This window comes from Lonepinella sp. BR2474 (assembly GCF_051851555.1).
In the GTDB taxonomy this organism is placed as follows: domain Bacteria; phylum Pseudomonadota; class Gammaproteobacteria; order Enterobacterales; family Pasteurellaceae; genus Lonepinella.
Window position 1 is genome coordinate 1 of sequence record NZ_JBPDVH010000008.1, and the last position, 115,343, is coordinate 115,343.

At 41.4% G+C, this 115,343-nt stretch carries 109 protein-coding genes, 6 tRNA genes and 1 pseudogene (1 of these 116 running past the window's edge); 59 read left to right on the plus strand and 57 right to left on the minus strand.

The features are described 5' to 3' along the window. Positions 1–332: 332 nt before the first annotated feature. Entirely contained in the window at positions 333–842 is a 510-nt protein-coding gene (hemG, locus tag ACTG7Q_RS09150; RefSeq protein ID WP_439243082.1) for a menaquinone-dependent protoporphyrinogen IX dehydrogenase, read from the minus strand. Further along, positions 842–2,305, minus strand: coding sequence for a TrkH family potassium uptake protein (locus ACTG7Q_RS09155; RefSeq protein WP_439243084.1), 1,464 nt, complete (start codon positions 2,303–2,305; stop codon positions 842–844). Before ACTG7Q_RS09155 ends, hemG begins: the two co-directional genes overlap by 1 nt. 155 nt (positions 2,306–2,460) lie before the next feature. Between ACTG7Q_RS09155 and tusA the strand changes: the two genes are divergently transcribed. Then, complete coding sequence (gene tusA, locus ACTG7Q_RS09160; RefSeq protein ID WP_439243086.1) at positions 2,461–2,697, plus strand: sulfurtransferase TusA; 237 nt, start codon at positions 2,461–2,463, stop codon at positions 2,695–2,697. 42 nt (positions 2,698–2,739) lie between these two features. On the opposite strand, the gene ACTG7Q_RS09165 is transcribed toward tusA, so the two are convergent. Next, the gene (locus ACTG7Q_RS09165; protein ID WP_439243088.1) at positions 2,740–4,074 is read right to left on the minus strand and encodes an NAD(P)/FAD-dependent oxidoreductase; all 1,335 of its coding nucleotides are present in this window, start codon (positions 4,072–4,074) and stop codon (positions 2,740–2,742) included. A 142-nt stretch (positions 4,075–4,216) separates the two neighbouring features. Here ACTG7Q_RS09165 and ACTG7Q_RS09170 point away from each other — a divergent pair, with 142 nt between their 5' ends. From ACTG7Q_RS09170 to purT, 11 genes are all read left to right on the plus strand, one after another. Beyond that, complete coding sequence (locus ACTG7Q_RS09170) at positions 4,217–4,441, plus strand: YceK/YidQ family lipoprotein (RefSeq protein WP_439243090.1); 225 nt, start codon at positions 4,217–4,219, stop codon at positions 4,439–4,441. 2 nt (positions 4,442–4,443) lie between these two features. Continuing rightward, positions 4,444–6,474, plus strand: a complete 2,031-nt coding sequence (rep, locus tag ACTG7Q_RS09175; RefSeq protein WP_439243092.1) for a DNA helicase Rep — start codon at positions 4,444–4,446, stop codon at positions 6,472–6,474. Between the two features lie 93 nt (positions 6,475–6,567). Beyond that, a tRNA-Ser gene (locus ACTG7Q_RS09180) sits at positions 6,568–6,661 on the plus strand. Positions 6,662–6,698: 37 nt separating this feature from the next. Next, positions 6,699–6,775, plus strand: a tRNA-Arg gene (locus ACTG7Q_RS09185). Between the two features lie 157 nt (positions 6,776–6,932). After that, a tRNA-Arg gene (locus tag ACTG7Q_RS09190) sits at positions 6,933–7,009 on the plus strand. Between the two features lie 413 nt (positions 7,010–7,422). Beyond that, positions 7,423–7,623, plus strand: a complete 201-nt coding sequence (locus ACTG7Q_RS09195; RefSeq protein ID WP_439243094.1) for a hypothetical protein — start codon at positions 7,423–7,425, stop codon at positions 7,621–7,623. A gap of 95 nt (positions 7,624–7,718) precedes the next feature. Next, positions 7,719–8,321 carry a beta-phosphoglucomutase family hydrolase gene (locus ACTG7Q_RS09200; RefSeq protein ID WP_439243096.1) on the plus strand — a complete coding sequence of 201 codons (603 nt, stop codon included), beginning with the start codon at positions 7,719–7,721 and terminating at the stop codon, positions 8,319–8,321. Positions 8,322–8,328: 7 nt separating this feature from the next. Beyond that, on the plus strand, positions 8,329–8,811 hold the full coding sequence (locus ACTG7Q_RS09205) for a YqaA family protein (RefSeq protein ID WP_439243098.1): 483 nt from the start codon (positions 8,329–8,331) through the stop codon (positions 8,809–8,811). Between the two features lie 48 nt (positions 8,812–8,859). Further along, complete coding sequence (locus tag ACTG7Q_RS09210; protein ID WP_439243100.1) at positions 8,860–9,153, plus strand: hypothetical protein; 294 nt, start codon at positions 8,860–8,862, stop codon at positions 9,151–9,153. Between the two features lie 152 nt (positions 9,154–9,305). Beyond that, positions 9,306–9,818, plus strand: coding sequence for an S-ribosylhomocysteine lyase (luxS, locus tag ACTG7Q_RS09215; protein ID WP_439243102.1), 513 nt, complete (start codon positions 9,306–9,308; stop codon positions 9,816–9,818). Positions 9,819–9,830: 12 nt separating this feature from the next. Next, a complete protein-coding gene (purT, locus tag ACTG7Q_RS09220) occupies positions 9,831–11,012 on the plus strand; it encodes a formate-dependent phosphoribosylglycinamide formyltransferase (RefSeq protein WP_439243104.1) in 1,182 nt (393 codons plus the stop codon). A gap of 18 nt (positions 11,013–11,030) precedes the next feature. Here the strand turns inward: purT and tsaA are convergent, their stop codons facing one another. Further along, on the minus strand, positions 11,031–11,753 hold the full coding sequence (tsaA, locus tag ACTG7Q_RS09225) for a tRNA (N6-threonylcarbamoyladenosine(37)-N6)-methyltransferase TrmO (RefSeq protein WP_439243106.1): 723 nt from the start codon (positions 11,751–11,753) through the stop codon (positions 11,031–11,033). A gap of 87 nt (positions 11,754–11,840) precedes the next feature. Here tsaA and ACTG7Q_RS09230 point away from each other — a divergent pair, with 87 nt between their 5' ends. The 3 genes from ACTG7Q_RS09230 (at position 11,841) to ACTG7Q_RS09240 (ending at position 14,834) form a co-directional block, all read left to right on the plus strand. Beyond that, complete coding sequence (locus tag ACTG7Q_RS09230; protein WP_439243108.1) at positions 11,841–12,737, plus strand: 1,4-dihydroxy-2-naphthoate polyprenyltransferase; 897 nt, start codon at positions 11,841–11,843, stop codon at positions 12,735–12,737. A 45-nt stretch (positions 12,738–12,782) separates the two neighbouring features. Next, a complete protein-coding gene (gene rraA / locus ACTG7Q_RS09235; protein ID WP_439243110.1) occupies positions 12,783–13,283 on the plus strand; it encodes a ribonuclease E activity regulator RraA in 501 nt (166 codons plus the stop codon). A 159-nt stretch (positions 13,284–13,442) separates the two neighbouring features. Beyond that, complete coding sequence (locus tag ACTG7Q_RS09240) at positions 13,443–14,834, plus strand: DASS family sodium-coupled anion symporter (RefSeq protein ID WP_439243288.1); 1,392 nt, start codon at positions 13,443–13,445, stop codon at positions 14,832–14,834. 96 nt (positions 14,835–14,930) lie between these two features. On the opposite strand, the gene acrB is transcribed toward ACTG7Q_RS09240, so the two are convergent. From acrB to priA, 5 genes are all read right to left on the minus strand, one after another. Next, the gene (gene acrB / locus ACTG7Q_RS09245) at positions 14,931–18,020 is read right to left on the minus strand and encodes a multidrug efflux RND transporter permease subunit AcrB (RefSeq protein ID WP_439243112.1); all 3,090 of its coding nucleotides are present in this window, start codon (positions 18,018–18,020) and stop codon (positions 14,931–14,933) included. Positions 18,021–18,037: 17 nt separating this feature from the next. Beyond that, complete coding sequence (locus tag ACTG7Q_RS09250) at positions 18,038–19,234, minus strand: efflux RND transporter periplasmic adaptor subunit (RefSeq protein ID WP_439243114.1); 1,197 nt, start codon at positions 19,232–19,234, stop codon at positions 18,038–18,040. A gap of 26 nt (positions 19,235–19,260) precedes the next feature. After that, a complete protein-coding gene (locus tag ACTG7Q_RS09255) occupies positions 19,261–19,839 on the minus strand; it encodes a TetR/AcrR family transcriptional regulator (RefSeq protein WP_439243116.1) in 579 nt (192 codons plus the stop codon). A gap of 225 nt (positions 19,840–20,064) precedes the next feature. After that, positions 20,065–20,943, minus strand: a complete 879-nt coding sequence (gene ftsN, locus ACTG7Q_RS09260) for a cell division protein FtsN (protein WP_439243118.1) — start codon at positions 20,941–20,943, stop codon at positions 20,065–20,067. A 90-nt stretch (positions 20,944–21,033) separates the two neighbouring features. Further along, the gene (priA, locus tag ACTG7Q_RS09265; RefSeq protein WP_439243120.1) at positions 21,034–23,238 is read right to left on the minus strand and encodes a primosomal protein N'; all 2,205 of its coding nucleotides are present in this window, start codon (positions 23,236–23,238) and stop codon (positions 21,034–21,036) included. A gap of 105 nt (positions 23,239–23,343) precedes the next feature. Here priA and ACTG7Q_RS09270 point away from each other — a divergent pair, with 105 nt between their 5' ends. After that, positions 23,344–24,435: a glycosyltransferase family 9 protein gene (locus ACTG7Q_RS09270; RefSeq protein WP_439243122.1), complete on the plus strand. Its 1,092-nt coding sequence runs from the start codon at positions 23,344–23,346 to the stop codon at positions 24,433–24,435. 148 nt (positions 24,436–24,583) lie between these two features. Further along, entirely contained in the window at positions 24,584–24,796 is a 213-nt protein-coding gene (rpmE, locus tag ACTG7Q_RS09275; protein WP_386692041.1) for a 50S ribosomal protein L31, read from the plus strand. 56 nt (positions 24,797–24,852) lie between these two features. Here rpmE and ACTG7Q_RS09280 read toward each other — a convergent pair whose 3' ends face one another. Continuing rightward, positions 24,853–25,749 carry an Rpn family recombination-promoting nuclease/putative transposase gene (locus ACTG7Q_RS09280; RefSeq protein ID WP_439243124.1) on the minus strand — a complete coding sequence of 299 codons (897 nt, stop codon included), beginning with the start codon at positions 25,747–25,749 and terminating at the stop codon, positions 24,853–24,855. A gap of 371 nt (positions 25,750–26,120) precedes the next feature. Between ACTG7Q_RS09280 and ACTG7Q_RS09285 the strand changes: the two genes are divergently transcribed. The 3 genes from ACTG7Q_RS09285 to ACTG7Q_RS09295 are packed head-to-tail and all read left to right on the plus strand — an operon-like array spanning position 26,121 to position 28,808. Next, positions 26,121–26,837, plus strand: coding sequence for a glycosyltransferase family 2 protein (locus ACTG7Q_RS09285; RefSeq protein ID WP_439243126.1), 717 nt, complete (start codon positions 26,121–26,123; stop codon positions 26,835–26,837). Beyond that, the gene (locus tag ACTG7Q_RS09290) at positions 26,837–27,211 is read left to right on the plus strand and encodes an HAD-IIIC family phosphatase (protein WP_439243128.1); all 375 of its coding nucleotides are present in this window, start codon (positions 26,837–26,839) and stop codon (positions 27,209–27,211) included. Before ACTG7Q_RS09285 ends, ACTG7Q_RS09290 begins: the two co-directional genes overlap by 1 nt. Position 27,212: 1 nt before the next feature. After that, positions 27,213–28,808: a hypothetical protein gene (locus ACTG7Q_RS09295; protein ID WP_439243130.1), complete on the plus strand. Its 1,596-nt coding sequence runs from the start codon at positions 27,213–27,215 to the stop codon at positions 28,806–28,808. 11 nt (positions 28,809–28,819) lie between these two features. Here the strand turns inward: ACTG7Q_RS09295 and ACTG7Q_RS09300 are convergent, their stop codons facing one another. Further along, a complete protein-coding gene (locus tag ACTG7Q_RS09300; protein WP_439243132.1) occupies positions 28,820–29,785 on the minus strand; it encodes a hypothetical protein in 966 nt (321 codons plus the stop codon). A gap of 216 nt (positions 29,786–30,001) precedes the next feature. Here ACTG7Q_RS09300 and ACTG7Q_RS09305 point away from each other — a divergent pair, with 216 nt between their 5' ends. Next, positions 30,002–31,045 carry a hypothetical protein gene (locus ACTG7Q_RS09305; RefSeq protein ID WP_439243134.1) on the plus strand — a complete coding sequence of 348 codons (1,044 nt, stop codon included), beginning with the start codon at positions 30,002–30,004 and terminating at the stop codon, positions 31,043–31,045. Positions 31,046–31,140: 95 nt separating this feature from the next. Continuing rightward, positions 31,141–32,007: a hypothetical protein gene (locus ACTG7Q_RS09310; protein WP_439243136.1), complete on the plus strand. Its 867-nt coding sequence runs from the start codon at positions 31,141–31,143 to the stop codon at positions 32,005–32,007. A 46-nt stretch (positions 32,008–32,053) separates the two neighbouring features. Here the strand turns inward: ACTG7Q_RS09310 and selB are convergent, their stop codons facing one another. Together selB and selA are read right to left on the minus strand one after the other, a co-directional pair. Next, positions 32,054–33,910: a selenocysteine-specific translation elongation factor gene (selB, locus tag ACTG7Q_RS09315; RefSeq protein ID WP_439243138.1), complete on the minus strand. Its 1,857-nt coding sequence runs from the start codon at positions 33,908–33,910 to the stop codon at positions 32,054–32,056. Further along, the gene (selA, locus tag ACTG7Q_RS09320) at positions 33,907–35,298 is read right to left on the minus strand and encodes an L-seryl-tRNA(Sec) selenium transferase (protein ID WP_439243140.1); all 1,392 of its coding nucleotides are present in this window, start codon (positions 35,296–35,298) and stop codon (positions 33,907–33,909) included. Before selA ends, selB begins: the two co-directional genes overlap by 4 nt. 107 nt (positions 35,299–35,405) lie before the next feature. Between selA and ACTG7Q_RS09325 the strand changes: the two genes are divergently transcribed. Then, positions 35,406–35,500, plus strand: a tRNA-Sec gene (locus tag ACTG7Q_RS09325). Positions 35,501–35,507: 7 nt separating this feature from the next. Here ACTG7Q_RS09325 and recX read toward each other — a convergent pair. The 3 genes from recX to ACTG7Q_RS09340 form a co-directional block, all read right to left on the minus strand. Beyond that, positions 35,508–35,966, minus strand: coding sequence for a recombination regulator RecX (gene recX / locus ACTG7Q_RS09330; protein ID WP_439243142.1), 459 nt, complete (start codon positions 35,964–35,966; stop codon positions 35,508–35,510). Positions 35,967–36,045: 79 nt separating this feature from the next. After that, positions 36,046–37,164, minus strand: coding sequence for a recombinase RecA (gene recA, locus ACTG7Q_RS09335; RefSeq protein ID WP_439243144.1), 1,119 nt, complete (start codon positions 37,162–37,164; stop codon positions 36,046–36,048). Positions 37,165–37,254: 90 nt separating this feature from the next. Continuing rightward, positions 37,255–37,842: an anthranilate synthase component II gene (locus tag ACTG7Q_RS09340; RefSeq protein WP_439243146.1), complete on the minus strand. Its 588-nt coding sequence runs from the start codon at positions 37,840–37,842 to the stop codon at positions 37,255–37,257. An 86-nt stretch (positions 37,843–37,928) separates the two neighbouring features. Here ACTG7Q_RS09340 and ACTG7Q_RS09345 point away from each other — a divergent pair, with 86 nt between their 5' ends. Genes ACTG7Q_RS09345 through pdxH form a run of 3 tightly spaced genes read left to right on the plus strand, consistent with a single transcriptional unit; the run spans position 37,929 to position 40,185 of the window. Continuing rightward, complete coding sequence (locus tag ACTG7Q_RS09345) at positions 37,929–38,918, plus strand: aminodeoxychorismate synthase component I (RefSeq protein WP_439243148.1); 990 nt, start codon at positions 37,929–37,931, stop codon at positions 38,916–38,918. Positions 38,919–38,920: 2 nt separating this feature from the next. Further along, on the plus strand, positions 38,921–39,511 hold the full coding sequence (locus tag ACTG7Q_RS09350) for an aminotransferase class IV family protein (RefSeq protein WP_439243290.1): 591 nt from the start codon (positions 38,921–38,923) through the stop codon (positions 39,509–39,511). A 41-nt stretch (positions 39,512–39,552) separates the two neighbouring features. Continuing rightward, entirely contained in the window at positions 39,553–40,185 is a 633-nt protein-coding gene (gene pdxH / locus ACTG7Q_RS09355; RefSeq protein WP_439243150.1) for a pyridoxamine 5'-phosphate oxidase, read from the plus strand. A gap of 37 nt (positions 40,186–40,222) precedes the next feature. Here pdxH and dprA read toward each other — a convergent pair whose 3' ends face one another. Then, the gene (gene dprA, locus ACTG7Q_RS09360) at positions 40,223–41,323 is read right to left on the minus strand and encodes a DNA-processing protein DprA (RefSeq protein WP_439243152.1); all 1,101 of its coding nucleotides are present in this window, start codon (positions 41,321–41,323) and stop codon (positions 40,223–40,225) included. A 169-nt stretch (positions 41,324–41,492) separates the two neighbouring features. Here dprA and ACTG7Q_RS09365 point away from each other — a divergent pair, with 169 nt between their 5' ends. Beyond that, complete coding sequence (locus tag ACTG7Q_RS09365) at positions 41,493–42,995, plus strand: helicase HerA-like C-terminal domain-containing protein (RefSeq protein ID WP_439243154.1); 1,503 nt, start codon at positions 41,493–41,495, stop codon at positions 42,993–42,995. Between the two features lie 243 nt (positions 42,996–43,238). Next, entirely contained in the window at positions 43,239–43,709 is a 471-nt protein-coding gene (locus tag ACTG7Q_RS09370; RefSeq protein WP_439243156.1) for a PTS sugar transporter subunit IIA, read from the plus strand. 99 nt (positions 43,710–43,808) lie between these two features. On the opposite strand, the gene pnuC is transcribed toward ACTG7Q_RS09370, so the two are convergent. Next, positions 43,809–44,492, minus strand: coding sequence for a nicotinamide riboside transporter PnuC (gene pnuC / locus ACTG7Q_RS09375; protein ID WP_439243158.1), 684 nt, complete (start codon positions 44,490–44,492; stop codon positions 43,809–43,811). A 202-nt stretch (positions 44,493–44,694) separates the two neighbouring features. Between pnuC and rapA the strand changes: the two genes are divergently transcribed. Continuing rightward, positions 44,695–47,589 carry an RNA polymerase-associated protein RapA gene (gene rapA, locus ACTG7Q_RS09380; protein ID WP_439243160.1) on the plus strand — a complete coding sequence of 965 codons (2,895 nt, stop codon included), beginning with the start codon at positions 44,695–44,697 and terminating at the stop codon, positions 47,587–47,589. A 30-nt stretch (positions 47,590–47,619) separates the two neighbouring features. Here rapA and ACTG7Q_RS09385 read toward each other — a convergent pair whose 3' ends face one another. Genes ACTG7Q_RS09385 through ACTG7Q_RS09400 form a run of 4 tightly spaced genes read right to left on the minus strand, consistent with a single transcriptional unit; the run spans position 47,620 to position 51,056 of the window. Beyond that, positions 47,620–48,567: an ABC transporter substrate-binding protein gene (locus tag ACTG7Q_RS09385; protein ID WP_439243162.1), complete on the minus strand. Its 948-nt coding sequence runs from the start codon at positions 48,565–48,567 to the stop codon at positions 47,620–47,622. A 56-nt stretch (positions 48,568–48,623) separates the two neighbouring features. After that, positions 48,624–49,574, minus strand: a complete 951-nt coding sequence (locus ACTG7Q_RS09390) for an ABC transporter substrate-binding protein (RefSeq protein WP_439243164.1) — start codon at positions 49,572–49,574, stop codon at positions 48,624–48,626. Between the two features lie 13 nt (positions 49,575–49,587). Beyond that, positions 49,588–50,334, minus strand: a complete 747-nt coding sequence (locus tag ACTG7Q_RS09395; protein WP_439243166.1) for an ABC transporter permease — start codon at positions 50,332–50,334, stop codon at positions 49,588–49,590. Between the two features lie 11 nt (positions 50,335–50,345). Further along, a complete protein-coding gene (locus ACTG7Q_RS09400; RefSeq protein ID WP_439243168.1) occupies positions 50,346–51,056 on the minus strand; it encodes an ABC transporter ATP-binding protein in 711 nt (236 codons plus the stop codon). Between the two features lie 109 nt (positions 51,057–51,165). Between ACTG7Q_RS09400 and rluA the strand changes: the two genes are divergently transcribed. Further along, positions 51,166–51,825, plus strand: coding sequence for a bifunctional tRNA pseudouridine(32) synthase/23S rRNA pseudouridine(746) synthase RluA (gene rluA, locus ACTG7Q_RS09405; RefSeq protein ID WP_439243170.1), 660 nt, complete (start codon positions 51,166–51,168; stop codon positions 51,823–51,825). Between the two features lie 35 nt (positions 51,826–51,860). Further along, on the plus strand, positions 51,861–53,165 hold the full coding sequence (locus tag ACTG7Q_RS09410; protein WP_439243172.1) for an L-cysteine desulfidase family protein: 1,305 nt from the start codon (positions 51,861–51,863) through the stop codon (positions 53,163–53,165). A 58-nt stretch (positions 53,166–53,223) separates the two neighbouring features. Here ACTG7Q_RS09410 and udp read toward each other — a convergent pair whose 3' ends face one another. The 3 genes from udp to uhpC form a co-directional block, all read right to left on the minus strand. Continuing rightward, the gene (udp, locus tag ACTG7Q_RS09415; protein ID WP_439243174.1) at positions 53,224–53,991 is read right to left on the minus strand and encodes a uridine phosphorylase; all 768 of its coding nucleotides are present in this window, start codon (positions 53,989–53,991) and stop codon (positions 53,224–53,226) included. A 50-nt stretch (positions 53,992–54,041) separates the two neighbouring features. Continuing rightward, a complete protein-coding gene (locus ACTG7Q_RS09420) occupies positions 54,042–54,887 on the minus strand; it encodes a BRO family protein (protein ID WP_439243176.1) in 846 nt (281 codons plus the stop codon). Between the two features lie 158 nt (positions 54,888–55,045). After that, positions 55,046–56,371, minus strand: a complete 1,326-nt coding sequence (uhpC, locus tag ACTG7Q_RS09425) for an MFS transporter family glucose-6-phosphate receptor UhpC (RefSeq protein WP_439243178.1) — start codon at positions 56,369–56,371, stop codon at positions 55,046–55,048. A gap of 169 nt (positions 56,372–56,540) precedes the next feature. Here uhpC and deoC point away from each other — a divergent pair, with 169 nt between their 5' ends. The 5 genes from deoC to ppx all read left to right on the plus strand — a co-directional run bounded on the left by deoC (position 56,541) and on the right by ppx (position 65,658). Beyond that, positions 56,541–57,215 carry a deoxyribose-phosphate aldolase gene (gene deoC, locus ACTG7Q_RS09430; protein WP_439243180.1) on the plus strand — a complete coding sequence of 225 codons (675 nt, stop codon included), beginning with the start codon at positions 56,541–56,543 and terminating at the stop codon, positions 57,213–57,215. 37 nt (positions 57,216–57,252) lie between these two features. Next, positions 57,253–58,008 (plus strand): DNA-binding transcriptional repressor DeoR, encoded by a 756-nt coding sequence (gene deoR / locus ACTG7Q_RS09435; protein WP_439243181.1) that lies wholly within the window; start codon positions 57,253–57,255, stop codon positions 58,006–58,008. A gap of 412 nt (positions 58,009–58,420) precedes the next feature. Next, complete coding sequence (tamA, locus tag ACTG7Q_RS09440; protein ID WP_439243292.1) at positions 58,421–60,154, plus strand: autotransporter assembly complex protein TamA; 1,734 nt, start codon at positions 58,421–58,423, stop codon at positions 60,152–60,154. A gap of 2 nt (positions 60,155–60,156) precedes the next feature. Continuing rightward, positions 60,157–64,092, plus strand: coding sequence for an autotransporter assembly complex protein TamB (gene tamB, locus ACTG7Q_RS09445; RefSeq protein ID WP_439243183.1), 3,936 nt, complete (start codon positions 60,157–60,159; stop codon positions 64,090–64,092). Positions 64,093–64,110: 18 nt separating this feature from the next. Continuing rightward, positions 64,111–65,658 (plus strand): exopolyphosphatase, encoded by a 1,548-nt coding sequence (gene ppx / locus ACTG7Q_RS09450; RefSeq protein WP_439243185.1) that lies wholly within the window; start codon positions 64,111–64,113, stop codon positions 65,656–65,658. A gap of 62 nt (positions 65,659–65,720) precedes the next feature. Here the strand turns inward: ppx and ACTG7Q_RS09455 are convergent, their stop codons facing one another. The 4 genes from ACTG7Q_RS09455 to ACTG7Q_RS09470 form a co-directional block, all read right to left on the minus strand. Next, positions 65,721–66,263 (minus strand): hypothetical protein, encoded by a 543-nt coding sequence (locus ACTG7Q_RS09455; RefSeq protein WP_439243187.1) that lies wholly within the window; start codon positions 66,261–66,263, stop codon positions 65,721–65,723. A 27-nt stretch (positions 66,264–66,290) separates the two neighbouring features. Further along, entirely contained in the window at positions 66,291–66,881 is a 591-nt protein-coding gene (locus tag ACTG7Q_RS09460; protein ID WP_439243189.1) for a hypothetical protein, read from the minus strand. 141 nt (positions 66,882–67,022) lie between these two features. After that, positions 67,023–68,855 carry a glutamine--fructose-6-phosphate transaminase (isomerizing) gene (glmS, locus tag ACTG7Q_RS09465; RefSeq protein ID WP_439243191.1) on the minus strand — a complete coding sequence of 611 codons (1,833 nt, stop codon included), beginning with the start codon at positions 68,853–68,855 and terminating at the stop codon, positions 67,023–67,025. A 27-nt stretch (positions 68,856–68,882) separates the two neighbouring features. After that, positions 68,883–69,653 (minus strand): DeoR/GlpR family DNA-binding transcription regulator, encoded by a 771-nt coding sequence (locus ACTG7Q_RS09470; RefSeq protein WP_439243193.1) that lies wholly within the window; start codon positions 69,651–69,653, stop codon positions 68,883–68,885. Positions 69,654–69,867: 214 nt separating this feature from the next. Between ACTG7Q_RS09470 and polA the strand changes: the two genes are divergently transcribed. From polA to ruvX, 5 genes are read left to right on the plus strand one after another with little or no spacing between them, the layout of a single operon-like run. Continuing rightward, complete coding sequence (gene polA, locus ACTG7Q_RS09475; protein WP_439243196.1) at positions 69,868–72,750, plus strand: DNA polymerase I; 2,883 nt, start codon at positions 69,868–69,870, stop codon at positions 72,748–72,750. Further along, on the plus strand, positions 72,750–73,565 hold the full coding sequence (nudC, locus tag ACTG7Q_RS09480) for an NAD(+) diphosphatase (RefSeq protein WP_439243198.1): 816 nt from the start codon (positions 72,750–72,752) through the stop codon (positions 73,563–73,565). The genes polA and nudC overlap by 1 nt, the downstream gene beginning before the upstream one ends. 34 nt (positions 73,566–73,599) lie before the next feature. Then, positions 73,600–74,073 carry a low molecular weight protein-tyrosine-phosphatase gene (locus ACTG7Q_RS09485; protein WP_132299928.1) on the plus strand — a complete coding sequence of 158 codons (474 nt, stop codon included), beginning with the start codon at positions 73,600–73,602 and terminating at the stop codon, positions 74,071–74,073. Beyond that, complete coding sequence (locus tag ACTG7Q_RS09490; protein WP_132299926.1) at positions 74,070–74,627, plus strand: YqgE/AlgH family protein; 558 nt, start codon at positions 74,070–74,072, stop codon at positions 74,625–74,627. The genes ACTG7Q_RS09485 and ACTG7Q_RS09490 overlap by 4 nt, the downstream gene beginning before the upstream one ends. Beyond that, positions 74,627–75,049 (plus strand): Holliday junction resolvase RuvX, encoded by a 423-nt coding sequence (gene ruvX, locus ACTG7Q_RS09495; RefSeq protein ID WP_439243201.1) that lies wholly within the window; start codon positions 74,627–74,629, stop codon positions 75,047–75,049. The genes ACTG7Q_RS09490 and ruvX overlap by 1 nt, the downstream gene beginning before the upstream one ends. 37 nt (positions 75,050–75,086) lie before the next feature. Here the strand turns inward: ruvX and proS are convergent, their stop codons facing one another. Beyond that, on the minus strand, positions 75,087–76,802 hold the full coding sequence (gene proS / locus ACTG7Q_RS09500; RefSeq protein WP_439243203.1) for a proline--tRNA ligase: 1,716 nt from the start codon (positions 76,800–76,802) through the stop codon (positions 75,087–75,089). Positions 76,803–76,853: 51 nt separating this feature from the next. Beyond that, positions 76,854–77,591: a 3-deoxy-D-manno-octulosonic acid kinase gene (locus ACTG7Q_RS09505; RefSeq protein WP_439243205.1), complete on the minus strand. Its 738-nt coding sequence runs from the start codon at positions 77,589–77,591 to the stop codon at positions 76,854–76,856. A gap of 178 nt (positions 77,592–77,769) precedes the next feature. On the opposite strand from ACTG7Q_RS09505, the gene ACTG7Q_RS09510 reads away from it, so the two are divergent. After that, complete coding sequence (locus ACTG7Q_RS09510) at positions 77,770–78,828, plus strand: glycosyltransferase family 9 protein (RefSeq protein ID WP_439243207.1); 1,059 nt, start codon at positions 77,770–77,772, stop codon at positions 78,826–78,828. A 53-nt stretch (positions 78,829–78,881) separates the two neighbouring features. Here ACTG7Q_RS09510 and galU read toward each other — a convergent pair whose 3' ends face one another. From galU to mutY, 12 genes are all read right to left on the minus strand, one after another. Further along, the gene (gene galU, locus ACTG7Q_RS09515; RefSeq protein ID WP_439243209.1) at positions 78,882–79,769 is read right to left on the minus strand and encodes a UTP--glucose-1-phosphate uridylyltransferase GalU; all 888 of its coding nucleotides are present in this window, start codon (positions 79,767–79,769) and stop codon (positions 78,882–78,884) included. A 68-nt stretch (positions 79,770–79,837) separates the two neighbouring features. Next, entirely contained in the window at positions 79,838–81,202 is a 1,365-nt protein-coding gene (locus ACTG7Q_RS09520) for a phosphomannomutase CpsG (RefSeq protein ID WP_439243211.1), read from the minus strand. Between the two features lie 9 nt (positions 81,203–81,211). Then, positions 81,212–81,403, minus strand: a complete 192-nt coding sequence (csrA, locus tag ACTG7Q_RS09525) for a carbon storage regulator CsrA (protein WP_439243213.1) — start codon at positions 81,401–81,403, stop codon at positions 81,212–81,214. A gap of 98 nt (positions 81,404–81,501) precedes the next feature. Then, the gene (gene alaS / locus ACTG7Q_RS09530) at positions 81,502–84,126 is read right to left on the minus strand and encodes an alanine--tRNA ligase (RefSeq protein ID WP_439243215.1); all 2,625 of its coding nucleotides are present in this window, start codon (positions 84,124–84,126) and stop codon (positions 81,502–81,504) included. A gap of 80 nt (positions 84,127–84,206) precedes the next feature. Then, a complete protein-coding gene (gene coaD, locus ACTG7Q_RS09535) occupies positions 84,207–84,686 on the minus strand; it encodes a pantetheine-phosphate adenylyltransferase (RefSeq protein WP_439243217.1) in 480 nt (159 codons plus the stop codon). A gap of 1 nt (position 84,687) precedes the next feature. Continuing rightward, positions 84,688–85,998 (minus strand): lipid IV(A) 3-deoxy-D-manno-octulosonic acid transferase, encoded by a 1,311-nt coding sequence (gene waaA, locus ACTG7Q_RS09540; protein WP_439243219.1) that lies wholly within the window; start codon positions 85,996–85,998, stop codon positions 84,688–84,690. A 74-nt stretch (positions 85,999–86,072) separates the two neighbouring features. Next, positions 86,073–86,918: a 23S rRNA (adenine(2030)-N(6))-methyltransferase RlmJ gene (locus ACTG7Q_RS09545; RefSeq protein WP_439243294.1), complete on the minus strand. Its 846-nt coding sequence runs from the start codon at positions 86,916–86,918 to the stop codon at positions 86,073–86,075. 81 nt (positions 86,919–86,999) lie between these two features. Further along, positions 87,000–87,075, minus strand: a tRNA-Asn gene (locus tag ACTG7Q_RS09550). Positions 87,076–87,080: 5 nt separating this feature from the next. Next, positions 87,081–87,156 (minus strand) — tRNA-Phe (locus tag ACTG7Q_RS09555). A gap of 152 nt (positions 87,157–87,308) precedes the next feature. Then, positions 87,309–88,388, minus strand: coding sequence for a membrane-bound lytic murein transglycosylase MltC (gene mltC, locus ACTG7Q_RS09560; RefSeq protein WP_439243221.1), 1,080 nt, complete (start codon positions 88,386–88,388; stop codon positions 87,309–87,311). A 10-nt stretch (positions 88,389–88,398) separates the two neighbouring features. Then, positions 88,399–88,671 (minus strand): oxidative damage protection protein, encoded by a 273-nt coding sequence (locus ACTG7Q_RS09565; RefSeq protein WP_439243223.1) that lies wholly within the window; start codon positions 88,669–88,671, stop codon positions 88,399–88,401. Continuing rightward, positions 88,671–89,786: an A/G-specific adenine glycosylase gene (gene mutY / locus ACTG7Q_RS09570; RefSeq protein ID WP_439243225.1), complete on the minus strand. Its 1,116-nt coding sequence runs from the start codon at positions 89,784–89,786 to the stop codon at positions 88,671–88,673. Before mutY ends, ACTG7Q_RS09565 begins: the two co-directional genes overlap by 1 nt. A gap of 132 nt (positions 89,787–89,918) precedes the next feature. Between mutY and ACTG7Q_RS09575 the strand changes: the two genes are divergently transcribed. The 3 genes from ACTG7Q_RS09575 to ACTG7Q_RS09585 all read left to right on the plus strand — a co-directional run bounded on the left by ACTG7Q_RS09575 (position 89,919) and on the right by ACTG7Q_RS09585 (position 92,309). After that, positions 89,919–91,106, plus strand: a complete 1,188-nt coding sequence (locus ACTG7Q_RS09575; RefSeq protein ID WP_439243227.1) for an MFS transporter — start codon at positions 89,919–89,921, stop codon at positions 91,104–91,106. A 70-nt stretch (positions 91,107–91,176) separates the two neighbouring features. Continuing rightward, positions 91,177–91,935: a tRNA (guanosine(46)-N7)-methyltransferase TrmB gene (gene trmB, locus ACTG7Q_RS09580; RefSeq protein WP_439243229.1), complete on the plus strand. Its 759-nt coding sequence runs from the start codon at positions 91,177–91,179 to the stop codon at positions 91,933–91,935. 35 nt (positions 91,936–91,970) lie between these two features. Then, positions 91,971–92,309, plus strand: coding sequence for a YggL family protein (locus ACTG7Q_RS09585; protein ID WP_439243231.1), 339 nt, complete (start codon positions 91,971–91,973; stop codon positions 92,307–92,309). A gap of 52 nt (positions 92,310–92,361) precedes the next feature. Here ACTG7Q_RS09585 and ACTG7Q_RS09590 read toward each other — a convergent pair whose 3' ends face one another. Then, positions 92,362–93,321, minus strand: coding sequence for a hypothetical protein (locus tag ACTG7Q_RS09590; RefSeq protein ID WP_439243233.1), 960 nt, complete (start codon positions 93,319–93,321; stop codon positions 92,362–92,364). Between the two features lie 410 nt (positions 93,322–93,731). On the opposite strand from ACTG7Q_RS09590, the gene corA reads away from it, so the two are divergent. The 4 genes from corA to hemN all read left to right on the plus strand — a co-directional run bounded on the left by corA (position 93,732) and on the right by hemN (position 97,136). After that, positions 93,732–94,682, plus strand: a complete 951-nt coding sequence (gene corA, locus ACTG7Q_RS09595; protein ID WP_439243235.1) for a magnesium/cobalt transporter CorA — start codon at positions 93,732–93,734, stop codon at positions 94,680–94,682. A 92-nt stretch (positions 94,683–94,774) separates the two neighbouring features. Further along, positions 94,775–95,338 (plus strand): Der GTPase-activating protein YihI, encoded by a 564-nt coding sequence (gene yihI, locus ACTG7Q_RS09600; protein WP_439243237.1) that lies wholly within the window; start codon positions 94,775–94,777, stop codon positions 95,336–95,338. Then, positions 95,335–95,766, plus strand: coding sequence for a DUF2489 domain-containing protein (locus ACTG7Q_RS09605; RefSeq protein ID WP_439243296.1), 432 nt, complete (start codon positions 95,335–95,337; stop codon positions 95,764–95,766). Before yihI ends, ACTG7Q_RS09605 begins: the two co-directional genes overlap by 4 nt. A 2-nt stretch (positions 95,767–95,768) precedes the next feature. Then, positions 95,769–97,136, plus strand: a complete 1,368-nt coding sequence (gene hemN, locus ACTG7Q_RS09610) for an oxygen-independent coproporphyrinogen III oxidase (protein ID WP_439243240.1) — start codon at positions 95,769–95,771, stop codon at positions 97,134–97,136. 63 nt (positions 97,137–97,199) lie between these two features. Here the strand turns inward: hemN and ACTG7Q_RS09615 are convergent, their stop codons facing one another. Further along, entirely contained in the window at positions 97,200–97,292 is a 93-nt protein-coding gene (locus tag ACTG7Q_RS09615; protein WP_439243242.1) for a methionine/alanine import family NSS transporter small subunit, read from the minus strand. Between the two features lie 2 nt (positions 97,293–97,294). After that, the gene (locus ACTG7Q_RS09620; protein ID WP_439243244.1) at positions 97,295–98,809 is read right to left on the minus strand and encodes a sodium-dependent transporter; all 1,515 of its coding nucleotides are present in this window, start codon (positions 98,807–98,809) and stop codon (positions 97,295–97,297) included. A 128-nt stretch (positions 98,810–98,937) separates the two neighbouring features. Between ACTG7Q_RS09620 and ACTG7Q_RS09625 the strand changes: the two genes are divergently transcribed. Continuing rightward, positions 98,938–99,492, plus strand: a complete 555-nt coding sequence (locus ACTG7Q_RS09625) for an RBBP9/YdeN family alpha/beta hydrolase (protein WP_439243246.1) — start codon at positions 98,938–98,940, stop codon at positions 99,490–99,492. 86 nt (positions 99,493–99,578) lie between these two features. After that, positions 99,579–100,139 (plus strand): TetR/AcrR family transcriptional regulator, encoded by a 561-nt coding sequence (locus ACTG7Q_RS09630; protein ID WP_439243248.1) that lies wholly within the window; start codon positions 99,579–99,581, stop codon positions 100,137–100,139. Between the two features lie 43 nt (positions 100,140–100,182). Here ACTG7Q_RS09630 and ACTG7Q_RS09635 read toward each other — a convergent pair whose 3' ends face one another. From ACTG7Q_RS09635 to uspA, 5 genes are all read right to left on the minus strand, one after another. Beyond that, entirely contained in the window at positions 100,183–100,755 is a 573-nt protein-coding gene (locus ACTG7Q_RS09635; RefSeq protein WP_439243250.1) for an NADPH-dependent F420 reductase, read from the minus strand. Between the two features lie 57 nt (positions 100,756–100,812). Then, positions 100,813–101,475 (minus strand): HXXEE domain-containing protein, encoded by a 663-nt coding sequence (locus ACTG7Q_RS09640; RefSeq protein ID WP_439243252.1) that lies wholly within the window; start codon positions 101,473–101,475, stop codon positions 100,813–100,815. A gap of 12 nt (positions 101,476–101,487) precedes the next feature. Continuing rightward, the gene (locus tag ACTG7Q_RS09645) at positions 101,488–101,844 is read right to left on the minus strand and encodes a DUF1330 domain-containing protein (protein WP_439243254.1); all 357 of its coding nucleotides are present in this window, start codon (positions 101,842–101,844) and stop codon (positions 101,488–101,490) included. Positions 101,845–101,909: 65 nt separating this feature from the next. Continuing rightward, positions 101,910–102,602: a hypothetical protein gene (locus tag ACTG7Q_RS09650; protein WP_439243256.1), complete on the minus strand. Its 693-nt coding sequence runs from the start codon at positions 102,600–102,602 to the stop codon at positions 101,910–101,912. Positions 102,603–102,935: 333 nt separating this feature from the next. After that, positions 102,936–103,361: a universal stress protein UspA gene (gene uspA / locus ACTG7Q_RS09655; protein ID WP_439243258.1), complete on the minus strand. Its 426-nt coding sequence runs from the start codon at positions 103,359–103,361 to the stop codon at positions 102,936–102,938. Between the two features lie 150 nt (positions 103,362–103,511). Between uspA and mazG the strand changes: the two genes are divergently transcribed. Continuing rightward, the gene (gene mazG / locus ACTG7Q_RS09660; RefSeq protein WP_439243260.1) at positions 103,512–104,321 is read left to right on the plus strand and encodes a nucleoside triphosphate pyrophosphohydrolase; all 810 of its coding nucleotides are present in this window, start codon (positions 103,512–103,514) and stop codon (positions 104,319–104,321) included. A 30-nt stretch (positions 104,322–104,351) separates the two neighbouring features. Here the strand turns inward: mazG and ACTG7Q_RS09665 are convergent, their stop codons facing one another. After that, complete coding sequence (locus tag ACTG7Q_RS09665) at positions 104,352–105,107, minus strand: M48 family metallopeptidase (protein WP_439243262.1); 756 nt, start codon at positions 105,105–105,107, stop codon at positions 104,352–104,354. A 65-nt stretch (positions 105,108–105,172) separates the two neighbouring features. After that, entirely contained in the window at positions 105,173–105,700 is a 528-nt protein-coding gene (ppa, locus tag ACTG7Q_RS09670) for an inorganic diphosphatase (protein WP_439243264.1), read from the minus strand. Positions 105,701–105,823: 123 nt separating this feature from the next. On the opposite strand from ppa, the gene ACTG7Q_RS09675 reads away from it, so the two are divergent. The 5 genes from ACTG7Q_RS09675 (at position 105,824) to ACTG7Q_RS09695 (ending at position 109,448) form a co-directional block, all read left to right on the plus strand. Further along, complete coding sequence (locus ACTG7Q_RS09675; RefSeq protein WP_439243266.1) at positions 105,824–106,585, plus strand: glycosyltransferase family 2 protein; 762 nt, start codon at positions 105,824–105,826, stop codon at positions 106,583–106,585. A gap of 12 nt (positions 106,586–106,597) precedes the next feature. Continuing rightward, the gene (hemE, locus tag ACTG7Q_RS09680; protein WP_439243268.1) at positions 106,598–107,662 is read left to right on the plus strand and encodes a uroporphyrinogen decarboxylase; all 1,065 of its coding nucleotides are present in this window, start codon (positions 106,598–106,600) and stop codon (positions 107,660–107,662) included. An 11-nt stretch (positions 107,663–107,673) separates the two neighbouring features. Next, positions 107,674–108,264 (plus strand): YjaG family protein, encoded by a 591-nt coding sequence (locus ACTG7Q_RS09685; protein WP_439243270.1) that lies wholly within the window; start codon positions 107,674–107,676, stop codon positions 108,262–108,264. A gap of 90 nt (positions 108,265–108,354) precedes the next feature. Beyond that, a complete protein-coding gene (locus ACTG7Q_RS09690) occupies positions 108,355–108,687 on the plus strand; it encodes an HU family DNA-binding protein (RefSeq protein WP_439243298.1) in 333 nt (110 codons plus the stop codon). A gap of 194 nt (positions 108,688–108,881) precedes the next feature. After that, on the plus strand, positions 108,882–109,448 hold the full coding sequence (locus tag ACTG7Q_RS09695) for an acetate uptake transporter (protein WP_439243272.1): 567 nt from the start codon (positions 108,882–108,884) through the stop codon (positions 109,446–109,448). A gap of 71 nt (positions 109,449–109,519) precedes the next feature. Here the strand turns inward: ACTG7Q_RS09695 and ACTG7Q_RS09700 are convergent, their stop codons facing one another. After that, positions 109,520–110,158, minus strand: a complete 639-nt coding sequence (locus tag ACTG7Q_RS09700) for a bifunctional 4-hydroxy-2-oxoglutarate aldolase/2-dehydro-3-deoxy-phosphogluconate aldolase (RefSeq protein ID WP_439243274.1) — start codon at positions 110,156–110,158, stop codon at positions 109,520–109,522. A 177-nt stretch (positions 110,159–110,335) separates the two neighbouring features. Between ACTG7Q_RS09700 and hflD the strand changes: the two genes are divergently transcribed. After that, positions 110,336–110,947, plus strand: coding sequence for a high frequency lysogenization protein HflD (gene hflD, locus ACTG7Q_RS09705; RefSeq protein WP_439243276.1), 612 nt, complete (start codon positions 110,336–110,338; stop codon positions 110,945–110,947). 30 nt (positions 110,948–110,977) lie between these two features. Then, entirely contained in the window at positions 110,978–112,345 is a 1,368-nt protein-coding gene (purB, locus tag ACTG7Q_RS09710) for an adenylosuccinate lyase (RefSeq protein ID WP_439243300.1), read from the plus strand. A 49-nt stretch (positions 112,346–112,394) separates the two neighbouring features. Here purB and nrdG read toward each other — a convergent pair whose 3' ends face one another. The 3 genes and pseudogenes from nrdG to ACTG7Q_RS09725 all read right to left on the minus strand — a co-directional run. Further along, positions 112,395–112,868, minus strand: coding sequence for an anaerobic ribonucleoside-triphosphate reductase-activating protein (gene nrdG, locus ACTG7Q_RS09715; RefSeq protein WP_439243278.1), 474 nt, complete (start codon positions 112,866–112,868; stop codon positions 112,395–112,397). A gap of 63 nt (positions 112,869–112,931) precedes the next feature. Continuing rightward, positions 112,932–114,773: pseudogene (gene nrdD, locus ACTG7Q_RS09720) on the minus strand (anaerobic ribonucleoside-triphosphate reductase); the annotation flags it as partial. Positions 114,774–115,015: 242 nt separating this feature from the next. Further along, positions 115,016–115,343, minus strand: the end of a protein-coding gene (locus ACTG7Q_RS09725) for a GDSL-type esterase/lipase family protein (RefSeq protein ID WP_439243280.1). The gene runs 818 nt beyond the window's last position; 328 of the gene's 1,146 nt are visible here — the last part of the coding sequence; the start codon falls outside the window, past its right edge; its stop codon occupies positions 115,016–115,018.

Consider the following 115,343-nt stretch of genomic DNA (forward strand, 5'->3'; position numbering starts at 1 on the left):
GACTTCAAGTTTTATTTAATTTTTTAAAACAAGTCAATCAACAAGTGCCCACACAGATTGTCTGATAAATTGTTAAAGAACGATTGCATTTATGCAAGGTTTGAAATGATATAAATTTATTTCATTTGTGTCAAGCGATCTTTTTTACTTTTTTCGATCTTATCAAGCAAATGAATGATTTGCTTTATCTTGACTTTCCAACTTTGCGGTGCGGAGGTGCATTATAGGGATATTTTTCTGCGCTGCAAGATCTTTTTATCAAAAAAATTTTAATTGCATTTTTATTAATCAATCCACAATAAAATGCCAGAAAAACAGGCAATAACTGGTGATTACTTCAACGCCTCAAATTCGTTGGAGAAAGCCTGTACTCGCTTCCAATCCGTATACTCAATTTCTTTTGTAGTATCGGTTTCGCCACCGGTTATTTTCATGATAAATCGGATCATCATGCGATCAAACCAATGATACCTTGGATAAAGTAACGCACCGGCAAAAACAGCGGAAAGGGTGGGCGTCCAAGGGATTCGGGCTAAAAACTTACGGACGTAAACATTGGTTTCTGGTGTATTTTTATCCGCTTTTCTAGCCGTTAAATTTACCCCAAAAAAAGCGCTAGGTTTTGCATTCAAAAGTGCAGTGTTTTTTTCGATAAATTTATAGACTTGCTGATTAAAATAGCCATAACGTATTGAGGCACCAATAATAATACGATCCACATCCAAGGAAAACTGATCCAAAATTGACCGCACTTCCACTTCACCAGATAAACGAGAGGCAATAAATTCAGCAATTTTTCGGGTTTGCCCATCATGGCTTGAATACAAAATCAAGGTTTTCATTAGGTTTTCCAAAAAGAGGGACTAAATAAAATTAATAAGGAGAAAATCTCAAGTCGCCCGGCAATCATAGCAAAAGATAATACATATTTCGCACTGTTGGAGGCCTCGGCAAATCCCACACTGGCGGAACCCAATCCCGGCCCCACGTTAGTTAAGGTGGAGAAGATCGCCACCAATGCGTCAAGGGGATCCATACCACATAAAATCACCCCAAAAACACAAACCCAATAGGTTAAAAAAAAGGCAATCAGAAACGCCCAAATGCCCTCGATCACTCGGGAAGATAATAACGTACCGCCTAATTTAATTGGCACCACCAAATTCGGGTGCACTAAAAATTTAATTTCACGTTTAAGCTGTAACCAGATAACCAACACTCGGATCATTTTCAACCCGCCTGATGTGGACCCCGCACAACCACCGAGAATGGCGGCAAAAACAAGTAACATGGACAAAAAGGTTGGCAGTTCATTTAAATTAAACAAGGTAAATCCTGCTGTCATAGACATAGATGACATCTGGGCTGAACCCTGTGAGAAAGCGTCAAAAAAGGAGATGCCTTGATAGGAAACATACAACCCAATGGTCATCATGGCAATTAACGCACATTGCACCAAACAGAAGAAACGAAATTCTGGATCACTAAAATAGGTTCGCCACATGGATTGATATTTTCGGTTCATCAATGCACGCACATGCAAACCGAAGTTACAGCCGGTAAAGAGCATGAAAAACGCAGACAATAAGTAAATCGTGGAGTTTTGGAAATAGCCCAAATTGGCGTCATGGGTAGATAATCCGCCGTTAGACACCGTCGAGAAACTATGGCAAATCGCATCAAAGAATGTCATGCCCGCAAGCCAATAGGTTAAGGTACATAACAGGGTTAAGCCCCCATAAATCATCCAAAGTAACTTGGCCATTTCGCCAATACGTGGCAAAGTTTTCTGATCTTTCAGTGGACTTGCCGATTCCGCACGGTATAACTGACCGCCCCCGATGCCTAACAACGGCGTCACGGCTACCACCAATACGATCAACCCGATCCCGCCAATCCATTGCAAAAATTGGCGATAAAATAAAATGGATTTAGGCAACTCATCTAAGCCAGAAATGGCCGTTGCCCCTGTGGTGGTTACCGCTGAAATGGCTTCAAAAATGGCTTGAGCAAAGTCAATGTTCAGTTCATCAAAAAACAAAAAGGGAATCACTGACAGGCCACACAACAAAAACCAGAACATTACGACAATCAAAAACCCCTCTCGGGAACGTAATTCTTCTTTATGCTGATAACAGGATCGCCATAATAATGCGCCTAACAACAGGCTAAACACAAAGGTTTCAATAAACGCCTTACCGCCACCGTCACCGTAAATTAAGGCCACGAACGCAGGGACAAACATGGATAATGAGAAACACATTATCAAAATGCCAACTATTCGAATAATGGATAAAATATGCACAATATAGCTACTCTTGTTCGGTAAAACGATAAATCATCTTCACAGTGATCCTATTCTATCATGTTGCGGGCAAAACTGGCGCCCCTTAAATTTTGACCCATGCCAAACTTCAGGCTATTATATACGAAACATGAACGCAATGAAAAATGATTATAATGAATGACATCACCCTAGATTATACCCTTGATACGCAAGGCTTACGCTGCCCAGAACCCGTGATGTTGGTGCGTAAACAAATTCGCCATATGGCAACAGGCGAGGTATTATTGGTAATTGCCGACGATCCCGCCACCACCCGAGATATCCCCAGTTTCTGTCAATTTATGGATCACCAATTATTACATTCGGAAACCGAAAACCTCCCCTATCAATATTGGATAAAAAAGGCATAGAAAAAAGCTAAATCACCAAAATGATTTAGCTTTCTCACGGCATTAATACAATTTCAACGACGGACGAATAAAGCGATTTAAACGTCCAATCAAAATAATTAAGCCCACTTTAAAACAACCGTGCAAACGTTGTTGGTGCAAACGATAAAGAGAAATATAAGCTAAACGAGCCAAGTTTCCCTCCACCGTTAACGAGCTTTTTTTGCCCGTGGTAATGTTCCCAAGTGCGGTGAATTTTGACAACGAAACTAGCGATCCTTTATCACGGAATTCAAAGGCTTTCAGCGTGGTTTTACCCTCAAATAACGCCACAATATTTTGCCCACAAACCGTGGCCATTTGAGTGGCCGCTTGCCCTCGTGGTGGCACAGGGGTGCCGTCTTTTTGTAATAAGAAAGCGCAGTCGCCAATGGCGAACACGCTATCGTCCAAGGTCGTTTGTAAGGTATCTTTCACGCATAATTGATTAATGCGGTTCACTTCTAAACCGTCAAATTGTTGCGTCACAGTAGACACTCGCACGCCCGCTGCCCACACCATTAAATCGGCTTTAATTTCGCCCCCGTCTTTGGTCAGCAAGCTGTTTGGCGTGGCTTCGGTAATCATGGTATCGGTTCTGACATTCACGCCTAAATCGGCTAATTCCATGCGCACTGAATCGGAAATACGTTCAGGCAAGGCAGGCAATAAGCGACTGCCCGCCTCAATCAAGGTGACTTGCAAGCAATCGCTACGAATTTTACCGTAACCATAAGAAGATAAATGTTTGGCCGCATTAAATAATTCTGCGGAAAGCTCTACACCCGTGGCGCCGCCACCCACAATCGCAATATTGACTTTATCTTCTTGCACTAAAGTTTGTTTGCTTTCATCTTCACCAATTTCAGATAAGGCATTGTTTTCGGAGAATTTTAAGAAAAGTTCTAACATTTTGTGTTGGAAACGTAAGGCTTGATTTGGCGAATCAAGGAAAATACAGTTTTCCGCCACGCCTTTGGTATGGAAATCGTTCGATTTACTGCCAATCGACAACACTAAATAATCGTAAGGAATACGACGTGCCACCACAATCACATCCCCCTCGGCGCCATAAACTGGCGCTAATTCAATATATTTATTGGCACGATCAATACGTGCAATGGCGCCTTGCTCAAAATGAAAATGATGGTTAAACGCATGGGCACGGAAACTCACGGCGTCCGTTTCAGAATCTAATACGCCCGTGGCCACTTCGTGTAATAAGGGTTTCCATAGATGGGTTTGATTGCGGTCAACTAAAACCACATTGGCTTTTTGCTTTTTACCGAGTTTATGTCCCAAGAAAGTCGCTAGCTCTAATCCGCCTGCGCCTCCGCCGACAATGACAATGTTTTTCATAAATTAACGTTCCTAAAAATAAAAAATTCACAAATTGGCAACAATTCTAATATGTACACTATGGAAAGTCTATTTCTAAAGCAGAAATATCACAAAATTAGCGTATAATAGACGCCAGATTTAACTTAAAAAATAACCTCACGTGAAAAAAACTTTATTTATTTTAACCGCACTTTTCTCCACGGCGAGCCTGACAGGCTGTGGGACGATTGTGCAATTAGTCGATCCCACGGAAAAATATCAAGCCTATGACGGCACAAAATTTGATTGGAAACAAGCCCAAAAATGGGGCTTGCCGATTTTAGACTTGCCGCTTTCTTTTCTGTTAGATACGGCATTATTACCCTATGTTTGGTCACAAGAATAAGCATGAAACTAAATCCACAACAACAACAAGCCGTCGAATTTAGCCGTGGCCCTTGCTTAGTGTTAGCGGGGGCGGGTTCCGGTAAAACAAGGGTGATTATTAACAAAATTGCCTATTTAATTGAGCAATGTGGCCATTTGCCCAAACACATTGCGGCGGTAACCTTTACCAACAAAGCCGCACGAGAAATGAAAGAACGGGTTGCGCATTCTATCGGCAAAGAGAAAACCAAAGGCTTAACCATTTCGACTTTTCACACCTTGGGTTTTACCATTATTAAACAGGAATATCAGCAACTGGGTTTTAAAGCCAATATGACGCTGTTTGATGAACATGATCAAATGGCCTTATTAAAAGAACTCACCGCAGATGAACTGCAACAAGATAAAGAATTATTACGTCAACTGGTATCTGCGATTTCCAACTGGAAAAATGATTTAATCATGCCAGAGACGGCGCTTGCTTTGGCTCGGGATCAAAAATATCAACTTTTTGCCCAATGTTACGACCGCTACGCTAAACAAATTCGGGCCTATAACGCCCTTGATTTTGACGATCTGATTATGTTGCCTACCTTGCTGTTCCGACAAAATGAAGAAGTGCGGTCAAAATGGCAGAATAAAATTCGTTATTTATTGGTGGATGAATATCAAGACACCAACACCAGCCAATATGAACTGATTAAATTATTGGTCGGTAGCCGAGCCAATTTTACCGTGGTGGGGGATGACGATCAGTCAATTTATTCATGGCGAGGTGCCAGACCACAAAATATGATGCGGTTACGTGATGACTTTCCCAAACTGAATGTGATTAAGTTAGAACAAAATTACCGTTCCACTCAACGCATTTTACATTGCGCCAATATTTTAATTGATAATAATGACCATGTATTTGATAAAAAACTGTTTTCTAATCTCGGGCAAGGCGACAAATTAGAAGTGATTGAGGCCAAAAATGAAGAACACGAGGCCGAGCGTGTGGTCGCTGAATTGATCGCCCACCGTTTTACTCGCCATACCAAATACAAAGATTATGCCATTTTATATCGGGGCAATCACCAATCTCGCTTGTTAGAAAAAGTGCTGATGCAAAACCGCATTCCTTACAGAATTTCAGGCGGCACCTCATTCTTTAGCCGAGCAGAAATTAAAGACATGATGGCTTATTTGCGTTTATTGGTGAATCAAGATGATGACGCTGCTTTTTTGCGGATCGTGAATACACCCAAACGTGAAATTGGCACGGCAACCTTAGAAAAACTGGGCTTACTCGCCCATGAAAAGCATATTAGTTTATTTGCAACGATTTTTGAATTTGAACTGATTCACCGCATCACGCCTCGAGCCTACAATGCGTTGCAAGGCTTTGGCCGTTGGATTGTCGAACTGAATGACGAATTATTACGTGCGGAACCTGAACGTGCGGTGAAACGGATGTTGGCGCAAATTCAATATGAAGAATATTTATACGAAACCGCCAACAGCCCGAAAGCTGCCGAAATGCAAAGCAAAAACGTCGCCACCCTGTTTGATTGGATCGGCACCATGTTAAAAGGCGACGAGGTCAATGAACCCATGAGTTTAAATCAGGTGGTCACCAATTTAACCCTGCGGGATATGTTAGATCGTGCGGAAGATGACGACAGCAGCGATCAAGTGCAATTAATGACCTTACACGCCTCAAAAGGCCTTGAATTTCCGCATGTGTTTTTAATTGGCATGGAGGAGGGATTATTGCCCCATCAAACCAGCGTTGATGAAGATAATATTGACGAAGAACGCCGTTTAGCCTATGTGGGCATTACCCGAGCGCAACAAACATTGCGCTTTACGCTATGCAAAGAACGCCGTCAATATGGCGAATTAATCAAACCCGAACCCAGTCGTTTTCTGCTTGAACTGCCCGCAGATGACGTGCAATGGGAACGGGATAAACCGCCATTAACGGAACAGCAAAAACAACAAAAAGCAGAAACCAATATCGCCAACTTACGTGCAATGCTCGCCAATGCACAAAAGAAATCGAATTAAATTGTAGAGGATTTAAACAAACAGACAATTTTTAACAAAAAGCGTTTGACTTGTTGGCAGAAAACCGTATCATATCGCCCACAAACCAGTTGCGGTGAGATGGCCGAGCAGGCTGAAGGCGCTCCCCTGCTAAGGGAGTATGGGGTTAAAAGCTCCATCGAGGGTTCGAATCCCTCTTTCACCGCCATTTTTCTGGTTTTGACAAGTTAATTTTATGATAATCTGCACCCGTAGCTCAGCTGGATAGAGTACTCGGCTACGAACCGAGCGGTCAAAGGTTCGAATCCTTTCGGGTGCGCCATTTCATTTTTACTCTAGGTGGAATTGGTTTAGATTAAAATAAAACTCAAATTTCAAGTAGTTTAATCAAGGTTCAAGTGACAAGTTGAAGACGGTGCATTAGCACAGCGAAACGCAGTCACGCAGAAGATTGATTAAAATACGCAGAAATTCAACACGCACCCGTAGCTCAGCTGGATAGAGTACTCGGCTACGAACCGAGCGGTCAAAGGTTCGAATCCTTTCGGGTGCGCCATCTTGCTTTTCTTTTTATTTCATTCTTTGTTTATATTGAGATCGGGTTTCGCCCGATGGGCGACCGTACTTTCTTTTGCTTGTGCAAAAGAAAGTAGGCAAAGAAAAACACACCCCGACTTCACCGCTTTTCTGAGCTTATTTGGTATTTTCTTAACGCTAAATTTTGAACTCGCTGCGCTCAAACATGCAAAATTTAGCTAAAAATACCAAAACGCTCAGGCGGTTCAGACGGGGCCCCAATTTTTGATCGAGCGTAAATAAAAGTGCGGTTAAAAAAATAGATATTTTTTTAAGCTACGGAGTAGCATTACTATGCTTAAGGTATTCTCAATTTTTCCACCGCACTTTATTTCATCACCAATGGGGCCCCATGTTTGCCGCCTGAAAATGATTAAATTTGTAGGAAAAGTTGTGCTGTTTGAGCGAAGCGAGTTGACAACTTTTCCGTTAAGCAAATTTAATCATTTTCAGGAAACAAGGCAAAGTTGGGGCGTGCTTTCTTTTTGCTTACTTTTGCTTTGCACGAGCAAAGAAAAAGTAAGTCGCCAACGGCGAAATCCGTTCTTACCACAAGCAAAGAAAAGTAAAGAACATGGCGAAACCCGTTCTTAAAAAAACTAAAATTTACAATAAAAATACAAAAAAATAATTACATCTCCCCCATTTTATAGCAAAATACCCCAAAAGATCCCCAACAGGAAACAAACATGCTCGATCAAAACACACTCCAACATTACACCGCCCTCATCTTCGACATGGACGGCACCATCATTGACACCATGCCGAGCCATGCGCTTGCTTGGCAAAAAGTAGGCGAAATCTTAGGTTACCCAATTACTGGCGAAATTATGTATGAACTCGGCGGAGCGACAGTGTCAACCATTGCTCGTGAAACCATGAAACGTCATCAAATTCCTGAACAGTATTTTGCCGAGATGGTACGATTAAAACGGGAAATCGGCTTTGAAATTATCAAACAAAAAGCCGCTTTGCTCCCTACTTTTGATATTGTGAAAGCCTATCAAGGTAAGAAACCCTTGGCGTTAGGAACAGGATCCCATGGAATTATGGTAGATTTATTATCACAAAAATTCCAGTTACAGGATTATTTTGATGTCATTGTAAATGCGGATCAAGTCACCCACCATAAACCGCACCCAGAAACCTTTTTACGTTGTGCTGAATTACTCAATGTCGATCCCACTCGCTGTTTGGTGTTTGAAGATGCGGATCTCGGCGTGCAAGCCGGATTAGCCGGCGGAATGGACGTATTTGATGTGCGAATTAATCAAATTATCAACGCCAAATAAACCCAAAATGGTTGATTTTTTCACCGCACTGTTAGGCGAACATAGTCTGTATTTGATGTTTTTCAGTGCGTTTCTAAGTGCCACGGTGCTACCCGGCAATTCAGAAATCGTTTTTCTCGCTCTCAGTGCCAAAATACAGATTGTCGCCGAGCAGTATTTTAGTTTGCCGATTGTTCAATTACTGGCAGCAGCCACCTTGGGCAACACGCTAGGGAGCTTAACCACTTATTGGATCGGGCGTTGGTTTCCTTTTCCCGAAATAACGCTCGCTCAACAAAGCAAAGTGCGGTGGATTTTAGCCAACTTTTCTCGTTATGGCTCGCTATTATTGCTGTTAAGTTGGGTGCCTGTTTTGGGCGATTTACTCTGTGCCGTGGCCGGTTGGTTACGCTTAAATCTCTGGCAAAGCCTGCTATGTATGCTGATCGGCAAAGGCTTACGCTATTTATTTTTATTGAGTATCGTGATCGGTTATACTTTTTGGACGTAAATGTGTAGAATATAAACAATCTTTAAATATCACAAAGGGAAAAATAAAATGAAATTAAAAAATTTATTTATTGCAAGTGCTGTGGCTTTAGTATCCGTTACATGCAAAGCTGAAAGTAAAGATTATAGTGGTATTTATAAAAAAAATGATACAGTAGTCACATTTACCAATTTAGGTGGAAATGAATATAAAATGAATTACAAAAATACTTTTGTAGATGTAAATGATACTGGTCGCATTGAAAATGACAAATTTTATATTAATGGACAAAAATTATGGGGAATATTTAAAGATGATACTTACGAAATTTTGAACAATAGTAGCGTCTATAAAAAACAATAAAGATTTTCCATAATCCAAAAAAAGCCCCTCACAAAGAGGGGCAAATATAACCTAAGGAACCAATTTTTTTATTATACAACTGCAAGTTGCTTGTAACATAAGACTTGCACAATCCCATAAAGTTCAAACTTTTTTTAAAAAAAGGAAAAAATATGCCATTACTTGATAGTTTCAAAGTCGATCACACCATTATGCACGCCCCTGCGGTACGCATTGCCAAAACCATGACCACGCCAAAAGGCGATATTATCACCGTGTTCGACCTGCGTTTTTGCCAACCGAACAAAGAAATTATTTCCCCACGTGGGATCCACACTCTTGAGCATTTATTCGCTGGCTTTATGCGTGATCATTTAAATAGCGATAACGTGGAAATTATTGATATTTCGCCTATGGGCTGTCGCACCGGTTTTTATATGTCGTTAATCGGTACACCTGACGAGCAACGTGTGGCGGACGCTTGGTTAAAAGCCATGCACGATGCGTTAGCGGTCAAAGATCAAAACACCATTCCTGAAATCAACGAATATCAATGCGGTTCATTCAAAGAACATTCCTTAGCGGACGCTCACAAAGCGGTGCAACATGTGATTGATAAAGGCATTGGCATTAATAAAAATGAAGATTTAATGTTAGACGAGAAACTGCTTTATCCACAAGCATAAGGAAAAAACAAGATGACAACTCTCGGTACCCCTTTAACGACAACAGCGACCAAAGTCATGATGTTGGGTTCAGGCGAGCTTGGCAAAGAAGTGGTGATTGAATTAATGCGACTTGGCGTGGAAGTGATCGCCGTAGATCGCTATGAAAACGCCCCTGCACAACAAGTGGCTCACCGTGCTTACACCATTTCTATGTTAGACGGCAACGCCTTGCGTGAACTGGTGGAAAAAGAACAGCCAGATTATATTGTTCCCGAAGTGGAGGCCATTGCCACCGATACGCTAGTAGAATTGGAGCAACAAGGCTTTAATGTAATCCCCACCGCCAAAGCCACCAAACTCACCATGAACCGTGAGGGCATTCGCCGTTTGGCCTCGGAAGAATTGGGCTTGCCTACCTCGCCTTATCAATTTGTGGATAACCTTGAGGACTTTGAAAGTGCGGTGCAAAAAATCGGCGTGCCTTGCGTGGTCAAACCGATTATGTCCTCATCCGGTCACGGTCAATCGGTAGTGAAATCCTTTGATGATGTCAAACTGGCTTGGGATTACGCTCAACAAGGCGGACGAGCAGGGGCTGGGCGTGTGATTGTCGAGGGTTTTGTGAAATTTGATTATGAAATCACCTTGCTCACCGTTCGCCATATTGGCGGTACATCATTCTTAGCCCCAATCGGACACCGCCAAGAAGATGGCGACTACCGTGAAAGTTGGCAACCGCAAGCCATGTCAGATATTGCGTTACAAAAAGCCCAAACCATTGCGGAAAAAATTACCGGTGCCTTAGGCGGACGGGGCATTTTCGGGGTGGAAATGTTTGTCTGTGGGGATGAGGTGATTTTCAACGAAGTGTCGCCACGCCCACACGACACCGGCATGGTGACGTTAATTTCACAAGAACTTTCAGAGTTTGCGTTACATGCTCGGGCAATTCTCGGCTTGCCGATTCCGCAAATCAACTTGATCAGTCCGTCTGCCTCAAAAGCCATTGTGGTAGAGGGCAAGTCCAATCAAGTGCAATTTGGCAATCTAGCGGAAGTCTTAAGCGAACCAAACACCGATTTACGTATTTTCGGCAAAGGTGAAGTGAACGGACACCGCCGTTTAGGGGTAATTTTAGCACGTGATGAAAGCGTGGAAAAAGCGTTGGACAAAGCGGTAAGATCCTATAATAAGTTAGATGTCACCCTTTAATTTTTCAAATGGAGCCTGTCAGTTGACAGGCTTTTTTGTCACATTTTCAATTTCCACCACTTCCACGCTCTCTTTTTCTTTTATTTGAAATTTCACATTATAATTAATTAAATGCACGCCATAAATCCGATCCGAAACTTGCCCTTGCTGATAAGCAGGACGAGGATCTTGTTGCAACACTTCGGTAATAAATCGCCCAAAGTGCGGTTGAAATGTTTCGATTTTTTGCACCGCAGTTTGAGCGTTTGGGCTGAATTTTACCTGTAATAAGGCGGACGGTTTCTGTTGTGCAAAACCCGAAATCGCCTGAGATTCGCTATCGGCATAAGCAATATAAGGTTTGATATCAAAAATTGGCGTGCCATTGACCAGATCCACCGCACCAAGATGTAACAACACTTTGCCTTGTGAACATTCAATTTTACGCAGTTCCACTTTCGATAAGCCTAACGGATTTGGGCGGTGGGTAGAGCGTGAGGCAAATACGCCTACTCGTTGATTGCCCCCTAAGCGTGGCGGTCGGACGGTGGGTTGCCATTTACCTTGCGGAATTTGATCAAATTGGAAAATCAACCATAAATGGCTAAATTGTTCCAGTCCCCTGACGGTTTCAGGCACATTATAAGGTGGCAATAATTCCACCACGCCGGTGCCATCTTGCACCAAGTTAGGTTGACGTGGTACGGCAAATTTTTCTTGATAGGGCGTGTGGATCACCGCCACCGGTTTTAAGTTCAACATCTTGTGTAATCTATGCTAAAATACATGCCCTTATCTTACCCGATAACCGCCCAAAGTGCGGTGTATTTTTTTGGAATTTTTACATTCATGGCGACAATAAAAACTTGGTTCGATACCATTCGGCCTAAAACCTTACCTTTAGCGGTGGCAATTATTTTAACCGGTTCCGCCTTAGCAAAATGGCATGGCACCTTGAGTTGGTCAGTCACGTTACTTTGTTTGCTCACGGCGACCTTGTTACAAATCGTCTCCAATTTTGCTAACGATTATGGCGATTATCAAAAAGGCTCCGATACCGCAGAACGTATCGGGCCGTTGCGTGGCATTCAGCAAGGTCAAATGACTGCCACCCAATTACGCAATGGCTTGATTGCGGTTTGTATTGCCAGTTTTGTTTCTGGTGCCAGTTTAATTGCGATTGCCTATGAAACGACGCAAGATTTAATTGCCTTTGCAATTCTCGGCATCTTAGCCATTTTAGCCGCCATTACCTACACGGTGGGCAAAAAACCCTATGGATATTTAGGCTTAGGCGATATTTCGGTGTTCCTGTTTTTTGGTTTATTAGCCGTGTGCGGCACTTACTATTTGCAAGCTCATAGCCTAGATTGGTCGATATTCTTACCGGCCGCCGCCTGTGGTTTTCTCTCTACTGCGGTGTTAAATATCAATAATTTACGTGATATTGAACAAGATCGCAAAGCAGGCAAAAACACCTTAATTGTGCGTATTGGCCCTGAAAATGGACGGATTTATCACTGTCTATTATTAGCCAGTGCGGTGCTTTGTTATGCTGTTTTTGCGATTGTGCATAAGCCATTATTGCTGATTATTATTGCGGTGATTGCCTTGTTGTTAGCTAAACATGCTCGCTTTGTTTACCAACAAAAGGATCCGATGGCACTGCGTCCAATGTTAGGCAAAATGTCAATGTTGGCTTTACTTAGCACGGTTTTATTCAGTTTAGGCTTGCTAATTTTATAAGATCGGGCATATACTAAACGAAAATTTTGATATAAGGAAAATGCTATGCAAATTGATACGTCTTTACTCTGTGATATTTATCTTGATCAAGTGGATGTGGTGGATCCGATTTTTTCCAGTTTTGGTGGCGTGACAAATTTTTACGGCAAAGTCACCACGGTGAAATGTTTTGAGAAAAATGGCTTGATTGCAGAAATTTTAGAAGAGGACGGTGCCGGTCGAGTGCTTGTCATTGATGGTGGCGGTGCGGTGCGTCGAGCCTTAATTGACGCAGAATTGGCCCAATTAGCGGCAGATAACCGTTGGGAGGGCATTATCGTTTATGGTGCCATCCGTCAACTTGCAGAATTAGAAAATATTGAGATTGGTATTCATGCTCTCGCCCCAATTCCAGTGGGTGCAGATGAAGATAGCCAAGGGGAAAGTGATGTGCCAGTGAATTTTGCCGGCGTGACGTTCTTCCCTGAAGATCATGTGTATGCGGATTTAACCGGTATTATCTTATCCCAAGAACCTTTAGATTTAGATGAGCTAGAAAGCGAATAACACACAAAATAGTCATGAAGTGCGGTTAAATTTTGAAAAATTTTTAACCGCACTTTTTTATTTTATGATCGCCGTCACAAATCCATAAAAAAAGTATTGCTTTTTTTTAACAAGTTGCTAACGTGATATTGTTGATTGATTCAATACAAGGAGATTATGATGGAGTTCACCCCTGAGAAAAAAAGCAGCCTAAACCCGAAAGGGATTATTCTGCTGTTAGATATTGTTTTATTTTTTGTGTTACTCAATGTGTTGCCCTTTGATCCAAAAGCGAACAAAGGCCTTGCCTTGCTGGCGTTTGTGGCGATTTTATGGCTCACCGAGGCATTGCATGTGACGATTACGGCGATTATCATCCCTATTCTGGCTATCGGATTAGGCTTGGTTACCACCAAAAATGCCTTAGTGGCCTTTGCTGACCCCACTATTTTCTTGTTCTTTGGTGGGTTTGCCTTAGCTACTGCATTGCATATTCAGAAACTGGATCGCTTAATTGCTAACCGCATTATGGCCTTAGCACGAGGACGCTTATTTGTCGCCACGCTCTATCTGTTTAGCGTCACCGCTTTCCTGTCCATGTGGATCAGCAACACCGCCACAGCGGCCATGATGTTACCGCTCGCCATGGGCGTATTAAGTCAGTTAGATCGTGAAAGAGAACATGGCACCTATATTTTCGTGTTATTAGGGATCGCATACAGTGCCAGTATCGGCGGGATGGGTACCTTAGTGGGTAGTCCACCGAATGCCATTGTGGCCTCGCAATTACATCTCACCTTTGCGGATTGGTTATGGTACGGTTTACCGATTATGATTGTGTTAATGCCATTAATGATTGGTACCCTTTATATCGTGTTTAAACCGAATTTAAACGTGCGTTTTTCTCAAACTTTTGAGCAAATTAGCATGACCAAAGATCGGGTAATTACCTTAATTATCTTTGTGGCGGTGGCACTTTGTTGGGTATTCAGTAGTTCCATTAATCCAATGTTAGCCGGTTTGCTCGGCTTAGAGGGCAAAATTGCCAGCTTTGATAGCGTGGTGGCGTTATTGGCAGCAGTATTAATCGTCATCTTCAACGTGGCCTCTTGGAAACAAATTCAAGACAATACTGAATGGGGTGTATTAATGCTGTTCGGCGGTGGTTTGACGTTGAGTGCGGTGTTAAAAGATTCTGGTGCGAGTAAAATCATGGCGGACGGTATCGTGTTTGCTATTCAAGGCGGACATTACTACATTATCGGTTTAGTGGTGGCAGCCTTTATTATTTTCTTAACCGAATTTACCTCCAATACCGCCAGTGCCGCCTTGTTAGTGCCGATTTTTATTTCCATTGCAGAAGCCTTAGGCATGCCACCGATTGGGTTAGCCTTAATTATCGGTCTTGGTGCCTCTTGTGCCTTTATGTTGCCAGTGGCCACACCGCCAAATGCTATTGTGTTTGGTACCGGTGAAGTGAAACAAAGCGAAATGGTCCGTGTGGGGATTATTTTGAATCTTGTCTGCGTGTTCATGATTGCGACCTTTGGTTATTTGTTCTGGTTGAGCTAATTAGCAGATTTGTCTCATTAAAAAGGGTTTTGCCATGGTATTGGCAAAACCCTTTATTTTTACACCGTCAAAGTGCGGTGTTTTCTGAGGTTATTTTTAGTGATGACTTCCACCACTCACACGTGGCGCATTTTCATCAAACTCTGGTAATGGTTTGTGTTCGCTCGCAATGTAAGAGTAAATCACTGGCAAGACGAATAAGGTAAACAATGTACCAATCGCAAGGCCTGCCACGATCACAATACCCATACTGAAACGCATGACCGCACCGGCACCACTTGCATAAAGCAATGGCACAAGACCTGCAATCATCGCTGCTGTCGTCATTAAGATTGGACGTAAACGCTGACGGGCAGCGGTCATAATTGCGTCAATACGACTTGCGCCATGATGTAGCTGTTCTTCTAATGCCACTTCACACATTAAGATACCGTGTTTGGTGATTAAGCCGACCAAGGTAATCAAACCGACTTCAGAGTAAATGTTGAGTGTGACCCCTGTGACGCCTAATAGGCTGAGGATATTTAACACTAACAAGGCGCCACTTAAGGCTAACGGCACGGAGATCAAAATCACCGTGGCGTCACGCCAGCTTTCAAACTGGATCGCTAACACTAAGAAGATGATGACGACCGCAAGGGCAAAGGTCACACCAAGGGAGCTACCTTCTTGCACTAACTGACGAGATTCGCCTTTAAAGTCATAGGTATAACCTTTTGGCAAGTCTTTAGCAGCATTTTGTAACCATGCAACAGCGTCCCCCACTTTGGTGGTTGGTGCGGGTACCGCACTAATGGTGGCTGCATTTAACTGGCTGAATTTACCCAAAGAAACCGGTTGTGGCTCAAGGTTAAAAGTAAGCAAGCTACTTAATGGCACACTGGTACCGTCTGACGCAGACACATAGTAGTTATTAAAGGATTCTGGTGATAAACGATCATCACGTTTTACTTGTGAAATCACTTTATACGCACGGCCGTCAATATCCACGCGCGTAATGGTGGCGGCGGATAAATAACTGCCTAAGGTATTAGAAATCGCTGACATGCTCACGCCATAGGCGCCCGCTTTTTCTTTGTCCACGGTAATGGTCATTTGTGCGGTGTCGTATTTTAAGTCAACATTCATAAACACGAATAAGCCCGAATCACGCATTTTTTGCATAAATTCTTGTGAAACGGTCGCCAACTCTTTATTGTCATGTGGGGTCATTAACACAATCCCAACACTCGCTCCTTGTTCCCCTGTGTCAATTTCAGGCATGGAGAAGTTGGTAATAGAAAGTTCTGGAATCGCTTTTGCTTTGGCATTTAACTCATTCATGATTTCTGGTTGTTTACGAGTACGCTCTTTCCAATCTTTCAAGGTGGTAATAATGATAGCTTTATTGGACGTCGGTGCCCCTGAAATCACCAACGAGAATTGGTTTTCCTCAGTTTCATTGATAATTTGCTCATATTGTTTGGCGGATTGTTGAATATAATCCACGTTCATATTCGACGGTGCAAACGCCAAGCTCATAAATGCCCCTTTATCTTCCGCCGGCGTTAATTCGCTGGAAAGGGAATTTAACAAGACAGGAATCGTGCCGAAAATGATCACGGAGAATAACAAAATCGCTTTACGAGACGCCATAATCAGGCGTAGCAAATAACCATAAATATCGGTGACTTTATTTAGTGTACGATTAACACGTTGTTCAAAACTGCTGTGCTGATCGGTTAGCATGGCACCTGACATCATTGGTGATAGGGTTAATGCCACCACACCCGAAATAAATACCGAACCGGCAAGGGTTAAGGCAAATTCTTTAAATAGCGTCCCTGTAATTCCGCCCATTAATGCCATTGGGGAATACACCGCAATTAAGGCAATGGTCATGGAAATAACCGGCGTCGCAATTTCACGTGTCCCGATAATGGCGGCACGGAATGGGGTTTCACCCTCTTTAATATGACGGTCTACGTTTTCCAATACCACAATGGCGTCGTCCACCACCAAACCGATGGCTAAAATCATGGCAAGCAACGTCATCAAGTTAATGGAGAAACCAAAACCTTGCATTAAGAACAGCACCCCAATGATGGAAATTGGAATGGTGATAATCGGAATAATAATGGCACGGAATGAACCGATAAACGCTAAGATAACGATTAATACAATCACCACGGCTTCTAAAATAGTATGGATTACGTCATTAATCGAGCTGTTAATGGCAACCGTGCGGTCATAAAGAATATTAGATGTAATACTATCCGGCATTTGTGCTTTAATCTGCTCATAGACAGGATAAAGATCATTCGCCACGTCTAATGGGTTAGCGTCCGAGGTCGGTTCAATCCCGATAACCACCGATTCACGACCATTGGCACTAGAACGTGTATCATCACTTTCTTTATTTAATTCAACGGTCGCCACATCACGCAAACGCACAAGGTCGGTGCCGTCTGTATCAATAATTAAATTACTTAATTGCTCAATGGTGGTGGTGGTGGTTTCGACTTTATTTTTGTAAATATTGTAGTAACCGTTTGAGCTACCTGCGGCAGTTTGTACGTTGTTGGCCGCTAACGCACTCATGACTTGCGGCGCAGACAGATTTTGCGAGGCCATTTTTTGTGGATCAAGCCAAATACGCATGGCATATTCTGCCCCACCGTAAATATTGACTTTCGCTACCCCTTGCACCGTAAACAACTGCGGTTTTACCACACGTTGAAGATAGTCGGTCACTTGGCTTGAATCGAGCTTATCCGATAAAAAACCAATATACATTAACCCCGAACCCCCTGTTGATGAGGTAATAGACGGGTCCTCAATATCGCTTGGTAATTCTGAACGTACGGAGTTCACTTTCGCCAGTACGTCTGCTAATGCCGCACTTGAATCGGTATTTAACTTCATTTTCACCGTAATCTGAGATGAACTCGGGCTACTAATGGAAGATAAATAGTCAATATTATCCGCTTGGGCAATGGCTTCTTCCAGTTTGGAGGTCACGAACGCCTGAATCAAATTAGCATCCGCCCCTGGGTAAGTGGTGCTTACCGTGATCACCGTGGTGGTCATTTTAGGATATTCACGCACAGGTAATTTCGCAATAGATTGCAAACCGAGAATCACGATCAGCAAACTAATTGAAATCGCCAAAATCGGGCGTTTAATAAAAATATCAGTAAATTTCATTCATTTACACCCTTAAATTATAAATTGGTTTTGTCGGCTGGTTGTTCTGTACCCACGCCGGCTTTATCCTTAACAACCACTAAACTGCCGTTGCTAATACGTTGGAAACCAGCGGTAACAACTTTATCACCAATGTTTAAATCACCGGGGTTAATATGGGCATAAATGCCTTGGCGATCTAAGGTTTTCACGGTGACTTGTTTCACACGATAGGTATTGTCTAATGTCGGGCTATCGGCTAATTTTTGTTTATCTTCATCACTTAAGGGTTGTAACACATAAGCAAATTCACCGTACATATTGTAGCTCACCGCCACTTGTGGAATCACCACTTGGTTGTATTTTGTCGGCATGGCAATATTTAAGCGAGTAAACATACCAGAAAGTAATTTGTGACCGTCAGTTGGTTCAAAGGTCGCTTGCACATCCACTAAACCAGTAGAGGAACTGATCCCTGCATCAATCGCCGTTACACGTGCGGCAAAGGTTTCACCCAAACGTGCATCTGCAGTGGCAGTGACTTTTTGACCCACTTTAATGTTTTCTAACAGTTTTTGTGATAGAGCAAAATCCACTTTCATGGATGAGGTATCTTCTACACGCACAATCTCGGTAGCCACGGTGATATATTGCCCTTCATTGACTTTCACAATCCCCAATTTACCCGCAAAAGGTGCCACGATTTTACGACGTTCAACGGCGGCTTTTAATGAGTTGATGGTGGCCACCACTTGATCATAGCTAGCTTTCGCATTATCAAATTCCGTTTGTGAAACAGATTGGGTTTTCAATAAGTTAGCATAACGTTGATAAGTTAAGCGAAGTGCCGGTAATTGTGCCTCGGTGGCACGTAATGTCGCCACTTCCACATCATTATCTAACTCAACCAACACATCCCCTTTATTCACTGTTTGGCCTGATTGGACGAGAATACGTTTCACGGTGCCAGAGGCCTCTGCACTTAACATTGCCCCTTGATTCGGACGAACAAGACCGGTTGAGGTAATCACTGGCGTCCATTCTTTAGCCGTAATTTCCATGGCGGTCACAGGATTGACTGATTCCGGCATATTGGCAATAGCATTGGCAATCATTTTGTTTTTAAACATATTCATACCAATTACACCGATAAAAATAATGACCGCCACGAGCAAACCCACTTTCAATAAGAAAGCATGGCTACGTTTTGGCTTATTTGTTTGAATTTGGGTCATAAAAAACTCCGTAAATAACTAACTAATTAAATTTCTTTTTGAATAGAACGCCACGTTCTTTCAATAATAATGTCTAACATCGCATTAGACGGCAGCGGCTTGGCACGAAACTCTTGCGCCCGATAAGCCAATTTCACTGCACTTTCTAAACCGAGAGAAAACAAAATATCCGCAGGTAAGTCACATAATACATTCGCTTGTTGCGCCTTTGCACAAAAGCTCGCCCAACAACTTTGTGATTCCATTTCTTGACAGATTTCATGAAATCTTGGGAGGGATTTATATTGATGTAAATTGGCCACCACCATAGGATTTTCCAATAAATGGTGCCAAATATTTTTCCACATTTGTCGGTACTGTGCGAAAAATGACAAACTGTTGTCGACATTTTTTTCCAGTTCCGAGCGAAAGGTAGAAAATACTTTCCGAGCAAATTGTTCGAGTAATTCTTCTTTACTTTTAAAATAAATATAAATAGTACCCGCAGAAATTTTGGCTTCTTTCGCAATCTTGTGCATCGACAGATTAGGCAATCCTTGATCTGCCATCAGTCGTTCGGTAGCCGCAAAAATTTGCTCTACCATATCCAGTTCTGAATTTTGCATAAAAAACCAACTAATTTAACGAAAAAAACAAGCAAATCAGTAAAATAACTCGGCTTACTGATTTGCCTTATCTGCCCCATTCAGCAAAATGAACACCGCAATGAACATCATGATGAATGAACGTTCGTTCATTTTAATGGTTTTTAAAATTTACGCAAGAAAAAAGTGCGGTAAAAATTCCAAGATTTTTCACCGCACTTCGCCATCTCACATTTTTCTAAAAAATTACATCCCTATCACCACACAACCCGCAATAGAACTGGCCTGTTGTTGTACCGATACGGTAGCCGGACGATCACCAATCGGCCCCACCACCACACGGTTCCATTTACCGCTTTCGGTAATCCGTGCATTCAAGCCTGCCATGGCTAAACGGGCTTGTAAACTTTCTGCTTTTGCACGGTCATTAAAGGCGCCGCATTGTAGACCAAATTTACCCGTATTTTTAGGCGTTTCGGTTTTCTTAGTTTCCGCTTTTTTGGCGGCCTCTGCTTTGGCTTGTTCGGCCTTTTTCTGCTCGGCTTTACGTTGTTCGGTGGCTTTTTTCTCAGCCGCTTTACGCTCTTGTTCCGCTTTTAATGCACTGTCATTGGTTTCCGATGGCGCGGTCACATTTGTCGCTGTCACCCCTGCAGGTTTCGCATCCACGACTTTTGCTGGTGCTGCCGCCGTGGTTGTGCTATTTGCCGTGGTACTATTTGCTGTGGTCGCATCAACTGATGCAGCTTTCGCACTTTCCGCTTGTTTCAGTTTATCCAATGCGGCAAGGCGGGCTTGCTCAGCCTCTTGTTGGCGTTTCAATTCCGCTTTTTGGCTTTCACTTAACTCGACTTGCTGATTATTGGTAATAGAACGACTTTCCAATTCTTTAATATAAGAAAAGGTTTCCTCAATACGGCTTGGTAACTGGCTTTTATGTTTTTCTTCTTGACTCGCTGACGGAGTTTGCTGAACCACTGGCTCTGGTGCTTTTTCTTTGAGTAAATAAAGCGCTGCCCCGAATGCCAACACAATGCCAATGGCAAGGGTTAACAATAAGGATTTATTGACTCCTGATTTTTTCTTTTTTGAACCGCTACGTGCGGCGTAATCACGCTGTGCCACAATATAATATTCCGATAATAGGTTGATTGATAAGTAATAATGATGAATAATCGCTAATTTTACTCAATTATTGCGCATTTGGCTAGCAGATTAGGACAGATCTTGTGGATCCACGTCTAAATTTAACCGCACTTGCCCCGATTTTTCAACAGGCATCGTATAAAAATCCCGTAAGGCTTGCTGTAATACACGACGCTGTGGGTGTTGCAATAGCAACTGCCAACGATATTGATCGGCTTTTTTGGCAAAAGGCGCCGGCATGGCGCCGAGAATTTGTAACTGCGGTTGATTTTTGGCCTGTTTCCATTGCAAGAAATAATCAGCGATTTGTTGTAAACAACGCTCTGCCTCGGCACTTTGGCGACTTTGTGCCTTAAATAAGGCTTGTGAACTAAAGGGCGGCAAGCCCATCATTTTGCGGGTTTGCAAGGCCTCTTGCGCAAAAGCCGGATAGCCTTGTTGCAATAAGCATTGTAATAACGGGTGTTCAGGATAATGGGTTTGTAATACCACTTCGCCTTGTTTTTCTGCCCGTCCCGCACGCCCCGCCACTTGAATATAAAGCTGTGCCAACCGTTCTTCTGCGCGAAAATCCACCGAAAACAGCCCACTGTCCACATTGATTAACGCCACCAAGGTCACATTCGGAAAATGATGGCCTTTGGCCAGCATTTGTGTGCCAATTAAAATCTGGCTTTTCCCTTGTTGAATATCGTTTAAATGGCTTTCCAATTTGCCTTTGCGCGCCGTGCTGTCTCGATCAATTCGAGTAATGCCATATTGTGGAAAACGTTCTTGCAACGTCTGTTCTAACTGCTCCGTGCCTTGCCCTGTGGTGACCAAATTGGTTGAACCACAATGGGCACATTGCCGTGGAATGGGGCGTTGTGAGGCACAATGATGACAACGCATAGCACGCTGATGTTGATGATAGGTTAACGGCTTGTCGCAATGTTGGCATTCCGCCATCCAACCGCATTCATGGCATAACAAAACAGGAGCAAAGCCACGGCGATTTAAAAACAGCAATACCTGATTGCCTTTTTGTAAATGCTCGTCCATTTTCTTCAATAAGCTAATGGATAACCCATTGATGACATTCTGTCTTTTTAAATCAATGGCCTGACTCTGCACCATGCTCGCATTTCCCGCCCGCTTGGATAACAATAAATGTTGGTACTTACCCACAAGGGCATTTTGTACCGTTTCTAAACTCGGCGTCGCACTGCCCATCAATACAGGAATGCCTAACTGTTTTGCATACACCACCGCCAAATCTCGAGCGTGGTAGCGCCAACCGTCTTGTTGTTTGAAAGAGTTGTCATGTTCTTCATCTAAAATAATCAGCCCTAACTCAGCAAATTGCGTGAACAACGCCGATCTCGTGCCAATAATCACCGCACTTTGCCCCGTTTTCGCCCGTTGCCACACATTCAAACGTTGCGTATCGTTTAAGTTGGAATGCAAAACGTCAATTTCCACATGAAAACGAGATTGAAACCGTTGCACCGTTTGTGGCGTCAAGCCAATTTCAGGCACCAATACCAACACTTGCTTGCCTTTTTTTAGGGTTTCTTCGATCAGTTGTAAATAAATTTCCGTCTTGCCCGACCCCGTCACCCCGTCTAACAAAAACGCCCCAAACCCTTGCTGAAACATCACCTGAGTAAACGCTAACGCCTGTTGCTTATTTAACGTTAACCGATTTTCCGCTTTCGCCACAGGCAAATCACCTAAGGTTTGTTGCCACGTTTTTATCTGAACAAGTTGCTCAATTTCTTCAATAAATTGCTTTTCTTTTAAAGCAGACCAAATAGCCGAAGTAAAGTCATTATTGCCTTTTTCCAACGCTGACACCGTCAAGGCTTGCAACGCCTCTTGCTGTTTTTTAGCACGTGCCAATGCGCAAGATTGCAAGGCTTGCTCACCAAGTGCGGTGATTTTCCACAAAATTTTCGATTTTTGCACCGCACTTTCACCGTTCCGCAATTTCACTGGTAACGCCGAAAATAACACCTCACCAAGCGGCGCATGATAATAATTCGCCGCCCAATGCAATAATTTCCATGATTGCTCGCTAAAAATAGATTGTTCATCAAGTACTTCGATTACTTGTTTGAGTTGTTCTGGTGGCAAATCCGACGTTTCGGGCAGTTCTACCACCACGCCCACTAATTTTCGTGCGCCAAAAGGCACAAGCACTCGCACGCCGATTTGAATGCTTACCTTTTGTGGTAAAAGGTAATCAAAACAACGCATAAGCGGAACATTTAAAGCGACACGAACAATTTGCATTTATTTTTCTCTGTGGAATAAAATTGATCGGTATTATAGCGGAAAATTTTAAGATATAATCAGCTCAGTTTTTATTTTTTAGAACGATTTTATGAGAATAATTTTATGAGCCTATTTAAAAAATTATTAGTGGCGTTATTACCGAATAGACAAGACAAGACAAGACAAGACAAGACAAATGAAACATTTCAGCCTAGGCATGTCAACTCTATTTTATTCCGCCCTTTAGGTTATGCACTAGGTGATGCCGTAGTGCATACTGCCCATCTAAAACAACTTAAGTCCGCTTTTCCACAAGCCAAAATTGGTGTATTGGTTAGCCCAACTAATCAAGCAATTTTTGCCCATTGCCCTGTTGTCGACCAATTGATCCCACGAAAATTAAGGAATTATTTGAAACAACGTAAACAATGGGATTTATTATTGGATTTTGAAAATAATTTCAATTCATCCTCTTTATTTGCCGATTTGCTGCTCAAGCCAAAATGGATTTGGATCTTTCGCAAATATAATAAAAAGCACTATAATCTCAATAACATAAAAAATTATGACTACCATTCACCGCAAGCAGATAATTCGCCGTTAAGCCATTATTTAAACCATTCTTTCCTCGCTGAAATCGTGGATTTACCCGCACCTTGCAGTGACATTCAGATTCCCGAAAAAACACCTGAAAATATTACCGCACTTTGGCCAGCACACAAAATACGTCTATTGCTTTGCCCTCAAGGAAGTAAACGCCAGATCCCACCACAAGAACTTGCGACTTTTTTACGGAAAGCAATATCTGAGGATCTATGCAAAAAAGTACAATGCCTACTAAGCTACACCGCCACCGCCAATGAATATGCACAAACATTGTGTCAAGCAGCCCCAGAAATAGCCATACAATGCTCCCCAAAAACGAGCTTAACCGAATTTTTCAGTTTGATAGCGAGTAGTGATTTCGTCATTGCGGTAGACGGAGGATCACTCCATTTAGCTTGTGCGTTCAACAAACCGTTAATTAGTTTTTTCGCCAACTGTGAACCTAATTTAGGACAGTGGACGCCATTGTTCAATCCCAATCTTGCGATCCCTCATTATCGTATCCTTACTAAAGAAAAAATCGCCCACTCAAATAATACCAAAGATTTTGATATGGAAGATGGAATTAATTGGTTCAAGACATATTTGCACAAAATCTCCCTTGAATAATTCCTTTTTTTCGGTATAATTTATCATCTTTTTCGTGCTTTCAGAATTTGAATCAAAAATTCGAAAGCGTATTATTAATCACATGTGGTGTTTGAATATTCAATTCGGATAGTTCTTATAGCGACATGGCTTCAATTTGAGGTTTTCTATGAAACAAGGTATTCACCCAGAATATAAAGAAGTGACTGCAACATGTTCTTGCGGTAACGTAATCAAAACTCGCTCAACTGTGGGCAAAGATTTAAACTTAGACGTTTGTGGCAACTGCCATCCATTTTACACAGGAAAACAACGTGTGGTTGACACGGGTGGTCGTGTAGAACGTTTCAACAAACGTTTCAGTATTCCAGGTACAAAATAATCTGTTTTTGGATTCTATTTGATAAAATTAACCCCAGTGAAAACTGGGGTTTTGTTTTACAGGCTACAAAGTTTTTTAATTTCATCAATGGGCAAATCAACTGATTTTGAAATAATCTCTAAACTCAATCCAAGATTAAGCATATTTAACGCATTTTTTCTTTGCGTTTCTTGTATTCCTTTTTGAATACCTTTCTCTATGCCTTTCTCTATACCTTTTTGCATACCTTCGGTTTCCCAATATTCACGTACGGCATACTCGTCCCATTTGCGTTTTAAACTGACATCGTACATCTGTTTTTCCCCTTTGTTTAAGTTGCTGTACTCGGCAATTTGAAATAGTTTCTGGAAAACAGGCTTTTTCAAAAACGTAGGCAATTTATCCAATCTTGCCATATTTTTCAATACAAATAACCATTTGTCCAAATCACTTTCCAGTACTGTTTCAGGCTTATTGAAATTCAGTAATTCAATGTAGATAAAAGCTAGTCTATCATAAAACTTTTGCCCTGTCTTTTGATTGAAAAGGCAAATATCGTGTAGATATTCTTTACTGTCAGAAAAGTGAAAACCGTCCATAATGGCGATGACATAAACTTCAGTAATAGCATAATTCCAACCATTTACACTACCTTTAGGGGCTTGATCGCTGATGAGTTTACTACCATAATAAATGGTGCGTTCTTTAAAATAATTTTGCTTACTGCGTTGTACTTCAATAATAAATTGTGAGTCGTCCTCACTTGTACAAGTTAGGTCAAAAATCACCAACCCTTGTTCGGCAGTGTCGCCTTGTTGTTCATTTTTATTGTAAGTGAGATCTTTGATCACTTTTTTACCTTGAAAAAGTTCATTAAGAAAGTCTATAAGTAAATCTTTATTCACATCCGTACCAAAGACTCTTTTGAATCCATAGGCGGTGGTTAGATCAATATAGCGAGAAGGCGTTTTCATTGTTTTTCCTTAGCTTGTAGCCAATAATTTTCACTAAGGTCTTAACATCAGTAAAATATAAATTTCGGGCTATTTTTGTGATCTTGATTCCAAAATGAATAAAAATTTGATGCTAGTAGCGCATATGGCTAAGACTATCCAATTAACAAAAAACTCTGACACTTCAATCTAAACAACTTACCGGCTGCCCAACATTTAGAGGGATTAAATCAAGTGATATCGCATGATTTACCAGATTAATAATGATATACTAGAGGTTCACTTTTTACATCAAAGGTAAACGCAGTAGCGCGGAAGTTTATCGTCAACTAGGTCATTTGATTTAAGACATATTATGCAATAATACAAACATTAAACATCAGGATCCTTATATGATTTGTATCACTATGGCTGGACTCAGCAGTCGATTTATTAAAGCGGGCTATCCGCTCCCTAAATATGCCTTACCCTTACAAAATAGAACGGTATTTGAATGGGCGGTAAGCACTTTTTCGCATTATTTTCATTATGAACCTTTTCTTTTTGTGATTCGCCCAGATGATTTTGCGTACTCTTTTGTACTAGAAAAAGTTCAGCAATTGGGCATTGTTGATTACCATATTATTCGCCTTAATCAAGATACCAAAGGGCAAGCAGAGACGGCTTATTTGGCATTACAACAATATCATGATGATTTTCCTTTGACGATTTTTAATATTGATACCATTAGATATGACTATATAAAACCTGATTTTATTAATGATTGCGATGGCTATTTAGAAGTGTTTGAGGGTGAAGGTACTCATTGGTCTTTTGTGCAGCCAGATCAAAATCAAAATGTGATTAGAACTACGGAAAAAGACAGAATTTCCAATTTATGTAGTGACGGATTGTATTTCTTTAAAAGCCAAAAAGTCTTCTGCCAACTATTTGAGCAAGCCTTGAAAAATGATTTGCAAGTAAAAGGTGAATTTTATATTGCACCATTGTACAATCTACTTATTCAACAAGGTAAAACGGTTAAATACCAAACTATTAAACCGCATGAAATTGATTTTTGTGGCGTACCTGATGAATATGAACAATTAATAAAATTGAAAGGTCAATAATGAAACGATTAATTTTAGATCTTGATAATACGATTACCAAAACAACCCACGGTGATTATGCCAATGCCGTTCCTGTGGACGGAATTATTGAAAAAATTATGGCATATAAAGCCCAAGGTTTTGAGATTGTGATTAGCTCCAGTCGCAACATGCGAACCTATGAAAACAACCTAGGTAAAATTAATATCCATACCTTACCTGTCATTATTGAATGGTTAAATAAACATCAGGTTCCTTTTGATGAAATTTATGTGGGCAAACCTTGGTGTGGTTTTGATGGATTTTATGTAGATGATCGTGCTATTCGCCCCGATGAATTTATAAACTTAAGCTATGATGAAATTAGAAACATAACCCAAATGGACAAAGAATAAGATGATTGTCATTAACTCTGCAGATTATGTGGTTTCCGAATTTAAAAATGAGTTTGGTAACATTCCACCTGTATTTCTCCCGATTGGAAACAAAAAGCTACTCACTTATCAAATTGAAAATTTAAGAAAAAATTTTCCTGATGATAACCATATTGTCTTATCCTTACCACAAGATTATCAGCTAAATATTGATGAAACCAATTTAATTAAACAATTATCTATTGATGTGATATTGGTTCCAAATAATATTAGCTTAGGCATGGCAATGCTTTATGTGCTTAATTCACTATTAACTACAATTAATCTTGCAAAACCACTCAGAGTTTTACATGGTGATACCCTATTAACCATGATGCCAACTAAGCATGATTGTATCGGTCTCGCTTTTGCACGAGATGAATACACTTGGGAGATTGAAAAAAATCAAGATAATGCCGTATGGTGTGGTTATTTCTCTTTTGCATATATCTATGACTTTATCAAATTCCTTTCTGCCACACAGGGAAATTTCACCAAATCTGTTCACTTATATGCGGACGAATATGATGTTGAGCGTATTATAGTGGATAATTGGTATGATTTAGGACATATCAATACTTACTTTACTTCAAGAACCGCCATCACAACACAAAGAGCATTTAATAATTTAGCGATTAACAATGGTGTGGTTTGGAAATCAGGTTCTCCACAAATTAAAATAGAGGCAGAATCCAGTTGGTTTAAAAATATTCCAAATCAACTTAAACGTTTTATTCCCCAGCTAATTCAATCAGGTTATGATGAGCAAGGGCGTTATTTTTATGAAACAGAATATCTTTCTTATATTCCCTTAAATGAAATTCTTGTGCATGGCAAAAATGCCCCTGTTTTTTGGGATAATATCTTAAATATGATTTCATTTTATATGAGAGAATCAAGAGAATGTATTAATCAACTAGATGATACGCTGTTAGAAAAAATCCAGCAAGATTCTATTCATATTTTTGCCAATAAAACCTACAACCGATTATCTGAATATGCTCAACAAACTGACATCAATTTTGAACAATCGGTTATTTATAATGGTGTAACCTTGCCTTGCGTATTAGATATTGCTAAAGAATGTGTTGATTACACACTCAATCTACCTATTATCCCAGCGGTTTTACATGGTGATCTTTGTTTTAGTAATATTTTATTTGATTCACGCAGTAATACAATTAAGGTAATTGATCCTAGAGGATTAAATTACCAACAGGAACTCACCATTTATGGTAACCAAATATATGATTTGGCCAAACTAGCTCATTCTTTTATTGGATTATACGATTTTATTATTGCTGATTCGTTCATTTTTGAGAACACTAAACAATCAGGAATAAAATTATCATTTAATTTGGATGAAAGACTAAAAAGTATACAACAAATTTTTATGGATAAAGAAATTATCCCTAATATCAATAATAAAATGGTTATTCCACCAACCATATTATTATTTTTATCCATGATTCCATTGCATTTTGATAAACCAGATAGACAAAAAGCCATGTTAACCAATGCGTTAAGATTATATGTTGATTGGAAAAACAAATATGGCATATCAAAATACGCCCTATAACTATAAAGTAGTTACATTACAATCATAAGTCCACAAATCAGACACAATGATACGGCTACGGTAATTTTCAAGTAGTTTCGATATCTAGTGACTTTTTTCTCTAATAATGATACTCGTTTCTGTAATACAGGAAAATCTCTAGAATTAAATGCCCTATAATAGCCATCCGCAAATTCCTTAGGATCAACATTAATCTTACTTTTTTCTTCAATTTCCCTAATCAATTTATAAGGTAACACATAGTATCTGAAATTAATACCTTGTAAGATGGCAACTTCTTTAAAAGAATTTTCAGGGTGGCAATTATATCCTTTAAATATATTAGGATAATCAATATAACATTTTTCAAATACCGACAAAGAAGAAAATAACTTATCCATGGCTTTAGGTTTAGCCAACAAAACAATATCATTGGCAGTAAAGCAAAATTCAATACGTTGTTGGTGAATAGTAATAACAGGATACTCTGCAAAATTAATTATACTATTATCCGAATAAGAAAATTCATTTTCATACTGTCCAATGTCAACTTGTTGTTCTAAATATATATCTGGTCTAATTTGTAATATGTAATCATAGTGAATATGATTTTTATCAGCAAAGTGCTTTCTTAATTTATTAACAGACACCATGCTATATAACATATATTTTATTGAGCTTAATTTTAACTTCCCTACTGGATTCGGATTATCGTCCGTGTAACTATTTTTTTCATTATAATAGCCTTTAATAGAAAAAACATTTTGACTTTCTATTTGTATGCTCTTAGGATGATATAAAGAAACGATTTTATTATATAAAATATTATTTTCTGACTTTTCTATTTTATATTCTGCATCGGAAAAATCATGATTTAGTCTATCCCAAGTATGAATGAATATGTCACAATCATATTTCGACAACAGCATTTCGTTTAACCGCTCAAAACATTTTTCAAATGTTCGCATATGACCGAATAGTTGAACTGCAATTTTCATTTTATCTCCGATTTGTAGATTTATATCTCAACATTATTAAGCTAAATATGATGTTTTTACTGAGTTGATAATCCAAGGAAAAAGCATCGACTTTTTTAATTTTATCTGTGATCTCTTTCACATATTAGCATGGAATGATATAATGCTCAACGCACTAAATTAAGTGCTATTTTACTGTTCCCCCTTTTTTATATTAACAGCCTTTTAAGGTAGAGCATGAGTAAAAATATTATTCTAGGAATTTCCATTAATCATGGTATTATTGAGTTAATCACAAAAAACTTAATATATCATGGATTTAACGTAGTAAATGTTTCTGACCCGACAGGGAAAGAATTTAAATATCCATCATTATGGGCAAGAATTGTCGTAAAAATCAGGAGAAAACTTTTAGGCGACAAACAAGCCAAACGTAAATTAGAATCTAAAATTGCGATCTCATCACTAGAAAAACAAATACAAGGAAAGCAATTCGATTATGCGTTATTTTTTCTCGCTCAAACCTATTCATTAGAACTCATTCAATATGTAAAACAACATGTTAAACCTGGAGGTATGATAAATTATCAATGGGACGGCCTTAATCGTTATCCTGATATTTTTGAACGCTTACCTTTTTTTGATCGCCTATTTGTATTTGATCCTGCGGATTTAAATCATAATAGCTATTCTCCATTACCCACCACAAGTTTTTATTTTGATGATGACTTAGTACCACTACCTATACTATATGACTTTTATTTTTTAGGTGCACATTTAGAAGAGCGGAAAAATATTATTTGCCAATTCGCAGAATTTGCAAAACAGCACAATTTAAAATTAAATTTCCAACTTGCTCATAAAAGAATAAGGAATATTCGTCAAGATTATCCTGATAATATTCAATTAATACGAGTATCTGATCAGAAAACATTTGCTGAGAATCTAATCTTATCTCGTCAATCCAGAGTCTTGGTTGATTTTGTTTCTAATGCTCATAAAGGGCTCTCTCTACGAATTTTTGAGGCTTTAGGACACGATAAAAAATTAATTACTACCAATACAGACATTAAGGAATATGATTTTTATCATCCTAATAATATTTTTGTTTTAGAAAATAACTTTGATCAACTATTGGATTTTCTAGCAAAACCATATATTCCTGTTCCAACAGAAATTAAACAAAAATACAGTTTCGGAAATTGGATTCGTTATGTACTAAATATTCAGCCACATCAGCCGATATTACTACCCAATATCGTTTCGGGGACAGATCTATAAATTAGATAGAAAATTTATATGAGGTTCAAAAATGCATAAGCATAATTTCAATAAATTTTCTCTGAACAAATTAAACCCAAAAGGATAATATAAATATGAACTTAACCTTACTCACTTTCGGCGAACGCCTTGAAAACCATTATCAAGCCTGTTTTGCCATTTTAACTTTTTTGCGAGATCCGCAGATTGAAAAAGTGATTGTCATCACCGATCGCCCAGATTTTTACCGTATTTTTGGCGATCGTATTGAATTTATTGAAATTGACCAAACCACCTTACAGCAATGGCAAGGAAAATATCAGTTCTTTTGGCGTGTAAAAATTAAGGCGCTGCAAACGGTTCAAGCCCAATATCCCACTCAACATTTGCTCTATGTGGATAGCGATACGTTTTTAGCCTCATCATTAACCGCAATGCAACGCCAGCTTAATCAAGGGCAGACATTTATGCACTTGAAAGAAGGCGCATTAGGTGATAAATCTCGCCGAACTTGGCAAAAAATGCACCGCACTTTGGGGGGGAAAAACGTTGCGAATATTAATATCACCTCTGATACTGCGATGTGGAATGCGGGAGTAATTGCTTTACCCGCAGAAAAGGCTCAAGCCATCCTTGCACTTGCGATAGGATTCTGTGACGAAATTTGTAGTACAAATTGTGAACGTAGATTAGTGGAACAATTTTCTTTTTCTGTGGCGTTAAATCAGCATCAACCTTTACAGCCTTGCAATACAATTATCGGACATTATTGGGGCAATAAAACCGAATGGAATCAAATGATAGCCGATTTCTTTGTGAATGCCCAATTAAAAAACTTGTCGCTACAAGATTGTCTTGCTTTGCTAGCAGAAAAAGACTGGCGAGCCTTACCCTTAGGCAAAAAGCAACGGAATACTAATGCTAAATTGAAGAAAATCATTGATCGGCTTTTTCCAGATAAGCATATTCATTATTTTAAATAAACGCCTTGATTTGGCCGAACTGAGGCCAAGCGACATAACGCTTGGCCTACTCAAACAGCTCCCCATCACGCAATACATGCACATTGCCCTTGCGTCGTAAGAGGCCGCAACGATCAAAATATTCGATCAGTTGCACCGTCAATTTTCGCCCAAATTGCAATTCATCTCGCAATTGATTAACAGAAATATCCCCTTGTTTTTCAATGCTATTTTTAATAATCTTAGCATAGCGATACAAGGTTTCAGTGAGGAAAAAACGATCTTTAACGATGGGGGTCAAATAGCCTAATTTGCCCGCCTTATACAAAAAATTCCGCATCAACGTTTCATCCAAAGATAAGTGATTAGCAATGTCACGCACCCATAATGGCTGCCCATTTTGAGCAACAAATTCCGCAAGAACCTGTTTCCATAACGCTTGTTCTTGTGGGGTAAACTCAATTTTATGTTCAGGTAAGTGTAACCAACCACGGCTTTGTTGTAATTTGCCTTGGGCTAAGAGCGCATCTATAAAATGATAAATCAATTTTTCAGGTTGATTCAGGGCGACCATTCGATATAAACGTGCTTTGCCCAAACCCACTTGATCGGGATGTTGTTGGTGATAATCTGCCAGTGCGGTGAGAATTTGTTGATTTTTTTCCGCCTGATAAGTGGTACTAAAACACCAATCTTGAAAACGCACTGCGTGATTTTGCGTTAAGATATCCGTCAGTGCCGAGGCATTAAGCTGTTCTTGCCACAACAACGCTTTCACATCTACCGCTTTTTCCTGTAAATACAAGGCAATACGTGCCGTAGCATTTTCGGCTTGTTGTAAATTTCGCAAAAATGCCAATCGCACTTCGCTACGTTTATGGCGTTTCGGAGAATGAATTTCCAACACCTCTGCACCCGCAATCAACTGTTTATTATCCCCACTGCGTAAAATTAACTTGTCGGCAAAACACAAAAATAGCGGTTTATCCAAGAGGATTTCAGCGTAAGCAGACTGCTGCGCAGATAAAGTTTTGGTGGTTAATAAGGATAATTTTCCCAAGCTATGGTTGGTGGCATGATAAACATGTACCGCTTGATTTTCCAACAAAGGAATTTCCGCATTGAGCATCACAGTCAGCCGATCTGTGGGCAATGGAGGCGCTTGCTCAAACAACCAATCGCCCCGTTGAATCGCCTCTCGATCTAACGAGGAATGCAGATTTAAGGCTAATCGCTGCCCAGCTACGCCTTGTGTTGTGGGTTGGTTTTGTGCGTGAATATTTTTTATGCGAACTTTTTCACCTTGAGATAAAAACAATTCATCATCCACATTCACTGAGCCACTCAATGCTGTGCCCGTAACCACTGTGCCTGCCCCTTTAATGCTAAAAACACGGTCAATGGCATAACGGAAAGGTTTATTGGGATCGGCTAAATTGGGAAGTGCGGTTAAAAATTCACGTAATTCGCTAATGCCTTGTTGCGTGGTGGCGGAAGTAACAAAAATTGGGCTGCCCTGTAAAAACGCATAATCTGCTGTCATTTGTTGGATTAATTCATCGATTTGCGTTGAACTCGCTCGATCCGCCTTGGTGATAACTAACAGGATTTCCTCTAATTGTAATTGACGCAAAATGGCTAAATGCTCCCTTGTTTGAGCTTGCATTCCCTCATCTGCCGCCACGATTAACATGGCATAATGAATGCCCCCCAAGCCAGCTAACATATTAGCGAGAAATTTTTCATGACCTGGCACATCAATAAAACCCAGAATCTTGTCGCCAACTGGCAAATAGGCATAACCCAGATCGATAGTCATACCCCGTTTTTTTTCTTCCGGTAAATGGGCGGTATGGGTGCCAGTTAAAGCTTGCAAAAACGCAGTTTTACCATGGTCAACATGGCCAGAGGTGACAATAATCATAGGTGAGGCAGCCCCTCTAAAGTGACGAGAAATTGTTCAAGATTCGCTAAAGAACGCATATCTAACCAAATTTTATCTTGTTCCACTCTAGCAATCACTGGAACGGAAAGCTGTTTCAAAGCCTGTAAAAGTGCGGTTAATTTTCCGCTAATTTGGCTTGAAATGGTTACCGCTACCGACGGAATTGTCGCTAATGGTTGCGAACCACTGCCGATTTGAGCCGAACTGGATTCGATTTGCAGCGAAAAACTAGCCAGTTGCTGAGATAACTGCTGTTTCACTTTTTCGGCTTTTTCAGTTAATTGTGTCATAGATTGGGTGAGTAAATGCAAGGTTGGCAAGGTTTCAGTTAATTTTTCTGGCTGCAAATACAAACGCAATGTTGCCTCTAAACCGGCCAAGATCACTTTGTCACAACGCAATGCACGTTTAAGCGGGTGAGCTTGTAGTTGGTCAATTAAGGCTTTTTTGCCCACAATAATGCCCGCTTGTACGCCCCCGAGTAATTTATCCCCCGAAAATGAAATTAAATCCACCCCTTGAGCCAATTTTTCTTGCACGGTCGGCTCTTTCGGTAAGCCATATTGGCTTAAATCAATTAATGCCCCACTGCCCAGATCGCTGATCACAGGAATGTGAAATTCTGCCCCCAATTCGGCTAATTGTTGCTCTTCGACAGCATGCGTAAAACCACAAATCTGATAGTTACTGCTGTGAACTTTCATCAAAAAGGCGGTATTTTCATTAATTGCGTGGCGATAATCTTTTAAATGGGTACGATTTGTAGTACCTACTTCCACTAATTGACAACCCGCTTGTGCCATAATATCTGGAATGCGGAATGCGCCACCAATTTCAATTAATTCCCCTCGAGAAATAATCACTTCCTTGCCTTTTGCAAAGGTCGCTAACATTAATAATACGGCCGCCGCATTATTATTCACCACACAAGCTGCCTCGGCACCCGTCAGTTGGGTGATCAGTTCACTGATATAATGATCTCGATGACTCCGTTGACCCGCCTCTAAATCATATTCTAACGCCACATTGCCAGACATGGCATTTAGTGCAGCTTGCTGCGCCGTATTTGACCACAAGGCTCGGCCTAAATTGGTGTGTAAAATTGTGCCAGTCAAATTATGCACGGATTGAATTTGCACTTGGCTTTGTTGAATAAGTTGCTGCTCAATTTCGCAGATTGTGCAAGCAAGATCCTGAAAATAGTCAGGAAGTTGCTGCGTTTGTTTAATCTGCTCTCGTGCTTGTTGCAACAGTTGGCGACAAACATTTACCACGGCAGTATGGCCAAATTGTGCCACGAGTTTTTCACCCTGTGGCGTTTTGAGTAACTTATCGACGGCGGGTAATTGTTGAAAAAGTGCGGTCATTTTACACCCTGTTTTATCTGCTGTTGGCTAAGGAATACGGTTATTATACAACAATTTTATCCCAGACTTGAATTAAAAGGGGAATTACGTTAAAGTGGCTACCCATTGGAAGGTCGTCATTTCTGGTGAAGTGGCAGGACTTCAAATCCTGTTAGGGCTGCCAGCAGTCCTGGGTGGGTTCGACTCCCATGACCTTCCGCCAATTTTGCTTATTCGTTGAAATCCATCCCCGAACCAAGATAATCCGCAAATTCTTCCGCATAAAACCCATGGGAAAGCATATAACGCCAAATTTTCTGTTTTATTTTAATATCTAATTTATCTTGATAATGTGGAAATTTTCGGCTTAACACGTCCAATGCCATCGCAGACCAATCGATTTCGCTTTGTTCCACCACGGCCTGAATCACTTCTGAACTGACGCCTTTTAGTTGGCGTAATTCTTGTTTAATTCGATTGACACCAAAACCACGGTTAGCACGATAATTCAGGTAATTCTCCGCAAAACGTTGATCACTTTGCCAATTTCGTTGTTGGCAATGAGTAAGGGCTTGATCAATATCCTCTTCACTAAAGGCTTTTTCTTGCATTTTACAGCGCACTTCATATTCACTGTAATCACGGCGAGCCAGTAGATTAATCAGATAATTTAAGGCAAGAGATGACATGAGGCGATCCTTATGGGAAAAAGTGCGGTCTTTCTCACCGCACTTTTAAGCGTGTTAAACAATTAACCGATTTTTTAGGTTAAAAATCGACATCATTTGTTTCATCCACGACCTCATCATTTTGATCTTTGTCATCCTCATTTGGCAACAAGGCTTGTTCAGGATTTTCTGATAAGGCTTTTCTGATTTTTGCTTCTAATTGTGCAGTGGCTTCAGGGTTTGCCTCTAACCATTTAATCGCATTTGCCTTACCTTGGCCAATTTTTTCACCCTCATAGGAATACCAAGCGCCCGATTTATTGACTAATTTTTGTTTCACGCCGAGTTCAATTAATTCGCCATTTTTCGAGATCCCTGCGCCATAGAGAATTTGGAATTCTGCTTGACGGAACGGTGCAGCCAATTTGTTTTTCACCACTTTCACACGGGTATCATTACCAATAATTTCATCCCCGTCTTTTACTGCGCCAATACGGCGAATATCTAAACGCACGGAAGAATAGAATTTTAACGCATTACCGCCGGTGGTGGTTTCTGGGTTACCAAACATCACACCAATTTTCATTCTAATTTGGTTGATAAACACCACTAAACAGTTGGAATTTTTAATTTGCCCCGTGAGCTTACGCAAGGCTTGTGACATCAAACGTGCTTGTAAACCCACATGGGAATCCCCCATGTCACCCTCAATTTCCGCTTTCGGGGTTAAAGCAGCCACAGAGTCCACAATAATCACATCAATCGCCCCTGAACGCACTAAGGCATCACAGATTTCTAAGGCTTGTTCACCGTTATCAGGTTGAGAAATAAAGAGTTCTTTCACATCAACGCCCAATTTGGCCGCATAAATCGGATCTAAAGCATGCTCCGCATCAATAAATGCACAGACTTTGCCCGCTTTTTGGGCTTGGGCAATCACTGACAGGGTCAATGTGGTTTTACCCGAAGATTCAGGGCCGTAGATTTCCACAATCCGCCCCATTGGCAAACCACCTATTCCCAAGGCCACATCTAAGCCAATGGAGCCAGTAGAAATAGATTCAATATCAAGGGTTTGTGAATCCCCTAATTTCATAATAGAGCCTTTACCAAATTGTTTTTCAATTTGACCCAGTGCCGCCGCAAGGGCTTTGGCTTTGTCCTCTTTAGAAGAATTTTCTTTTGCGGTGGGTTTTGCTTTTTTGTCGTCTTTTGCCATGGTGTTAACCTTAATAGTTGTTAAGCTGTAAATTTGAGCATATGTTATCTGTTCTTAAAAACAGTATCAAGTGTTTTTTTGATCTTTTTATCAAAAATGTGATCTGGATTCCAAATTGAGAAAATTTTTCAGTACCGACAGACCCTGTTCCGACATATAGGACTCGGGATGAAATTGCACACCAAAAATCGGCCACTGACGATGTTGGATGGCCATAATAATCTCATCATCACAGGTTGCAATACAGGCCAATTCCGTGGGAAAATCGGTATGAGAAACCGCCCAAGAATGATATAAACCAATGTGAAATTGCTCGGGTAATCCTTGAAATAAGGCAGATTCAGACCGTACTTTTAACAGCCGTTTTTGGCCATGTCGTACCTCTGGTAAATTAAACAAGGTTGCGCCGAAAAACTGGCAAATCGTTTGATGACCAAGACACACGCCTAAAATGGCTTTAGTTTGATAAAAAGTGGCTAATATTTCAAAGAGTTGAGGATAGGCTTGTGGCACATCGGGGCCAGGGGAAAGCAAAATATGACTAAAACGATCGAGCGCCTGAATGTTCACGTTTTCCACATTGATTACCTCAAAATCCACAGCTAAACGGCGGACTAAGTCCACTAAATTGTAGGTAAAAGAATCGTGGTTATTAATAATGGCGAGTGTAGTCATCATCTCAGTTCGGTAAAATAAAAACCTTGCCATTATAAATGATTCGGCTAAACTTGAGCATATTTATTTTTTCATTGAAGTGATAGTTTATGCCATTTAACGCTTTTGTTGCACAAGCTAATGATTTTGGCAAACAACGCCAACCTTTTTTCTTTCTGATTGATTTTGAACAGAAAAAACCGCTTATTTGGCCACTGGATCAAATTGAAAAAGCACCATTATATTTTGAGATTACAGGCAAAACGAATTATCACGATAAATTGAATAGAAAAGTGCGGTCAAAAACGACGTTACATTTCACCGCACTTTCGCTCGATCCACTACGTTATCAACAAGGCTTTGAGCAGGTTCAACAAGCACTACAACAGGGCAATTCTTATTTACTGAACTTGACCTATCCAACTGAAATACAAACGAATTTTTCTTTACTCGACTTTTTCGAGCAAAGCCAAGCCCGTTATAAATTGTATTATCCGCCTCATTTTGTGTGTTTTTCGCCAGAATGTTTTATCAAAATCAAGCAAAATCAAATCTTTACCTATCCCATGAAAGGCACTATTGATGCGAATTTGCCGAATGCGGAACAACAATTATTGCAATCTGAAAAAGAACAAGCGGAACATTATACGATTGTCGATTTAATGCGAAACGATCTGGCCACCGTAGCGCAACAGATTGAAGTGCGGCGTTTTCGTTATGTCGAACGGATTGAAACCGAAAAAGGGGCGATTTTACAGACAAGTTCGGAGATCATCGGCAATTTGAGAGAAAACTGGCAAGAAAATATTGGCACTATATTAGCCCAGTTATTGCCTGCGGGATCCATTAGTGGTGCGCCTAAAGAAAAAACCGTGGAAATTATTCAACAAGCCGAGGGGCAAGAACGAGGCTATTATACGGGTGTATTTGGCATTTTTGACGGAGAAAGCGTCGACAGTGCGGTCGCTATTCGTTTTATTGAGCAATGTGATGGCAAGCTGTATTTTCGTAGTGGTGGCGGCATTACGAGAAAAAGTCAGCTCGATCAAGAGTATAACGAATTATTACAAAAAATTTATGTGCCGTTAGGGAAAACATGATGATGAATTTTCCATTATTTGAGACCCTTTGCATTGAACAGGGAAAAATCAAAAACAGCCTATATCATCAACAACGCTATGAAACCTCATTACGACAGTTTTATGGGGAAAGTGCGGTGAAAATTCACGATCTTTACGACATTATCGAAAAAAACATGAAAAATTACACCGCATTTCACCACCCGATTCTGCGTTGTCGTCTTGCCTATAATCAAGCGGACTATCATATTGAATTGTTCCCTTATCAACGCAGAACATATCAAACATTTCAACCCGTGATTTGCAATGACATTGATTACAGCTTGAAATATCAAGATCGGCACATGCTCAACAAATTGCTCGCCCAAAAAGGTGAGGCTGATGAAATTATGATTATTAAACAAGGTAAAGTAACGGATTGCAGCATTGGCAATTTAATTTTTCGTCAAGGCGAACAATGGTTCACCCCTGATAGCCCGTTATTAAAAGGGACGCAACGAGCCTGTTTATTACAACAAGGCATAGTACAAGAAATCCCTATTTTTGCCGAAGATATCCCTAAATTTGACGAAATTCGCCTCATTAATGCGATGAATGGATTACCCTCACCCTAGCCCTCTCCCAAAGGGAGAGGGGATTGTATAAGGAATAAATGATGGATTTACACAATATTCGAGAAGATTACAGCAAACAGGCCTTATCACGTAAACAGTGCCTTGCAGATCCGCTAAAACAGTTTGAACGTTGGTTAAATGAGGCAATCACTGCCAAGGTTTGTGAACCGACGGCCATGAATTTAGCCACGTTCAACGAGCAAGGTAAACCGAGCAGCCGTGTGGTGCTGCTCAAAGAAGTGAATGCACAAGGGTTTGTTTTCTTTACGAATTATCACAGTCAAAAAGGCCTAGCCTTAAGCCATACACCTTTTGCTGCCTTGAATTTCTTTTGGGGCGAATTGGAACGGCAAGTAAGAATTGAGGGATGTGTGGAAAAATTATCCCCTGAACAATCCGATGCTTATTTTGCCACTCGCCCTTATACCAGCCAAGTAGGTGCATGGGCCAGTGAGCAAAGTGCGGTGATTTCGAGCAAAAATCAACTCCTGACCAAAGCTGCCATGATTGCCGCTAAACACCCTTTAAACGTACCTCGGCCTCCCCATTGGGGCGGTTATGTGGTGATCCCTGAAGTGATTGAATTTTGGCAAGGACGACCAAGTCGCTTGCATGATCGTATTCGCTATCGTTTAGTCAATAGCAGTTGGATCATAGAAAGATTATCACCGTAGCTAATTAGCGAAATTTAGCGCTTTGGTGAGAGGACTATTACAACCTCCGTTTATAGAGTCCTCGATCACATTCAATCAACTCCTCCAGTTCCAAAGCCAATAATTGACCAAGTAACACATCAACTGCCACCTTTGATTGCTCCGCTAATTCATCAATGCTAATCGGGTGATAGCCAATTAAGGCGTAGAGTTCTGGATGACTGGGTTCAATCTGGTCAAAAGGCAATTCTGCATGGCCTGTGGTAGCCGTTGTTTGCGCCATAGGCAAAGAATAAGGGGCGAGATTTTCAATAATATCTTGCACGCTTTCAGTGAGTGTGGCCCCTTGCTTGAGGAGATGATGGCAACCTTGGCTAAATGGATTATGCAAATTACCCGGCAAAGCAAACACATCTCGGTTTTGTTCTAGCGCATAGCGAGCGGTAATCAATGAACCGCTTTTTAAATTCGCCTCCACCACGAGTACCCCTTGCGACATGCCACTGATAATCCGATTGCGTCGAGGAAAATTGGTTGCCACAGGGGGTTGATTAGGTAAAAATTCAGACACTAGGGAGCCGTTATTCGCTAAAATCTGTTCGGCCAATGCTTTATGACGGCTCGGGTAAATGTGGTTAAGTCCACTGCCTAACACTGCAATAGTTTTACCTTGCCGTTCCACCACAGCTTGATGCGCAAAGCCGTCAATGCCAATGGCCAAGCCACTGGTGATAATAAACCCCGCATTACAGAGTTCACGAGCAAAATATTTCGCCCAATATTCACCATAATGAGAACAATCTCGACTACCCACAATAGCTAATTGCGCTTGATTAAGATTTTCCACCGCCCCTTTGACAAACAACAAGGGCGGTGCGCTGTTAATTTGCTTTAACAGTGAGGGGTATTCGGGTTGATTAAAGGCCAGAATATGATGTTCATCACTGGCTTGTTGCCAAGCTAACGCTGGCTCGATATATTGCTGTTCAGGGTGAAACCAACGCTGAATTTGCTTGTCTTGCCATCCCATATGTTGAAAAGCAGCGCTATCATAACTCAGCAACGTTTGTAATGAAATCTGGGTTAACAATGTTTGAATCGCATTGGGCCCAAGATAGGGAATTTGCATAAGACGTAATAAAGGTTCAATATTTTTCATCAGTATAAAAAAGTGCGGTTAATTTTTCAGGAATTTTAGGCTACGGGGAATATGAAAAAAAAGCGAGATCTTTTTCTTCGTTTTGGAATCAAGATCACAAAAATTTCATTTTTGACTAACCAATGTTTTTCTCTTATTATGCGTATATCTTACAACAGAAGGACAGTTTATGAACATTTTTGAAATTGCACGTAACAGTGCCGGCCAATCTTTTGGTATCAACGCTAAAATGGCCAATCGCCACGGCCTCATTGCCGGCGCCACCGGAACAGGGAAAACCGTCACCTTGCGCAAATTAGCGGAATCCTTGAGTGACAACGGTGTACCCGTATTTTTGGTAGATGTAAAAGGTGATCTCTCGGGCATGACCGTCAAAGGCACCATGCAAGGCAAAATTGCCGAACGAATTACACAATTTGATTTAGGGGGAGAAGATTATCTCAACGGCTACCCTGTGTCATTTTGGGATGTGTTCGGTGAAACGGGTATTCCTTTGCGCACCACGATTTCCGAAATGGGGCCAATGTTGCTTTCTCGCCTATTAAATCTCAACCCAACCCAAGAGGGCTTGCTGAATATTTTATTCCGAGTGGCGGATGATAAGGGCTTACTGTTAATTGATTTAAAAGACTTACGTGCCATGTTGAAATATTTAGCCGATAACGCCAAAACATTCCAACTGCAATACGGCAACATCTCTGCAGCCAGCGTGGGGGCGATTCAACGTGCCTTGTTAACCCTTGAAAACGAGGGCGCCGATAAACTGTTTGGCGAACCTGCGTTAAATTTGGAAGATTGGCTACAAACCCGTGATGGACGAGGTGTGATCAATATTCTGAATTCAGAAAAATTAATTAACTCTAGCCGCATGTACAGCGCCTTTTTGCTGTGGTTAATGGCGGAATTATTTGAACAATTACCCGAAGTGGGCGACCCTGACAAACCGAAATTTGTGATGTTCTTTGATGAGGCGCATTTGTTATTCGATAATGCACCAAGTGCGTTAATCGAAAAAGTCGAACAAGTGGTTCGTTTAATCCGTTCGAAAGGCGTCGGCATTTATTTTGTCACCCAAAACCCATTAGACTTACCTGAAACCGTATTAGGCCAGTTAGGAAACCGTGTGCAACATGCCTTACGTGCGTTTACGCCACGTGACCAAAAAGCCGTGAAAACCGCAGCAGAAACGTTCCGAGCAAATAAAGGCGTGGATGTGGTCGACGCCATTACCACCTTGGGCGTGGGCGAGGCGTTAGTGTCGTTCTTAGATGAAAAAGGCATGCCAACGCCTGTTGAACGAGCCACCATTTATCCGCCGAAAAGCCAACTCACCCCACTCAGTGCTGAACAACGTCAAACTTGGGTGAAAGATGATGAGCTGTTTGCTTACTACAATAATTATGTGGATAACGAATCCGCTTTTGAAATGTTAGCCGAGCAAGCGAATCTTGACCAAGTGGCGGAGCAACAAGCACAACAGGCGGAAAAGGAAGAAAGCGAGGGGTTATTCGGTTCCTTAAGTCGCATGATTTTTGGCACTAAAAAACGTGGTGAAAAATTAACGGTGACAGAAGAATTAGTCAGTGGATTAAGTAAATCCGTAGGGCGCAGCATTCGCTCACAAATTACACGGGAAATTACCCGTGGGATTTTAGGGGCGCTGAAGAAGTAAGTTAGACAAGCAAGTAAAAGCGAAAGTGCGGTGAAATTCACCGCACGTCGTTGGAAACATAAAGATTATTGAACACAATAAGCATTTTTTCCATATTTGCATAGATAATGCTTATCCCACAAATTTTGTTACACAGAATTATGTTTGTGAATTAGCTGATAAAGTTCATATAAACTGTTACTAAAACTAACCAATATCCCCATAACCAATGGGGTAAAGTTTAATATTCAAAAAGGAAATATTATGTTAAAAGAATCTCTTATTGCCAATAATTCGATTAAATTAAATCAAATCGCTAACACTTGGGAAGATGCAATTAAAATTGGTACCGATTTATTAATTGCCTCAGGAGCCATTGAACCTCGTTATTATGACAATATTATTGCCAAGGTAAAAGAAATCGGACCTTATATTATTCTTTCTCCTGGTCTCGCCATGCCACATGCTCGCCCTGAAGAAGGCGTAATTAAAACCGCTTTTGCATTGGTCACTTTAACTACCCCTGTAGTGTTTGATGGTAGAGATGAACCTGTCAATGTACTGATTACCCTTGCGGGTAGCGATTCCACTCAACATATGCAAGGTATTATGGAAATCACCCAAGTGCTAGAAGATAAAGATCCTAATAGCGAAACTGGAGTAGATTTAAAAAAATTACTTGATTGCCAAACCACAGATGAGGTAATTGCTGTGATTGATACAGCCTTAGCTTAGTCTTTCGAGATGGATAAACATTCACCAATATTCAACCGCACTGTATGGTTCAACCATAAAAGTGCGGTGCTTTTTTCTATTATTTTCGAGAATAGCCAATCAGGCTTCTTTCTTAACTAATTTCGTCCAGTTGTAATACCCATAAATGGAGTTCAATAAATAACCGCTATACATAATATACATCGCTGGGGTTTCTGCCCATAACACAATAGAGAGAACATTTAACACAATCCACAACGCCCATTGCTCACGATAACGCAAAATCATCAATAATTGTGCAGCAAAGGTAATAACCGTGGTGGTACCATCAAGCGATGCGGAACTACCCCCAGCGGCATTCACTGCTTGAATAAAGAAATAGGATCCCACCGCAATACTGGCTAATAAAATCAGCCAACCTATTGGGGTTAAGGCTTTCGCAATCACTTCCTCATTTCCCTGTTGGTCATTTTGCATGTTGGCTTTCCACATAAAATAACCAATAAATTGGGCTGGGATATACACATATAGCGTGGTATTCATTTCACCGATAAAATTATTGCCCCAAGCTACATAAAAATAAGTATAAGCAAAAATAAGCCCGAAGAAGTAGTTACTGATTTTTCCTTTACTGACGAAAATAACACATAACAATCCCGCAATACCTGAGATCATGCCCAGTGGTGAATCTGGCTCTTGTACATACGCCCAAATTTGCGCCCCGACAAAAACCACAATCCAGAGTGTCTCAATCGCATTCCAGCCACCGAAGAATTCTTTTTTGATTGCATTGACATAATTCATAATACGTTCCTTTATATTAGTAAAAACATAAGGATTTTTGCACCGCACTTTCATGAAGTCAAGGATAAATTACAAAATAGCGCCCATTAAATGACTAAATTGATGCGATGGAAAATATTTAATACATAAATTTCAATTTTATTTTTGCTCATTTTTGCTAAAATACGCCCCCAATTTATCATAACAAGAGTGTCCCCCTATTATGTCATTTGCTATCGGTCAACGTTGGATCAGCGAAAGTGAGAACGATCTCGGTTTAGGCATCATCACCGAACTTAATCACCGCAGTATCACGATTTCTTTCCCAGCCGCACAAGAAACCCGAATTTATGCCATTGCCACTGCCCCTTTAACCCGTGTGATCTTCAAAAAGCACGATCACATCACACATCAACAAGGCTGGCAGGCAAAAATCGTGGATACGATGATGAATAATGACATTGCCCTGTATTTAGTCCAACATTTAGATAATGGCGAAGAAATGGTGATCAAAGAAATGGAACTCGCCAGTCATATCAGTTTTAGTCAACCACAAGATAAATTATTCGCAGGACAAATCGATCGCTCGGATCGCTTTGCCTTGCGTTATCGTGCTTTACAACATCAACAGGCACAATTTCAATCTCCTTTACGTGGGCTATGTGGTATCCGAGCAGGCTTAATTCCCCACCAACTGCATATTGCCAAAGAAGTAGGTCAACGTATTGCACCACGAGTATTGTTAGCGGATGAAGTTGGGTTAGGTAAAACCATTGAAGCTGGCATGATTTTACAACAACAAATTTTTGCCGAACGTGCCGATCGAGTATTAATCCTGCTGCCAGAAACTTTGCAACATCAATGGCTAGTGGAAATGCTACGCCGTTTTAACTTGCATTTTTCGCTATTTGATGAAGAACGTGCTGGCGATTTTTCCGCAACCGAAGATGAACAAGAGCGAAATCCTTTTGATGCGGAAAACCGTATTATTTGTTCCATTGATTGGTTGGTGGCAAACCCAAAACGAATGCAACAGTTAATTGCAAGCCAATTTGATATGTTGATTGTAGATGAAGCACATCATTTACAATGGTCACCAGAAAATCCAAGTACAGCATATCAGTTAGTAGAAACCTTAGCTCAACAAATTCCGTCTGTATTACTCCTCACTGCCACGCCTGAACAACTCGGACAACAAGGGCATTTCGCCCGCTTACGCTTATTAGATAATGACCGTTTTTATGATTACCATGCGTTCTTACAAGAACAGCAAAATTATCAACCTGTTGCCAAGGCAGTACAAACTTTACTGACAGAAAAATCGTTAAGTGCGGTGCAAAAAAATGCCATTTCTGATCTGTTATCCGAACAAGATATTGAGCCACAATTTAAGGTATTAGAGAGCCATAACGAACCAGAAAAAGCCAGCGTTCGACAAGAACTCATTCGTCATCTGATCGACCGTCATGGTACCAGTCGATTGTTATTTCGTAATACCAGATCAGGCGTAAAAGGCTTTCCGCAACGGATTTATCATCAGATCACCCTTGAATTACCTAAGCAATATCAAAATACCATGAAAGTGATGCGTTCTCTCGGTGAAAATGTTGATCAGGGTTTATTTTATCCAGAACAGCTGTTTCAGAAAATAAATGACAATGCTAAATGGTACGAATTTGATCCCCGTTTTGATTGGTTGGTCACGTTCTTAAAAAATCACCGCACGAAGAAAGTGTTAGTAATTTGCCAACTAGCTCAAACTGCGATTCAGTTAGAGCAAGCCTTGCGAGAAAAAGAAGGGATTCGTAGTGCGGTATTTCATCAAAATATGTCGATTATTGAACGAGATCGAGCCGCCGCTTACTTTGCGGATCAAGAACAAGGTGCTCAAGTATTACTCAGTTCAAGTATCGGTTCAGAAGGGCGAAATTTCCAATTTGCGCAACATTTAGTGCTGTTTAACTTGCCAAGTAATCCTGATTTATTAGAACAATGTATCGGGCGTTTAGACCGAATCGGGCAAACTAAAGCAATTCAAATTCATGTCCCTTGTTTTGCTCAAACGCCACAAGCCTTGTTAGCTGATTGGTATCATCAAGGCTTAAATGCCTTTGAACAAACCTGCCCAATGGGGGCAATGTTATTTGAAAAGTGCGGTGAAAAATTACAACATTTTTTGCAACATCCTTCCGCACTTGATGGTTTTGCCGATTTTATCAAAGAAACAGCGAAACAACGTGCCAAACTAAAAGACGAACTCGAAAATGGACGAGATCGCTTACTGGAATTAAATTCCAACGGTGGTATTCAGGCTCAACAGTTAGCAAATCAAATTGCCGAGCAAGACAACAACCCTGAATTAGTCAATTTCACCTTAAATTTATTTGACATTATTGGTGTAGAACAAGAAGACTTAGGCGAACAATCCATTGTCATTACGCCCACTGGCACAATGTTAGTGCCTGATTTCCCTGGCTTAAAAGAAGACGGTATCACGGTAACATTTAGCCGAGATGTTGCCTTAGCACGTGAAGATGTCGAATTTCTCAGTTGGGATCACCCCATATTACGCAACGGCATTGACTTAGTCTTGTCTAACGACATCGGCAAAACGGCAACTTGCTTGTTAAGCAATAAAAAATTGCCAACGGGGACATTATTATTAGAATGTATTTACGTAGTGGAAAGCCAAGCGCCAAAAGGCTTGCAGCTAAACCGTTTTTTACCACCCACACCTGTACGCTTATTGTTAGATAGCAAAGGCAATAATCTCGCTCCCAATGTGACATTCGAACATCTTGAAAAACAGCTTAAACCGATGGACAAAACCATGGCAAACAAAATGGTGAAAATGGTTCGCCCCAATTTAGAACAAATGCTCAAGGCTGGAGAAAACTTGATGATGCTTGAGTCTAAACAAATTATTACGCAAGCCAAACAGTTGGCAGATAAACAATTAAGCGAAGAACTAGAACGCTTAACCGCATTAAAAGCCGTCAACCCGAATATTCGCCAAGATGAAATTAACAGCTTAGAGGCAATGCGCCAACAATCATTACAGCATTTACAACAAGCTCACTGGCGATTGGATAGTTTGAGGGTGATGGTGAGTCAATAAAAAAATGAGCCTTAAGGCTCATTTTTTATCTTAACGTGGTACTTCGGTCGTGTAACTTTCTAAGGCTGGCAAGGTTTTAATTAACCCTTTTTGCAACATAAATTCCGCCACCTTATTATAGCGATCTTTGTTCAATTCACGAGGATTGTCCGCAAAAGCAGGATAGGTATCATTCCACGCTAAACGGTTTAGTTCGTTATCCAATTCTTTCGGTTTATAGCTCACAAAATCTTGCCAGGCTTGTTCGGGATTTTGTTTCATATAGGCCGTCGCCTGTTCAAGTGCGGTGAGAAATTTAGCAATTTTCGGATCGGTTTCTCGCCCTTTTTTTACCACTAAGGTGAGTTCTTCAAAAGATGGCACGCCATTTTGTTCAGGGAAAAAGGCTTGGGCTGGGTGTCCCTCCAAAGCCAGTTCGTGTAATTCAAAATTGCGATAGGCACCGATTACCGCATCCACCTGTTTGCTTAACAGCGACTGCGATAACGCAAAGTTCACATTGATTAATTGCACGTCTTTTAAAAACAGCCCAGCGGATTCCAGCATGCTGCTTAAAATCGTATCTTCAAAACCACTGACCGAATAGCCAATTTTTTTACCTTTCAGATCAGCTAAACTGTTGATACCACTTTCTTTTAACACCACTAAAGAGGTAAACGGTGTCGCCACCATTGTGCCAATACGCACCAAGGGCAACCCTTGATCAACGTGCATCACCAACTGCGGTTGAAAATCCATGGAAATATCCGCCTGCCCTGCTGCCACTAATTTCGGTGGCATGGACGGATCAGTAGGTTCAATAATCTCCACATCCAACCCTTGTTGGTCAAAAAAGCCTTTTTGTTTGGCAATCACAATATCGGCATGCACGGGATTGACAAACCAGTCAATTAACATGGTTAATTTTTCATTCGCCTGTGCCGATAATGCGAAAGTCAGGCTAAAAAGTGCGGTGTAAAATTGGCGAGTTTTTTTCATTCTTCATCCTAATAAAAGAACCCTCATCACTCATGATGAGGGCTGTACAACGTAAATTACTGCCCCACTTCCACCGCATAACGGTCTAAGGCTGGCAGGGTCTTAATCAGTTTGCTATCTAGCATAAACTGTGCCACTTGTTGATAAAGATCTTTGTCCAGTTTGCGGACATTATCACTTAACAACGGAATGGTGTCTTTCCACGCACGGCGGTTAAGTTCGTTGTCTAATTCTTTCGGTTTATAGCTGACGAAATCTTGCCATGCTTGCGTTGGATTTTGTTTAATATAAGCGGTGGCTTGTTCAAGTGCGGTTAAAAATTTAGCAATTTTAGCATCGTTTTGTTTACCCGCTTGTACTACAAAAATCAGTTCTTCATAGCTCGGCACGCCGTATTGTTCAGGGTAAAATAATTTAGCTTGATGCCCCTCAAGGTTCAATTCGTGCGGTTCAAAATTACGCAACGTGCCAATCACCGCATCCACTTGTTTACTCAACAAGGATTGCGATAATGCCCAGTTGACATTAATTAATTCCACATCCTGCTTGTGCAAACCGACATCCGAGAGCATTTTTTCTAGCAAGGAATCCTCAAAACCGCTCACCGAAAAGCCGATTTTTTTGCCTTTTAGATCTTCTAACTTGTTGATCTTACTACTTTCTAATACAGTTAATGAATTTAATGGTGTGCCGACAATCGTCCCCACTCGCACCAGCGGTAAACCCTCATCCACTTGCATTAACAGTTGCGGTTGATAGTTGACCGCAATATCGCCTTTGCCTGCGGCAACCAATTTCGGTGGCATTGAGGGATCGGTTGGCTCAATAATTTCTACTTCTAACCCCTGCTTGGCAAAAAAGCCTTTTTGTTGTGCTACCACAATATTGGCGTGGTCGGGATTGATAAACCAATCGAGCAATAAGCTGATTTTCTCATTGGCTTGAGCTTGGCAAACTAACGCAAAACTTGCCAAAAGTGCGGTGAAAAATTGGGTAATTTTTTTCATAAAGTTCTCCAGATTAACGTAAATGACTGACCCAAGGGAGCCAGCGGTTTAACAATTTATCTGCCAAAAAATACAAGCAGAGCGTGATGATTAACAACACCAACAAGGCTGCAAACATTAAATCGACCTGCATACGCGCGTTGGCGTGCATCATTAAATACCCCAAACCTTGCGAAGAACCGACCCATTCACCAATCACTGCCCCAATAGGGGCAATGGTGACCGCAATGCGTAAACCCGAAGCCAAAGAGGGTAACGCCGCAGGTAAGCGGACTTTAAACAACATAGCTTGTGGGGAAATTTGCATGGTTTGAGCCAGTTCTAACCAAGATTTAGGGGTGTTGCGTAAACCGTCATAGCAAGAGGCGGTTACGGGGAAATAAATAATCAGCACCGTCATGGCGATTTTTGATGCCATGCCATAACCGAACCACACCACCAACAGCGGTGCAATGGCAAATACGGGAATGGCTTGGGAAATTAATAATAAGGGCAATAACAAGCGACTGAGCCATTTAGATAATGCCAACAATAAGGCAGACATTAGCCCTAAAATTAAGCCCAACGCCAACCCTAATAAAATTTCAATGCCTGTGATTTGAGCGTGTTCCCAAAGCAGATCCGCTCGCTCAATGGCTTTGTTACCAACGTCTAACGGTGTGGGTAATAAATAATGCGGTAAATCAAAGAGATAAATGACTAACTGCCAAAGCAGGGCAAGGCTTAAACACAGTCCCAAGGATTTTATCAGTGTTTTCATTGCGTTGTGCATTATGCCACCTCCCCAAGTAATTCGCTAAACAGGCGTTGCTCCAACTGCCACAAGGCTTGATTTTGAGAAAATCTCGGGGCAGGGCTGTCGGGAATAATAGGATCAGACAGTTGAGCAGGTTGCTTTTTCAATACAAAAATCCGATCTGCCAAGCGTAAGGCCTCTTGTGGATCATGGGTAATTAATAGCACGGTTTTGTCTTTTAATAATTCTCGTGAAAGCTGTTGTAGTTGTAATCTTGTCACTGCATCCAACGCTGAAAAAGGTTCATCCATTAAAATTAAATCCGCCTCCAACATCAAGGTTCTTGCCAATGCCACCCGTTGCCGTTGTCCGCCCGAAAGCTGATAACAAGGCTTGTTTTTATGTTCCAACATATTCACCGCTTGCAATAATTGCTCGGCTTTGACAATCGTTTGTGCGTTGGTTTTACTTTGTAAATGCACTTGCAACTGCACATTATCCAACACAGAAAGCCAAGGAAACAGGCTATCTTGTTGAGCTAACCACGCTAATTTTGCCTTGGGTTTCAGCAAAATATGACCTTGATAATGTTTCTCCAAGCCAGCAATTAAACGCAATAATGTAGATTTTCCGATACCCGATGCCCCGAGCAAGGCTGTCCATTGCTGCTCAGGTAAGGAAAAATCTAAGCCATGAAAAATCACTTGCTGTTCAAAGGAAAAACTAAGATTTTGAATTTCAACCATATTTATAAAAAGACGGATCAATGAATAGAACAATCATAGTATAGACAAACAGAAAATCAAGCCTAAATTATGCTAAAATACGCCATTCTGATTTTTTGAGTACCCCATTATGGCATTAATTGACTACAATCCCCCCACCGAACCTTGGCTTGATATTGTTTATCATGACAATCATATTATGGTCGTCAACAAACCCAGCGGCTTGCTTTCCGTCTCGGGTAGCCAACCGCAATATCGTGACAGTGCCATGAGTCGCATTAAAGATAAATACGGCTTTTGCGAACCTGCTCACCGCTTGGATATGGCAACCAGTGGCATTTTATTGTTCGCCATGAGCAAGCTCGCCGACAGCGAACTCAAACGCCAATTTCGGGAACGAGAAACGGAAAAACATTATCAAGCCTTAGTTTGGGGACATGTGAAAGCCGACAAAGGTGCGGTGAATTTACCCTTAATTTGCGACTGGGAAAACCGCCCACGGCAACGGATCGATTTTGTCTATGGCAAGCGTGCCGTGACGGAATTTGAGGTGTTGGAACGTTTGCCGAATAACAGCACAAGAGTCAAACTCACCCCGATTACAGGACGTTCACATCAATTACGTTTACACATGTTGGCGTTGGGACACCCGATTTTAGGCGATAAATTTTATGCCCACCCACAAGCCAAAGCCATGTCGCCAAGGTTGTGTTTGCATGCGGAAAGTTTGACGATTCATCATCCGATCACAAAGGAAAAAATGACGTTCAGCCGTACTGCTGAATTTTAATTATATAGACAGCGAATTATTTTTAAAGGATATAAATGAAAATTAATGACAAGATGACTGAAAACTTGATCTTAGACACCGTAAGAAATGAAGTCGTCCCTGCCCTCGGCTGTACTGAACCGATTTCCTTAGCCTTAGCATCGGCGGTGGCTCGTTATCATTTAGGCTATTTGCCTGAACGTATTGATGCCAAAGTATCTGCGAATTTAATGAAAAACGGTATGGGCGTCACTGTCCCCGGTACTGGCACATTGGGTTTACCCATGGCAGCAGCGATTGGGGCGATTGGTGGTGATCCTAATGCGGGCTTAGAAGTGTTAAAAGGTATTACTCCCGAACAGGTCGCCCAAGCCAAAAATTTACTGGCAGAAAATCGGGTTGAAGTGTCTATTTTTGACACTGAGCATATTTTATATTCCGAAGCCTGTTTATTTTATGGTGAAGATCAGGTGTGCGTCCGCATTGCTGCACATCATACCAACATTATTTACATTGCTAAAAATGGCAAGGTGATTTTTTCTAAACCTTGTGCAGCAGAAACCGACAGCTTAAATGATATTTTTGCCGCCCTTTCCGCACAGGATATTTTTGATTTTTCCATGAATGTGGCATTGGAAAAAATAGCCTTTATTGATGATGCGGAAAAACTGAATTCGGCACTTTCACAAGAAGGCTTACGCCAAGAATATGGCTTACATATTGGGCGAACTTTGCAACATCAAATCGGTAAAGGCTTATTAAGTGATGATTTAATGAATCGAATTATTATTGAAACCACAGCCGCATCCGATGCCCGTATGGGTGGCGCAAACCTACCGGCCATGAGTAATTCTGGTTCAGGCAATCAAGGCATTGCCGCCACTATGCCAGTTGTAGTCGTGGCTCGCCATTTGAAAGCCAGCCATGAACAACGAATTCGAGCGTTATTTTTATCCCATTTAATGGCGATTTATATTCACAGCAAACTACCGAAACTATCCGCTTTATGTGCAGCGACCACGGCTGCAATGGGCAGTTGTGCGGGGGTGGCTTGGTTGCTGACGGGGAAATTTGAAACCATTAGCATGGCGATTAGCAGTATGATTGGTGACATCAGTGGTATTATTTGTGACGGTGCGGCGAATAGCTGTGCCATGAAAGTGTCTACTAGCGTGAGTTCAGGCTATAAATCTGTCTTAATGGCGTTGGATAACACCCAAGTGACGGGCAATGAAGGCATTGTTGAACATTCCATTGACCGTTCCATTGATAATCTGTGTAATATTGCATCACGCAGTATGCAATATACTGACCGTCAGGTGATTGAGATTATGGTGAGTAAGCCGAAGTTGTCGATCTAAGCTATGAAAGTGCGGTGAAAAACACCGCACTTTCAACATTTCTCATAAACTCAATGCGTTACACATAATCCAATGCCAATTTGCCTGCAGCCTCCACCCCGACTGCAACAGCTTTTTGCTCCGTGCTATGAATCGTCGTTTCATTCGGAATTTCTTGTTGGGTACGATTCACAATCACGCCAGCGATCATGCCCGCACGTAACCCTAACGCACTGCACATGGTGAACAATGTGGCAGATTCCATTTCAAAATTCATCACATTGAGTTCCTGCCATTGTTCGAGTGAACCACGAAAATGACGGTAGATTTTGCCCGAAAAAGTGTCATAACGTTCTTGCCCAGGATAGAATGTATCAGACGATGCCGTAATCCCCACATAGGGTTGCACCCCTTGATTTTTCGCTGCGGCAAAAAGGGCATTGGTACAATCAAAATTGGCTACCGCAGGATATTCCAACGGTGCAAAATGGCCACTGGCGCCGTCTAAACGCACTGCACCTGTGGTAATCAGTAAATCCCCCACATTAATATGTGGCTGAATTGCTCCTGTCGTGCCAATACGTAAAAAAGTACGTACGCCTAATTGAGCCAGTTCTTCTACACAAATCGACACCGACGGACCACCAATGCCAGTGGAACAAACTACAATAGGTTGTCCACCTACATAGCCCAACCAAGAAGTAAATTCTCGGGTAGAAGCCAAAAACTCAGGATTATCCATTAATTTAGCAATACGCTCACTACGAGCAGGATCACCCGGCACAATCGCCACTTTTGCCCCTTTTAACATGGCTCTCGTTAAGCCTAAATGAAATACTTCTGACATATTATTCTCCTTTTTATTATGTGATTATTTGTATTGGTAACAATACATGACTATTTTTTCTTAACTTCACTCGAAACATAACCAATTAATTGAGCAAAATCAATGGAATTTTGTTGCGTAATAACTGGTGTTCCCGTTTCTTTTTCCAAACTTTCTCGAGCAACCTTAGCCACATTTCCACCACGTTGTGCAACGGCCTTATTTTCTTCAAAACCATCAGGATGGGTGATTTGAGTAATATCTTTGGTTGCCGCCTCTGCTAACATATTCAATACAAGCTCTGTGGTTGACATATTATCACGTAAATTTTCTTTTTTTAACCCTTTGAAATGCTTATATTCTCTCGTTGTCATACCCGACCAAGCTCGAGTAATCTCGTTAGTGAGCATCGCAAACTCTCGCCCCACTTTCACGCCATGATCTTGCCAAGCATCAGTTAATTCTTTACGCACCTGAATGGCTTGCAAACGCTGATTAATCCATTCTCTTGAATAACCTTTTTGCAGATAAGTTTGTAATGCTCGATCAATGGTCAATTCTGGATCAATAATTTCATCAATTCGCTCTTTCCCCACCTCGGCTAACCACATTTTAAACGGTTCTGCTTTGGGACTAGGAATGGATTGAATAATACGGAAAATACCTGTCATATCTGCAGCATCAGTTTTATATAGCTTACCATCTAAAGCTCTAAATTTCAGTTGTCGACAAAATGTCGACAACTCAGATTTTTCTTCATCAGACATCCGTTTTTTAACACGATACCAATAATCTCGGGGGTTGGGGCTTTCCGTCAACGCCTGCACTACATCCACGATACTAAAAAACCATTCTTCTTTTTCAGCATCCCAAATAGAACGAATTTGGCTGTTTTCAAATAATTTAATGTCACTCATTTTTCTAATCCTGTCTTACCTATGACGAGAACATATTATAATAGTTATTTGAACAGTAAAATACTGTATAATCTATTTTTTGGAATAGAGATCACAAAAATAAGCAAGAAGTGCAGTAAATTTCACCGCACTTCCGAATGTCGAATAGCAAAATAGTCTTAATTTCTCACCGCATTACGGCGTTGTTGCAACAAATAAACCATTACCAACAACACCACACACGCCAATGAAATCATAAACAATGTGCTAAAGAAACCGTTCCATTTAAATTTCTCAATAATCAACGATAACGGCAAGCCCGCAATGGATGCTCCAATATAGGCAAATAAACTCACAAAACCTGTGGATGCCCCTGATGCGTATTTATGGGAATTTTCCGCCGCCGCCATCGCAATTAAGAATTGTGGCCCGAAGATAAAGAATCCCATTAAGAAGAACAAAGCGGACATTAAAATGCTGCTGTCTGTTGGCACCAACCACAAGGCAAGAGCGACAGAGATAATGCCCACTACATAAATAATGTTCATTTGGGTGCGGTTGCCTTTAAAGAATTTATCAGATCCCCAACCCGCAAACAACGCCCCTAAAAATCCGCCAATTTCAAAAAACGAAATCACCGAGTTGGCTTGCAACAAGTTATAGCCGTGGGTTTCAGTTAAATATAAATTACCCCAGTCGTTGATCCCTGTACGGATAATGTAAACCAAGCCGTAAGAAATGGCTAACGCCCAAATAATGCTATTTTTGAACACATATTGTTTTAAAATTTCCCACGTAGATAAGCCGACACCTTCGCTTTCGTGGGCTTTTTCCGCCATATCATTTCTCCATTCGCCCACCGTTGGCAAGCCCATTGACGCAGGACGGTCACGCAATAAGAAACAAAGCCCTAAACCAATCACCACCGCAATGGCACCAGGAATCATCATTCCATACCGCCAACCAAGGGACAGCGTAATCGCCCCCGCTAAAATCGGAATCAACGCACCGCCCACATTGTGTGACGTATTCCAAATCGCCCACCAAAGCCCACGTTCATTGCGAGAATACCACGTATTGAGAATTTTAGAACAAGGCGGCCAGCCCCAACCTTGGAAGAACGCATTAATCATCCAAAGGGTGACAAACATAAAGATGGATGAACTCATACCAAACAAAATATTCACAATCCCTGTTGCCATTAAGCCAATGCCCATAAAATAACGTGGATTGGAGCGGTCACCCAACACGCCAGACAGGAATTTTGACACCCCATACGTCAAATAAAACGCCGTCCCCATCACGCCAATATCCGCTTTTTGCAACCCGAGATCAGCGAGCATTGCTGGCATAACAAAATTAAACCCTTTACGCGTGAAATAAAATACCGCATAACCAATATAACTCACGATCATCAAATGCAACCGCCAATAACGGTAGGTTTTGTCGATGTCTTCCTTGCTTTTAGTGACTGGAAGATCAGGGGCTTCAGTGAAAATATTCATACATTTCTCCTTGTGTATTATGTTATAATTCTAACAAACATGACAAAATAAAGTATAAATCAAATAAAATGTTAATTTTGTGACAAAGATCACAGATTTAAAAAATTTTTACTGTAAAATAGAAAAAAGTTAAAATAATCACAAAAACCAAACAAAAAAGGACATTATTATGAAACCAAATGAATTAGCGAAATTTATCGATCATACCGCTTTAACCGCTGAAAAAACGGAAAAAGATATTATTCAACTTTGCCAAGAAGCCCTAGCGCATCATTTTTGTTCGGTGTGTATCAATTCGGGTTACATTCCGTTGGCGAAACAACAGTTGGCTGGATCGGATGTGAAAATTTGCACAGTGGTGGGTTTTCCATTGGGGGCGAATTTGTCGGCGGTGAAAGCCTTTGAAGCGGAACAAGCGATTGTTGCTGGAGCGGAAGAAATTGATATGGTGATCAATGTGGGTTGGATTAAATCGGGCAAGTGGGATGCGGTGCAAGCGGATATTCAAGCGGTGCTTGCGGCGTGCAAGGGTAAAACCTTGAAAGTGATTTTGGAAACCTGTTTGTTGACGAAAGATGAAATTGTTAAGGCGTGCGAAATTTGCCGTGATTTGAACGTGGGTTTTGTGAAAACATCCACTGGCTTTAACAAAGGCGGTGCGACGGTGGAAGATATTGCGTTAATGCGTCAAACCGTGGGCGAGAAATTAGGCGTGAAAGCGTCAGGCGGGGTGCGTGATACGGAAACGGCGATGGCGATGATTAACGCAGGGGCGACCCGTATTGGTGCCAGTGCAGGGATTGCAATTATTAGCGGTTTGCAAGATAATCAAGGGGGATATTAATTCCCCCCACTCTAACCTAATGTCAAGCGAGCCTGTTATGGATAAAAAAGTACAATCCCGTATTCAGAAACTGGAATTTTTACTGAAACAGATGGACAAAATCCATTTGCGAGATGCGGCGGATATGCTGAATGTGTCGGAGATGACCATTCGCCGTGATTTGAGTACCAATACAGGCTCGGTGGTGTTGTTAGGGGGCTATATTGTTAAAGATCCGCAGAAATCCAATGAGAATAACTATTTGATTTTTGAGCAAGAAACCAAGCATATTGCGGAAAAAATGCAGGTAGGGAAATTGGCGGCGGAGCTAGTGCAAGATGGGGATGTGGTGTTTTTTGATTGTGGTTCCACCATTCCTTTCATTGCATCTCAAATCAATTCTTCGATAAAATTCACCGCACTTTGTTGTTCCATTAATAGCTTTTTGGTGTTGCAAGAAAAGCCGAATTGCCACGTGATTTTGTGCGGTGGGCATTATTCTAGACACAATTCTTTTTTAACGCCGATTCAGCTCAATACCGAACTGGATGCCATTTGCACCACCAAAGCCTTTATTTCGGCGGCAGGCGTGGATGTGAAACAGGGCGTGACCTGTTTTAATGTGGATGAAGCCAAAACCAAACACAAAGCCATGGCAAAAACCCAACAATCCATATTGGTGTTTGATTCATCTAAAATTAACAAGGTACAACAGGCCTATGTGGGAAATTTGCAACAGTTTGATATATTCGTGTGTGATCAAGCATTGCCTACTGAATTTAATGTGATTAAATCATCAATTTTAACCGAATAAATCACATTCAATAATTGCGAACTATCTCATTGAAATGTAAACTAAGTATAGGGGGCTGTTGATGTCTTGGTTTACCAATTTGTTGTCGGCTAAAATCGCCACAGGCAAGGAATAAAACGCAGTGAATGGTTTATTCCCTTTACAAGTTTTATGACGCAGGATGTGGCGATTTTAGCCACAACCCGAAGGGCTAGGCTTAATTTTAGCCAACTCTACGTTGGAAAACCTTTGTTTAGAATGACTAAACGGCAGATTTTCCGCCTTGATTTGGCTAAAATTAAGCACTAGCAAATTGGCAAACCAAGACATCAACAGCCCCAAAGATTAATGTGTTTATAGGTTGAATGAGATGAAAGTTAGCAAGCAGTTACTGCCTTGGTTGATATTGAGTTATGTTGTGGGTTATCCCATGATGACGTTGGCTGAGCAACGTGATCCGTCAGCACCTACGTCGCAAGATAGCGAGCAAAAAACGGTAACGCCAAAGGTCAAGGTACGTTTGCAAGGCATTCAAGATGAAAAATTAAAAGAGAATGCACAAATTTATCTTGATGAGATTGATGCGGATGAATCTGATGGTTCAGTGCGTCATCAAGAATTAATCCGCACCGCCTTGTATAAAGGGTTGCGTGTGTTGGGTTATTACGATTTTCAACTCCATTTCACCCTATCACCGAACGGAAAAGAGCTGATTGCCAATGTGGAGCTTGGCAAACCGGTACGCATTGAACAAGCGGATGTCCAGATGAAAGGTGCGGCTGCCACGGATGACGCCTTTCTAGCGTTAAATAAAGATGTGCCGAAAAAAGGCGATATTGTCAATCACGAAACCTATGATGATTACAAAAGTGCGGTGCAAAAATTAGCAGTTCAACGTGGCTATTTTGATGCGGATTTTTCTGTTCATCGCTTGGAAGTCATGCCATCCACTTATCAGGCGTGGTGGCGTTTACTGTTTGAAAGCGGTGAACGTTATCGTTATGGCGAGTTTCGTTTCCAAAATTCACAGATCCGTGAAGATTATTTACGTCATATTTTAACTTTACAACAAGGCGATCCTTATTTATTAACGGATGTGCTGAAAACCAATAATGATTACACATCAACAGGTTGGTTTCAATCGGTGCTAATGAAACCGACCTTAAATGAAGACAGCAAAACCGTGGATTTTGACGTGTTAATGTACCCGAAAAAGAAAAATTCCATGGAAGTGGGGATTGGTTATTCTTCCGATGTGGGGCCACGTTTGCAGTTAGGTTGGAAAAAACCTTGGATTAATAACCGTGGGCATAGTTTTAGCTCCAATTTCTACGTATCTTCGCCTAAACAAACCATTGAGATGTCGTATAAAATGCCGTTGTTGAAAAATCCGTTGTACGAATATTATCAATTTAGTGCAGGGATTGAAAACGAAAATGACAGCAGTACTGACACCAAATCTACCGCTATTACGGTAGGGGGATTGCGTTATTGGGACTATCCTGACGGTTGGCAATATTCCCTTGGGGTGCGATCTCGCTACGATAAATTTACCCAAGCCGATGTGGAAGATAAAACCTTTTTGCTGTATCCCACCGCAAGCGTGAGCCATAAATATTTAGAGGGCGGTATTTTCCCCACTTGGGCTCACACATTCAGTTTAACCGCAGATGTCGGGCAGAAGATTTGGCTATCCGATGTGAATTTTGTCAGTTTACGTGCCTCCGGTGCGGTGATTAAAACCTTTGCGGAAAATCATCGTGTGGTGGGACGTTTGGATCTTGGTTGGTTACACGCCGATGACTTCCACCGCATGCCACCGTCTATGCGTTTCTTTGCCGGGGGCGATCGCAGTGTGCGTGGCTATGGATATAAGAAAATTTCGCCAAAAGACAGCAATGGTAAGTTAATTGGTGCATCACGTTTAGCCACCGGTTCCGTTGAATATCAATATCAAGTCTATCCAAGTTGGTGGGTTGCGACATTTTATGATGCAGGTTTAGCCGCCAGTTCTTATCATACTGATGAATTGCGTTACGGTGCCGGTATGGGCGTACGTTGGGCATCGCCAGTGGGTGCCATTAAATTTGATATTGCAACGCCAGTACGAGATAAGGACGATAGCAAAAATATTCAATTTTACATAGGATTAGGGGCGGAGATTTAAGGATGACAGACTCAGTTAAACAACCAGAAAATACACCGCAATCTAGCCCAACCACAAAGGGCAAAAAAAGCAAAATTTTACACCGCAGTTTGGTGGCGACTGGCGTGCTTGCCGGTATCACTGGCTTAGCTGGCGTGGGCGTGGCTGGCATTATGGGCACCGAAAGTGGCACCCAATGGGCAGTCGGTTTAGCGGACAAATATGTAGATGGTTTAACCATTGGCGAAGTGCAAGGCAAATTGCAGAATGGCTTAGTGTTAAAAAATGTGGAATTTCAATCCGCCGGCGTGGCTACCAATATTGCTCAGGCCGAACTCAAATTTGATTTTGGTTGCTTACTAAAAGCGGATATTTGCATTGAGAATTTACATCTGCAACAGCCGGCCATTCAGATTGATACCAGTAAATTGCCACCGTCTGAACCGGAAGAAGAAAAAGAACAAAGTGAAATGCGGCGAATCACTTTGCCAGTTTCGGTCGCCGTGAAAAATGTGGAAGTGGATAATCTGGCGTTAGGCATTGATCATAATCAGATTCATCTTGGCAAATTCAAAAGTGCGGTGTTTTTAAACAATGAAAATGGTTTAACCCTTGAACCGACACAGATTAATGACGTTGCCTATATTCTGACGAACAATACCAAAGAGCAAGCAGAAAAAAACAAACAAGCCCAGATTCAAGCAGAAAAAAGCCCAAGCGAACCCATCAACTGGCAACAAATCGAGCAAAGTTTAACCCCTGCATTATTGGCGAATCTGAATGAAATTATTTTGCCGTTTGATATGCACGTTCCTGATATTTCAGGCAAAAACTGGCAATATCAACAATTCACTGATGGCAAATTGGTGCAACAAATTGATGTGCCAAAGGTGCAAGTGCAAGCGGATGCCACTGGCTCAAATGTGGCATTACAAACGTTACACATTGACAGTTCAGTCGGCAATATCCAAGCACAAGGCAATATGCAGTTGGATCAAGACATGCCACTGAATTTAACCTTGCATTCTGATTTGGATACCTTTAAACAAGGCGATGAGATTTTATTGCCAAAATCCGTGGTGGATCTGTCCGTCAGTGGAAATCTGAAAAAGACCACCGCACTTTCTCTGACCACGCAAGGTGTCGCCAAGGCGACATTCAATGCGGATGTCCAACTTAATCAGGAAAAAACACCGTTAAATCTCACTTTAAACATGGCTGAATTTGATTATCCGTTTAGCCAAACAAGCGATCCGCTTAAGGTGCAAAATACTACGCTAAATGTGAGCGGTAATTTGCTTGATTATCAGTTAGCGTTAACTGGCCAAGTCAAAGGCATGTCCGCACCGTCAACGGATCTGGCGTTACAAGCCAGCGGTGGCATTTCACGCACGGACATTGAGAAATTACAGGTCAATGCGTTAGACGGTTCACTCGCTTTGGGCGGAAAATTAAACTGGCAAGACGGCGTGGAATGGCAAGCGAATACGGATTTAAGCAAAATTAATCTGGGTGCTTATTTGTCTGCATTCCCTGCGGTGTTATCCGGTAAACTCACGCATTCAGGACAAGTGAAAGGCAATCAATGGGCAATCGCCGTACCTGAATTAAATATTCAAGGTTCGCTGTCGAAAAATCCACTCAGCCTAAAAGGCAGTTTGACGTCAGATAATCAAGTCTTGTTAAACACGTCACAAATTAGCTTAAATTATGGCGTGAACCACATTGTGGCCAAGGGTAAATTAACCGAACAATCAGATTTTGCGTTAGACATTAACGCTCCCAACTTAAAAGGGCTGTTGCCTGATTTATCCGCAGCGTTAATAGGCAAAGCCCATATTAAAGGCAAAATCACCGAACCGAATTTAGATCTCGATTTAGTGGGCAGTAACATTCAATTCCAACAGTTAAAAATTACCAAAGTGACAGCCAAAGGTAACGTCAGCACGGAGCAACAAATTCAAGGCGATTTAAATGTGGAATTAAGCGGATTAAGCCAAGGCGAGATAAAATTGAATCAAGCGAAATTAACCGCATCAGGCAATGAAAAATCTCACCAATTACAATTACGCTCCAGTGGCGAACCGGTAGCCGGTGGCTTAAATTTATCTGGCAGTTTTGACCGCAGTTCGCAAGTGTGGAAAGGCACTTTAAGCCAAGTTGCGGTAAATTCGCCTATCGGTGAAGTAAAAAATAGCCAAAATATTGATATTAGTTTTGATAATAAACAAACGCTCGCCACCATTTCGAGCCACTGTTGGAAACACACGGACATTGATTTGTGTTTTCCGCAATCCTTTAAAGCCGGCAAAAATGGGGAAATTCCTTTTGAATTAAAACGGTTAAATTTAGCCTTGGTCAATAAATTAGCCGAGCAAAATGGCTTATTACAAGGCACCTTACGCAGTGCTGGCACCTTTGCATGGAATGAAAATAAACCGCTTAAACTTGATGTCACCATCAATGGCGACGGCGTGGCGGTGGCACAAAAAATAGACTACCGCACCTTTAAATTAGCGATTCCCAAATTAGCGTTAAACGCTCAATTAGATAATGATAATTTGGCAGTGAAATCCGATATTCAGATTCAAAATAACGGCCGCATTAATGCAGATGTGAACATTAAAGATATTGTCAAAGCACGCAAATTATCCGGTGCCTTGAAGATTGACGGCGTGAATCTGAATTTGGCGAACCAATTACTATCAAGTAGTGAAAGAATTTCAGGTGGCATTACGTCAAATTTAACCTTTGTAGGGGATTTAAATGCACCGCTGTTAAATGGTGCCTTTAATATTAATCAGTTAAAAGCCAAACTCAAATCTTCTCCAGTGGAAATCACTGGCGGTGCCGTGGCGTTAAATTTCTTGGGCAACCGTTCTACGCTACAAGGCGATATTCAAACCGCCGACAGCCGTTTAAATATCGATGGTGAGGCAGATTGGAAAACCCTTGAACAATGGAACGCTCAAGTGCATGCCCAAGCGGATAAATTCTTGGTGAATATTCCGTCCATGGCCAAAGTGCGAGTGAGTCCGAACGTGACCGTGAAAGCCAATCCGAAATTATTAGCCTTAAGTGGTAATGTGGATATTCCATGGGCCAGAATTGCGGTGGAAAGTTTGCCAGACAGTGCGGTATCGGTCAGCAGTGATGAAGTGATTTTAGACAGTGCGAATCCACTGAAAAATGGCGACGTGTTAACATCTCGTCAAATGGCCGCCACCACGGAATCAGGGATGTTGATTACGTCAGATTTAGAGATTAATATTGGCAAGGATGTCAATGTCAAAGCCTACGGCTTAGACAGTAATTTAGAGGGTAAATTATCCGTTAAGCAAGACAAAGGACAGTTAGGTTTATACGGACAAGTGGATCTGAAAAATGGACGCTATGCCTCCTTTGGGCAAGATTTGGTGATTCGTAAAGGGCAAATTAGCTTTTCTGGTTTACCATCACAACCGTTGTTAAATATCGAGGCCATCCGTAATCCTGAGGCCATGGAAGATAGCAAAGTCACCGCAGGCGTAAAAGTGACAGGGATTGCTGATTCCCCAACGGTTGAGGTCTTTTCCGAACCAAGTTTACCACAGGATCAAGCCTTGTCTTATATTCTCACTGGTCGTTCACTAGAAAATAGCGGTGATGCCGGTTCAAGCGGTTCTGTTGGTGCGGCCTTGCTCGGCATGGGCTTAGCCAAAAGCGGTAAACTGGTCGGCGGTATTGGTGAGGCCTTTGGCATTCAAGATTTAAATCTCGGCACCTCTGGAGTGGGCGATAGCTCAAAAGTCGTGGTCAGTGGTAATATTACCCCACGGCTAAAAATTAAATACGGCGTGGGACTCTTTGACGGTTTGGCTGAAGTCACCTTGCGTTACCGTTTATTCCCACAATTTTTCTTGCAATCCGTGTCAGGCGTGAATCAAGCCTTTGATGTATTGTACGAATTTGAATTTTAACTTTTTTATGATGGATTTATGAATAATATTAATTTAATCACCCAAGCCACCGCACTGTCAAAAGGCCAGCGACATCAAGTCAAAGAAATTGCCGCCATTGATTTAGGCTCCAACAGTTTCCACATGATCGTGGCACGGATCGTCAATGGTTCCATCCAAATTTTGTCACGCTTAAAACAAAAGGTCCAGCTCGCCAAAGGGTTAGATCAAAACGGTATATTGGATCAAGAGGCAATTACTCGTGGGGTGAATTGTCTCGCTTTATTTGCCGAACGCTTGCAAGGTTTTCCGGCGGAAAATGTCAACGTAGTTGGTACCTATACGCTACGAAGTGCGGTGAATAATGCGGAATTTTTACGCCAAGCCAAACAGGTGTTTCCTTACCCGATTGATATTATTTCAGGCCAAGATGAGGCCAAAATGATTTACGCTGGCGTATCGCATACCCAGCCTGAAAGTGGTCGTAAACTGGTGATTGATATTGGCGGCGGTTCCACGGAAATGATTATTGGCGAAGATTTTGACCCCATGGTAGCCGAGAGCCGCAATATGGGCTGTGTGAGTTTTGCCAAACAATTTTTTCCTAATGGTGAAATCAACGTGGAAAATTTTGAACATGCTCGCCAAGCGGCCCTAAGTCGTATTCAGGATCTCGCTCAACCTTATCAACAATTAGGTTGGCAATATGTCCTTGGTTCATCTGGTACCATTAAAACCGTTCATCAGGTGATCACGGCCACCTTGGATCCAGACGGCATTATCACCGCCGGTCGGTTAGATTTTCTGATTGAACGGACACTAAAAGCCACGCACTTTGATAATTTAAAATTGGCCGGCTTAAACGAAGAACGTGCTGATGTGTTTGTGCCAGGGTTAGCTATTTTAAGTGCGGTATTCGACACTTATCAAATTGAACAAATGCGTTATTCTGACGGTGCCTTACGTGAGGGCGTGATGTACAGTTTGGATAAAAATTTCCAAGTAAAAAATATCCGCCAACGTACCGCCGAATCCTTGGCGGAACAATTTAATCTTGACCGCATTCAAGCGGAACGAGTAAGCAAAACGGCGGTGCAATTAGCCCAACAATTTCACGATTGGCAAGCCAGTGAATTTGCCGACGAAATGCAAGAAATCTTATTATGGGCGGCGTTGTTGCATGAAGTGGGCATTGTAATTAATCATAAAAATATGCAAAAACATTCCGCCTATATTCTCACCCATATGGAATTGCCCGGTTTCGACAAAGAACAACAACGTTTGCTTGCCACGCTCGTGCGTTTGCAAATCAATGGTTTTCATTTAGATGATGTTGCACAATTTTCTCGTTACACACCACAAGATGTGTTGGCGTTAATCCGTTTATTGCGTTTGGCCATTCTGCTTAACCGCTCACGCCAAGCCACGGAACAAACCGAAAAAATCTTCCTCAAAACCCACCGCACTTTGTGGCAACTAAATTTTGAACCCGATTATTTGGCACGCAATCCGTTAGTACAACAGGATTTAAAAACCGAACAACGCTTTTTGATTGAAATGGGGTTGGAATTGGGGATTGAAATTTAGCGTATCACATAAAAAACCTAGCCATTGGGCTAGGTTTAGTTTAAACGGATATAACAAATGGGTTAAGGTAATATGCGTTGTTTACTTGCTCCCCAGTCTTTTTTGCTAGGATTAAAGCCGATTTTTTTGTTTTTAATTGGAATCTCTTGCCAATAGATTGGTTCGGCTGCGCCACGAGATCCGTAAGCATAACCTTTGGTATCCACTAATTTCCAACTGTTATTCTCATACTTGAAATAACGAATATCCACAATAGCACGACTGCAGGCCATACAATTACCCGCCATATACCCTGCATTATCCTCTATAGATGATGGAGAATCATCATAATCATCTTCAGCATAAGCTAACACAACACGAAACTTTTTATTATTTAAGGTAAAATCTTTGGAGATATACGATTTCAATGGAAAGTGCAGTTTATGAGATATGCACTTGCCATTACTTTGAACTTGGCATGTCTTATCATTAACAACAGAAACAATCGGTCTCCCTTTTTTGCTCTTTTCTGGATAAAGTTGTTGGATGCTTGTGTTATCTGTTGCGTGAGCCATGCCCATTGCAAATAGAAATGGGAGTAATATTAACTGGTAAAATTTTTTCATGATGTTATTTCCTTATTGAGATTTCACTTATTTCTTACGTTGTTTAGAGGCTTCGGCGATTTCCTTACGTTGTTTAGAAGCTTTGGCGATGCAAGATTTGATGCCATTTTTCATACTGCCAACATCATCAATGATATCATCGATCAAACAACTATCATTGGTACATTGTAACTTATATGCGACGGACTCTGAACCTATCTGAGGATCTTGATATTTTGCCACAACGGTATTGTTTGATTTCACAGATATTTTCAAGGTTTGTTTGATTTTCTTAATTAATTCTGGGGTACGTGGAGCTGTCCAGTTCAACGTACTTGAAAAAAAAACGCTCAGTAAATCACTCTCCCCAACAAAACGCTCATAATCACAGGTTGAAGAAAGACCCTCCCAGCTTACAAGTTCATATTTCCCCCCTTTTTGTAATAATGTATTAAGTTCGTTAGTATAATAACTTGACAATGCAGAGAAAGGCGCTGTTTTCCCCTGAATGGATATATCTAATACACCAGTTAATATACCACTCACCGTGCCAACCATGCGAGGAGCATTATTAGCATAAACTTGTGTAGAAAAACAAACTAAAAGAGCAAGGCTAGAACATTTTAAAAGACGTTTCATGGTGATTCCCTTATTCAGAAAAATTAAACGGAAAAGCGAGATAAAACTTCCCGATTGTAAAAAAAAAAATGAAAGTGCAAACACTAAAAACAAAAAAAGGTGCGATTTTTTTCGCACCTTAACCCATTTTTGAATAGAAAATTACTCCACCGTCACCGCTTTCGCTAAGTTTCTCGGTTGATCCACGTCGGTGCCTTTAATAATCGCAATATGATAAGACAATAATTGCAATGGCACGGTGTAGAAAATCGGCGCGGTCACTTCATCCACTTTCGGTAACACAATGGTTTTAAAGCCACTGGCCTCTTCAAAGCCCGCATCATGGTCAGCAAATACATAAAGTTGACCGCCTCTGGCACGCACTTCTTCAATATTGGATTTCACTTTTTCCAATAAATCATTTTCAGGTGCCACCACGACCACAGGCATTTCGCTGTCAATTAACGCCAACGGCCCATGTTTGAGTTCGCCTGCGGCGTAGGCCTCGGCGTGAATATAGGAAATTTCTTTTAATTTCAAGGCGGATTCCATGGCAATCGGGTAATATTCGCCACGGCCTAAAAATAAGGTATGTTGTTTATCGGCAAAGTCCTCGGATAATTTTTCAATTTGTTTATCAAAAACCAACGCACTTTCAATTTGAGCAGGTAAACGTTGTAAAGCCTGTACAATGTGATGTTCTTGTTCTTCGCTCACCTGACCATTTAAACGTCCCATGGCCACGTTTAATAATAATAAACAGGTTAATTGAGTGGTAAAGGCTTTGGTGGAGGCCACACCAATTTCTACGCCCGCTTTGGTCATAAAGGCAAAATCGGATTCACGCACTAAAGAGGAACTGGCCACGTTACACACAGTCATGGCCGCCATATAGCCCGATTCTTTGGCAAGGCGAAGTGCGGCTAAAGTATCTGCGGTTTCACCGGATTGCGACAAGGTAATTAATAAGCTATTCGGGCGAGTGACAAATTTACGATAGCGGAATTCGGACGCAATTTCCACATCACAGCTTACGCCGGCAATAGACTCAAACCAATAACGAGCCACCATACCCGCATTGTAAGAGGTGCCACAAGCCACGATTTGCACGTGTTGCACTTGCGATAAAATCTCCACGGCATTCGGTGCGATAGATTGAATATCCACTTTGCCGTCTTTAATTCGACCGTCTAAGGTGTTAATAATCGCCACCGGTTGTTCAAAAATTTCTTTTTGCATATAGTGACGATATGGCCCTTTATCTGCCGCATCTGCCTCAAAATTACCCTCGTGAATTTCACGCTCAACAGGTTCACCAGCACGATTAAAAATGCTCACGGTACGGCGTGTAATTTCGGCAACGTCGCCTTCTTCTAAATACGCAAAACGACGAGTCACGCTTAATAATGCCAAGGGATCAGAGGCCAAGAAATTTTCACCCACGCCATAACCAATCACCAACGGTGAACCCGAACGAGCGACGATTAAACGTTCTGGATCTTGTTCATTCATCACCACCGTTCCATAGGCCCCACGCAGTTGTACCACCGCTTTTTGGACGGCCTCTAACAAGGTTTTTGCGGTGCGAAATTCCCATTCCACTAAATGAGCGATCACTTCGGTATCGGTTTGCGATTGGAACACATAGCCACGATCCTGTAATTGGGCTTTTAATTCAAGATAATTCTCAATAATCCCATTATGCACCACGGCAATATGCCCTGAACGGTGGGGGTGAGCATTGGTTTCTGACGGCTCTCCATGGGTTGCCCAACGAGTGTGCGCAATACCTGTACCACCCACTAATGGCTTGGCGTTCACCGCATCTTCAAGGGATTTCACTTTTCCCACTCGGCGAACAATTTGCATATTTTTATCCGCACTTAACACCGCCACACCGGCGGAATCATAACCCCGATATTCTAAACGGTGTAACCCATCCACTAAAATTTCTGCCACATCACGTTGTGCGACTGCACCGACGATTCCACACATAAGTTGTTTTTCCTTATAAATAAATTGTTATTCAGCGACAATCACTTGTACGCCTAAGTTTTCAATAAATTGTTTGTCCTGTGTTGAAATTTGATTATCCGTTATCAACACATCAATTTGTGCCCAAGTCAGTTCTAAATTCGGCATTCTTCGGCCGATTTTTTGACTTTCCACCATCACAATCACTTCACGGCTGACATCCGCCATCACCTGACTTAATCCAATTAATTCGTTAAAAGTGGTGGTGCCACGTTCTAAATCTATTCCATCTGCCCCAATAAACAGTTGATCAAAATCATAAGATCGCAACACTTGCTCCGCCACTTTGCCCTGAAAAGATTCCGAATGGGTATCCCAAGTGCCACCGGTCATTAACAAGGTCGGCTCATTTTCCAACGCACGCAATTCTGTTGCCACCGAAAGAGAGTTTGTCATTACCACTAAGCCTTGCTTACCGTCTAACTGCTTAATCAATGCCGCTGTGGTACTGCCGCTATCGACAATAATACGGTTATGCTCCCGAATGCGTTCCGCTGCGATTTTGGCAATGGCTAACTTTTGTTTCGAAAGCAACTCTTCCTGTTCAAAAATATCCTGCGGCATTAAAATGGCTCCGCCATAACGGCGCAGTAAAAAACCGTTGTTTTCTAATGCGGTGAGATCTTTACGAATCGTCACTTCAGAGGTGTCAAATAGTTGGACTAATTGCTCAACCGTCACCTCGCCCTGTTGTTGTAACAGTTGCATAATCTGTTGGCGACGTTGTTGAGTATTGCGTTGATTAAAGTTTCGTTTCATTAAATATTGGTCATGATTAGTTTCGGTTCGAAATTATATAGAAAATAAAAGCAATGTAAATAGAAATTTGATAGCACAGGAAATAATATGTATACCTTTATACGTTCAAGACTTCTGATGGATTCTTTACAACAAAGAATCTCCACACATTAAAATACAATTCTTCCGCCAAATTAAGCTATAATAAGGTCATACTAAATTAGCGAGAAATACTATGACCCAAATTTCCCCAAACCCTCTCGTCCTCGTGGACGGTTCGTCTTATTTATATCGTGCCTTTCATGCCTTTCCTCCTTTAACTAATTCACAAGGTGAGCCGACTGGGGCGATGTATGGTGTGTTGAATATGATCAAAAGCCTGATTTCGCAAGTGCAACCAAGCCATATTGCGGTGGTGTTTGATGCTAAGGGTAAGACTTTTCGTGATGAACTGTTTGAGCAATATAAATCCCATCGCCCACCGATGCCTGATGAATTGCGGTTGCAAATTGAACCTTTGCACAAGATTATTCGTGCGTTGGGGATTCCGTTGCTGTCCATTGAAGGCGTAGAAGCAGATGATGTCATTGGTACCTTAGCGGTACAAGCCTCAAAAGCTGGCAAAGATGTCTTAATTTCCACTGGTGACAAAGATATGGCACAGTTGGTGAATCAGCATATTATGCTAATTAACACCATGAATAATACCCTGTTAGATCGGGGTGGTGTGGTGGAAAAATACGGTATTCCGCCAGAATTAATGATTGATTATTTGGCATTAATGGGGGACAGTGCGGATAACATTCCGGGTGTCGCTGGCGTGGGTGAAAAAACCGCATTGGGCTTGTTGCAAGGGATTGGGTCAATGACGGAAATTTATGCTAATCTTGATAAAGTTGCCGATTTGCCGATTCGTGGGGCGAAAAAATTAGGCGAAAAATTGCTATCTGCCAAGGCAGATGCGGATTTGTCCTATGTGTTAGCCACCATTAAAACCGATGTCCCATTAGAAGTGAGCCATGATCAACTCCAAATCGGTACAGCGAATAACGATCAACTTGCTGAATATTTTGGGCGATATGAATTTAAACGTTGGTTAAATGAAGTATTGAACGGCGAAAGTTCCGTGACGAATCCAACAGAGCAAACGGTAAAGATTAATCCTTATCAGGCGACAGCTAATATTGCCAAAGAAGAAAAAATTGAGCAAAGTGCGGTGAAAAATTCGGTAAAAATTGACCGCACTTTATATGAAACGATCACGACAGAAACACAGTTAAATCAGTGGATTAAACAAATTGAGCAAGCCAAATTAGTGGCGGTGGATACCGAAACTAACGCCCTTGATGCCATGCAAGCGGAATTAGTTGGTATTTCCTTTGGGTTGGAAAATGGCAAAGCCTGTTATATTCCCTTAGGGCATTGTCAGCAAGTGGCTGTGCATCATGATAACGGACAAGGGGATTTATTCGCCGATGCCGAAAGCCCTGAAATGCAATGGAAATTAATTGAAAATCAATTAGATAAACAATATTGTTTAAACCAATTAAAACCCTTGTTAGAGAACGCTAACATCAAAAAAATCGGGCAAAATATTAAATATGATTTAACGATTTTTGCTAACCATGGCATTGCCGTGCAAGGGGTGCAATTTGATACCATGTTAGAAAGCTATGTGTTAAACAGTACAGGGCGACATAATATGGACGATTTAGCCGAACGTTATCTCGGACATCAAACCATTGCGTTTGAAACCTTAGCGGGTAAAGGCAAAAACCAACTCACCTTTGATCAGATTGAGTTAGATAAAGCCGCCGAATATGCGGCAGAAGATGCCGATGTGACCATGAAATTACATCAAACCTTATGGCAAGAATTACAGGCGACACCTGAGCTGATAACGTTATTTGAACAAATTGAATTGCCGTTAGTCACGGTGCTTTCTCGCATTGAACGGCACGGCGTGTTAATTGATAAGCAAGCGTTGGCAACACAATCTGCGGAAATTACCGTGCGATTGAATGAGCTAGAACAACAGGTGCATCAAGAAGCAGGCGAAACCTTTAATTTGGCATCCACCAAGCAATTACAAGAAATTCTGTTTGAAAAGCTTGCTTTGCCAGTCATTGCCAAAACCCCGAAAGGCTCACCATCTACCAATGAAGAAGTGTTAGATGAATTGGCTCAACAAGGGCATATTGTACCAAAATTGCTGATTGAACATCGTGGTTTAGCCAAGTTAAAATCCACTTACACCGATAAATTACCTTTGATGATTAATCCGAAAACAGGGCGAGTACATACATCCTATCATCAGGCAGTAACCAGTACTGGACGGCTTTCATCTAGCGATCCCAATTTACAAAATATTCCTATTCGCAACGAAGAAGGGCGTAAAATTCGCCAAGCCTTTATTGCCAGAGAGGGCTTTAAAATCGTGGCAGCGGATTATTCACAAATTGAATTACGCATTATGGCACATTTATCAGGCGATCAAGGTTTAACTAATGCTTTCCAACAAGGCAAGGATATTCACCGTGCCACCGCAGCGGAAATTTTTGGCTTGCCACTAGACGATGTCAGCAGTGAACAACGGCGTAGTGCCAAAGCGATTAACTTTGGTTTGATTTATGGCATGTCAGCCTTTGGTCTTGCTCGTCAGCTCGGTATTGCTCGGGGTGAAGCACAAAAATATATCGATTTGTATTTCCAACGCTACCCAAATGTGCAAACCTTTATGACGGACATTCAAGCCAAGGCAAAAGCTCAAGGCTATGTAGAAACCCTATTCGGTCGCCGTTTATATTTGCCTGACATCCATTCCAGCAACGCCATGCGAAGAAAAGGGGCGGAACGTGTGGCAATTAATGCGCCAATGCAAGGGACGGCGGCGGATATTATTAAAAAAGCCATGATTGCCTTGGATTACAAAATTCAACACAATCCAGATATTGTGATGATTATGCAAGTTCACGATGAATTGGTATTTGAAGTGCGGTCGGAAAAAATCGAAGAATTTAGCCAACTGATTAAAACCGAAATGGAAAATGCGGCTCAATTAAGCGTGCCATTAATCGTGGATGTGGGTGTAGGCAATAATTGGGACGAAGCACACTAATGAAAACGATCAGCAATGAAACGGGCTACTGGTTAATTCACCAAGCCCAACAAATTTATTTCCCTAACCATGATTTGCCTTTTGGCAGTGCAGAACAATTAGGCTTAATCGGTAAGCAAGCCACCCAAATCGGTGAATGGCATAATGCACCACTGTATTTGGTACAAGAAGAAACAACCAATAAAAACACGGCAAATGAACAACGAGAATGGACAACTTTACGTGCTTTATTAGGTTTACCTAAAACACAATTTTATTTGCTCAATCGTGGCATTGAACTCAATCATTTCTTTAAAACCCATCAATTTTGCGGAAAGTGCGGTGAAAAAACCGCAGTCACTTGCGATGAATGGGCGGTGCAGTGCCAAAATGCTGCTTGTCATTATCGAGCCTATCCCGTGATTTGTCCGTCTATTATTGTTGCCATTCGCCGTCATGATGAGATTTTACTGGCATGCCATCAACGCCATATCCGTAGCGATGGGAGTGCTGGATTATATACCACGCTGGCGGGCTTTGTGGAAGTGGGCGAAACCTTTGAGCAAACCGTAGAGCGTGAAGTGTTTGAAGAAACAGGGATTAAAGTGAAAAATATCCGTTATTTTGGTAGCCAACCTTGGGCGTTTCCCAATTCCCAAATGGTCGGATTCTTAGCCGATTACGACAGTGGCGAAATTCAGTTGCAAGAAGCTGAAATTGTGGATGCCAGATGGTTCAAATATAATGAACCCATGCCTGAATTACCACCACAAGGGACGATTGCGTTGGAATTGATTAAAGCCACATTGAAAATTTGCGAGCAATCCCCAAATTAACCCTATAACTTAATTAACAAAAACATAAGAAAATATGCAAAAAATCAAAATTCTCTTTGTATGTCTTGGCAATATTTGCCGTTCCCCTATGGCTGAATATTTAATGCGAGATAAAATTCAAAAAGCAGGTTTATCCGATTTTATTGAAACGGATAGTGCTGGCACATCAGGCGAAAATGATGGTGATGATATGCACTGTGGAACCGCCGATGTATTAGATCGCTTAAAGATTAAAAGTCATGATTTTGTCAGTCGCAAAGTGCGGTTAAAAGATCGAGAGAATTTTGATTATATCATCGCCATGGATAACCATAATTTGTACGATTTACACCGCTTATTTGGTAAACAACAAAATATTTTTGCTATCGCCAGCCTTTGTCCTGATTTAGCTTATGATCATATTCCTGATCCTTGGTACACTGGACGTTTTGATGAAACCTATCAATTACTTGAGCAATGTTGCAATGCCCTATTAATTAAAATCAAACGAGAACATAAATTACCATGAATCTGCAAAATCACTTATTAATCGCAATGCCGACCATGGACGATGATTATTTTCATCGTGCGGTGATTTTTATGTGTGAACATAATGACAAAGGTGCCATGGGATTAGTCTTAAATCAACCAACAGATTTAAGCCTTACCGAAATGGTGGCAAAATTGCGTTTTATGATGTCTGATGACAAAGTTTATCCACAGGATTATGTGGTGGCTGGTGGACCTGTTAGTATTGAGCGTGGTTTTATTTTACACACCCCAACAGCACAATCTTTTCTACATAGTTATAAAATTAGTGACCGTTTACAGCTTACTACCTCTGCCGATGTAATTGACACTTTCGGTACACCAAATGCCCCTGAAAAATATTTGGTTGGCTTAGGTTGTGCCAGCTGGGTGAACGGTCAGTTAGAGCAAGAAATCGCTCAAAATATGTGGTTAGTTATGCCAGCAGATGAGCGGATTATTTTTGATGTAGCTTACCAAGATCGTTGGACAGAATCGCTAAAATTATTGGGGATTGATAGCCATAATTTAAGTGGTAAGGCAGGATATTGTTAATGGGGATCACCGTTCTCGCCTTTGATTTTGGCACCAAAAGTATCGGTTGTGCGGTGGGACAATCTATTACTAGCACGGCACAAGCCTTGCCAGCCTTTAAAGCACAAGATGGTATTCCAAATTGGGACGCTATTGAAAAATTACTCAAAGAATGGCAACCCGATCGCCTTGTGGTCGGTTTGCCACTCAATATGGATGGCACCGAACAGGCTCTCACCTTACGAGCCAAAAAATTTGCCAACCGTTTACACGGGCGTTTTGGTTTACCTGTGGAATTGCAAGATGAACGCCTTACTACCGTGGACGCGAGAGCAGAAATTTTTCAACGTGGCGGTTTTAGAGCTTTAGATAAAGGCAAAGTGGATGGTATTTCGGCTTGTTTAATTTTAGAAAGTTGGTTTGAATTACATCCTACGGCATAAAAAATACAGGGGCATAATCTATGCCCCAATCTATAAATTAAGCGTTTATATTGGCACGCAAAAAATCCAACAACTGATCTTTGGCAATCATCTGTTTTTCACCCGTACGGCGGTTTTTATATTCAATTTCGCCATTCGCTAGATTTTTCTCACCAATCACCACCATGTGCGGTACACCGATTAACTCCATATCTGCAAACATCACACCAGGGCGTTCTTTGCGATCGTCAAAAATCACATCGACACCTTGCGATTGTAAAGTGCGGTATAAATCTTCGGAGAATTGTTGCACTGTGTCGGATTTGTGCATATTCATTGGCACAATCGCCACAGTAAATGGGGCAATCTCATCGCTTGACCAAATAATCCCACGCTCATCATGATGTTGTTCAATCGCCGCTGCCACCACACGAGTCACACCTACACCATAGCAACCCATCGTCATCACCAACGGTTTGCCGTCTTCGCCTTGCACGGTGGCTTTCATGGCTTCGGAATATTTAGTCCCCAGCTGGAAAATATGCCCCACTTCAATGCCTCGTTTAATTTGCAATGTACCTTTTCCGTCTGGACTTGGATCACCCTCGACTACGTTACGCAAATCAAAAATCTCAGGCACAGCCACGTCCCGTTCCCAGTTCACATTGAAATAATGTTTGCCGTCAATATTCGCTCCCACACTAAAATCAGACATTAATGCCACTGAGCGATCAATCACCGCTGGAATCGGTAAATTCACTACCCCTAATGATCCCACACCTGCTCCAATTTTGGCTTTAATTGTTGCTTCATTGGCAAATTCTAATGGATCAGCGACTAACGGGTGTTTTTGAGCTTTAACTTCATTTAATTCATGATCACCACGTAAGATTAAGGCTATTAACGGCTGTTCTTCTGTAGCCCCTTTTACAATCAAGGTTTTGGCGGTTTTCTCAATCGGCAGATTAAACTGTTCTACCAATTCCGCAATGGTTTTGGCATTTGGCGTATCCACTAATTCCATCGCTTTAGTTGGTTGTGAACGTTCACCTACCGCCACCGCTTCCGCTAATTCAATATTGGCGGCAAAATCACTTTCGGTAGAAAATACCACATCATCTTCACCGCTTTGAGCCAGCACTTGAAACTCATGTGATGCGGAACCACCGATTGAACCTGTATCCGCTTGTACTGCACGGAAATCTAAGTTTAACCGATTGAAAATGTTGCTATAAACCTGATACATCACATCATAAGTTTGTTGTAAACTTTCTTTCGTGGTGTGGAAAGAATAAGCGTCTTTCATCACAAATTCACGGGAACGCATTACGCCAAAACGTGGGCGAACTTCGTCACGGAATTTGGTTTGAATTTGATATAAATTCAACGGTAACTGTTTGTAAGAACTGATTTCACGGCGAACTAAATCGGTGATCACTTCTTCGTGAGTAGGTCCTAACACAAAATCACGTTTACCACGATCAGTAAAACGCAATAGCTCTGCACCATAATCCTGCCAACGCCCTGATTCTTGCCAAAGTTCAGCAGGTTGCACCACGGGCATTAATACTTCAATGGCACCACCTTTGTTCATTTCTTCACGAATAATATTTTCAACTTTCTTCAATACTTTAACACCTGTTGGCAACCAGTTATATAAGCCAGATGCCATCGGGCGAATCATACCTGCTCTTAGCATTAACTGATGGCTCACCACTTGAGCATCATTCGGGGTTTCTTTTAGCGTTGAAAATAAATATTGACTTGTACGCATTGGTATTCCTAATTATTTTATCTATTCAAAAAAATTTGCGGTATTCTATCATTAAATCTGGCGATTGTGATAACCGCTTAATAAATCTTGCCAATTTTGCGTACTAAATTGAATTTTCATACGTTCAATTTCCTTATGAAAAGAACGCTGTAACCGTTCAAGATTGCCTTGTTTCCAAAAATCCCCTGATTTTTCACCGCACTTATCAAAATCTAACAACCAACATTTTTGCCCTGTTTCTGTCTGTTGGAGCAAAATATTATGGGCGTTTAAATCCGTATGGCAAATTTGTAAATCGTGCAACTGGCGAATTAAGCCGCCAATCTGTTGCCAAATTTCTGAGAGCAAGGTTTGATGTTGTAAAAGTGCGGTTAAATCCTGAGCATTTTCGATTTTTTCCATCAAAATATCGGCACGATAACAAATACCTAATTTGCCTTTTTCAACGACCGCCATAATCGGCTTCGGCACAGGTAAACCAGCCAAGTATAATTTTTGCAACAAACGTAATTCGGCAAAACTGCGTGTTTGTGAAAGTGCGGTAAAACGGTAGCGATCTCGAATAATTTTGCTCCATAATCCGCCACGATAATAATGACGTAAGCTGGTATTAACACCGAACAGATCAGCGGTTTGTAAAAAATAAGTGGTGCCACGTCCTTTGGCGGTGCCTGAAATTCGCCCTTTTTTTAACCAGTAATCTGGACTAAAAAATTGACGATAATCGAGTTCAGCATAACTGTCATTCGCTAATAAAAAAAAGCAATTTTGATCTTGTCGTTCAATCATTTTATATTCCTTGTTGGCGTTCGCATCATTCTACTTTAAAATAGTATTATTTCCAATTCCCCTCAACACTATTCCCTCTCCCTCTGGGAGAGGGCTAGGGTGAGGGTTTATTTAAACATCATTTTACCCTCACCCCAACCCTCTCCCAGAGGGAGAGGGGGAGGAATGAGGATAATTTATGCCTTTGTTTAATCCCCAAAATCCGCCAAAATCCCTATGCGTCCTACGCCTTTCCGCCATTGGTGATATTACGCATGCTTTAGCCGTGGTACAAGAAATTGCTCGTTTTTATCCTGCTTGTCAAATCACTTGGATTGTAGGAAAGGTGGAGTATGCGTTATTATCGCAAGTCATGCCTGAAAATCCGCCTATTGATTTAGTTATATTTGATAAAAAAACAGGTTGGCGAGGCGTTTTTGCTTTATGGAAACAGCTAAGAAATCAATCATTTGATGCTTTATTAAATATGCAAACCGCTTTCCGTGCATCTATTTTATCTTTAGGTATTAAAGCCAAATATAAAATCGGTTTTGGTAAAAAACGCTCAAGAGAGGGACAATGTTTTTTTGTTAATCAACGGGTGAATGATCCCGAAAATCCCCATGTGTTAGACGGTTTTATGGCATTTGCCGAAAAAATTGGCGTAGCAAAATTTACCCCGCATTGGGAATTAAATCTTTCTTTGCCAGCACAACAAAAGGCAAAAACCTTTATTCAACCAAACCAACGCAATCTGATTATTTCCCCTTGTTCCAGTAAAGCGGAAAAAGATTGGCTGATTGAACGCTATGCGGAGCTCGCCAATGTTGCCACTCAACAAGGTATTAACGTGATTTTATGTGGTTCTCCTGCTTCACGAGAAATGGAAATTTGCCAAAAAATCACCGCACTTTGTGATAATCAGATAACCAATGCGTGCGGAAAAACGAGTTTAGCTGAATTGACCGCTTTAATCCAACAAGCAGATTTAGTGATCACACCCGATAGTGGTCCTGCTCATATTGCCACCATGGTGGGAACACCTGTTATCGGTCTGTATGCTTATCATAATCCTTGGCGAACAGGTCCTTATCATAATTTGGATAATGTGATTTCGGTATATGAGCAAAATGCGTTAAAAGAATTTCATAAACTCTCTCAAGAATTGCCATGGGCAACCAAATTATCGGGTAAAAATTTGATGGCGGAAATTGAAGTGAAAGATGTGGTGAATGAAATGCGGGAATTGGGGTTTTAAAGCAAGTTAGGGTACGTTTGAACGCACCCTAATCCTGTTCTTTATCTCGCTTGTTACAAAGTTTTAGCTAATTTCTTCAAATAGTCTTTGAACGGTTTGCCTAATTTTTCATGCTGTAAGCCATATTCTACAAAGGCTTGCATGTAACCAATTTTATCACCGCAGTCGAAAGATTCCCCCGACATTTGAAATGCTTCAACGGTTTCTTTTTCAATTAACATATCAATGGCATCAGTTAATTGAATTTCATCGCCCACGCCAACGGGGGTTTTTTCGAGTAAATGCCAAATTTCAGCAGAAAACACATAGCGACCAACTACGGCAAGATTAGACGGTGCGTCTTCTACACTTGGTTTTTCCACCATACGTGCGATCTTCGCACTTTCACCTGCACCAAATTCTACGCCTTGGCAATCGGCTACACCGTAGCTACTGACTTCTTTAGGATCGACAGGAGCAACCATAATTTGGCTGTGGCCTGTTTCTTTAAAGCGTTTGATCATCGCCGCAAGATTTTCGGTTTTTTGATTAGCGGTAAAATCTGCTAATAGCACATCAGGCAATACTACGGCAAAAGGTTCATTACCCACCACAGGACGACCACATAACACGGCGTGTCCCAACCCTTTAGCATTACCTTGACGGACGTGCATAATGGTGACATCTTTCGGACAAATAGCACGCACTTCTTCCAATAACTGGCGTTTTACACGCTTCTCTAACATTGTTTCTAATTCAAAAGAGGTATCGAAGTGGTTTTCAATCGCATTTTTAGATGAGTGAGTCACTAACACAATTTCTTTTATGCCAGCGTTGACACATTCATTGACAACATATTGAATTAATGGTTTATCCACTAAAGTAAGCATTTCTTTTGGAATGGCTTTGGTGGCAGGTAACATGCGAGTTCCAAGACCTGCAACAGGAATGATTGCTTTCATTGACTTTCCTTTTTTTCTTATAAAACAACCGCACTTAAAAAAGAACGGTTGTTTCGTTTAGCTTAATATTATTGACGCAACAACGCCAAAATCTCATCCGTTTTCTCTTGCATCAACACTTTATCCCCACGGGTTTCAAGGTTCAAACGCACCACGGGTTCAGTATTTGAGCTCCGTAAATTGAAACGCCAGTTTGGATATTCAATGCTAATGCCGTCAATTTCATTGACACTTACCGCCTCTTTTTCATAGGCAGCACGCACACGAGCAATCGATGCTTTAGCATCGGTTAATTTGCTGTTGATTTCACCTGGTGATGGATAAGTATTAATGCTTTCTGTCACTAATTGACCTAAGGATTTACCTGTTGTGCTAACTAATTCCATCACTAATAACCAAGGCACCATACCACTATCACAATAGTAGAAATCACGGAAATAATGGTGTGCGGACATTTCGCCACCGTAAACCGCATCGACTTCACGCATTTTTTCCTTAATGAAAGAATGCCCTGATTTCGACATGACAGGCTCTCCACCGTTTGCGGATACTAATTTTTCCGTATTCCAGATTAAACGTGGATCGTAGATGATCTTCGCCCCTTTTTGTTTTTGGGTGAAAGCCTGACCTAATAGACCGACCACATAATAACCCTCAATGAAACCACCGTTTTCATCAAAGAAGAAACAACGGTCGAAGTCGCCATCAAAGGCAATCCCCATATCGGCTTTGTGTTTTAATACCGCATCAATGGTGTCTTGGCGGTTTTCGTGTAAAATTGGGTTAGGAATACCATGTGGGAAAGTACCGTCTGGATTATTATGCACCTTAATAAATTCCACTGGCACACGGCGAGCTTTAAATTGTGCTTCAATCGCATCCACGACATGACCTGCCGCACCATTACCTGAATTAATCACTAATTTTAATGGTTTGATATTGTCTAAATTGATGTAGGATAACAAACGCTCTACATAATCGCCAATCACTGATTGCTGTTTATATTGACCACGTTGCGTGACCGCAGGGAAATTATTTTCTTCCGCTAAACGTTGAATATCAGCAAGTCCTGTATCTGCACTAATTGGACGAGAACCTTCACGCACTAATTTCATGCCGTTATAATCCATTGGGTTATGGCTAGCAGTGACTTCAATACCGCCATCGGCTTTTAAGAATGAAGTAGCGAAATAAACTTCTTCGGTTCCTACTTCACCTAAGTCAATCACATCAACACCAGAATCTAATAAGCCATTTGTTACCGCACTTTTCAACTCTTTACTGGTTAAACGTACGTCACCACCCACTACAATATTTTTCGGCTTTAAGAATTGACCAAAGGCACGACCAATGCGATAGGCAATATCGACATTGAGTTCATCACCTAAACGGCCACGAATATCATAGGCTTTAAAACACGTTAATTTACTCATAGATTCTCCTTAATCAATCTCTGGATGATCGTCATCTTGAGATTGTTTGATACGTTGATAGATTTCTTCCCGATGAACGGAAACCTCTTTGGGTGCTTTCACACCTAATTTTACTTGATTACCACGGACATTTAACACTGTGATTTCAATATTATCACCAATGAGTAAGCTCTCGCCCAGTTTTCTGGTTAAAACTAGCATATACGTCTCCTCTTTATATGATTATATTTGTTTGTGTTAACAACTTCCTTATTGATAACAAATCTTGTAAATCACAACAAGATATTACGATATAACACTTACAAATTTCCTTTTAACCAATCAGATGCCACATCCAATGCGTTAGCCACATTTTCGGGTTGGGAACCACCGGCCATGGCCATATCTGGACGACCACCGCCTTTTCCGCCCACTTGCTGAGCCATAAGATTGACTAATTCACCTGCTTTCACTTTGCTTGTGAGGTCGGCTGTTACGCCGACAATTAAATTGACTTTGCCCTCAACAGCCGAGGCAAACGCCACCACGGCAGAACCGAGCTGATTTTTTAAATCGTCGACCATCACTCGCAATGCTTTGCTATCGACACCGTCCAACTGTTGAACAATGACCGAAATTCCATTAATTTTCACCGCACTTTGTGCCAAATTCGAGCCAGCTTGCATAGCGGCTTTCTCTTTTAACTGTTGTAATTCTTTTTCTGTTTTCTTGGCTTTTTCTTGCAACAGATTAATTTTCTCTGGCAATGACGCCACATCAGATTTTAACGCCTCTGTCACTCGATCTAAAATAGCTTGTTGTTGATGCAACCAAGCAATAGCGCCCTCGCCCGTTACAGCCTCTACACGGCGAATACCGGCAGCCACGGCACCCTCAGAGATCAATTTAAATAATCCAATATCGCCAGTACGTTCCGCATGTAATCCACCACAAAGTTCAATGGAGAATGGACTCATGGTGACTACACGTACCACGTCGCCATATTTTTCACCGAACAGCGCCATAGCTCCTTTGGCTTTCGCTTGTTCAATGCCCATTTCTTCGATTAACACTGGGTGATTGGCTCGAATATGGAAATTGACGATACGTTCCACTTCCGCAAGCTGTTGTTTAGTAATGGCTTCAGGTTGGACAAAATCAAAACGTAAACCCACATCAGAGACTAACGATCCTTTTTGTGCCACATGTTCGCCTAATACTTGACGTAAAGCCGAATGCAATAAATGGGTCGCACTGTGATTTAATCGGGTATGTTGACGGCGCACATTATCTACGCTAGCCTCAACCACATCCCCCACGCTTAAACTGCCGACTTGCAATTCACCTAAATGACCAAACACTTGGCCGTATTTTTGGGTATCTTTTACCTCAAATTGGCCATGTTCATGGCTTAACACGCCACTGTCGCCAATTTGTCCGCCCATTTCGGCATAGAATGGGGTATTTTCTAAAATGACGACGGCACTTTGTCCCGCCTCAATACGTTCTACGGCTTTACCATCTTGGAAAAGTGCGGTGACTTTTGCCTGACTTTCTGCTTTGTTATACCCCTCAAATTGCGTGGTGCCGTCCACACGAATCACATTATTATAATCCATACCGAACTGGCTAGCAGACTGCGCTCGCAAACGTTGCGCCTCCATTTCTTTATCAAAGCCGACTTCATCAATTTGAATATCACGTTCACGGCACACATCAGCGGTTAAATCCAATGGGAAACCGTAAGTATCATATAATTTAAAGGCCACTTCACCAGACAATACGCCGTCTTTCACATTGGCTAACGCATCATCTAATAACGTTAACCCACGCTCTAAGGTGCGAGCAAATTGTTCTTCTTCCAAACGTAACAGTTTTTCAACGTTGGCTTGTTTTTCTTTCACAATTTTCGCCGCATCTGCCATGACGTCAATTAACGTCGGCACCAATTTATAGAAGAATGTTTGTTTTGCCCCTAATAAATGTCCGTGGCGAACCGCTCGGCGAATAATACGGCGTAATACATAACCTCGTCCCTCATTAGATGGAATCACGCCGTCAGCAATTAAATACGCACAAGAACGAATATGGTCGGCAATTACACGCAATGATTTATTATTTAAATCTTGCACGCCCACCACGTCCGCCACTTTGCGGATTAAGGTTTGGAAAATATCAATTTCATAGTTGGAATTTACATGTTGCATCACGGCGGTCATACGCTCTAGGCCCATACCGGTATCAACGGATGGTTTCGGTAATTTCTCCATGGTGCCGTCGGCCAAGCGGTTAAACTGCATAAATACGATATTCCAGACTTCAATATAACGGTCGCCGTCTTCTTCAGGCGAACCCGGTAAACCGCCCCAATGTTGCTCACCATGATCATAGAAAATTTCCGTACATGGACCACAAGGCCCTGTGTCACCCATGGCCCAGAAGTTATCGGAGGCATAAGGGGCGCCTTTGTTGTCACCAATACGAATAATATGATTTTCAGGCACACCCATTTGTTGATGCCAAATATTATAGGCTTCGTCATCGGTTTCATACACGGTAACGTAGAGTTTTTCTTTCGGTAAACCTAACCATTGTGGTGAGGTTAAATATTCCCAACCGAAAGCAATGGCATCTTGTTTAAAATAATCGCCAAAGCTAAAGTTTCCCATCATTTCAAAGAATGTATGATGGCGTGCGGTATAGCCGACGTTTTCTAAGTCATTGTGTTTACCACCTGCTCGCACACAACGTTGTGCCGTGGTGGCTCGAGTATAAGCGCGTTTTTCTAAACCCAGAAAAACATCTTTAAATTGGTTCATCCCTGCATTGGTAAAAAGTAGGGTGGGATCGTTTTCAGGCACAAGGGAACTGCTGTCCACCACTTGATGGCCTTTGCTATGGAAAAAATCTAAAAAGGACTGTCTAATTTCTGCTGTTGTTTTCATAACTCGTTAATCGTTGTTGAATGTCAATAAATTACTGCTATTGTGGCACAAATTTTACTTTTATTGAATGACTTTTGTGCTTATTTTTTCACAGTTTTTAATAATGCCGAAAGAACAGGGGCGGGAACAAATTTCTCCACATTGCCACCATGCAAATAAATTTCTCGTACGATAGTCGAAGAAACATAGGCCCATTGCTCACTTGGCGGTAAAAACAGGCTTTCTACGCCGTTAGCCAGCGTTTTATTTAAATGGGCTAATTGCAATTCATATTCAAAATCCGTGGTACTGCGTACACCTCGAATAATGGCTTGAATAGCCTGTTGTTGCACCACATTGGCCAATAAATCGGCAAACCCAATCACTCGAACATTCGGCACATGGGCGACGGATTGTTGCGCTAATTGAACACGTTGCTCCAACTCAAATAACGGTTTCTTGGAGGGGCTGGCAGCCACCGCCACAATAACCTCGGAAAAAAGCACCGCACTTCGCTCAATAATATCCACATGTCCGTTAGTGATTGGATCAAAGGTGCCGGGGTAGATCACTCGAGCCATTTTATTTCTCCGTTTGTTGTGTTGCAGTGTCGGATTGCTGTTCTAAATACGGGCGCAATAAGCCAATCAACCGTTTTAAGGCGCCTCGATTTTCCACTAACACTTCATAACCCGCCTGACCAAAACGTTGACGTAATTTTGGGGAACGTAAAAATTTACTCACGGCCCGAGCTAATATTTTAGGTTCTGACTTCACTTTGAGTACCCCAAGCACATATTCCAATTTTAAAAACACTTCAGGAAAATTAAACACATGCACACCACTAATCACAGGTAATTTAAACGCCAAAGGTTCGAGCGGATTATGTCCGCCATGTTTAACTAAACTGCCGCCCACAAAAGCCACATCAGATACCCCATACATCAACATCAATTCGCCCATGGTGTCGCCTAATAAAATTTGAATTTGTGAACTTGGCGCCACTTGATTGCTGCGACGACAATAACGAAAATCATGTTTTTCAATTAGATTAGCCACGGAATTAAAGCGTTCGGGGTGACGAGGCGCTAAAATCAACAATAAATCAGGGAATTGCTGTAATAAAGTGCGGTGTGCTTGCAGCACAATTTCTTCTTCGCCCTCATGGGTGCTGCCCGCAATCCAAACGGGTCGTTGACCAATCCAGTCTGTTTGTAATTGCTGAATATTGCTTAATAATGCTTCGGAAATCACTAAATCATATTTAATATTGCCCGTTAATTCTAAGCGGCCTCGGTAGCCTAATTCCGTATAACGCTGTCCGCTAATGCTGTCTTGCGGTGCAATCAGGCTAATTTCATTTAACACATTTTTAATCCGATTCTTTGCCCAAGCATAACGTCTGGCGGAGCGGGCAGATAAGCGTGCATTGGCCACAATAAAGGGAATATGGCGTAATTTGAGTTGATGAATTAAGGTTGGCCAAATTTCCGTTTCAATCACAATGCAGGCTTTGGGTTGCACAAACTGAATAAAACGTTTTACCGCACCAGGTAAATCATAGGGTAAATAAAAATGGCGTACACTGTCCCCAAAGGCGGCTTTCACTCGAGCGGATCCGGTGGGGGTCACCGTGGTCATGGTAATGGGTAACTGCGGATATTCTGCTTGAATTTGACGAACCAACGGCGTGGCAGCAATCACCTCGCCCACTGAGGCGGCATGAATCACAATTCCATGCGGACGTGGTTGGCTTGATGGCGCATAAAATAACCCGTAGCGTTCCCAAAGACGCTTGCGGTAATTAGGGGATTTGATACTGCGCCCCCACATAAAAAGTAACAGAAACGGTTGCAACACATACATTGCCAACGTATAGAGCCAACGGAGCATAAGGTTATGCCTAAAAGTAAACGATTAAATGCCTTATAGTATAGCGATTTTAAGGCAAAATCGGAAGAAAATGTTTACTCTGGCGTAATCCAAGTCACCTTGTAGCTCCCCGTTCCCTCGGGTACCAAAGTCTTGACCAAATACGGTAAGACGTTTTTCATTTGGCTTTCTAATTGCCATGGTGGATTGATGACAATCATGCCACTGGCGGTCATGCCACGTTGATCACTATCGGGACGCACGGCGAGTTCAATTTGTAAAATTTTACGAATGCCAGTGGCCTCCAATCCTTTAATCATGCGTTTGCTTTGTTGGCGCAACACCACAGGATACCAAATGGCATAAATACCGGTGGCAAAACGTTTATAGCCCTCCACAATGGCTTGCACCACCAGATCATAATCTTCTTTTAATTCATAAGGTGGGTCGATTAAGACTAAACCTCGACGTTCTTTAGGCGGTAAGGTCGCTTTCAGTTGTTGGAAACCATCATCTCGTTTGGTCGCAATATTATCGTCATTTTTGAATGTATTGCGCAATAACGGATAATCAGCGGGGTGTAATTCGGTGAATAATGCCCGATCTTGTGGGCGTAACATTAAGGCCGCAATAAACGGAGAACCCGCATAATAACGTAATTCTTTGCCACCATAATTGAGTTTTTTAATCAAATTAATATAGCGCTGGACTTCTTCAGGCAGCTCTTTTTGTTCCCAAAGTCTGGCAATGCCCTCTAAATATTCAGCGGTTTTTTCCGATTGTTCACTAAATAAACGGTATTTCCCCACGCCTGCATGGGTGTCTAAATAATAAAACCCTTTGTCCTTTTGTTGCAGATTTTCAATGATCAACATTTGCACAAGATGTTTGAGAACATCGGCGTGATTGCCGGCGTGAAAACTATGGCGATAGCTTAACATGGGATACCCTTCTTGATTTTTAATTTTCGCTAAATAAGCGAAAACCCTGATGACTTTTACAATCATCAGGGTTTCTAAATATGGCTCCTCCTGCGGGACTCGAACCTGCGACATATGGATTAACAGTCCACCGTTCTACCGACTGAACTAAGGAGGAAAAGATGGTGCCTCGAGGCGGAATCGAACCACCGACACGGGGATTTTCAATCCCCTGCTCTACCGACTGAGCTATCGAGGCGTAACGCTTATGCGTCAACACGGGGCGTATTAAACCGTATTTAGGCCTTTCGGTCAACTGTTATTTTACAAAAAAATCTAAATTTTATCTGTTTGCTTGTTTAATATGCAAAAATGGTTAGAAAAAACCCCGCACTTCGTACGGGGCTAAGATTATTTCACACGGCGGTAACTTTGTTGTGCTTTATCCACTTTCAACAAGTAATTACGTGCTTGTGATGATGGATGTGCCGTGGTGAGAATACGGTAGACCTGTTCCGGTTGCAGACGGTTAATTTGGTAAATCGCCTCGTCTTTATCACGACTAAACACTCGCAACACGGCACCTGCGCCACTGTTATAAGCAGAAATCATGGCATAACGCATGGAAGTTGGGTTTTGAATACCCGCAAGATATTCATTCTTCAACAACCACAAGTAAGCCGTACCCGCATCAATGTTTTTCGCCGGGTCGAATAAATAACTTTTATTTGGTTGACCTGACAAGCCTTTCATTTTGAAAATATCACGTCCCGCCGTATGTGGCACCACTTGCATTAAGCCTAACGCATTAGCATAGCTGATCGCATAAGGGTTAAAACTGGATTCCGTTTGCATAATCCCCAAAATCAGACTTTCATCAATGCCATATTGACGTGAGGATTTACGGATAAAGGACATGTAAGCTCTCGCCCGCACATTAACGTGGTTAGCAATCATTTGAATGCTGACAAATTGCACCGCACGGCCGTTGCTTAATTTGCGTTTTTGCAGTTTATTTTGAATCAAGTAAGTCGCAAAATTGTTCGCTGTGTTCAGGTCTTTAATCGGTTGACCGAAATTATTCACGACCTGTCCTACCAAGAACGGGCGAGTACTGATCGGCGTATCGCCCGAGGCAAATAAGTCAATTCCTTTCGCATCAGATCCCATCAGCAACGTATGCACAATGGCGTTATGCAAACGATTTAAATCAGACAAGGTTTCAATATTAATTTGCCCCTCATCAAAGCTAATATGGCTACGGGTATAATAACTGTCCGTATATTTCACATAGTCTTTACGACTGGCCACCAGTAACTCTTTCACGCCCCAAATTTGGTCGATATTTTGCGAAAACTGGCCCGTTAATAAATCCAACCCATGGGTATCTTTCGCCAAGGTTTCGTCATAGCTACGTTCTTTACTTGAGGAACAGGCATACAAAAAGGGAATAAGCGCCAACACGGCTAATTTTTTTAAGGAAATCTTCATCATAATTCATTTATTCAGCTTGTGGAACATAGCCTTCAATATGCACCTCTTTGCCCTCAAACAAAAAATTCACCATTTCTTGCTCTAGCAGTTGACGATGCTCGGCGTTCATCATATTTAATTTTTTCTCATTGACGAGCATGGTTTGCTTTTTCATCCATTCGCCCCATGCTTGCTTGCTAATGTTGTCAAAAATACGTTTCCCCAATTCCCCAGGGTAAAGCTGGAAATCTAAGCCCTCGGCTTGTTGGTTTAAATAAGCACAAAATACTGTTCTAGCCATTATAATTTTCTCTTATGAAATTCGGTTAATAAATTTTTGACTGGCGTAGCAAGTCCAATTTGATCGGGATTGGTCGGATCATACCAATATTTCCCCCGACTGGATAGAGAAGATTGATATTCTTCCTGACTTTCTGCTATTTTTTTCCAATCTGTGCGATCTTCGTCACATTTTTTGTCCTGAAGTTCCGCATAAATTGGATAAATATCTAAATGAAAATGGCTAAAGGTATGTCGAAATGCCGTCCATTCTTGATATTGTGTAATCCCCCGCTTGTGTAAATAACCTAATAAATCGTCTTTCGTCGCAAATTGTGGAAAGCAATATAGCCCACCCCACAGGCCTGAAAGTTCTCGAGGTTCTAATAATACCTTGCCTTGGTCAGCCAAAATTAAAAAATAACTGGTTCGTTCTGGCAAGGCTTTTTTCGGTTTTTTATTGGGATAATCTCGCCAAGAATCTGTTAAATTTGCACCGCACTTTTGGCTAATTGGACACAAATCACACTTCGGTTTTGAACGAGTACAAACCATTGCTCCCAAATCCATCATGGCTTGATTAAAATCCGCCCCCTGATCTTGTGGCGTCACTTGTTCGCTTAACGTCCACAATTTATCTTCCACTTTCTTATCACCAGCCCAGCCCTCAACAAGAAAAAAGCGAGATAAAACACGTTTTACATTGCCATCTAAAATCGCATAGGGCTGATTCAAAACGGAAGATAAAACCGCTCCCGCCGTACTTCGCCCAATCCCTGACAAGGCCAACACGTGCGCAAATTGGGTAGGGAATTCCCCCTGATATTCATCACGAATCTGCTGTGCCGCCTTGTGTAAATTTCTAGCTCTGGCGTAATAGCCTAAGCCTGTCCACAAATGCAACACTTCATCAAGAGGCGCATTAGCCAGTGCGGTAATGGTGGGGAACGTTTTGATAAACCGCTCAAAATAAGGGATGACCGTTGCCACTTGGGTTTGTTGCAACATCACTTCCGACAACCACACGCCGTAGAGCGTTTTATCCTGCTGCCAAGGCAAATGCTTACGCCCAAATCGGTGATACCAATTCAGTACAGCTTGCGCAAAAGGGGCGGTGGAACAAGATTGTGCGGTCATACTCGTTTAAAGTGCGGTAAAAAAAGAGCGGAGATTTTAACATAAATCTGTCACCCTGTTGATTAAAAATTTTACTACACTTTTAAGATGAAAAGCCTAAAATAAGGAATAATCCGCAATACAACCCTTTTTATGACAATGATAAAATCAAACCGAGCCCCAAGTTTATTATTAAAACTCACCATTATGATGATCGGTGGTTTTGCCTTTTTGCAAGTGTATTCTATTCAAGCCATTTTGCCCGTCTTAATGGAACACTTTGCAGCGACTCATGTACAAGCGGGATTAACCGTTGGCGTGACCGTCATGGCGGTAGCCATCATGTCGCCTTTTATGGGCATGTTTTCCGATGCGGTGGGACGAAAAAGCCTGATTGTTATTTGCATGTTATTGATCGTCATTCCCACTGCGTTACTCAGTATCAGCGAAAGTATCTCACAGATTAAATTATGGCGGTTTTTACAAGGCCTATTTGTACCAGGCATTACCGTGGTCACCATCGCTTATATCAGCGAAGAATTTCCCGATAAATTAGCCGCCATGCTGTCCTTATATGTGTCAGGCACCGTGTTAGGTGGTTTTTCAGGACGGTTTCTCACCGGTTATTTACACAGCTTAGTGGGATGGCAAACGGGCTATTTGATTTTTGCAGGCTTAATGTTAATTGGGGTCATCTGGGCTGCGCTCGTCTTGCCTGCCTCGAAAAATTTTGTGGTCAGTGGTAACTTTCGGGCATCATTAAATATTCTACGCCAACACAGCCAAAACCCTCATGTACTCACCGCTTGCGCATTGGGTGCCTGCGTGTTGTTTAGCCTCGTGAGTATTTTTACCTTTATCAACCTCCGCCTCGCCGCCGCCCCTTATGAACTCAGTTCCGCCAATTTGGCGAATCTGTTTACGGTGTATTTAATTGGCATGCTAATTACCCCATTGACCGCTAAATTGATTTATAAAGTGGGCATTGCCAACAGTTTATTCTTCGCCATTATCAGCTCTATCTGTGGCGCCTTGATCACCCTATGCTCTCCTTTATGGCTAATTATTGTAGGCTTGGTCATTATGTCTTCTGGCGTATTTATCAGCCAAGCCACCACCATTAGCCATATCTCGCAACATGTCAACCAAGGACGTTCATTGGCCTCTGGACTGTATTATATGTGTTATTACACGGGCGGGAGCATTGGTGCTTGGATCTGTGGGATCAGCTATACCCATTTCGGTTGGTCTGGTGTGGTATCAACGGTGATTTTATTGCAACTCATGGCATTAGGCATTGTGTTTTTTGGGATTAAAATGGCCAAGCCAGTGACCAAATAAAAACCAAGAAAATTTGCACCGCACTTTTAAATCCGTATAATTGCCCCAAATTTATTTTCAATAACATACCATGACAGAACAGAAAAACACCTTTGCCGATCAAAAACGTAAAACCGTAGAAACCGCTGAATTTACTGAAGACGGACGCTATAAACGCAAAGTGCGGAGCTTTGTGTTACGCACCGGCCGATTAAGCGAATATCAACGCCAAATGATGAACGATAACTGGGCCAATTATGGCTTGGATTATCAAGAAACGCCCTTTGATTTTGCTAAAATTTATGGCAATAATCATCCCGTGGTGCTAGAAATCGGCTTTGGCATGGGGAAATCTTTAGTGGAAATGGCCGCTCAAAATCCCGATAAAAATTACCTTGGCATTGAAGTTCACACCCCAGGTGTGGGTGCTTGTTTGGCTTATGCTTTAGAAAAAGGCGTGAAAAATTTACGTGTCATGTGTCATGATGCTACGGAAATTTTGCGTGATTGCATTGCGGAAAATTCACTGGGCGGATTACAACTCTTTTTCCCTGATCCTTGGCAAAAGGCGAAACACCATAAACGTCGTATTGTTCAACCCGCTTTTGTAGAAACCGTGGCAACCAAATTACACCGCGGTGGCTTTATTCATTTTGCCACTGACTGGGAAAATTATGCCGAACACATGCTAGATGTGTTACAATCCGTGCAAAGTGCGGTGGGAATTCGTAATATTTCGGCAACGAATGATTATATTGAACGCCCCGATTTCCGCCCATTAACGAAATTTGAACAGCGTGGTCATAAACTTGGCCACGGTGTTTGGGATTTATATTTTATTAAAGAGTAAGAGCTAAACAGGCTCGCATAGCATAGGAGAAAAATATGGCTATTCAACGTAACGCACGTCAGCGTAAAAAAATGCACTTAGCAGAATTCCAAGAATTAGGCTTTTTAGTCAACTGGCAATTTGCTGAGGGAACCGCTATTGAGAAAGTGGATGAAATCGTTGATCGTTTTATTCGTGAAGTGATTCAAGCCAATGGTTTAGCTTATGAGGGCAGTGGCTATTTACATTGGGAAGGGCTAGTTTGTTTAGAAAAAATCGGAAAATGTGATGAAAATCACCGCACTTTAGTCAAAAACTGGCTAGAAAGCAACGGTTTACAACAAGTGGAAATCAGTGAATTATTTGATATTTGGTGGGAATTTCCAACCAAATAAGCATGAAAAAAAGCGATAACTAAAATAGGGCCAAACAAGCCCTATTTTTTGTTTAAAACACCGCCTCTAAACGTAAGAAGAGATTCACAAAGTGAGTACGTTCTGCCTTACGGTCATTATAATATTGCGCCTCGGGTTTGAGGAAAACCCATTGTTTATAAATAGGTTGACGCCAGCTAATAAACGGTCCATAAACGGTTAAATCGGCTTTTTTATGTATTATCGGGCCACCGGTAAAAATACCATAATTGAGTTCCCGATTGCCACTAAAACGATGTTGGCAGTATATACTGTTTCCCCAATAGGTTTCTTCATCGTTATCATGTGTGTATTCAAGGAAAAGGCTGCTGATATTAGAGATTTGCGCACTTTCATGATGTTTCACATCAAAGTTGGAACGTAAAAAATGTTTACTATTAATACCATAACGGTAAATTTGTTCCAGTCTTGAACTCAGGGTTTCTGTCCAGTTCCAATCTTTCCCCACTTTGGCACGTAAGAAAATATCCGCCCCATGACGAATCCCCAAATCAAGATCAGTATCAATGCCGCCCCAGTTTTTCAGCTCTTTTGAAAAACGTAACGCCACCGATGCGTTATCATTACGACTGGATTTGCGATCTAATTTTTTAGTTTGTAGTGGATCTTTACGTTCAGGGTTGACCGAATCATCCATGGTATTATCAATAGATTCATCCCCAAACACCAAACTCCAACGGCGTTTTAAAGTGGGCAATTTAATTTTCCCCCGAATCCGTGGCTTAATGCTGTAACCATCGTAACGGTTCCAACGATTATCCAACATCAAACGCAAGGTTGCACTGGACGGGTTATTGGGATCGGTTTCACCAAACCAACTGTCGATATCATTCGACCATTCCTTTAAATATTGTCTAACGGTTTTATGTGAACTGTCTGCCCAGTTTTCGTCGTTATTTTCTGCTGCCCAAGATTGCCCTGTCAGACCGAGTAACAGTAAAGGCATTGCGTAATAATAGCTTTTTTTTGTCATCGTATTTCTTCCATAAACCGTTGTTCCGTATTTCTATATTAGAGCCCTTAGCGGATAAATGCAAATTCATCTTGAAAAAATTCGCATTTTGTGAACAAAAAAACTGACTGTCACCTAGATATTTTTTGCACGAACCCTTGACGAAATGCCCTTTCAGGGGTAACATTCGCCCCGATTTTATTACTTTGGAGCAACACACTTTGGACAGTCACAGTCGATACCGACTTTATATTTTCATTTAGTGTCGCCTTTCCCCTCTTTCTGGGCTTATCGGCGACAAGTTCGTGGATAAGTTTTCCACCATTTTGGTATCTTTTTATGGATTTTTTAACCGCACTTTATCGGTGTTTTAGGTTAATTAATCGTTTTGTTCATTGCGTTTGTTCATATCCCACAAGGAGTATGACAACATGATTAACGCATTTTCCCTTGAAAACGCCCGTTTGACCCGTTTAGAGGACGAAGATAACGCTGCACTTAACACGGCCATCTGGATTGACTTGCTTGAACCGTCGATTGAGGAACGTGAAACCTTGCAACAAAGCCTCGATCAAAATTTGGCGAGTTTCTTGGAATTAGAAGACATTGAGGCGTCCGCCCGTTTTTTTGAAGATGAGGACGGCTTGCATTTGCACTCATTCTTCTATTGTGAAGATGAAGATGATTATGCGGATCTCGCCTCCGTGGCCTTTACCATTCGTGACGGCCGTTTGTTCACCTTGCGAGATCGTGAACTGCCTGCATTTCGTTTGTATAGAATGCGTTCCCGTTATCAACGCTTAGAAGAATGTAACGCTTACGAAGTGCTGCTCGATTTAATCGAAACCAAAATTGAGCAATTAGCGGACGTGATTGAAACCGTTTATTCCGAGTTAGAACGATTAAGTCGGGTGATCTTAGAGGGCAAGCAAGGCAAAGCCTTTGATGAAGCCTTAGGCACCTTGACAGAGCAAGAAGATACCAGTTCCAAAGTGCGTTTGTGCTTAATGGATACGCAGCGTGCCTTAAGTTTCTTGGTGCGAAAAACTCGCTTGCCTGCCACTCAGTTAGAACAGGCTCGGGAGATTTTACGAGATATTGAATCCTTGCAACCGCATAATGAATCCTTATTTCAAAAGGTTAACTTCTTAATGCAAGCGGCCATGGGTTATATCAATATTGAGCAGAATAAAATCATGAAATTCTTCTCGGTGGTGTCCGTGATGTTCTTACCCGCTACGCTGGTTGCCTCCACTTACGGTATGAACTTTGAATTTATGCCAGAATTACATTTTGAATATGGTTATCCGATGGCAATCGGTATGATGATCGTCGCCGCCATTTCGCCCTATTTGTATTTTAAACGCAAAGGTTGGTTGTAAATCACAAAAGTGCGGTTATTTTGGGGCGTTTTTAACGCCCTTTCGCTTTTTATGGTACAATCGCACAAATTTTATTTTATGAAGAAAAAACGATGTCAAGAGAAAAGAAATCCCGTCGAGTGACGGACGCTATGCCAATTCGTAAATCCGATAAAAAACCGGAAAAACCGTTGTTTGGCAAGAAATTATCCCGTTATGAACTGGACGCCAAAGCCCGTGATGAAAAACGTAAACGCAAGCACAAAGGTTTAGCGACAGGTTCTCGTCATAGCGCAACGGAAAACAACAATACGACACAAAACCAAACAGTAAAAGATCCTCGTATTGGCAGCCGTAAAAAAGTGCCATTAATTGTGGAATTTGTGAACAAGCCAGAACAAGGGAAAGTGATTCCACCGTTAAAAACAGAGCAAAAAATCACCGCGCTTGACCCGATGTTAGAACTGGAACAGTTGGAAAATAACGAATGTCTGAATGAGTTATTGGATCAACTGGAGGCGGGTAAAGTATTAAATGCAGAAGATCAAAAATTTGTCGATGAATGCCTAGATCGTATCGCACAATTAATGGCTGAACTCGGCCTTGATGAAGAAGAGGAAAGTGAGGAAGATTTATACCGCACTTTTGAGAAAATGGATATTAACCAGTTTAGATAATGACAACGATTTTACTGATTATTGGTGCGGCCATTGTAATTGCCATGGCCATTTACACGGTGCATTTGCTACGACAATTACGCCAACAAAAACGTTTATTTGCGCAAGCCAAGCAAGCTCGTATGCGACGCTTGAAAGACAGCATTACCATTATCGCGAAAGCCATGTTAAACGGCGACTGCAATCATTCCGAGGGCGTCATTCGGTTAAAAATGTTGCTCGATCCGCTCGGCCAAAAACGCTTGGTGGATTATGCTGCCATGTGGCAACTGTATGAAATCGTACAGGATATGCCCACCCATGAGGCTCGCAAAACCTTGAAAAAGAATGAACGTATGCGTTTAGATTTACAACGTGAAAGTAAAGAAGTGGAATTAGAAACGCAAATAAAAACCGATTTAGCACAATTATTGGAAGACATAAAATAGCCATGAGTGACATTACTTGGGATCAGGATCTCATCCAAAAATATAACCATTCCGGACCACGTTATACCTCCTATCCAACGGCATTGGAATTTAGTGAAAGCTATACTGAGGAAGATTTTCAGGCGGCAGCGGCCCGTTATCCAGAACGCCCTTTGTCGTTGTACGTCCATATTCCATTCTGTCACAAGCTGTGCTATTTCTGCGGCTGTAATAAAGTGATTACTCGCCACCAGCACAAAGCGGATATTTACTTAGATTATGTGGAACAGGAAATCAAAACCCGTGCGGCATTATTTCAGCACCGTTTAGTGACCCAAATTCACTGGGGCGGTGGCACACCGACATATTTAAGTGAGGAACAATCGGCACGTTTAATGCAAATGTTGCGAGATCACTTCAAGATCGCCGACAATGCGGAAATTTCGATTGAAATGGATCCCCGTGAAATTGAGCTTTCCATGTTGGCCCATTTGCGTAAGATCGGTTTTAACCGCATCAGTATGGGCGTGCAAGATTTCAATAAAGACGTGCAAAAAGCGGTGAATCGTGAACAAGATGAAGACTTCATTCGTGCGTTATTGGAGCGAGCCAGAGAACTGGGTTTTCAGTCTACTAACTTAGATTTGATTTATGGTCTACCGTTGCAAAACGTGGACAGTTTTATGTTCACCTTGCAAAAAGTGATTGAACTCAATCCAGATCGTTTGAGTGTGTTTAATTATGCGCACTTACCCGCACGTTTTGCGGGTCAAGCGAAAATTAAAGATCACCAATTACCGGCGCCAGAAACCAAACTCCAGATTTTACAAAAAACCATTGAAACCTTAGGCAATGCAGGCTATAAATTTATTGGCATGGATCACTTTGCTAAACCCGATGATGAATTAGCCATAGCCCAAAATAACGGTATTTTACACCGCAATTTTCAGGGCTACACCACCCAAGAAGAATGTGATTTGTTGGGCTTAGGCGTGTCTGCCATCAGTTTGTTAGGCGATACTTATGCGCAAAATCAAAAAGAAATTAAACGTTATTATGCCGATGTGGATAGCACAGGCATTGCCTTACATAAAGGCTTAGTCTTAAGCCAAGAAGATTGCTTACGTCGAGATGTAATTAAAGCCTTGATCTGTAATTTCAAACTGGATTTTGCGACGATTGAGCAACAATATCAAATTGATTTTAAAACCCATTTTGCCGAAGATTTGGCTTTGTTAGCGCCATTAGTGGAAGATAACTTAGTGCAAACCAATGAACAGGGCATTCAAGTGTCGTCGACAGGTCGCTTATTAATCCGCAATATTTGCCTCTGTTTTGACACCTATTCTCGCCAACAAGCCAGAAGACAGCAATTTTCACGGATTATTTAACTCTTCAACAAAAAAGCACCGCACTTTAATCTCAGTGCGGTGCTTTCTTTTAACTGTGATAGATTAATCTTTTGGTAAAATATAAAGCGCTACCAATAAGCCACCCCAAATAATACTCAGAGCGACAATCATCATTAAAATTGCACTTGTACTCATTTTTATTCTCCCTCTTGTGAGTGGTGTTCGGCTAAGACTTCATCTTTCCATTTTAAACGAGAAAGCAAGATAGACACGACGACTAACAAAATCGCCATCCCCCAACCAAAGGTATTCACGAACCAACTTGGATAACCCTCGTAGCCTTCGCTGAATACTTTAGCCCCTTCACTTAACAACATAAAGGCCAAAATACCTGTGGTGATCACGATACAAAGACGCCATACAAAGCCCACTTTGAATGAAGAGGTTTCATTTAGATGATTACCTAACACGCCTAATTTTTCATTGGCTACAATAGCAATTAATGATACAAAGGCAACGGCCACAATACCGAAGTAGTTCACAAATTTATCCATGACATCTAGCATTGGTAAGCCTGTTGTGGTACCGAATAAGACGACGGACACCACCATCATTGGTAAACCCACAATAAATGTGACTTTGGCACGGCCAATACGTAATTTATCTTGTACGGCGGAGATAATAACTTCAATAACGGAGATAAAAGAGGTTAACGCTGCAAAGGTTAAGGAACCAAAGAATAGCACCCCAATCACTTGACCAAATGGCGCCTCATTAATAATGGTTGGGAACGCAAAGAACGCTAAACCAATACCGCCTTTCGCCACTTCACTCACTTGTTGACCTTCTGCGGTCGCCATAAAGCCCAATGCTGCAAACACCCCGATACCGGCTAGAAGTTCAAAACTTGAGTTAGCAAAACCGACCACTAAGCCTGAACCTGTGAGGTCGGAATCTTTTTTCAAGTAAGAGGCGTAAGTAATCATGATCCCGAAACAGATAGATAACGAGAAGAAGATTTGTCCATAGGCCGCAATCCACACACTCGGGTCGGAAAGTTTTGACCAATCTGGCGTAAATAGCGCATCTAAACCTTTTGTTGCACCCGGTAGGAATAACGCTGAAACCACTAACACCAAGAACATCACCACCAGTATTGGCATTAAAATAGAAGAACTTTTCGCAATCCCTTTTTGTACGCCTAAAGCAAGGACTAACAAGGCAACAATCCAAACCGCAATTAACGGCCCAACGACCATGCCGACAAATTCAAAACTTACCCCTTGTGCGACATCGCCCATTTTGAGGAATTCACCCACGAAGAAATCAACGGGTTTTTCGCCCCATGCTTTGGTGAAAGAGAAATAGGTATACGTCGCCGCCCAACCGAGTACCACAGCATAGTAGATCCCGATAATGACGTTGACCATCACTTGCCACCAACCAAAGGTTTCAAAATGTTTACTGAAACGGCGATAAGACAATGGCGCACCACCACGATGGCGATGACCAATGGCATAGTCTAAGAATAATAATGGAATACCGGCGGTTAATAAAGCGATCAAATAAGGTATAATGAACGCACCGCCCCCGTTTTCATAAGTTGTGTACGGGAAACGCCAAATGTTTCCCAAGCCAACCGCCGAACCAATGGCGGCAAGAATGAACGCTCTGCGTCCAGAAAAAGTTTCACGTTTTGTAGAATTACTCATTCTACCCCCTTAATAATTAATGTGAATTAAACAACAACTCGAAATATAAACGAAAATGCTGTTTAGTCAACAAAAAATAGATAAAAATCTAAAAAAATGCGAATTCTTATCTTAAAAGTAGGTGTTTTATGCTAGAAAAAATCTATATTACTCATGGTTACACCGCCCATTCACAAAAACATTGGTTTCCATGGCTCAAAGTGCGGTTAGAAAATCAGAAAATTTTTACGCAAATTTTTGATATGCCCAATTCAACCGAACCCGATCCACAACAATGGCTTGAATTTCATCAACAACATATTCCTCAGCTTGATCAACATTGCTATTTTATCGGGCATAGTTTGGGTTGTATTGCGACCTTGCGTTTTTTGCAACAAGCAAAAATGCAAATTGGGGGAATTATTTTAGTCTCTGGTTTTGCGGAAAAATTACCGAATTTACCCGAACTCGACGATTTCAATAAAACTCCGCTAAATTTCACCGCACTTATTCAGCAAATCCCCAAACGGGTAGTGATAGCATCGGACGATGATGATGTGGTAAATGTTCAATTTACTCGCAACTTGGCGCAGAATTTACAAGCGAATTATATTGAAGTGTCAGGCTACCGTCATTTTTTGGACAGACAAGGGGTGACGGAATTGCCGTTGGTGTATGAGGAAATAATGAAAATGGTGAAATAATCAAGAGAGAATATCTTTATTTTACCTTGTTTAAAATGGGAATTTTGGAGTATTATTTTATTATCTTAGCTTAAGGAAAGAATGTCATGACCCATCAAAAAACCGATTTACGCATTATTCGTAGCCATAAATTAATCCGTAATGCGCTTATCGAATTACTGAATCAAAAGAATTACCATGACATTAATGTGCAAGATATTTTAGATCTTGCCATGGTGAATCGTTCTACCTTTTACACCTATTATTCAGGTAAAGATGATTTGGTTGGAAAAATGATGGATGATTTAAAAGCAGAAATTAAGCAACTCATTGAACTGCGTCAACAAGCGAACGATTTAACTCAATTTTTTGAAACCGCCATGCCGAAATGGTATGAACTACGCCATGTGTTGCTTGCGCTCTGGAAAGTGCATACGCCTCGTCATCATTTGTTTGAGGATATGATAAAAATGTTCCAAAAATCCTTTGTCCAGTTGGCTGAGGGGAAAAGTATCAGTGAAACCGATTTGCCGTTACAATCCTTACTTTTCGCTCACTCCTTTTTAACGGCGATCCGTTTTTTCTTTGAGAAGAATCAAAAACCAGATGCAAAGAAAATTATGGATTTGTGGCAGAATACCTTGGATATTGCGGTAGAAAGAAAATAAAAAAGAAACGCACGTTTAAAAGTGCGTTGCTTTTTTCCGATATTTAAAGAATGACCAATCCGCCGTCTCGCTGAATTTGCCCACTCACAGCGAGATTAATTAATAATAATCCCGCATTTTCCAACAGTCTGGCTTTTTGTAATTTGCCGACATCAACCAATTTTGCACCACTATTCGCTAAGGCGGTAAAAATCCGTTGCTTGGCCTCCTCGCTGTCACTGGCAAACAGTAAACTGGCTGGATTGCCTTTTACTTGGCAACTGGCAAGGCTATCTGAAAAGTTGATATTAAAGCCTTTGACAACTTGGCTGTTTGGCAGTTTCTCTGCTACGATTTCTGCACTGGATGTGCCTTGTGGAACAAGCAAGCTATCTAAATTGGCAAAGCTGATCGGGTTTGCAATATCAATCACGATTTTACCGGCAAAATGTGTGCCGTGCGTTTCTACTAACGGCGCAAGATCAGGGAATTTTACCGCTAAAACGATAATATCACCTAATTCATGTCCGTCATAATCTCGCCCGATAATGTCGACTTCGTTGCCACAACGTTCAAATAATTTAGCGATTTCAGCACCAATCATGCCTTTTCCGCCGAAAATACTAATTTTTGCCATATTTTTTCTCCTGTCAATGTAAAAAAGCGAATGGAGACTGTCCATTCGCCCGAAACGTTATTTGCCGTTTTTGATGTCTAACACACGCTCTTTAGCATAACCCCAAATGCGATCTTCACGATATGGGTATGGGCTATTGCGATCTTTTAGCACCATAATTGGGCCAATCCAAAGCACGAATAATGACGCAAATCCACCGATAATCCCGATAATATAATCTGTACTTGTCACCAAATTGTGGCTTTCAATGTAGTAGATGTAGTAAATCATCACTGGAATGTTCAATAAGAAGATTGAACCGAAACCTGGGTTGTACCAACGTTTTAATTTGTATGATGTCACGCCGTGATTAGTGACTTGCAAGCAAGCCTGCAACACTTGGATTAACCCGTACCAAATACAATCTGGGAAAATGATGGCAATAATATAGAACGTATAGCAAAGGAACACGTTATTAATCATTACCAAATTTGCATTGGTGGGGTAGCGGTTGTAATCGTCGCCGTGATTGCCGAGTAAACCGATATTAAAAATACTTGGGAAACCACCTGGATACGCATATTCTTCAAACTGGTGGACTAACATTGCCATCCAACTCAGGGTTAAAATCACTTGGATTTCACTTAGTTGACTGTGTCCCCAAAGGGCGAGGTAATAGGCGAGTAAAATAAACAACACCATACCCACGTTATACCAGTTGTGACGGTAAAAATTCATCATCTTGTTCACCCCTTATTTCGTTTCAGATGTTTCTACGATTAACACTCGAGATGTGCTACTCGCTTTGCGACTTTTGTTAATTTTTTGGTAGAAATCAGAGTTGTACCAAGCTCGGGCTTGTTCCGCACTTTCAAATTCGATAATGCTCACCACACCGTTGGCATCGCCTTCCATCATTTCAGGTTTGGTCGCTTTGACGATCACTTTACCGCCGTAAGGTTTTAAGCTATCCATAAAACCTGCACGGTATTCTTTCATACCCGCTTGGTTGGTCACATTGACTTCCCCGATCACATAGGCTGGCGCCGCCATGGCGCTGGATGCGGTGAAAAGTGCGGTTAAAATTGCAAAAGTTTTGGTGAATTTCATGATGTTTACTCGTTTATAAAATCTTGTGAAAAAATGACCGCACTTTAGTACGATCATTTCATCTATTAGGCCTGTTCTTTCGCAACTTGCTCTAATGCCATTCTCGCCCAGTTACGCCATTCAATGCCTAAATGCCATTTGTGTCCCTCAATCATTTCTTGGTCCACGCCTTTTGGCATAAATACACCTAACAACACTTCGCAACCGGTTTCCGTGTTGCGGAACTGGTGGAATGCGGCGACTGCGGTTGAATGATCGCCCTCACGGATTGGACAAGAAATATAGCTCACATAGGGATATTTTGCCTCATCACGAATGGCTTTTGCTTGTGCAGGGGCGTTGTCAATATTCGGATAGAATTTACCGATTAAGTTTACTGGCTTATCCCAACAACCGACAGTTTCAATAATGCGACGGTTACCGCCTTCGGTGTCTTTAATCATGTAATGCTCAGGGTTTGCTTTCCAGTTGGTTTGTTCGCTGAATGTACGGAAACATTTTAAAAAATCTTCCGCTTTTAAACCGTCCACTTGCATTAAGGCTTGACTTAACACTAATTCGCCATCGCAAGTGTCAGCGAATTGTTGGAATTTCACGTCCATCTCGTGCATTTCTTCTTGTAAGATTTTGTCCACGCCCTCGTGTCCGAGTTTGGTTTTGATTAAATCTAAGGCGACATACGCACGTTCTAATTCTTTGCGTAATAATTCAATTTCACTGATTTCTTGACCGTTAATAAGGGTACGAATGTTTGACATATTTTGCTCTCCTGTGAGTATTGTTAACGTTGCTAATGAATGTGAAAGCGTTGTGCTTTCGATAAGGTGTATTATAGATTTATTACGGAGAGATACAACCAACAGCAAACCAGTATGGAATAGGGTTATCCATACAAATTAGATATTGTGTATGGATAGGCATAATCGAAATATTAATATTGTTGGGAAAATTTATCGAAAAATCACCGCACTTTTTTGATATTTGTGCGGAAATGTATTGTGAAAAGACAAAATCTGCAACACAGCGAGTTTGAATATTAAACCCGACATGTTGCAGATTTCATTTATTCTTAATTATTTCAATCGGTTAAGTTAATCTTCTTTTAACGGCACCACTAACATATCAATGGTAACGGTATTCATTAATTGACGCGTAGAGGACATTAATTTACTCCAGAAATCTTGGTGATGACCCGTGACGAGTAAATCCACATCATATTGTTCAATCGCATCAGCGAGCACTTGACCTAAATCACCGCTGCCACTTAATTTTTCACCAATTGGATAACCTGCTTGATCGGCGAGTTGTAGCAAGGCTTGCTGTGTTTCACTGGAAATGCGATCTTGCATAGAAGTCATATTTACATCAATTAACCCCGTATAAAGATCGGAGAAATTGACATCAACGTGAATAATCGACAATTTAGCATTGTGGCGCTCTGCAATAGAGGCGGCTTTTTTCACCAATCTTGGGCTTTCATCTGAAAGATCGACGGCAACTAAAATATGTTTATACATAATTCCCTCCTTAATTTCTCGGGTTAAATGGATTATTTAGGCGTATATTAACATCTCTTTTAAACAAAAAATGTGTACTAGATCACAATTTTGAAAAAAGATCAAAATTTTATTATGATATGCGAATCTATCCGCCAATAAGGAAAAACTATGTCCCATACTATTGATGATTTTGTACAACTTATCGCTAAATTACGCAATCCTCATGGCGGTTGCCCATGGGATCTTAAACAAAATTACCATTCTATGATCCCTTGTTTACTTGAGGAAACCTATGAAACTGTGGAGGCTATTGAGCAAGGGGATGTGACCAATCTACGGGAAGAATTAGGGGATTTATTATTACAAGTGGTGTTTTTTAGCCAACTCGCCAAAGAGGACGGGAAATTCACCTTTGAAGATGTGGTTAATGAGGTTTGCCAGAAAATTATCCGCCGTCACCCACATGTCTTTGGTGATCAATCGGCTCGTAATGAACAAGAGGCACTGGCGAATTGGAATGCCATGAAAGCACAAGAAAAATCAGCCGAGGGAAAACAGCAGTCCATTTTGGATAATGTCCCTCATGCGTTTCCGGCCTTATTGCGTGCGGAAAAATTACAGAAAAAATGCGCTAAAGTGGGCTTTGATTGGACGGAACTTCAGGATGTACTCAACAAAGTGCAAGAAGAATTAGAAGAAGTAAAACAAGAATTAAATCAACCGCACTTAGATCAGACGAAAATCCAAGAGGAAGTGGGCGATTTGTTATTTGCCACGGTCAATTTGAGCCGTCATTTGAAATGTCAGGCGGAAGAAAGCCTACGCCAAGCCAACCATAAATTTGAACGCCGTTTTCGAGCAGTGGAACAAAAATTAACACAGCAAGGCAAAACTTTTGCGCAAAGTAATTTGATAGAAATGGATATTTTATGGGACGAAGTGAAAAAAGAGGAAAAAAAACAGAATAATGAGGGCTAACTCACATTAGCCCTGTCAACATACCGTCGGTTATTTTTTCTGTTTATACACTTCCATGGCTTGTGGTAATAAACGTTGTAAGTTCGCTTGACGTTCTTCATCACTCGGGTGAGTGGAGAACAGACTGGCGACTTTACTTGAACCGCCTTGCGCCTGCATTTTTTGCCAAAGTTTTGGCGCTGCTTGTGGATTATAACCGGATTTTGCCATCAGCATAATACCGACTTCATCAGCTTCCGTTTCATGGCTACGGGAATAAGGCTTGTTGGTGATTAAATCTACCGTTCCGCTCCCTAAGCCTTGCAAGTCAACACCCAGTGCAGCGCTCGCCCCAAGTTCGACTGCGGTGCCTAATACGGCAGTAAATACGCCAAAATTCCGTGAGGATTTACCATGTTCTTTTAACGCATGGGCCATTTCATGCCCCATTACGGTGGCAATTTCATCATCAGTTAAAGCTAATTTATCCACCAATCCCGTATAGAACATCATTTTTCCGCCCGGCATTGCCCAAGCATTCAGCTCAGTATTTTTCACCACCGCAATTTGCCAGTTAAATTTGGTGCCGGTGTTATTTTCTCGTTCCGCATAGGGTTGCATTACACGAAAAATCTTGTGTACCCGTTTAGAGGTGATTGAACTGGTATCCAATACGCCTTTTTGTCTCGCTTGAGTAAGGATTTGTGCATATTGAGTTTCAGATTGTTGGTTTATTTCCGTACTGGTGGCGCAACTCACTAACATAGTGGTCGCAAGGCAAGTCACTATCAATTTACGTTTTAGCATAAAATTCCCCACTGATCTGATAAAAAAATACCGCCTTACCAAGGTAAGACGGCATCTCTATTGGATTATTTTTTCGCACGCTCAAAGGAGTCTAAAATCTCTTGGCGAGCTTCGTTCACATCGCCCCAGCCTTCGACTTTCACCCATTTTCCTGCTTCAAGTGCTTTATAGCTTTCGAAGAAGTGTTGGATTTGGGCTTTTAATAACGCCGGTAAATCGCCCACATCTTGAATATGATCGTATTCTTTGCTTAATTTGGTATGTGGCACCGCAACGACTTTCGCATCACCACCCGCCTCATCAGTCATTTTTAACACACCCACTGGACGGCAACGAATCACCGAACCCGGTTGTAATGGATATGGCGTTGGCACTAACACATCTACTGGATCGCCGTCAGAAGATAAGGTGTTGTTCACATAGCCATAGTTGGCTGGGTAGAACATGGCGGTTGCCATAAAACGGTCAACAAATAATGTCCCCGTTTCTTTGTCCACTTCGTATTTGATTGGATCGGAATTTGCCGGAATTTCAATTACTACATAAATATCGTCAGGTAGCGCTTTACCTGCTGGAACGCTTTCTAAGCCCATGTTAATCTTCCTTTTGTTAAATGAATATAAATAAACACACCGATTATAGCGATATTTAGTTGGTTTTGCTAGAAAGTGCGGTTAGAATAATGAAAATTTTTTATTGATAACAAGAGAATGCTTATGCCGACGATCGCTGTTGCCATGATTGTGAAAAATGAAAGCCAAGATTTGGCACAATGTTTAGACACCGTCAAAGATTGGGCGGATGAAATTGTGATTTTGGATAGCGGTAGCACGGACAATACGCAAGAAATTGCCCAATCCTACGGCGCAAAATTTTATTCTAATACCGATTGGCAAGGTTTTGGCAAACAACGCCAGCTTGCACAGCAATATGTCACCAGTGACTATGTGTTATGGCTCGATGCTGATGAACGAGTTAGCCCCGAATTAGCGCAATCCATTCAAACTGCGGTGCAAAATAATGCAGAAAATACGGTGTATCAAATTAACCGTTTAAGTACTGTGTTCGGTCGTGAAATCCGCCATTCAGGTTGGTATCCCGATTATGTGGTACGCTTATATCAAACTGACTACGCCAAATATGGCGATGAGTTAGTGCATGAACGTGTGCATTACCCCGCCGCCGCCAAAGTCGAAAAACTCAACGGCGATTTAGCCCATTTCACCTACAAAAATGTACATCATTATTTAGTTAAATCCGCCGGCTACGCCAAAGCGTGGGCGGAACAACGTCAAGCTCAAGGCAAAACCGCCAGTTTATTGGACGGCGTAACCCACGCTTTAGGTTGCTTTGTGAAAATGTATTTACTCAAAGCGGGCTTTTTAGACGGCAAACAAGGCTTTTTATTAGCGGTGTTATCCGCCCATTCTACCTTTGTGAAATATGCCGATCTTTGGGTAAGAACGAAAACAAAATAAATAGGAAACAGCATGTCAACATTAAAAAACGATCGCTATCTCAAAGCCCTATTGCGTGAACCCGTGGATTACACCCCCGTGTGGCTCATGCGCCAAGCGGGGCGATATTTGCCTGAATACAAAGCTACTCGAGCAGAGGCGGGGGATTTTATGTCACTCTGTCGCAATGCGGATTTAGCCTGCGAAGTGACTTTACAACCGTTGCGCCGTTATGACTTAGATGCAGCGATTTTGTTTTCAGATATTTTGACTATCCCAGATGCAATGGGTTTAGGGCTAAGTTTTGGGGCGGGTGAAGGACCGAAATTTTCCCGCCCGATTGACAGCCAAAGTGCGGTGCAAAATTTGCCGATTCCTGATCCAGAAGTGGAATTACAATATGTGATGAATGCCGTGCGAACTATTCGCCGTGAGCTGAAAGGCGAGGTGCCGTTAATTGGTTTTTCAGGCAGCCCGTGGACGTTAGCAACCTATATGGTAGAGGGTGGTTCAAGCAAAGCCTTTACTAAAATCAAAAAAATGTTGTATACCGAACCGCAGTTATTACATCAACTATTGGATAAAGTCGCGGACAGCGTTATCCTCTATTTAAACGCCCAAATCAAAGCAGGCGCACAATCTGTGATGATTTTTGACACTTGGGGTGGCGTACTCGCTCATCGAGATTATGTGGATTTTTCCTTACAGTATATGCACAAAATCGTAGACGGTCTGATTCGAGAAAATGACGGTCGCAAAGTGCCGGTGACCTTGTTTACCAAAGGCGGCGGCTTGTGGTTGGAACAGATTGTAAATACAGGCTGTGATGCCATTGGGTTAGATTGGACAGTAGATCTTGCCAAAGCCAAAGCCCAAGTAGGGCATAAAGTAGCGTTGCAAGGCAATATTGACCCGAGCGTGCTTTATGCCTCACCCGAACGGATTGAGCAAGAAGTTCGGTCTATTTTGGCCGACTTTGGACAGGGTTCTGGACACGTATTTAATCTCGGGCACGGTATTCATCAAGATGTACCGGTAGAAAGCCCAAAAGTGCTGGTGGACACCATTCATCAGTATTCCAAACCTTATCATCAATAAAAGGAACGGTTATGCGAAACCCCATTCAAAAACGCCTTGAACACTTTGAAACTTGGCAACATTTAACCTTTATGGCATGCTTATGTGAACGCATGTGGCCGAATTTTCAGTTATTTTGCCAAGTCACCGAACAACCTGACAACGCAAAAACCTATCAAAATATCCTCAATTTAGTCTGGGAATATTTAACCGTCAAAGGGGCAAAAATCAATTTTGAAAACCAATTAGAAAAGTTGGAAGAAATTATTCCCGATGTCAACGATTATGACTTTTTTGGCGTGGTGCCTGCATTAGATGCCGCAGAGGGATTGGGCGATTTGCTGCACGCCATTATTGCCGGTGAAAATTTAGAACAAAGTATCAAAATCAGCCAATTATCTTTGCAAACCGTCGCCACTCTGTTAGAAACCGAACAAGAGCGAGAATTATCCGAAACAGAATTAAAAAGTGCGGTGGAAATTGAGCAAGAATTAGATGTGCAATGGCAGATCTTCCGCACCTTGAAAGAATGCGAAGAACGGGATATCGATCTCATTTTAGACCTCAAAAACGAGATTCGAAGTAGCAAAATCTCAAATATTGGTATAGAAATTGCTCAATAATGTGATCTTTGCCACAAATTTGTAAAATAGTGCTTTGCTTTCGGTCAAACTTTGTTTAACCTATGCGTGCTGTACTTACAGTTACTGAATCTGGTAAACAAAGGCTTTACCGAAACATTTAATAAAACATTAATAAGGTATTCAATCATGAACAAAACAGATTTAATCGATGCAATTGCAACAGAAGCGAATTTAACTAAAAAAGATGCAAAAGCAGCATTAGAAGCAACTTTAAACGCAATTTCTGGTAGTTTGAAAGCTGGCGATCCAGTACAATTAATTGGTTTCGGTACATTCAAAGTAAACGAACGTAAAGCTCGTACAGGTCGTAACCCACAAACTGGTGCAGAAATCCAAATTAAAGCCTCTAAAGTGCCAGCATTCGTTGCAGGTAAAGCATTAAAAGATGAAGTAAATGCTTAATTGCGCATAGCATACTTTCTCTAAAACCCGCCTTTAAGGTGGGTTTTTATTTCCTTTCATATCCTCTCTGGATTGATATTTCTAGCTTTCTTAGCTAGGAAAAATTATTTTCTCTCCCCTCTTTCTTTTTGTGCAAAAATCAGACATACTAGCGCCCTTTTTTCGTCTCTTATTTATTCTTGAAAGGAAATTTTATGTCAACAGTCAAAGACGGTTTAGCTAACCCTGCTCCACTTGGTTTATGTGGTTTTGCACTCACAACCTGGTTATTATGTTTAATTAACGCAGGTATTTTCGATGTGAAAAGTGTGGGATTAGTGGTCGCCATGGCATTCGCATTTGGCGGGACCGCACAAATGATCGCAGGTATGTTTGAATACAAAAAAGGCAATACCTTTGGTTTCACTGCGTTTATTAGCTACGGTGCGTTCTGGTGGTCATGGGCGTTATTCGTCACGTTCTTCAAAGGTGAAACGCCGGCAACTTTCGTAGCATGGTATTTAGGCGCTTGGGGAACATTCACCTTAATGATGTTTTTAGGCACACTGGCAAAAGCCAAGGCCTTAAGAGCCATCTTCTTCTTTTTAACCTTAACGTTCTATGCGTTAGCTATCGGTGATGCAACAGGTAACCACGCCATTGTGAACCTCGGCGGTTATTTGGGGTTAATCACTGCGCTTTGTGCTTTTTATTTGGCGGCGGCGGATGTGATTAATGAGAGCTTTGGGCGAGTAATTTTGCCTGTGGGTGAGCCAAAGTAAGTACTCTGATTCATGCAAAAATGCGGTGAAATAAAACTCACCGCATTTTGTATCAGGATTGGCTTACCGTCTTACTTTACTAACCCAACTGCCTCTCTCGTCAATCGCCCAATTTCATCCCAATTTTTCGCTTTAATCAAGGCTTTTTCCACAAACCAAGAACCACCACAAGCGACGACATTTGGAATCGCCAAATAGTCTTTAATATTGGTCGGTGAAATTCCCCCTGTTGGCATAATTTGTAAATTACTGTAAGGGCCTAACAAGGCTTTAATCATTTTCACCCCGCCACTGGCTTCCGCAGGGAAGAATTTTACGGCGGTGATACCCATTTCTAATGCAGCCTCAATGGACATTGGGTTGTTTACCCCTGGGGTGATTGGCAAGCCTAAATCTTGGCAAAGTTGCACAATTTTTGGATTGAATCCCGGAGTAACAATGGCATCTGCTCCAGCGTTTTTGGCTGCAACCACTTGTTCTGAGGTTAACACTGTACCTGCTAAAATCAACACATCTGGATAGTGCTGACGAACAAGACGAATGGATTCTTCAGCCGCAGCAGAACGGAATGTGATTTCTGCTACTGGCAAGCCATTGTCAGATAAGGCTTTGACGAGTGGCAAAATATCTTGAGCATCGTCTACTGCGATTACGGGGACGACTTTTAAAGTTTTTAATTTTTCAATAATTTGTTCGGTTGTATAAGCCATAATGTTTCCTTAATTAAATGCGTTGCGTAAATTTTGAGATAACTATCTGTCTTTTCATATAAATTGTCAATTAGAAACATCATCTAGTTTTTAGTAGATCATCCTAAATCTTTAAAACATCCTCAAAAAATGCTATGATCAGTCCTAATTTTTCCAACTTCATCTTCATCAAAAAACATGGCAAATTATCAAAACATCACTCTCGCCCTAGCTGGGGTTTGTCAGTCGGCAAGATTAGTGCAACAGTTTGCACAACGTGGGCAAGCGAATACCTATGCCCTAGAAGTTTCTTTAAAAAGTTTATTGCAAACACACCCAACTGATACATTGGCGGTTTTTGGTGGTTCGTTGGATAATATCAAATTAGGCTTAGAAACCTTAATTGAACAACTAAATGCTCAAAACCCTGAACTCGCTCGCTATTGGTTGAGCTTAGTCGCAATGGCTGGCAAATTGCAAGATAATGCGGAAGCGAAATCTCAGCTCGCCCATCGTATTCAATATATGCCAACGCAATTAGAATATTATTCACTGCTTGATGAAACCATGTTAGAAAAAATTGCTACTATCTATACCGATATTCTCAGTCCATTGGGTAAACGGATTCAAATATTCGGTAATGCGGAATATTTACAGCAACCATCTATTCAAAACCGTATTCGAGCCTGTTTGCTAGCGGGTGTTCGAGCGGCTATGCTTTGGCAACAAGTAGGTGGTAGCAAATGGCAACTGCTATTCTCTCGCCGTAAGATCCTAAATATGGCACAACAATTATATGAAACTATTTAACGGAGCAAAATCTCTATGTCTTTCAATGCTATGCAACTCAATGCGTTAACTGCCCTTTCCCCGATTGATGGTCGCTATCAAGATAAAACCACTGCTTTACGTGGTATTTTTAGCGAGTTTGGTCTATTAAAATTCCGTGTCACCGTTGAAGTACGTTGGTTACAAAAATTGGCATCTACTGCACAAATTGCGGAAGTTTCTTCTTTGTCAAAACAAGCAAACGATTACCTCGATCAACTTGTGGCAAATTTTAGTTTACAAGATGCGGAACGTATTAAAGAAATTGAACGTACTACCAATCACGATGTAAAAGCGGTGGAATATTTCTTAAAAGAAAAATCCACCGCCTTGCCTGAATTGGCGGCAATTAGCGAGTTTATCCATTTTGCTTGTACATCAGAAGATATTAACAATTTGTCCCATGCGTTGATGTTAAAAACAGCTCGTGAAGAAGTGATTTTACCGCAGTGGCAAAAATTAATTGATGAAATTACAAGGTTAGCGAACGAATACAAAGACATTCCGCTGCTTTCTCGTACCCACGGTCAGCCTGCATCGCCGTCCACCGTAGGCAAAGAAATGGCGAATGTGGTGTATCGCTTACGCCGTCAATTTAATCAATTAAAACAAGTCGATGTGTTAGGCAAAATTAATGGTGCGGTGGGCAACTATAACGCCCATTTATCTGCTTATCCTGACATTGACTGGCATCAATTAAGTCGAGAATTTGTCACTTCCCTTGGCATTCAATGGAATCCCTACACCACCCAAATTGAACCCCATGATTACATTGCAGAATTTTTCGATGCAGTGGTGCGTTTTAACACCATTATCATTGATTTTGACCGTGATTTATGGGGTTATATTGCATTAAATCATTTCAAACAACGCACTATTGCAGGGGAAATTGGCTCAAGCACAATGCCACATAAAGTTAATCCGATCGATTTTGAAAATTCTGAAGGCAATCTTGGGGTGGCAAATGCGGTAATGACCCATTTAGGGCAAAAATTGCCAATTTCTCGCTGGCAGCGTGATTTAACTGACTCTACCGTATTGCGTAATCTCGGTGTCGGCTTGGGTTATTGCTTAATTGCCTATACTGCAACGCTCAAGGGCATTAGCAAATTAGAAGTGAACGAACAACATTTACGTGATGAACTTAACCAAAACTGGGAAGTGTTAGCCGAACCCATTCAAACCGTGATGCGTCGCTATGGCATTGAAAAACCTTATGAAAAGCTAAAAGAATTAACTCGTGGCAAACGTGTTGATGAACAAGCCATGCGGGAATTTGTGGAAAAACTGGCGATTCCAGAAGAAGAGAAAGTGCGTTTACAACAGTTGACACCAGCGAATTATATTGGTGATGCGGTTAAGTTGGTGGATAAACTTTAGAAGTTAATTTTATTAGGAAAAGTGCGGTGAAAAACACCGCACTTTTGCTTTATTTTATCTCGTTGAGTCGATATATCACCTGATTAGCCGAACCACGCCAAATCAAGCTAGGATCAGCTTGTTGTTGGATAAATTTACCATCAATTAACACATCAATATAGGGTAACATCTGACGTTGCTGATCATTAAGTTCCGCTAATTTATAACCTGTCCAGAGCCAAATATCTTTATCTGGGCATTGTTGTTTTACCCGTTTCACAAAAGGTAATAATGATTCCACATTACGAGGGTGTAAGGGATCGCCGCCAGAAAGTGTTAATCCTTGGCGTTTAATTCTCGTATCTTGTAAATCCTGAATAATTTGCTCTTCCATCGCACGATCAAAAGGCAAACCCGCACTAAATGACCAACTTTTTTGATTATAACAACCTTTACAAGCATGTTCACAGCCGCTCACAAAAAGGGTACAGCGTGTGCCTTCGCCATTAACGATATCTACAGGATAATATTGTAAATAATTCATATCATTAAACAAGTGCAGTGCTTTTTTGACAAAAGTTTTCGGAAAAAAGACCACACTTTGCCTTTATAAATGTTTGACTCGACGTTTCACTTCTTCTTGCTTACCAGGATTAAAAGGTCGAGCATCAGGGCTACCTAAATAACCGCATACACGGCGAGTCACCGATACGGTGTTGCTATCGTGGTTGCCACATTTCGGACAGGTAAATCCTTTGCTCGTACATTCAAATTCACCTGAATAACCACAGAGATAACATTCGTCAATCGGTGTATTGGTGCCATAATAAGGGACTCGATCATAGCTATAATCCCATACATCTTCTAACGCTTTAAGGTTATGTTGGACGTTGGGATATTCACCATAACAAATAAAACCACCACTGGCTAAAGGCGGATAAGGCATTTCAAAATCCAGTTTATCGTATGGATTCACTTTCTTTTCAACATCTAAATGATAGCTATTGGTATAGTATCCTTTGTCAGTCACGCCATCAATTACACCGAACTTTTTCGTATCTAAGCGGCAAAAACGGTCACAAAGATTTTCACTTGGGGTCGAATAAAGGCTAAAGGCATAGCCTGTTTCTTCCGTCCATTGTTTAACCGCTTGATTTAAATACTTCACAATCTCAATCCCTTTTTCACGCAAATCCTGTTTATCAAAAATATGTCCCGCATGATAAAGGGCATTAACCGTTTCATAAATACCAATATATCCTAACGAAATAGAGGCTCGACCGTTTTTGAAAATATCCGCCACATAATCATCTGCTTTTAATCGTACGCCACAAGCACCCTCCATATATAAAATTGGGGCAACTCGAGCTTTGGTTTTTTCAAGCCGAGCAATGCGAGTAAGCAAGGCTTTTTTAGCCATGGCTAAACGCTGATCCAAAATGTGATAAAACTGTTGTTCTGAGCCTTCGGCTTCTAGGGCTATACGAGGTAAGTTTAAGCTAACCACACCTAGATTATTGCGTCCATCATGAATTTCTTGCCCATTTTCTACATATTTACCCAAAAAACTACGGCAACCCATCGGGGCTTTGAATGAGCCAGTGACTTTTACCACTTGATCATAATTTAAAATATCAGGATACATACGTTTTGAGGCACATTCTAATGCCAGCTTTTTAATATCATAATTGGGATCCTGAGTGGCTTGATTCACCCCTTTTTTAATCGTAAACACAAGTTTAGGGAAAACAGGTGTTTTATGATTTTTCCCCAAACCACGAATACGATTACGCAAAATAGATTTTTGAATCAAGCGTTCCTGCCAACTTGTACCTAAACCAAAACCAAATGTCACAAAAGGCGTTTGACCATTCGCTGTATGTAAAGTATTCACTTTGTATTCTAAAGATTGGAAAGCATCAAAACATTCTTTCTCAATTAATGTTTGAGCGTAACCTTGCGGATCGGGGATTTGCCAATCTTGGGCAATCTTGAGCAATTTTTCATAACTAATTTGTACATAGGGAGCAAGGACTTCATCAATACGATTAATGGTTGTTCCGCCATAAATATGGCTTGCCACTTGAGCGATAATTTGTGCCGTAACAGCAGTTGCTGTGCCAATCGATCTTGGTGGCTCAATTTCTGCGTTCCCCATCTTAAAACCATGGGTTAGCATGCCTTTCAAATCCACTAGCATACAGTTAAACATTGGAAAAAAAGGGGAATAATCTAAATCATGATAATGAATTTCGCCTTTTTCATGAGCTTCAACCACATCTTTCGGCAATAAATAGTGTTTCGCATAATGCTTGGCGACAATCCCAGCCAATAAATCTCGTTGTGTCGGGATAACTTTGGCATCTTTGTTCGCATTTTCGTTTAGCACTTCCTTGTTGGTTTGCTCAAGCAATCCTGCCATTTCGCCTATTAATCTTACATATTTTTCATCAGAAGAATCGCACATAAAAACACCATATATTGTGTTATTTAAATTTTTAAACACTATATATAGATAATTAAGGCAATTCAAGATCAAACAACGAGAAAGGTTGACCAAGATCAAAAGGTCAGTAGGAAAAGCGTAATACCCTCAACAAAAAGGATTGCATAAATGAATAAAAAAATGGTCATAAAATGAGATATTTTATGACCAATCAAAATAGTTAGGCAACAAAATACATTGCTTGCCTACTTCAAGTTCAAAATGTAATCAGCTAATTGGCTCGCTGCACGTTGATAGCCTTGGGCGGTGAAATGAATGCCATCACGACGTCCTAACCCCTGAGCAATCCAACTTTTCATGCTACATTGGCCCCCCATGGCATTTTGCCATGACCAGAATTTCACATAGGATTGTGTGGCGAGGCGCTGTTGCATTTGTTGCACCGCATCTAACATCGTTGGACGCACACCACAACTCCCCGCAGTAGATCGTAAAGATTCTGGCGCACCCGCAATCACAATCAAAGCACGAGGTAAGGCTTTATGAATACGATTAATGGTATTTTTCCAAATC

Bases quoted from the DNA above. Each gene is read 5' to 3' on its own strand.
- ACTG7Q_RS09210 (WP_439243100.1), top strand. From the start codon at position 8,860: ATGAAATTAAAAAATTTATTTATTGCAAGTGCTGTGGCTTTAGTATCC.
- ACTG7Q_RS09665 (WP_439243262.1), bottom strand. From the start codon at position 105,107: ATGCTAAAACGTAAATTGATAGTGACTTGCCTTGCGACCACTATGTTA.
- ACTG7Q_RS09575 (WP_439243227.1), top strand. From the start codon at position 89,919: ATGACAATGATAAAATCAAACCGAGCCCCAAGTTTATTATTAAAACTC.
- hemE (WP_439243268.1), top strand. From the start codon at position 106,598: ATGTCAACATTAAAAAACGATCGCTATCTCAAAGCCCTATTGCGTGAA.
- selB (WP_439243138.1), bottom strand. From the start codon at position 33,910: ATGATTATTGTCACCTCTGGCCATGTTGACCATGGTAAAACTGCGTTT.
- nudC (WP_439243198.1), top strand. From the start codon at position 72,750: ATGAAAACGATCAGCAATGAAACGGGCTACTGGTTAATTCACCAAGCC.
- ACTG7Q_RS09625 (WP_439243246.1), top strand. From the start codon at position 98,938: ATGCTAGAAAAAATCTATATTACTCATGGTTACACCGCCCATTCACAA.
- udp (WP_439243174.1), bottom strand. From the start codon at position 53,991: ATGTCAGAAGTATTTCATTTAGGCTTAACGAGAGCCATGTTAAAAGGG.
- nrdG (WP_439243278.1), bottom strand. From the start codon at position 112,868: ATGAATTATTTACAATATTATCCTGTAGATATCGTTAATGGCGAAGGC.
- selA (WP_439243140.1), bottom strand. From the start codon at position 35,298: ATGACCGCACTTTTTCAACAATTACCCGCCGTCGATAAGTTACTCAAA.
- ACTG7Q_RS09270 (WP_439243122.1), top strand. From the start codon at position 23,344: ATGAGCCTATTTAAAAAATTATTAGTGGCGTTATTACCGAATAGACAA.
- ACTG7Q_RS09240 (WP_439243288.1), top strand. From the start codon at position 13,443: ATGGAGTTCACCCCTGAGAAAAAAAGCAGCCTAAACCCGAAAGGGATT.
- ACTG7Q_RS09590 (WP_439243233.1), bottom strand. From the start codon at position 93,321: ATGACAAAAAAAAGCTATTATTACGCAATGCCTTTACTGTTACTCGGT.
- ppa (WP_439243264.1), bottom strand. From the start codon at position 105,700: ATGGGCTTAGAAAGCGTTCCAGCAGGTAAAGCGCTACCTGACGATATT.
- tsaA (WP_439243106.1), bottom strand. From the start codon at position 11,753: ATGTTGAACTTAAAACCGGTGGCGGTGATCCACACGCCCTATCAAGAA.
- ruvX (WP_439243201.1), top strand. From the start codon at position 74,627: ATGGGGATCACCGTTCTCGCCTTTGATTTTGGCACCAAAAGTATCGGT.
- ACTG7Q_RS09630 (WP_439243248.1), top strand. From the start codon at position 99,579: ATGACCCATCAAAAAACCGATTTACGCATTATTCGTAGCCATAAATTA.
- rpmE (WP_386692041.1), top strand. From the start codon at position 24,584: ATGAAACAAGGTATTCACCCAGAATATAAAGAAGTGACTGCAACATGT.
- galU (WP_439243209.1), bottom strand. From the start codon at position 79,769: ATGAAAGCAATCATTCCTGTTGCAGGTCTTGGAACTCGCATGTTACCT.
- ppx (WP_439243185.1), top strand. From the start codon at position 64,111: ATGAATAATATTAATTTAATCACCCAAGCCACCGCACTGTCAAAAGGC.
- ACTG7Q_RS09370 (WP_439243156.1), top strand. From the start codon at position 43,239: ATGTTAAAAGAATCTCTTATTGCCAATAATTCGATTAAATTAAATCAA.
- hflD (WP_439243276.1), top strand. From the start codon at position 110,336: ATGGCAAATTATCAAAACATCACTCTCGCCCTAGCTGGGGTTTGTCAG.
- ACTG7Q_RS09395 (WP_439243166.1), bottom strand. From the start codon at position 50,334: ATGAAAACACTGATAAAATCCTTGGGACTGTGTTTAAGCCTTGCCCTG.
- ACTG7Q_RS09385 (WP_439243162.1), bottom strand. From the start codon at position 48,567: ATGAAAAAAACTCGCCAATTTTACACCGCACTTTTTAGCCTGACTTTC.
- ACTG7Q_RS09290 (WP_439243128.1), top strand. From the start codon at position 26,837: ATGAAACGATTAATTTTAGATCTTGATAATACGATTACCAAAACAACC.
- ACTG7Q_RS09510 (WP_439243207.1), top strand. From the start codon at position 77,770: ATGCCTTTGTTTAATCCCCAAAATCCGCCAAAATCCCTATGCGTCCTA.
- ACTG7Q_RS09585 (WP_439243231.1), top strand. From the start codon at position 91,971: ATGGCTATTCAACGTAACGCACGTCAGCGTAAAAAAATGCACTTAGCA.
- ACTG7Q_RS09310 (WP_439243136.1), top strand. From the start codon at position 31,141: ATGAACTTAACCTTACTCACTTTCGGCGAACGCCTTGAAAACCATTAT.
- proS (WP_439243203.1), bottom strand. From the start codon at position 76,802: ATGCGTACAAGTCAATATTTATTTTCAACGCTAAAAGAAACCCCGAAT.
- uspA (WP_439243258.1), bottom strand. From the start codon at position 103,361: ATGTATAAACATATTTTAGTTGCCGTCGATCTTTCAGATGAAAGCCCA.
- ACTG7Q_RS09340 (WP_439243146.1), bottom strand. From the start codon at position 37,842: ATGATGACTACACTCGCCATTATTAATAACCACGATTCTTTTACCTAC.
- rapA (WP_439243160.1), top strand. From the start codon at position 44,695: ATGTCATTTGCTATCGGTCAACGTTGGATCAGCGAAAGTGAGAACGAT.
- polA (WP_439243196.1), top strand. From the start codon at position 69,868: ATGACCCAAATTTCCCCAAACCCTCTCGTCCTCGTGGACGGTTCGTCT.
- ACTG7Q_RS09345 (WP_439243148.1), top strand. From the start codon at position 37,929: ATGCCATTTAACGCTTTTGTTGCACAAGCTAATGATTTTGGCAAACAA.
- glmS (WP_439243191.1), bottom strand. From the start codon at position 68,855: ATGTGTGGAATCGTCGGTGCAGTCGCACAACGTGATGTGGCAGAAATT.
- luxS (WP_439243102.1), top strand. From the start codon at position 9,306: ATGCCATTACTTGATAGTTTCAAAGTCGATCACACCATTATGCACGCC.
- tamA (WP_439243292.1), top strand. From the start codon at position 58,421: ATGACGTTGGCTGAGCAACGTGATCCGTCAGCACCTACGTCGCAAGAT.
- ACTG7Q_RS09295 (WP_439243130.1), top strand. From the start codon at position 27,213: ATGATTGTCATTAACTCTGCAGATTATGTGGTTTCCGAATTTAAAAAT.
- ACTG7Q_RS09505 (WP_439243205.1), bottom strand. From the start codon at position 77,591: ATGATTGAACGACAAGATCAAAATTGCTTTTTTTTATTAGCGAATGAC.
- ACTG7Q_RS09695 (WP_439243272.1), top strand. From the start codon at position 108,882: ATGTCAACAGTCAAAGACGGTTTAGCTAACCCTGCTCCACTTGGTTTA.
- ACTG7Q_RS09640 (WP_439243252.1), bottom strand. From the start codon at position 101,475: ATGATGAATTTTTACCGTCACAACTGGTATAACGTGGGTATGGTGTTG.
- ACTG7Q_RS09410 (WP_439243172.1), top strand. From the start codon at position 51,861: ATGAAAATTAATGACAAGATGACTGAAAACTTGATCTTAGACACCGTA.
- ACTG7Q_RS09490 (WP_132299926.1), top strand. From the start codon at position 74,070: ATGAATCTGCAAAATCACTTATTAATCGCAATGCCGACCATGGACGAT.
- ACTG7Q_RS09565 (WP_439243223.1), bottom strand. From the start codon at position 88,671: ATGGCTAGAACAGTATTTTGTGCTTATTTAAACCAACAAGCCGAGGGC.
- uhpC (WP_439243178.1), bottom strand. From the start codon at position 56,371: ATGAATATTTTCACTGAAGCCCCTGATCTTCCAGTCACTAAAAGCAAG.
- coaD (WP_439243217.1), bottom strand. From the start codon at position 84,686: ATGGCTCGAGTGATCTACCCCGGCACCTTTGATCCAATCACTAACGGA.
- rluA (WP_439243170.1), top strand. From the start codon at position 51,166: ATGGCATTAATTGACTACAATCCCCCCACCGAACCTTGGCTTGATATT.
- ACTG7Q_RS09165 (WP_439243088.1), bottom strand. From the start codon at position 4,074: ATGAAAAACATTGTCATTGTCGGCGGAGGCGCAGGCGGATTAGAGCTA.
- hemG (WP_439243082.1), bottom strand. From the start codon at position 842: ATGAAAACCTTGATTTTGTATTCAAGCCATGATGGGCAAACCCGAAAA.
- hemN (WP_439243240.1), top strand. From the start codon at position 95,769: ATGAGTGACATTACTTGGGATCAGGATCTCATCCAAAAATATAACCAT.
- yihI (WP_439243237.1), top strand. From the start codon at position 94,775: ATGTCAAGAGAAAAGAAATCCCGTCGAGTGACGGACGCTATGCCAATT.
- ACTG7Q_RS09205 (WP_439243098.1), top strand. From the start codon at position 8,329: ATGGTTGATTTTTTCACCGCACTGTTAGGCGAACATAGTCTGTATTTG.
- rraA (WP_439243110.1), top strand. From the start codon at position 12,783: ATGCAAATTGATACGTCTTTACTCTGTGATATTTATCTTGATCAAGTG.
- ACTG7Q_RS09620 (WP_439243244.1), bottom strand. From the start codon at position 98,809: ATGAGTAATTCTACAAAACGTGAAACTTTTTCTGGACGCAGAGCGTTC.
- pnuC (WP_439243158.1), bottom strand. From the start codon at position 44,492: ATGAATTATGTCAATGCAATCAAAAAAGAATTCTTCGGTGGCTGGAAT.
- deoR (WP_439243181.1), top strand. From the start codon at position 57,253: ATGGATAAAAAAGTACAATCCCGTATTCAGAAACTGGAATTTTTACTG.
- ACTG7Q_RS09255 (WP_439243116.1), bottom strand. From the start codon at position 19,839: ATGCAAAATTCAGAACTGGATATGGTAGAGCAAATTTTTGCGGCTACC.
- ACTG7Q_RS09615 (WP_439243242.1), bottom strand. From the start codon at position 97,292: ATGAGTACAAGTGCAATTTTAATGATGATTGTCGCTCTGAGTATTATT.
- ACTG7Q_RS09675 (WP_439243266.1), top strand. From the start codon at position 105,824: ATGCCGACGATCGCTGTTGCCATGATTGTGAAAAATGAAAGCCAAGAT.
- ACTG7Q_RS09645 (WP_439243254.1), bottom strand. From the start codon at position 101,844: ATGAAATTCACCAAAACTTTTGCAATTTTAACCGCACTTTTCACCGCA.
- recA (WP_439243144.1), bottom strand. From the start codon at position 37,164: ATGGCAAAAGACGACAAAAAAGCAAAACCCACCGCAAAAGAAAATTCT.
- tamB (WP_439243183.1), top strand. From the start codon at position 60,157: ATGACAGACTCAGTTAAACAACCAGAAAATACACCGCAATCTAGCCCA.
- mazG (WP_439243260.1), top strand. From the start codon at position 103,512: ATGTCCCATACTATTGATGATTTTGTACAACTTATCGCTAAATTACGC.
- ACTG7Q_RS09400 (WP_439243168.1), bottom strand. From the start codon at position 51,056: ATGGTTGAAATTCAAAATCTTAGTTTTTCCTTTGAACAGCAAGTGATT.
- mltC (WP_439243221.1), bottom strand. From the start codon at position 88,388: ATGAAGATTTCCTTAAAAAAATTAGCCGTGTTGGCGCTTATTCCCTTT.
- deoC (WP_439243180.1), top strand. From the start codon at position 56,541: ATGAAACCAAATGAATTAGCGAAATTTATCGATCATACCGCTTTAACC.
- acrB (WP_439243112.1), bottom strand. From the start codon at position 18,020: ATGAAATTTACTGATATTTTTATTAAACGCCCGATTTTGGCGATTTCA.
- ACTG7Q_RS09635 (WP_439243250.1), bottom strand. From the start codon at position 100,755: ATGGCAAAAATTAGTATTTTCGGCGGAAAAGGCATGATTGGTGCTGAA.
- ACTG7Q_RS09250 (WP_439243114.1), bottom strand. From the start codon at position 19,234: ATGACCCAAATTCAAACAAATAAGCCAAAACGTAGCCATGCTTTCTTA.
- ACTG7Q_RS09460 (WP_439243189.1), bottom strand. From the start codon at position 66,881: ATGAAACGTCTTTTAAAATGTTCTAGCCTTGCTCTTTTAGTTTGTTTT.
- ACTG7Q_RS09420 (WP_439243176.1), bottom strand. From the start codon at position 54,887: ATGAGTGACATTAAATTATTTGAAAACAGCCAAATTCGTTCTATTTGG.
- recX (WP_439243142.1), bottom strand. From the start codon at position 35,966: ATGTCATCTCTTGCCTTAAATTATCTGATTAATCTACTGGCTCGCCGT.
- alaS (WP_439243215.1), bottom strand. From the start codon at position 84,126: ATGAAAACAACAGCAGAAATTAGACAGTCCTTTTTAGATTTTTTCCAT.
- ACTG7Q_RS09300 (WP_439243132.1), bottom strand. From the start codon at position 29,785: ATGAAAATTGCAGTTCAACTATTCGGTCATATGCGAACATTTGAAAAA.
- ACTG7Q_RS09650 (WP_439243256.1), bottom strand. From the start codon at position 102,602: ATGTCAAACATTCGTACCCTTATTAACGGTCAAGAAATCAGTGAAATT.
- ACTG7Q_RS09455 (WP_439243187.1), bottom strand. From the start codon at position 66,263: ATGAAAAAATTTTACCAGTTAATATTACTCCCATTTCTATTTGCAATG.
- purB (WP_439243300.1), top strand. From the start codon at position 110,978: ATGCAACTCAATGCGTTAACTGCCCTTTCCCCGATTGATGGTCGCTAT.
- trmB (WP_439243229.1), top strand. From the start codon at position 91,177: ATGACAGAACAGAAAAACACCTTTGCCGATCAAAAACGTAAAACCGTA.
- ACTG7Q_RS09545 (WP_439243294.1), bottom strand. From the start codon at position 86,918: ATGTTAAGCTATCGCCATAGTTTTCACGCCGGCAATCACGCCGATGTT.
- ACTG7Q_RS09280 (WP_439243124.1), bottom strand. From the start codon at position 25,749: ATGAAAACGCCTTCTCGCTATATTGATCTAACCACCGCCTATGGATTC.
- ACTG7Q_RS09390 (WP_439243164.1), bottom strand. From the start codon at position 49,574: ATGAAAAAAATTACCCAATTTTTCACCGCACTTTTGGCAAGTTTTGCG.
- ACTG7Q_RS09305 (WP_439243134.1), top strand. From the start codon at position 30,002: ATGAGTAAAAATATTATTCTAGGAATTTCCATTAATCATGGTATTATT.
- tusA (WP_439243086.1), top strand. From the start codon at position 2,461: ATGAATGACATCACCCTAGATTATACCCTTGATACGCAAGGCTTACGC.
- rep (WP_439243092.1), top strand. From the start codon at position 4,444: ATGAAACTAAATCCACAACAACAACAAGCCGTCGAATTTAGCCGTGGC.
- ACTG7Q_RS09200 (WP_439243096.1), top strand. From the start codon at position 7,719: ATGCTCGATCAAAACACACTCCAACATTACACCGCCCTCATCTTCGAC.
- csrA (WP_439243213.1), bottom strand. From the start codon at position 81,403: ATGCTAGTTTTAACCAGAAAACTGGGCGAGAGCTTACTCATTGGTGAT.
- ACTG7Q_RS09470 (WP_439243193.1), bottom strand. From the start codon at position 69,653: ATGAAACGAAACTTTAATCAACGCAATACTCAACAACGTCGCCAACAG.
- ACTG7Q_RS09520 (WP_439243211.1), bottom strand. From the start codon at position 81,202: ATGAGTAAATTAACGTGTTTTAAAGCCTATGATATTCGTGGCCGTTTA.
- ACTG7Q_RS09230 (WP_439243108.1), top strand. From the start codon at position 11,841: ATGGCGACAATAAAAACTTGGTTCGATACCATTCGGCCTAAAACCTTA.
- ACTG7Q_RS09350 (WP_439243290.1), top strand. From the start codon at position 38,921: ATGAATTTTCCATTATTTGAGACCCTTTGCATTGAACAGGGAAAAATC.
- ACTG7Q_RS09685 (WP_439243270.1), top strand. From the start codon at position 107,674: ATGCGAAACCCCATTCAAAAACGCCTTGAACACTTTGAAACTTGGCAA.
- ACTG7Q_RS09485 (WP_132299928.1), top strand. From the start codon at position 73,600: ATGCAAAAAATCAAAATTCTCTTTGTATGTCTTGGCAATATTTGCCGT.
- corA (WP_439243235.1), top strand. From the start codon at position 93,732: ATGATTAACGCATTTTCCCTTGAAAACGCCCGTTTGACCCGTTTAGAG.
- pdxH (WP_439243150.1), top strand. From the start codon at position 39,553: ATGGATTTACACAATATTCGAGAAGATTACAGCAAACAGGCCTTATCA.
- purT (WP_439243104.1), top strand. From the start codon at position 9,831: ATGACAACTCTCGGTACCCCTTTAACGACAACAGCGACCAAAGTCATG.
- ACTG7Q_RS09365 (WP_439243154.1), top strand. From the start codon at position 41,493: ATGAACATTTTTGAAATTGCACGTAACAGTGCCGGCCAATCTTTTGGT.
- mutY (WP_439243225.1), bottom strand. From the start codon at position 89,786: ATGACCGCACAATCTTGTTCCACCGCCCCTTTTGCGCAAGCTGTACTG.
- ACTG7Q_RS09285 (WP_439243126.1), top strand. From the start codon at position 26,121: ATGATTTGTATCACTATGGCTGGACTCAGCAGTCGATTTATTAAAGCG.
- ACTG7Q_RS09700 (WP_439243274.1), bottom strand. From the start codon at position 110,158: ATGGCTTATACAACCGAACAAATTATTGAAAAATTAAAAACTTTAAAA.
- priA (WP_439243120.1), bottom strand. From the start codon at position 23,238: ATGCAAATTGTTCGTGTCGCTTTAAATGTTCCGCTTATGCGTTGTTTT.
- dprA (WP_439243152.1), bottom strand. From the start codon at position 41,323: ATGAAAAATATTGAACCTTTATTACGTCTTATGCAAATTCCCTATCTT.
- waaA (WP_439243219.1), bottom strand. From the start codon at position 85,998: ATGCTCCGTTGGCTCTATACGTTGGCAATGTATGTGTTGCAACCGTTT.